123 protein-coding genes, 1 pseudogene and 4 riboswitches (2 of these 128 running past the window's edge) are annotated in these 115,343 nt (G+C 49.8%); of the genes and pseudogenes, 116 read left to right on the top strand and 8 right to left on the bottom strand.

Annotation, left to right across the window (positions count from 1 at the left end; all coding sequences use genetic code 11):
• From DW739_RS05835 to DW739_RS05855, 5 genes are all read left to right on the top strand, one after another.
• On the top strand, positions 1–1,663 hold the 3' portion of the coding sequence (locus DW739_RS05835) for a hypothetical protein (RefSeq protein WP_118742795.1). It extends 818 nt beyond the left edge of the window; only the last 1,663 of its 2,481 coding nucleotides appear in the window; the start codon falls outside the window, past its left edge; its stop codon occupies positions 1,661–1,663.
• 290 nt (positions 1,664–1,953) lie between these two features.
• Complete coding sequence (locus DW739_RS05840) at positions 1,954–3,246, top strand: UDP-N-acetylglucosamine 1-carboxyvinyltransferase (RefSeq protein WP_022359474.1); 1,293 nt, start codon at positions 1,954–1,956, stop codon at positions 3,244–3,246.
• Positions 3,247–3,342: 96 nt separating this feature from the next.
• A riboswitch (SAM riboswitch) is annotated at positions 3,343–3,486 on the top strand.
• 78 nt (positions 3,487–3,564) lie between these two features.
• On the top strand, positions 3,565–4,752 hold the full coding sequence (metK, locus tag DW739_RS05845) for a methionine adenosyltransferase (RefSeq protein ID WP_022359473.1): 1,188 nt from the start codon (positions 3,565–3,567) through the stop codon (positions 4,750–4,752).
• Between the two features lie 268 nt (positions 4,753–5,020).
• Entirely contained in the window at positions 5,021–6,496 is a 1,476-nt protein-coding gene (locus tag DW739_RS05850; protein ID WP_118492943.1) for a HAMP domain-containing sensor histidine kinase, read from the top strand.
• 49 nt (positions 6,497–6,545) lie between these two features.
• On the top strand, positions 6,546–7,235 hold the full coding sequence (locus DW739_RS05855) for a response regulator transcription factor (protein WP_022359471.1): 690 nt from the start codon (positions 6,546–6,548) through the stop codon (positions 7,233–7,235).
• 336 nt (positions 7,236–7,571) lie between these two features.
• Here DW739_RS05855 and DW739_RS05860 read toward each other — a convergent pair whose 3' ends face one another.
• Positions 7,572–8,384 (bottom strand): radical SAM protein, encoded by an 813-nt coding sequence (locus DW739_RS05860; protein WP_118492941.1) that lies wholly within the window; start codon positions 8,382–8,384, stop codon positions 7,572–7,574.
• 2 nt (positions 8,385–8,386) lie between these two features.
• On the bottom strand, positions 8,387–10,690 hold the full coding sequence (pflB, locus tag DW739_RS05865; protein ID WP_279221034.1) for a formate C-acetyltransferase: 2,304 nt from the start codon (positions 10,688–10,690) through the stop codon (positions 8,387–8,389).
• A gap of 84 nt (positions 10,691–10,774) precedes the next feature.
• Positions 10,775–10,854, bottom strand: a riboswitch (ZMP/ZTP riboswitch).
• 268 nt (positions 10,855–11,122) lie between these two features.
• Between pflB and DW739_RS05870 the strand changes: the two genes are divergently transcribed.
• A complete protein-coding gene (locus DW739_RS05870; RefSeq protein WP_118492939.1) occupies positions 11,123–12,772 on the top strand; it encodes a hypothetical protein in 1,650 nt (549 codons plus the stop codon).
• Positions 12,773–12,868: 96 nt separating this feature from the next.
• Here the strand turns inward: DW739_RS05870 and DW739_RS05875 are convergent, their stop codons facing one another.
• Positions 12,869–13,681 carry an amidohydrolase family protein gene (locus tag DW739_RS05875; RefSeq protein ID WP_022359467.1) on the bottom strand — a complete coding sequence of 271 codons (813 nt, stop codon included), beginning with the start codon at positions 13,679–13,681 and terminating at the stop codon, positions 12,869–12,871.
• Positions 13,682–14,092: 411 nt separating this feature from the next.
• On the opposite strand from DW739_RS05875, the gene DW739_RS05880 reads away from it, so the two are divergent.
• Positions 14,093–15,739: a DEAD/DEAH box helicase gene (locus DW739_RS05880; RefSeq protein ID WP_107000818.1), complete on the top strand. Its 1,647-nt coding sequence runs from the start codon at positions 14,093–14,095 to the stop codon at positions 15,737–15,739.
• 387 nt (positions 15,740–16,126) lie between these two features.
• Here the strand turns inward: DW739_RS05880 and DW739_RS05890 are convergent, their stop codons facing one another.
• Together DW739_RS05890 and lepB are read right to left on the bottom strand one after the other, a co-directional pair.
• Positions 16,127–17,446: an aspartate kinase gene (locus DW739_RS05890; protein ID WP_107000817.1), complete on the bottom strand. Its 1,320-nt coding sequence runs from the start codon at positions 17,444–17,446 to the stop codon at positions 16,127–16,129.
• A 35-nt stretch (positions 17,447–17,481) separates the two neighbouring features.
• On the bottom strand, positions 17,482–17,994 hold the full coding sequence (gene lepB / locus DW739_RS05895; protein ID WP_243023749.1) for a signal peptidase I: 513 nt from the start codon (positions 17,992–17,994) through the stop codon (positions 17,482–17,484).
• A gap of 549 nt (positions 17,995–18,543) precedes the next feature.
• Here lepB and glgB point away from each other — a divergent pair.
• The 13 genes from glgB (at position 18,544) to DW739_RS05960 (ending at position 33,390) form a co-directional block, all read left to right on the top strand.
• Entirely contained in the window at positions 18,544–21,066 is a 2,523-nt protein-coding gene (glgB, locus tag DW739_RS05900; protein WP_243023739.1) for a 1,4-alpha-glucan branching protein GlgB, read from the top strand.
• A 21-nt stretch (positions 21,067–21,087) separates the two neighbouring features.
• The gene (locus DW739_RS05905) at positions 21,088–21,978 is read left to right on the top strand and encodes a mechanosensitive ion channel family protein (RefSeq protein ID WP_107000816.1); all 891 of its coding nucleotides are present in this window, start codon (positions 21,088–21,090) and stop codon (positions 21,976–21,978) included.
• A 43-nt stretch (positions 21,979–22,021) separates the two neighbouring features.
• Positions 22,022–22,585, top strand: a complete 564-nt coding sequence (locus DW739_RS05910) for an HD domain-containing protein (protein ID WP_118696209.1) — start codon at positions 22,022–22,024, stop codon at positions 22,583–22,585.
• Between the two features lie 146 nt (positions 22,586–22,731).
• Positions 22,732–23,412 (top strand): serine O-acetyltransferase, encoded by a 681-nt coding sequence (gene cysE / locus DW739_RS05915; RefSeq protein WP_022359459.1) that lies wholly within the window; start codon positions 22,732–22,734, stop codon positions 23,410–23,412.
• Between the two features lie 82 nt (positions 23,413–23,494).
• A complete protein-coding gene (locus DW739_RS05920; RefSeq protein ID WP_118742796.1) occupies positions 23,495–25,066 on the top strand; it encodes an SPOCS domain-containing protein in 1,572 nt (523 codons plus the stop codon).
• A 467-nt stretch (positions 25,067–25,533) separates the two neighbouring features.
• A complete protein-coding gene (locus DW739_RS05925; protein ID WP_022359457.1) occupies positions 25,534–25,806 on the top strand; it encodes a GIY-YIG nuclease family protein in 273 nt (90 codons plus the stop codon).
• A gap of 292 nt (positions 25,807–26,098) precedes the next feature.
• A complete protein-coding gene (locus DW739_RS05930) occupies positions 26,099–27,553 on the top strand; it encodes a metallophosphoesterase (RefSeq protein WP_118742797.1) in 1,455 nt (484 codons plus the stop codon).
• 24 nt (positions 27,554–27,577) lie between these two features.
• The gene (locus DW739_RS05935; protein WP_107000811.1) at positions 27,578–28,075 is read left to right on the top strand and encodes an 8-oxo-dGTP diphosphatase; all 498 of its coding nucleotides are present in this window, start codon (positions 27,578–27,580) and stop codon (positions 28,073–28,075) included.
• A 378-nt stretch (positions 28,076–28,453) separates the two neighbouring features.
• Entirely contained in the window at positions 28,454–29,470 is a 1,017-nt protein-coding gene (locus tag DW739_RS05940; RefSeq protein ID WP_022359453.1) for a LysR family transcriptional regulator, read from the top strand.
• On the top strand, positions 29,470–29,967 hold the full coding sequence (locus DW739_RS05945) for a pyridoxamine 5'-phosphate oxidase family protein (protein ID WP_118742798.1): 498 nt from the start codon (positions 29,470–29,472) through the stop codon (positions 29,965–29,967). The genes DW739_RS05940 and DW739_RS05945 overlap by 1 nt, the downstream gene beginning before the upstream one ends.
• Complete coding sequence (locus DW739_RS05950; RefSeq protein ID WP_118742799.1) at positions 29,964–31,685, top strand: metallophosphoesterase; 1,722 nt, start codon at positions 29,964–29,966, stop codon at positions 31,683–31,685. The genes DW739_RS05945 and DW739_RS05950 overlap by 4 nt, the downstream gene beginning before the upstream one ends.
• The gene (locus tag DW739_RS05955; protein ID WP_118742800.1) at positions 31,648–32,526 is read left to right on the top strand and encodes a radical SAM protein; all 879 of its coding nucleotides are present in this window, start codon (positions 31,648–31,650) and stop codon (positions 32,524–32,526) included. The genes DW739_RS05950 and DW739_RS05955 overlap by 38 nt, the downstream gene beginning before the upstream one ends.
• Positions 32,527–32,532: 6 nt before the next feature.
• Positions 32,533–33,390, top strand: a complete 858-nt coding sequence (locus DW739_RS05960) for an EamA family transporter (protein WP_022359449.1) — start codon at positions 32,533–32,535, stop codon at positions 33,388–33,390.
• Here the strand turns inward: DW739_RS05960 and DW739_RS05965 are convergent.
• Positions 33,387–34,334, bottom strand: a complete 948-nt coding sequence (locus DW739_RS05965) for a DNA glycosylase (protein ID WP_118672520.1) — start codon at positions 34,332–34,334, stop codon at positions 33,387–33,389. The genes DW739_RS05960 and DW739_RS05965 overlap by 4 nt on opposite strands.
• A gap of 463 nt (positions 34,335–34,797) precedes the next feature.
• On the opposite strand from DW739_RS05965, the gene DW739_RS05970 reads away from it, so the two are divergent.
• The 7 genes from DW739_RS05970 to DW739_RS06000 all read left to right on the top strand — a co-directional run bounded on the left by DW739_RS05970 (position 34,798) and on the right by DW739_RS06000 (position 41,729).
• A complete protein-coding gene (locus DW739_RS05970) occupies positions 34,798–35,196 on the top strand; it encodes a zinc ribbon domain-containing protein (protein WP_022360594.1) in 399 nt (132 codons plus the stop codon).
• 120 nt (positions 35,197–35,316) lie between these two features.
• Positions 35,317–35,706 carry a thioesterase family protein gene (locus tag DW739_RS05975; protein ID WP_022360593.1) on the top strand — a complete coding sequence of 130 codons (390 nt, stop codon included), beginning with the start codon at positions 35,317–35,319 and terminating at the stop codon, positions 35,704–35,706.
• 238 nt (positions 35,707–35,944) lie between these two features.
• On the top strand, positions 35,945–36,661 hold the full coding sequence (locus tag DW739_RS05980; RefSeq protein ID WP_118522228.1) for an MBL fold metallo-hydrolase: 717 nt from the start codon (positions 35,945–35,947) through the stop codon (positions 36,659–36,661).
• Positions 36,658–37,035 carry a VOC family protein gene (locus tag DW739_RS05985; RefSeq protein WP_022360591.1) on the top strand — a complete coding sequence of 126 codons (378 nt, stop codon included), beginning with the start codon at positions 36,658–36,660 and terminating at the stop codon, positions 37,033–37,035. The genes DW739_RS05980 and DW739_RS05985 overlap by 4 nt, the downstream gene beginning before the upstream one ends.
• Positions 37,036–37,124: 89 nt before the next feature.
• Complete coding sequence (locus DW739_RS05990) at positions 37,125–38,435, top strand: dihydroorotase (RefSeq protein ID WP_118742801.1); 1,311 nt, start codon at positions 37,125–37,127, stop codon at positions 38,433–38,435.
• 14 nt (positions 38,436–38,449) lie between these two features.
• Entirely contained in the window at positions 38,450–39,949 is a 1,500-nt protein-coding gene (malQ, locus tag DW739_RS05995) for a 4-alpha-glucanotransferase (RefSeq protein WP_118742802.1), read from the top strand.
• A gap of 142 nt (positions 39,950–40,091) precedes the next feature.
• Positions 40,092–41,729 carry an ATP-binding cassette domain-containing protein gene (locus DW739_RS06000; protein ID WP_022360588.1) on the top strand — a complete coding sequence of 546 codons (1,638 nt, stop codon included), beginning with the start codon at positions 40,092–40,094 and terminating at the stop codon, positions 41,727–41,729.
• Between the two features lie 126 nt (positions 41,730–41,855).
• On the opposite strand, the gene DW739_RS06005 is transcribed toward DW739_RS06000, so the two are convergent.
• The gene (locus DW739_RS06005) at positions 41,856–42,218 is read right to left on the bottom strand and encodes a helix-turn-helix transcriptional regulator (protein WP_022360587.1); all 363 of its coding nucleotides are present in this window, start codon (positions 42,216–42,218) and stop codon (positions 41,856–41,858) included.
• A gap of 288 nt (positions 42,219–42,506) precedes the next feature.
• Here DW739_RS06005 and DW739_RS06010 point away from each other — a divergent pair, with 288 nt between their 5' ends.
• The 8 genes from DW739_RS06010 (at position 42,507) to DW739_RS06045 (ending at position 52,870) form a co-directional block, all read left to right on the top strand.
• A complete protein-coding gene (locus DW739_RS06010) occupies positions 42,507–43,433 on the top strand; it encodes a sugar phosphate nucleotidyltransferase (protein WP_107001017.1) in 927 nt (308 codons plus the stop codon).
• Between the two features lie 36 nt (positions 43,434–43,469).
• The gene (locus tag DW739_RS06015; protein WP_117796583.1) at positions 43,470–44,660 is read left to right on the top strand and encodes a dicarboxylate/amino acid:cation symporter; all 1,191 of its coding nucleotides are present in this window, start codon (positions 43,470–43,472) and stop codon (positions 44,658–44,660) included.
• A gap of 275 nt (positions 44,661–44,935) precedes the next feature.
• Positions 44,936–45,706: an exodeoxyribonuclease III gene (locus DW739_RS06020; RefSeq protein WP_107000799.1), complete on the top strand. Its 771-nt coding sequence runs from the start codon at positions 44,936–44,938 to the stop codon at positions 45,704–45,706.
• Positions 45,703–47,571 carry an ABC-F family ATP-binding cassette domain-containing protein gene (locus DW739_RS06025; RefSeq protein WP_118742803.1) on the top strand — a complete coding sequence of 623 codons (1,869 nt, stop codon included), beginning with the start codon at positions 45,703–45,705 and terminating at the stop codon, positions 47,569–47,571. The genes DW739_RS06020 and DW739_RS06025 overlap by 4 nt, the downstream gene beginning before the upstream one ends.
• Positions 47,572–47,619: 48 nt before the next feature.
• Complete coding sequence (locus tag DW739_RS06030) at positions 47,620–49,641, top strand: alpha amylase C-terminal domain-containing protein (protein ID WP_243023740.1); 2,022 nt, start codon at positions 47,620–47,622, stop codon at positions 49,639–49,641.
• A 28-nt stretch (positions 49,642–49,669) separates the two neighbouring features.
• Positions 49,670–50,851 (top strand): S8 family peptidase, encoded by a 1,182-nt coding sequence (locus DW739_RS06035; protein ID WP_243023741.1) that lies wholly within the window; start codon positions 49,670–49,672, stop codon positions 50,849–50,851.
• Between the two features lie 130 nt (positions 50,852–50,981).
• A riboswitch (FMN riboswitch) is annotated at positions 50,982–51,099 on the top strand.
• Between the two features lie 181 nt (positions 51,100–51,280).
• Positions 51,281–51,892, top strand: coding sequence for an ECF transporter S component (locus tag DW739_RS06040; RefSeq protein ID WP_022360580.1), 612 nt, complete (start codon positions 51,281–51,283; stop codon positions 51,890–51,892).
• 183 nt (positions 51,893–52,075) lie between these two features.
• Positions 52,076–52,870, top strand: coding sequence for a creatininase family protein (locus DW739_RS06045; RefSeq protein WP_107000797.1), 795 nt, complete (start codon positions 52,076–52,078; stop codon positions 52,868–52,870).
• Positions 52,871–52,916: 46 nt separating this feature from the next.
• Here DW739_RS06045 and DW739_RS06050 read toward each other — a convergent pair whose 3' ends face one another.
• On the bottom strand, positions 52,917–53,783 hold the full coding sequence (locus DW739_RS06050; protein WP_117796499.1) for a class I SAM-dependent methyltransferase: 867 nt from the start codon (positions 53,781–53,783) through the stop codon (positions 52,917–52,919).
• A 556-nt stretch (positions 53,784–54,339) separates the two neighbouring features.
• Between DW739_RS06050 and DW739_RS06055 the strand changes: the two genes are divergently transcribed.
• The 81 genes and pseudogenes from DW739_RS06055 to DW739_RS06445 all read left to right on the top strand — a co-directional run.
• Positions 54,340–55,728, top strand: a complete 1,389-nt coding sequence (locus DW739_RS06055) for a cell wall-binding protein (RefSeq protein WP_118742804.1) — start codon at positions 54,340–54,342, stop codon at positions 55,726–55,728.
• 423 nt (positions 55,729–56,151) lie between these two features.
• Complete coding sequence (rpsJ, locus tag DW739_RS06060) at positions 56,152–56,469, top strand: 30S ribosomal protein S10 (RefSeq protein WP_022360576.1); 318 nt, start codon at positions 56,152–56,154, stop codon at positions 56,467–56,469.
• Positions 56,470–56,574: 105 nt separating this feature from the next.
• Positions 56,575–57,210: a 50S ribosomal protein L3 gene (rplC, locus tag DW739_RS06065; RefSeq protein ID WP_022360575.1), complete on the top strand. Its 636-nt coding sequence runs from the start codon at positions 56,575–56,577 to the stop codon at positions 57,208–57,210.
• 29 nt (positions 57,211–57,239) lie between these two features.
• Positions 57,240–57,860 (top strand): 50S ribosomal protein L4, encoded by a 621-nt coding sequence (gene rplD / locus DW739_RS06070; protein WP_022360574.1) that lies wholly within the window; start codon positions 57,240–57,242, stop codon positions 57,858–57,860.
• The gene (gene rplW / locus DW739_RS06075) at positions 57,860–58,159 is read left to right on the top strand and encodes a 50S ribosomal protein L23 (protein ID WP_022360573.1); all 300 of its coding nucleotides are present in this window, start codon (positions 57,860–57,862) and stop codon (positions 58,157–58,159) included. Before rplD ends, rplW begins: the two co-directional genes overlap by 1 nt.
• Positions 58,160–58,250: 91 nt before the next feature.
• On the top strand, positions 58,251–59,090 hold the full coding sequence (rplB, locus tag DW739_RS06080; protein WP_022360572.1) for a 50S ribosomal protein L2: 840 nt from the start codon (positions 58,251–58,253) through the stop codon (positions 59,088–59,090).
• A gap of 14 nt (positions 59,091–59,104) precedes the next feature.
• Positions 59,105–59,386, top strand: a complete 282-nt coding sequence (rpsS, locus tag DW739_RS06085; protein ID WP_022360571.1) for a 30S ribosomal protein S19 — start codon at positions 59,105–59,107, stop codon at positions 59,384–59,386.
• A 26-nt stretch (positions 59,387–59,412) separates the two neighbouring features.
• Positions 59,413–59,799, top strand: coding sequence for a 50S ribosomal protein L22 (gene rplV, locus DW739_RS06090; protein ID WP_022360570.1), 387 nt, complete (start codon positions 59,413–59,415; stop codon positions 59,797–59,799).
• 12 nt (positions 59,800–59,811) lie between these two features.
• Complete coding sequence (rpsC, locus tag DW739_RS06095; RefSeq protein WP_022360569.1) at positions 59,812–60,468, top strand: 30S ribosomal protein S3; 657 nt, start codon at positions 59,812–59,814, stop codon at positions 60,466–60,468.
• Entirely contained in the window at positions 60,468–60,905 is a 438-nt protein-coding gene (gene rplP, locus DW739_RS06100; protein ID WP_022360568.1) for a 50S ribosomal protein L16, read from the top strand. The genes rpsC and rplP overlap by 1 nt, the downstream gene beginning before the upstream one ends.
• Positions 60,895–61,095 (top strand): 50S ribosomal protein L29, encoded by a 201-nt coding sequence (rpmC, locus tag DW739_RS06105; protein ID WP_022360567.1) that lies wholly within the window; start codon positions 60,895–60,897, stop codon positions 61,093–61,095. The genes rplP and rpmC overlap by 11 nt, the downstream gene beginning before the upstream one ends.
• A 39-nt stretch (positions 61,096–61,134) precedes the next feature.
• Complete coding sequence (gene rpsQ / locus DW739_RS06110; protein WP_107000794.1) at positions 61,135–61,389, top strand: 30S ribosomal protein S17; 255 nt, start codon at positions 61,135–61,137, stop codon at positions 61,387–61,389.
• Positions 61,390–61,416: 27 nt separating this feature from the next.
• Complete coding sequence (gene rplN / locus DW739_RS06115) at positions 61,417–61,785, top strand: 50S ribosomal protein L14 (RefSeq protein WP_022360565.1); 369 nt, start codon at positions 61,417–61,419, stop codon at positions 61,783–61,785.
• Positions 61,786–61,797: 12 nt separating this feature from the next.
• Positions 61,798–62,103, top strand: a complete 306-nt coding sequence (gene rplX, locus DW739_RS06120) for a 50S ribosomal protein L24 (protein ID WP_022360564.1) — start codon at positions 61,798–61,800, stop codon at positions 62,101–62,103.
• A 23-nt stretch (positions 62,104–62,126) separates the two neighbouring features.
• The gene (gene rplE, locus DW739_RS06125) at positions 62,127–62,666 is read left to right on the top strand and encodes a 50S ribosomal protein L5 (protein ID WP_022360563.1); all 540 of its coding nucleotides are present in this window, start codon (positions 62,127–62,129) and stop codon (positions 62,664–62,666) included.
• A gap of 14 nt (positions 62,667–62,680) precedes the next feature.
• Positions 62,681–62,866, top strand: a complete 186-nt coding sequence (locus tag DW739_RS06130; RefSeq protein WP_022345134.1) for a type Z 30S ribosomal protein S14 — start codon at positions 62,681–62,683, stop codon at positions 62,864–62,866.
• Between the two features lie 93 nt (positions 62,867–62,959).
• Positions 62,960–63,361, top strand: a complete 402-nt coding sequence (gene rpsH, locus DW739_RS06135) for a 30S ribosomal protein S8 (protein WP_022360562.1) — start codon at positions 62,960–62,962, stop codon at positions 63,359–63,361.
• Between the two features lie 99 nt (positions 63,362–63,460).
• Positions 63,461–64,003, top strand: a complete 543-nt coding sequence (rplF, locus tag DW739_RS06140) for a 50S ribosomal protein L6 (RefSeq protein ID WP_022360561.1) — start codon at positions 63,461–63,463, stop codon at positions 64,001–64,003.
• A 17-nt stretch (positions 64,004–64,020) separates the two neighbouring features.
• Entirely contained in the window at positions 64,021–64,389 is a 369-nt protein-coding gene (gene rplR / locus DW739_RS06145; RefSeq protein ID WP_022360560.1) for a 50S ribosomal protein L18, read from the top strand.
• A 19-nt stretch (positions 64,390–64,408) separates the two neighbouring features.
• Positions 64,409–64,918 carry a 30S ribosomal protein S5 gene (rpsE, locus tag DW739_RS06150; protein WP_022360559.1) on the top strand — a complete coding sequence of 170 codons (510 nt, stop codon included), beginning with the start codon at positions 64,409–64,411 and terminating at the stop codon, positions 64,916–64,918.
• A gap of 15 nt (positions 64,919–64,933) precedes the next feature.
• Positions 64,934–65,116: a 50S ribosomal protein L30 gene (gene rpmD / locus DW739_RS06155; protein ID WP_022360558.1), complete on the top strand. Its 183-nt coding sequence runs from the start codon at positions 64,934–64,936 to the stop codon at positions 65,114–65,116.
• A 23-nt stretch (positions 65,117–65,139) separates the two neighbouring features.
• A complete protein-coding gene (gene rplO / locus DW739_RS06160; protein WP_022360557.1) occupies positions 65,140–65,580 on the top strand; it encodes a 50S ribosomal protein L15 in 441 nt (146 codons plus the stop codon).
• A 1-nt stretch (position 65,581) separates the two neighbouring features.
• Positions 65,582–66,898 carry a preprotein translocase subunit SecY gene (gene secY / locus DW739_RS06165; RefSeq protein WP_107000793.1) on the top strand — a complete coding sequence of 439 codons (1,317 nt, stop codon included), beginning with the start codon at positions 65,582–65,584 and terminating at the stop codon, positions 66,896–66,898.
• Positions 66,899–67,006: 108 nt separating this feature from the next.
• On the top strand, positions 67,007–67,651 hold the full coding sequence (locus tag DW739_RS06170) for an adenylate kinase (protein WP_022360555.1): 645 nt from the start codon (positions 67,007–67,009) through the stop codon (positions 67,649–67,651).
• 3 nt (positions 67,652–67,654) lie between these two features.
• A complete protein-coding gene (gene map, locus DW739_RS06175) occupies positions 67,655–68,404 on the top strand; it encodes a type I methionyl aminopeptidase (protein WP_117796496.1) in 750 nt (249 codons plus the stop codon).
• 253 nt (positions 68,405–68,657) lie between these two features.
• Entirely contained in the window at positions 68,658–68,930 is a 273-nt protein-coding gene (locus DW739_RS06180) for a hypothetical protein (protein ID WP_117796495.1), read from the top strand.
• A 1-nt stretch (position 68,931) separates the two neighbouring features.
• Positions 68,932–69,150, top strand: coding sequence for a translation initiation factor IF-1 (gene infA / locus DW739_RS06185; protein WP_022360552.1), 219 nt, complete (start codon positions 68,932–68,934; stop codon positions 69,148–69,150).
• A 249-nt stretch (positions 69,151–69,399) separates the two neighbouring features.
• Positions 69,400–69,513: a 50S ribosomal protein L36 gene (gene rpmJ / locus DW739_RS06190; RefSeq protein ID WP_003497809.1), complete on the top strand. Its 114-nt coding sequence runs from the start codon at positions 69,400–69,402 to the stop codon at positions 69,511–69,513.
• 131 nt (positions 69,514–69,644) lie between these two features.
• On the top strand, positions 69,645–70,013 hold the full coding sequence (rpsM, locus tag DW739_RS06195; protein ID WP_022360551.1) for a 30S ribosomal protein S13: 369 nt from the start codon (positions 69,645–69,647) through the stop codon (positions 70,011–70,013).
• 75 nt (positions 70,014–70,088) lie between these two features.
• Entirely contained in the window at positions 70,089–70,490 is a 402-nt protein-coding gene (rpsK, locus tag DW739_RS06200) for a 30S ribosomal protein S11 (RefSeq protein ID WP_022360550.1), read from the top strand.
• A gap of 18 nt (positions 70,491–70,508) precedes the next feature.
• On the top strand, positions 70,509–71,102 hold the full coding sequence (gene rpsD / locus DW739_RS06205; protein WP_107000789.1) for a 30S ribosomal protein S4: 594 nt from the start codon (positions 70,509–70,511) through the stop codon (positions 71,100–71,102).
• A 126-nt stretch (positions 71,103–71,228) separates the two neighbouring features.
• Positions 71,229–72,191, top strand: coding sequence for a DNA-directed RNA polymerase subunit alpha (locus tag DW739_RS06210; protein ID WP_107000788.1), 963 nt, complete (start codon positions 71,229–71,231; stop codon positions 72,189–72,191).
• 178 nt (positions 72,192–72,369) lie between these two features.
• Complete coding sequence (locus DW739_RS06215; RefSeq protein ID WP_022360547.1) at positions 72,370–72,906, top strand: L17 family ribosomal protein; 537 nt, start codon at positions 72,370–72,372, stop codon at positions 72,904–72,906.
• A 390-nt stretch (positions 72,907–73,296) separates the two neighbouring features.
• A complete protein-coding gene (gene spoIVB / locus DW739_RS06220; RefSeq protein ID WP_347560984.1) occupies positions 73,297–74,604 on the top strand; it encodes a SpoIVB peptidase in 1,308 nt (435 codons plus the stop codon).
• 214 nt (positions 74,605–74,818) lie between these two features.
• Positions 74,819–74,894: riboswitch (cyclic di-GMP riboswitch) on the top strand.
• 428 nt (positions 74,895–75,322) lie between these two features.
• Positions 75,323–76,129, top strand: coding sequence for a sporulation transcription factor Spo0A (gene spo0A, locus DW739_RS06230; RefSeq protein ID WP_107000786.1), 807 nt, complete (start codon positions 75,323–75,325; stop codon positions 76,127–76,129).
• A gap of 207 nt (positions 76,130–76,336) precedes the next feature.
• Positions 76,337–77,005 (top strand): hydrolase, encoded by a 669-nt coding sequence (locus DW739_RS06235; protein WP_117796493.1) that lies wholly within the window; start codon positions 76,337–76,339, stop codon positions 77,003–77,005.
• Positions 77,006–77,392: 387 nt separating this feature from the next.
• Complete coding sequence (glgA, locus tag DW739_RS06240; protein WP_022358456.1) at positions 77,393–78,838, top strand: glycogen synthase GlgA; 1,446 nt, start codon at positions 77,393–77,395, stop codon at positions 78,836–78,838.
• 77 nt (positions 78,839–78,915) lie between these two features.
• Complete coding sequence (locus tag DW739_RS06245) at positions 78,916–79,377, top strand: divergent PAP2 family protein (RefSeq protein ID WP_117796491.1); 462 nt, start codon at positions 78,916–78,918, stop codon at positions 79,375–79,377.
• A gap of 99 nt (positions 79,378–79,476) precedes the next feature.
• The gene (locus tag DW739_RS06250; RefSeq protein WP_118481857.1) at positions 79,477–80,133 is read left to right on the top strand and encodes a Maf family protein; all 657 of its coding nucleotides are present in this window, start codon (positions 79,477–79,479) and stop codon (positions 80,131–80,133) included.
• Between the two features lie 393 nt (positions 80,134–80,526).
• On the top strand, positions 80,527–81,522 hold the full coding sequence (locus DW739_RS06255) for a peptidylprolyl isomerase (RefSeq protein WP_118481856.1): 996 nt from the start codon (positions 80,527–80,529) through the stop codon (positions 81,520–81,522).
• A 149-nt stretch (positions 81,523–81,671) separates the two neighbouring features.
• The gene (locus DW739_RS06260) at positions 81,672–82,532 is read left to right on the top strand and encodes an energy-coupling factor transporter ATPase (protein WP_022359383.1); all 861 of its coding nucleotides are present in this window, start codon (positions 81,672–81,674) and stop codon (positions 82,530–82,532) included.
• Positions 82,533–82,534: 2 nt separating this feature from the next.
• The gene (locus tag DW739_RS06265; RefSeq protein ID WP_118481855.1) at positions 82,535–83,398 is read left to right on the top strand and encodes an energy-coupling factor transporter ATPase; all 864 of its coding nucleotides are present in this window, start codon (positions 82,535–82,537) and stop codon (positions 83,396–83,398) included.
• Entirely contained in the window at positions 83,395–84,195 is an 801-nt protein-coding gene (locus tag DW739_RS06270; protein ID WP_118481854.1) for an energy-coupling factor transporter transmembrane component T, read from the top strand. Before DW739_RS06265 ends, DW739_RS06270 begins: the two co-directional genes overlap by 4 nt.
• 150 nt (positions 84,196–84,345) lie before the next feature.
• On the top strand, positions 84,346–85,248 hold the full coding sequence (locus tag DW739_RS06275) for a LysR family transcriptional regulator (protein WP_107000780.1): 903 nt from the start codon (positions 84,346–84,348) through the stop codon (positions 85,246–85,248).
• A 170-nt stretch (positions 85,249–85,418) separates the two neighbouring features.
• Positions 85,419–87,044: a nickel ABC transporter substrate-binding protein gene (gene nikA, locus DW739_RS06280; RefSeq protein ID WP_118481853.1), complete on the top strand. Its 1,626-nt coding sequence runs from the start codon at positions 85,419–85,421 to the stop codon at positions 87,042–87,044.
• 11 nt (positions 87,045–87,055) lie between these two features.
• Positions 87,056–87,997, top strand: coding sequence for a nickel/cobalt ABC transporter permease (opp1B, locus tag DW739_RS06285; RefSeq protein WP_117796486.1), 942 nt, complete (start codon positions 87,056–87,058; stop codon positions 87,995–87,997).
• Complete coding sequence (opp1C, locus tag DW739_RS06290; RefSeq protein ID WP_107000778.1) at positions 87,997–88,821, top strand: nickel/cobalt ABC transporter permease; 825 nt, start codon at positions 87,997–87,999, stop codon at positions 88,819–88,821. Before opp1B ends, opp1C begins: the two co-directional genes overlap by 1 nt.
• On the top strand, positions 88,818–89,672 hold the full coding sequence (locus DW739_RS06295) for an ABC transporter ATP-binding protein (RefSeq protein ID WP_107000777.1): 855 nt from the start codon (positions 88,818–88,820) through the stop codon (positions 89,670–89,672). The genes opp1C and DW739_RS06295 overlap by 4 nt, the downstream gene beginning before the upstream one ends.
• A complete protein-coding gene (locus DW739_RS06300; protein WP_117796485.1) occupies positions 89,660–90,442 on the top strand; it encodes a dipeptide/oligopeptide/nickel ABC transporter ATP-binding protein in 783 nt (260 codons plus the stop codon). The genes DW739_RS06295 and DW739_RS06300 overlap by 13 nt, the downstream gene beginning before the upstream one ends.
• A gap of 50 nt (positions 90,443–90,492) precedes the next feature.
• Positions 90,493–91,494, top strand: coding sequence for a succinylglutamate desuccinylase/aspartoacylase family protein (locus tag DW739_RS06305; protein WP_118481850.1), 1,002 nt, complete (start codon positions 90,493–90,495; stop codon positions 91,492–91,494).
• A 156-nt stretch (positions 91,495–91,650) separates the two neighbouring features.
• On the top strand, positions 91,651–92,682 hold the full coding sequence (gene truA, locus DW739_RS06310; RefSeq protein WP_118742806.1) for a tRNA pseudouridine(38-40) synthase TruA: 1,032 nt from the start codon (positions 91,651–91,653) through the stop codon (positions 92,680–92,682).
• Between the two features lie 2 nt (positions 92,683–92,684).
• Positions 92,685–94,112, top strand: a complete 1,428-nt coding sequence (locus DW739_RS06315; RefSeq protein ID WP_118293461.1) for a sodium:solute symporter family protein — start codon at positions 92,685–92,687, stop codon at positions 94,110–94,112.
• Between the two features lie 61 nt (positions 94,113–94,173).
• Positions 94,174–95,490, top strand: a complete 1,317-nt coding sequence (locus DW739_RS06320) for a HAMP domain-containing sensor histidine kinase (protein ID WP_117796482.1) — start codon at positions 94,174–94,176, stop codon at positions 95,488–95,490.
• A 75-nt stretch (positions 95,491–95,565) separates the two neighbouring features.
• Complete coding sequence (locus DW739_RS06325) at positions 95,566–96,930, top strand: sigma-54 dependent transcriptional regulator (RefSeq protein ID WP_107000771.1); 1,365 nt, start codon at positions 95,566–95,568, stop codon at positions 96,928–96,930.
• A gap of 353 nt (positions 96,931–97,283) precedes the next feature.
• Entirely contained in the window at positions 97,284–98,045 is a 762-nt protein-coding gene (locus tag DW739_RS06330) for a 5-oxoprolinase subunit PxpA (RefSeq protein ID WP_022358636.1), read from the top strand.
• A 24-nt stretch (positions 98,046–98,069) separates the two neighbouring features.
• Entirely contained in the window at positions 98,070–99,293 is a 1,224-nt protein-coding gene (locus tag DW739_RS06335) for an NRAMP family divalent metal transporter (protein WP_118469093.1), read from the top strand.
• A gap of 223 nt (positions 99,294–99,516) precedes the next feature.
• Positions 99,517–100,245, top strand: a complete 729-nt coding sequence (pxpB, locus tag DW739_RS06340) for a 5-oxoprolinase subunit PxpB (protein WP_022358506.1) — start codon at positions 99,517–99,519, stop codon at positions 100,243–100,245.
• A gap of 2 nt (positions 100,246–100,247) precedes the next feature.
• Positions 100,248–101,345 (top strand): biotin-dependent carboxyltransferase family protein, encoded by a 1,098-nt coding sequence (locus DW739_RS06345; RefSeq protein WP_118742807.1) that lies wholly within the window; start codon positions 100,248–100,250, stop codon positions 101,343–101,345.
• A gap of 36 nt (positions 101,346–101,381) precedes the next feature.
• Positions 101,382–102,191: a putative hydro-lyase gene (locus tag DW739_RS06350; RefSeq protein ID WP_022358508.1), complete on the top strand. Its 810-nt coding sequence runs from the start codon at positions 101,382–101,384 to the stop codon at positions 102,189–102,191.
• A 403-nt stretch (positions 102,192–102,594) separates the two neighbouring features.
• On the top strand, positions 102,595–103,029 hold the full coding sequence (rplM, locus tag DW739_RS06355; protein WP_107000767.1) for a 50S ribosomal protein L13: 435 nt from the start codon (positions 102,595–102,597) through the stop codon (positions 103,027–103,029).
• Between the two features lie 28 nt (positions 103,030–103,057).
• Entirely contained in the window at positions 103,058–103,447 is a 390-nt protein-coding gene (gene rpsI, locus DW739_RS06360; protein WP_022358510.1) for a 30S ribosomal protein S9, read from the top strand.
• A 432-nt stretch (positions 103,448–103,879) separates the two neighbouring features.
• Positions 103,880–104,377: a BRO family protein gene (locus tag DW739_RS15075; RefSeq protein WP_243017746.1), complete on the top strand. Its 498-nt coding sequence runs from the start codon at positions 103,880–103,882 to the stop codon at positions 104,375–104,377.
• Positions 104,355–104,708, top strand: coding sequence for a phage antirepressor KilAC domain-containing protein (locus DW739_RS15080; RefSeq protein WP_243017745.1), 354 nt, complete (start codon positions 104,355–104,357; stop codon positions 104,706–104,708). The genes DW739_RS15075 and DW739_RS15080 overlap by 23 nt, the downstream gene beginning before the upstream one ends.
• Positions 104,705–104,872, top strand: coding sequence for a hypothetical protein (locus DW739_RS14870; RefSeq protein WP_002576412.1), 168 nt, complete (start codon positions 104,705–104,707; stop codon positions 104,870–104,872). The genes DW739_RS15080 and DW739_RS14870 overlap by 4 nt, the downstream gene beginning before the upstream one ends.
• Positions 104,853–105,086 carry a helix-turn-helix domain-containing protein gene (locus DW739_RS15085; RefSeq protein ID WP_243017744.1) on the top strand — a complete coding sequence of 78 codons (234 nt, stop codon included), beginning with the start codon at positions 104,853–104,855 and terminating at the stop codon, positions 105,084–105,086. Before DW739_RS14870 ends, DW739_RS15085 begins: the two co-directional genes overlap by 20 nt.
• A gap of 21 nt (positions 105,087–105,107) precedes the next feature.
• Positions 105,108–105,401 carry a hypothetical protein gene (locus tag DW739_RS15090; protein WP_243017764.1) on the top strand — a complete coding sequence of 98 codons (294 nt, stop codon included), beginning with the start codon at positions 105,108–105,110 and terminating at the stop codon, positions 105,399–105,401.
• Positions 105,388–106,698: pseudogene (locus tag DW739_RS06375) on the top strand (DUF87 domain-containing protein); the annotation flags it as partial. The gene DW739_RS15090 and the pseudogene DW739_RS06375, both read left to right, overlap by 14 nt.
• Before the next feature lie 187 nt (positions 106,699–106,885).
• Positions 106,886–107,665, top strand: a complete 780-nt coding sequence (locus DW739_RS06380) for a DUF134 domain-containing protein (RefSeq protein WP_118742808.1) — start codon at positions 106,886–106,888, stop codon at positions 107,663–107,665.
• Position 107,666: 1 nt separating this feature from the next.
• Positions 107,667–108,323: a Crp/Fnr family transcriptional regulator gene (locus DW739_RS06385; RefSeq protein WP_107000764.1), complete on the top strand. Its 657-nt coding sequence runs from the start codon at positions 107,667–107,669 to the stop codon at positions 108,321–108,323.
• A gap of 79 nt (positions 108,324–108,402) precedes the next feature.
• Positions 108,403–108,945, top strand: coding sequence for a rubrerythrin (gene rbr, locus DW739_RS06390; protein WP_107000763.1), 543 nt, complete (start codon positions 108,403–108,405; stop codon positions 108,943–108,945).
• 20 nt (positions 108,946–108,965) lie between these two features.
• On the top strand, positions 108,966–109,340 hold the full coding sequence (locus DW739_RS06395; RefSeq protein ID WP_033120174.1) for a desulfoferrodoxin family protein: 375 nt from the start codon (positions 108,966–108,968) through the stop codon (positions 109,338–109,340).
• A gap of 76 nt (positions 109,341–109,416) precedes the next feature.
• A complete protein-coding gene (locus DW739_RS06400; protein ID WP_107000761.1) occupies positions 109,417–109,629 on the top strand; it encodes a DUF6219 family protein in 213 nt (70 codons plus the stop codon).
• An 89-nt stretch (positions 109,630–109,718) separates the two neighbouring features.
• Positions 109,719–109,877, top strand: coding sequence for a rubredoxin (locus DW739_RS06405; RefSeq protein ID WP_107000760.1), 159 nt, complete (start codon positions 109,719–109,721; stop codon positions 109,875–109,877).
• A gap of 132 nt (positions 109,878–110,009) precedes the next feature.
• Positions 110,010–110,255 (top strand): ferredoxin-thioredoxin reductase catalytic domain-containing protein, encoded by a 246-nt coding sequence (locus DW739_RS06410; RefSeq protein WP_107001011.1) that lies wholly within the window; start codon positions 110,010–110,012, stop codon positions 110,253–110,255.
• A 12-nt stretch (positions 110,256–110,267) separates the two neighbouring features.
• Complete coding sequence (locus tag DW739_RS06415; protein ID WP_107000759.1) at positions 110,268–110,471, top strand: 4Fe-4S binding protein; 204 nt, start codon at positions 110,268–110,270, stop codon at positions 110,469–110,471.
• Entirely contained in the window at positions 110,468–111,043 is a 576-nt protein-coding gene (locus DW739_RS06420) for a 4Fe-4S binding protein (RefSeq protein WP_117796821.1), read from the top strand. Before DW739_RS06415 ends, DW739_RS06420 begins: the two co-directional genes overlap by 4 nt.
• A 28-nt stretch (positions 111,044–111,071) precedes the next feature.
• Positions 111,072–111,392, top strand: coding sequence for a thioredoxin (trxA, locus tag DW739_RS06425; RefSeq protein WP_107000757.1), 321 nt, complete (start codon positions 111,072–111,074; stop codon positions 111,390–111,392).
• On the top strand, positions 111,389–113,083 hold the full coding sequence (locus DW739_RS06430; protein ID WP_107000756.1) for an FAD-dependent oxidoreductase: 1,695 nt from the start codon (positions 111,389–111,391) through the stop codon (positions 113,081–113,083). Before trxA ends, DW739_RS06430 begins: the two co-directional genes overlap by 4 nt.
• Entirely contained in the window at positions 113,080–113,751 is a 672-nt protein-coding gene (locus DW739_RS06435; protein WP_107000755.1) for a GTP pyrophosphokinase family protein, read from the top strand. Before DW739_RS06430 ends, DW739_RS06435 begins: the two co-directional genes overlap by 4 nt.
• A 343-nt stretch (positions 113,752–114,094) precedes the next feature.
• A complete protein-coding gene (locus tag DW739_RS06440) occupies positions 114,095–114,526 on the top strand; it encodes an Rrf2 family transcriptional regulator (protein ID WP_015553424.1) in 432 nt (143 codons plus the stop codon).
• Between the two features lie 22 nt (positions 114,527–114,548).
• Positions 114,549–115,343, top strand: the 5' portion of a protein-coding gene (locus tag DW739_RS06445; RefSeq protein WP_107000754.1) for an acyl-CoA dehydrogenase family protein. Its footprint extends 1,119 nt past the window's final position; 795 of the gene's 1,914 nt are visible here — the first part of the coding sequence; its start codon is at positions 114,549–114,551; its stop codon lies off the right edge, out of view.

The following is a 115,343-nucleotide window of genomic DNA, read 5'->3' on the forward strand; positions in this document are numbered from 1 at the left end:
GATGAAGCTGGGCGCACAGCGCATCTACATGATGAATTATGACCGCCGCGCGGACCAGATTTTTACGGGGGAGAGCAGCGCCTATTCTGGTGACCGGATTCAGCTGGGGGTTTCGGATGCGGAGGATCTGCAGTCGATGCAGGATGAAGCGGGGAAATACCGTGCCTTTGTGGCAAACCGGGCGCTCTGGATTTATGATACAGGAAAAAAAGAGAGCACAAAGGTATTTGCGTTCCGCAAGAGCGAGAATGATACGAGGGTCAATTATGATACCTACGGAATCAAGATTCTGGATGTGAGCGAGGCAGGCCAGATTGATTTTGCCGTGTACGGCTATATGAGCCGCGGTAACCACGAGGGAACGACGGGAATCGCGCTATACCGCTATGAGACTGCGGGAAATGCCCTGACAGAGCGGCTGTATCTGCCGGCATCGACCGATTACGGCAACCTGCGCCAGGATATCAACCAGCTGTGCTACTTAAGCGGCGGGCAGACGCTGTATGTGCTGATGAACCATGCGGTTTACAGTGTCGATCTGACGGGAAAAGAGTACATGGTGGTGGCAGATGGCCTGACGGAGGAAAATTTTGCAGTCAGCACGGATGCCTCCCGGATTGCGTGGCAGGATGGGGCGGATATTTACCGTTCGACCAAGCTGCATGTCATGAATCTGGAGACAGGCAAGAAGGATGAGATTTCCTTCCCGGATCAGACCGTGATCCGGCTGATCGGATTTGTCGGAACCGACTTAGTCTACGGGCTTGCTCATCCGAACGAGCAGCTTACGATGGATGGACGCGTGACGGGGCTTCCGCTGTATGCGGTCGAGATCGTCGGCAGCAATATGGAGATGGAGACCCGCTATGAGAAGCCGGGTGTCAGCCTGGTGGATGTGCGGATTCAGGACAGCCGGGTTCATCTGTCACGGATGCGCCAGATAGGAAGCGGCTATCAGCCGATGGACGAGGACACGCTGGTCTGTAATGAGGAAGTGTCGAAAGATCCACTGGATGGAATCGCTACGTTAAATGACAGCGCAAAGGGGCGTCTCTACTGCGTCAAGCTGGATGCAGGCAAGACGGCACGGAGCACGAAGGTGCATGTTCCGAAGCAGGTGGCAGCAGAAGAAAATGATGTGATTGTGCTTCAGAACAATGGCGCGGCTGCACAGCGGATTTACAGTGCCTACAGCGAGGGACGCCTGAAAGGCTCGTATGCGGAATTTTCCAGCGCGGTGCAGGCAGCTTACGATGGCATGGGACTTGTAACGGATGAAAATGACCGGGTTGTCTGGGTGAGAGCAAACCGGAGCGACGCGAAGACGATCCGCGACGTCCAGAATATGGCGGGAACCGTCAGCCGCTATCTGTCGGATATGGCGGACGGAAAGACGACCTCCTCGGATGGCACAGAGTTAATCGACGCACGCGGGCTGACGCTGAACCAGATTCTCTACTTTGTCTACGCGGGCATGCCGGTGGTGGCATATCTGGGAGACGGAAGCTATGGTCTGATCTGTGGATACGACGCGTACAACATCTCTTGTCTCTGGTATCCGGGCACGGAATTTGCCTACACGGATAAGATGGGACTCAACGATGCAGCGGCATTTTTCGAGGGAAACGGAGGCAATGATTTCATTTGTTTCCTTGCCAATTAAGGGAAAAACGGAAATTACTGTTCACGGGTAGGCACTTTTGGAACCGAAAGTGCCGTAAGAAAACGTGGTGGCAGCAGGAATTTGCCGTATTAAAATGCGAAGCCACGGCAAATTCCATTACTGGGCACATATGCGTGAACAGTAATAAACGGAAAGCCAGTGCTTTACAAATTGAGATGTTATGATATAATCATGTAGATAACATGATATAAATTTAAGAAAATATTAAAGATTTGAGGCGCCGTCTGGCGCGTGTAAGTATCGTAAGATAATAGATTTTGAGGTGCAGAATGGAACAATTTATTATGAAGGGCGGAAATCCGCTGGTAGGCGAAGTGACTATCAGCGGAGCGAAGAATGCGGCGCTGGGAATCTTGGCGGCATCGATTCTGACGGACGAGGATGTTTTAATAGAAAATCTGCCGGACGTGCGTGATATCAACGTGTTTCTGGAGGCTGTTTCGGAGATTGGCGCGATGGTAGACCGGATTGACCGGCACACTGTCCGCATCAATGCGAAGGGGATTCATGCGATCCATGTGGATGACGAGTACATCCGCCGGATCCGAGCTTCCTACTATTTTATTGGCGCCCTGCTTGGCAAGTATAAAAGCGCACAGGTTCCGCTTCCGGGCGGATGCAACATCGGCAGCCGTCCGATCGACCAGCATTTAAAGGGCTTCCGTGCCCTCGGTGCGAAGGTACAGGTGGAAAATGGCGCGGTGCTCGCACATGCGATTGATTTAGTTGGTACCCATATTTATCTGGATATGGTGTCGGTCGGCGCGACGATCAATATCATGATGGCAGCGACGCTGGCAGAGGGCGAGACGATCATCGAGAATCCGGCGAAAGAACCACATGTCGTCGATGTGGCGAACTTCTTAAACAGCATGGGAGCCAATGTCAAGGGTGCCGGAACCGACGTGATCCGCATCCGCGGCGTCCACAAGCTGCATGGAACCGAATATTCGATCATCCCGGACCAGATCGAGGCAGGTACATTTATGTGTGCGGCAGCGATCACCCGCGGCGACGTGATGGTACAGAATGTCATTCCGAAGCATCTGGAAGCAATTTCTGCGAAGCTTATCGAGATGGGCTGTGAGGTGACGGAGTTTGATGAGGCGGTTCGTGTTGTGGGACGCCCGAGCCATGTGCATACCGATATCAAGACACTTCCGTATCCGGGATTTCCGACTGATATGCAGCCGCAGATCACCGTGACACTGGCACTGGCAGAGGGAACCAGTGTAGTGACCGAGAGTATTTTTGAAAACCGTTTTAAATATGTGGACGAACTTGCCCGCATGGGTGGACGCATCAAGGTTGAGGGCAATACCGCGATCATTACCGGCGTGAAGAAGCTGACTGGAGCACAGGTGGAGGCACCAGATCTGCGCGCAGGCGCTGCCCTGGTCATTGCGGGGCTGGCAGCGGAAGGATATACGACTGTCGATGAGATCGGTTATATCCAGAGAGGCTATGAGCATTTTGAGAAGAAGCTGCAGGGACTTGGCGCGGTGATCGAGAAAGTCGATTCCGAGAAAGAGGCGCAGAAGTTCAGACTCAAAGTGGGCTGATAAAAAAGAATGCGGTGTCACATATTGCTTGACAGACACCGCGGAGTATGTTATCGTACTGTTGAAGCTTTTAACAATTAAAAAGTTCGTATATATCCCTTATTCAGAGTGATGGAGATACAAAGGATCTATGAAGTCACGGCAACCCCGTTACATGGGACTGGAAATTAGTCTCAGCAGGGAACGGAAGGTGCCAGCCTGAGCGAGGAACCGGTAGATCGGTTTATCGAGCAATAAGAGGATTTGATCGAGATAATCAAGTCCGTGTTGCTGCGGACTTTTTTTACGTCTTACGACAAATTTATCAAAGGAGAAAATATGGAGAGATTACTTTTTACATCTGAATCAGTAACCGAAGGACATCCGGATAAAATGTGTGATCAGATTTCCGATGCGATTCTGGACGCGCTCTTAGAGCAGGATCCGATGAGCCGTGTGGCTTGTGAGACGGCGACGACAACCGGTCTGGTTATGGTTATGGGCGAGATCACAACGAAAGGCTATGTGGATATCCAGAAGGTAGTCCGCAATACCGTCCGTGAGATCGGTTATGACCGTGCGAAATACGGTTTTGACTGTGATACCTGCGGCGTGATCGTGGCACTGGACGAGCAGTCCCCGGATATCGCGATGGGAGTTGATAAAGCGCTGGAAGCAAAAGAGAACAAGATGACCGACGAGGAGCTGGAGGCAATCGGTGCCGGCGATCAGGGTATGATGTTTGGTTATGCGACCAACGAAACGGATGAATATATGCCATATCCGATTTATCTGGCACACAAACTGGCACGCCAGCTGACCAAGGTCCGCAAAGACGGAACCCTGCGCTACCTGCGCCCGGACGGCAAGACACAGGTAACCGTAGAGTACGATGAGAACGGCAAACCATCCCGTCTGGATGCAGTGGTTCTTTCCACCCAGCATGACGAGGAAGTAACCCAGGAGCAGATCCATAAGGATATTAAAAAATATGTATTTGACGAGATTCTGCCGGCAGAGATGGTTGATGAGAATACAAAATTCTTTATCAATCCGACCGGACGTTTCGTTATCGGCGGTCCGCATGGAGACAGCGGTCTGACCGGACGTAAGATCATTGTGGACACCTACGGCGGCATGGCGCGTCACGGCGGCGGCGCATTCTCCGGAAAAGACTGCACAAAAGTGGATCGTTCTGCTGCATACGCAGCCCGCTATGTTGCGAAAAACATCGTAGCAGCTGGACTGGCAGACAGATGTGAGATTCAGCTTTCCTATGCGATCGGTGTTGCACAGCCGACCTCCATCATGGTAGATACATTCGGAACCAGCAAGTTGCGTGAGGATCAGCTGGTTGAGATGATCCGCAAGCACTTTGACCTGCGTCCGGCTGGCATCATCAAGATGCTTGACCTGCGCCGCCCGATCTACAAACAGACGGCTGCATACGGACATTTCGGTCGCGACGATCTGGATCTTCCGTGGGAGAAGCTGGATAAGGTGGATGAATTAAAGGCGTATCTGTAAAAGTAGGAAACGCTGCAGGGATATCTGCCCGTAAAAAATCATAAGATCAGAACGAGGGGGCTGCCGCTTTTGCGGCAGTCTCTTTTATTACACAAAAAGGCACATGCTTTTTTATTTATAATACTTTTAGAGACGTAATCTGCAAAATATGATACACTATTTGTGGAAGATATCAGGAGCAAAAGCGCAGAAGTCCGACGCAGTTTTGCGGGAGGATTTTTGTAGGGGCAATCTGGTATCAGACCGGGCAATGACTGGAGGAAATAGGATGAAGATACGCACACGTCTGGCGATTGCTTTTGTGACGATTACGGTCGTTCCGATTGTGCTCATATTTGTGGCGGCGTTCGGACTCGTAAACTATCAGGAGCATCTGTTTCAGAAAACATACGGGCTGTCGGAGCAGATCGATCTGCTCTCCGGCAATCAGACACAGGTGTTTAACCGGCTGACGCAGGGAATCCAGGAGGAGATCCGCGAGGCGGTCGGGGAAAATACAGATTTATTTGAAGAACCGGCTTATTTGAGCAAGGTCAATGAAGAACTGCGCGATAAATATTCGTATCTAGTCATCCGCAAGGGCAAGGACATCACATTCTGCGGAAGCGAGGATGGACGCGAGCTCTGCGAACGGCTGGCGCCGTACGGTGATCAGGGAAGTATGGCAGGCAGTATTTACATGGATGGCGAGGAACAGCATCTGGTCAAACAGATCGATTTCCGGTTTTCAGATGATTCACAGGGCAGTGTGTTCATCGTGACGAACGTCGGGGATTATGTGCCGGAGATCAAGGCGCTGCTCGGAGAGATGCTGCTTCTCGGCGTGCTGATCATCAGTTTTATGGGCGGTCTGCTGATCATGTGGATCTACCGTTCTCTGCTGCGTCCGCTGCACAAGCTGCAGGAGGCGACCAAGCAGATCCGGGATGGAAATCTGGACTTTACGCTCGATGTGGATGATGAAGATGAGATCGGAATGCTCTGCCAGGATTTCGAGGAGATGCGCCTGCGTCTCAAGGAATCGCAGGAAGAAAAACTCCAGTACGACAAGGAGAGCAAAGAGCTGATCAGCAATATTTCCCATGATCTGAAGACTCCGATCACGGCGATCAAGGGGTATGTGGAAGGCATTCAGGATGGCGTGGCTTCTTCACCTGAGAAATTGAATAAATATATTCGGACGATTTATAATAAAGCAAACGATATGGATCGATTGATTGACGAGCTGACGTTCTATTCGAAGATTGATACGAACAAGATTCCGTATAACTTTTCAAAGATCAATGTGGCGGAATATTTTGGTGATTGTGTTGAGGAAGTTGGTCTGGATATGGAGACGCGCGGCATCGAGCTGGGATATTTCAACTATGTGGACGAGGATGTGGTCGTGATCGCGGACGCGGAGCAGATGAAGCGAGTGATCAACAACATTATCGGAAATTCGCTCAAATATCTGGACAAGAAAAAGGGTATTTTAAATATCCGCATCAAGGATGACGGCGATTTTATCCAGGTCATCATCGAGGACAACGGAAAGGGAATCGCGGCGAAAGATCTGCCGTATATTTTCGATCGTTTCTACCGGACGGATTCGTCGAGAAATTCGTCCAAGGGCGGTAGCGGCATCGGGCTTTCGATCGTAAAGAAGATTATCGAAGATCACGGCGGACGCATCTGGGCGACCAGCAAGGAAGGCATCGGAACGGAGATCCATTTCGTTTTGCGCAAGTATGTCGGGGCATAGTGATTTGAAGTTTGGTCGTTTAAATAAAAACAGCAGGAGGAATTCACAGATGAGCAGAATATTAATCGTAGAAGACGAGGAGAGTATTGCAGAGCTGGAAAAAGATTATCTGGAGCTTTCTGGTTTTGAGGTTGAGATAGAAAATAATGGAGAAACGGGACTGAAACGCGGCATGGAGGAAGATTTTGATCTTCTGATTCTTGATCTGATGCTGCCAGGGGTCGATGGCTTCGAGATCTGCAAGAAGATCCGGGAAGTAAAAAACACACCGATCATCATGGTATCTGCGAAAAAGGACGATATTGACAAGATCCGCGGTCTGGGACTGGGCGCGGACGATTATATCACGAAACCATTCAGTCCGAGCGAGATGGTGGCGCGTGTCAAGGCGCATCTGGCGCGTTATGAGCGCCTGATCGGCAGCGGTATGCCGGAAAACGAGATCATCGAGATCCGGGGACTCAAGATTGATAAGACTGCCCGCCGCGTTTACATCAACGGCGAGGAGAAGAACTTCACGACGAAGGAATTTGACCTGCTGACCTTTTTAGCACAGAACCCGAACCATGTATTTACCAAGGAAGAACTCTTCCGCGAGATCTGGGATATGGAGTCATTGGGAGATATCGCGACGGTTACCGTGCATATTAAGAAGATCCGTGAGAAGATCGAGTTCAACACGGCGAAACCGCAGTATATTGAGACGATATGGGGTGTTGGATACCGGTTTAAAGTCTGATGACTGGGTAAGCCACATAAAAACGACCCTTGGGAAACGCAAACAGGAGCGCTTTCCAAGGGCCGTTTTATATTTCATAGGAAATTGCGTCCTATGAAATATAAAAGTTATTGTTCACGGGTAGGCACTTTTGGAACCGAAAGTGCCGTAAGAAAACGTGGTGGCAGCAGGAATTTGCCGTATTTAAATGCGAAGCCACGGCAAATTCCGTTACTGGGCACGTATGCGTGAACAGTAACATATAAAATGCTCCGCGAGGATGCGCACTCGCGCGAAGCAGAAACATGTCGCAAGCGACCGCGTGAGACGCCCGAAGGTGCCAAGGCACATTCTTTTTCATCCCAACAAGATTTGGCTTGCCCGCTTCAGATCGTTCTCGTCCGGGATACGGATGTCGGACAGGGAATAGGGAATGCCGAGCGTTTCCCATTTATAGATGCCGAGCGTGTGGTATGGGAGAATTTCTACCTTTTCCACATTTGAAAGTGTGTCCAGAAATGCACGGATTCCATGCAGGTTGGCCGGATCATCGGTAATGCCGGGGACTAAAACATGCCGGATCCACAGGGGCTTATGAATCTGGTCTAAAAACCGGGCAAAGGAAAGAATGGATTCGTTGGAGTGCCCAGTCAGAAGACGATGTTTTTCCGGATCGATGTGTTTCAGATCCAGAATAACAAGATCGGTGTGCTCTAAAAGCGTGGTCAGGTGGGAAAAGAAAGGTTCGGCGGTGGTAAATGGCTGTCCCGCGGTGTCCAGTGTGGTGTGAATGTGCTGTTCTTTGGCAAGCTGGAAAAGTTCACATAAAAAGTCAGCTTGAAGGAGCGGTTCTCCGCCGCTGACGGTGATGCCGCCGCCCCCGCGCCAGTAACTCCGGTAGCGGAGTGCCTGGCGAAGAAGTGCTTCCGGGGTGATTTCCTGCGAACCGGTGTGTTTAGATGGGCAAGAAACACCTTCGAAAAGAGCGGATGTGCCGGAGGTGTGGGTGGAGACGTCCGGGAGGGAAAGTTCCTTTGGCAGTACCCATGTATCCGGATTGTGGCAGTAGCGGCAGCGCATGAGACAGCCCTGCATGAATACCACGAAGCGGACACCGGGACCGTCTACGGAGCCGAAGGTATCGATGGAATGAATATAACCGGTATGCATCGTTACAGCACCTCGTGGCAGGTACGGGCGATCACGTCGAGCTGCTGTTCTCTGGTCAGATTGATAAATTTAACGGCATATCCGGAAACACGGATGGTGAAGTTGGCATATTCCGGTTTTTCCGGGTGTTCCATCGCGTCCTTCAGTTTTTCGATTCCAAAGACATTTACATTTAAATGATGCGCGCCCTGATCAAAATATCCGTCCAGGACGTGAACCAGGTTATTTTTCCGTTCTGTCTCGGAGTGACCGAGCGCCCCCGGTGCAATCGTTTCTGTGTTGGAGATGCCGTCGAGCGCATATTCATATGGAAGCTTTGCGACCGAGTTTAAAGAAGCGAGCAGACCGTTCTGCTCTGCGCCGTAGGAAGGAGTTGCGCCTGGGGCAAACGGGGTGAATGCCGGCCGTCCGTCCGGAAGTGCGCCGGTTGCCTTGCCATATACAACATTGGAGGTGATCGTGAGGATCGAGGTGGTTGCCTCGGAATTCCGGTAGGTGTGGTATTTTTTTACTTTATGTAAAAAGGTTTTTAACAGCCATACGGCAATCTCGTCGGCGCGGTCGTCATCATTTCCGTAGCGTGGGAAATCGCCCTCTGTCTCAAACTTGCGGGCGATGCCGTATTCATCACGGATGACCTTCACTTTTGCATACCGGATCGCGGAGAGAGAATCGACCACGTGGGAGAAACCGGCAATTCCGGTGGCAAAGGTACGCCGGACATCCGTGTCGATCAACGCCATCTCAGCGGACTCATAGTAATATTTATCGTGCATATAGTGAATCAAATTGAGGATATTCACATAAATGCCCGCCAGCCAGTCCAGCATCTGATCGTATTTATGCATGACTTCCTGATAATCGAGGTATTCGGATGTGATCGGCGCATACGCTGGACCAACCTGCATCGGACGTCCGTCTTTGGCAGTGTATTTCTCGTCTCTGCCTCCGTTGATGGCATAGAGAAGGCATTTGGCAAGATTGGCACGGGCGCCGAACAGCTGCATTTCCTTGCCTGTCTGGGTGGCGGAGACGCAACAGCAGATGCTGTAGTCGTCCCCCCAGATCGGACGCATGACATCGTCGTTTTCATACTGGATCGAGGATGTGTTGATGGAGATTTTGGCAGCATATTTCTTAAATGCCTCTGGCAGGCGGGAAGAGTAAAGGACGGTCAGGTTTGGTTCCGGGGACGGTCCCATATTTTCCAGCGTATGTAAAAAGCGGAAATCGTTTTTCGTTACCATCGGACGCCCGTCTTGTCCCAGACCGGCAACTTCCAGCGTTGCCCAGACCGGATCGCCGGAGAAAAGTTGGTTGTAGGATGGGATCCGGGCAAATTTTACCATGCGGAATTTCATTGTCATATGGTCGATTAATTCCTGCGCCTCGATCTCGGTCAGTGTTTGTTCTGTTAAATCCCGGTTGATGTAGATATCAAGGAAGGTGGAAATGCGTCCGACACTCATGGCGGCACCGTTCTGGGTCTTAACGGCAGCGAGGTAACCGAAGTAGAGCCACTGGACGGCTTCTTTGGCATTGGAAGCCGGACGGGAGATATCAAAACCATAGATGGCAGCCATCTCCTGAATGTCCTTTAGAGCGCGGATCTGCTCGGCGATCTCTTCCCGCTGGCGGATGATGTCATCAAACATGGCGCCATTTCCACAGCGTTCCAGATCCTTTTTCTTTTCCTGAATTAGGAAATCGATTCCGTACAGGGCGATCCGGCGGTAGTCGCCTACGATCCGGCCGCGTCCATAGGTATCCGGAAGTCCGGTGACGATATGGCAGTGGCGGGCGGTTTTCATTTCCGGGGTATATGCATCGAAGACGGCCTGGTTGTGGGTTTTATGGTATTCGGTAAAGATTTTATGAAATTTTGGATTGACATGGTAGCCGTAGGTTTTGGCGGCTTCCTCCGCCATCTTGATTCCGCCGAACGGCATAAAAGCCCGCTTGAGTGGTTTGTCGGTCTGAAGTCCGACGATGCGTTCCAGATCTTTAAGCTCCGGATCGATATATCCCGGACCATAGGCGGTCAGGCTGGATACGATTTCAGTTTCGCATTCGAGCACACCGCCCTTTTCGTGCTCTTTCTTCTGAAGCTTTTGAAGGCGTTCCCAGAGCAGATGAGTGGCACTGGTTGGGGCAGCGAGAAAGCTTTCATCGCCATCATATTGCGTATAGTTGTTCTGGATGAAATCGCGGACGTTCACTTCGTCGGTCCATTTGGAGCCCAGAAAACCTCTCCAGGCTGTTTGAAAGATAGGTGTGTTTTGGAATGTTTGATACATAGCAGACATGTGTTTACCTCCTGGTTGAAAAATTTCGATCCCAGCAGAGACAGTGAGAGTGAAAAAAAGTAAAAAAAATACCCACGGTCTGTGCTGTGACGCCCAGACGGTCGGCAATTTCCAGTCATACTTCATGTGGTTGATCCACTTATCCGTCAGTTGTATGACTGCTATGTTTAAGGTATATCAGAACCGAAGAGGAATGTCAAGCTATATTTGGGGGAAGAGGTAGCAGTGAAGAGGTAACAGTTCAAGTCCGTAGCTGTTCACAGTAACAAAAAGAGTGCCGGAAAGAGTGGACATTTAGCAAATGACTTGATAAAATGAGTGAAGTTTTAGGACAGATGGGAATGAAAAAGGGATAAAAAGTTGCTGGGCACGATGCTTGAACAGTAATGATGAAACCTGAATTTGACAGAAATGACAGAAGAGAGGAAGGAAATGCTGGAAAAATTTTGTGTCGGGTTGGTGCGGATTTTGTTGGGAGGAATTCTTTTTTTCCTGACACTGCTCAGCGCGGTTGTGACCTGCCGGGTCTATGGAGGTTCTGAGATTGTACAGTATGGAAGGGACAGTCTGTTTCTGCACCTGTTTTTTGGTGCGGGTGTGATTGGACTGACGGTGTTTTACAGGCGGAGAAAGGAACGAAAGTGCCGGAAGAACCAGTGGCTTCTTTTATCGGCTGCTGCCTATCTTTTTTGGATTCTCCTTGTCCCGTCCTGGGGCGGTTCTGACTCTCATCAGTGTATGGCGTCCGCGCAGGGACTTCTGCAGGGCGATTTCAGCGCCTGGGAGCCGGTGGCGTATTCGTATGGGACAGCGGAAGGACCGCTTGGGTATGCGTACACTTACCCGTCTCAGAACGGGCTGATTCTCTATATGGCAGTGCTGGTATTTTTCTTTGGGGATGTGGCGTATGCAGTTTTCCAGATTTTAAATATCGGTTTTTTTATTCTGGGAATCGTGAGCCTGCAGCGGATGACGGTACGGGGAAACGAAAGGTGCAGCCTGCTTTTGTGGATGGCGTGCTGTCTGCCATTTTCTTTCTATATCCTCTTCGTGTACGGTACGATGCCAGGATTTGGACTTTCGTGTCTGGCGATGGAACGTCTGGTGCGGTATGTGGAAGAGGGGCGGGGAAGAGACTTCTGGATTGGCGCGGCAGCAGTAGCGGCGGCGGTGATCCTCAAGTCGAATTATGAGATTGTGCTGGTGGCGCTGTTTTTGTATCTGGCATCCTCGGGAGTCTTTCGAAGGAAAGCACGCCTGCTGGTGGCAGCGGTGCTTCTGATTACAGTGTATGTGATTGGAAACCGGGGGATTCAAACAGGAATTTCTTCTGTGACCGGACGCACGGTATCGGACGGTGCGCCGATGATTGCCTGGGTGCAGATGGGACTGGAGGAGAGCAAACGTGGACCGGGCTGGTACAATGGCTATCAGGTAAAACTCTTTCAGAAGGCAGATGGGGATGCGGATCTGGCGGCCGCATGGGCGCAGGCAGATTTGCGGAAAACGATTTCAGATATGGCAGAGGAACCGGCGAAAGCCGCTGATTTCTTTGTTCGGAAGATCGAGTCAATCTGGGCGGAACCGACCTTTCAGAGTCTCTGGATCCAGGAGGTGGGAAATACCTCCTGGGCGGAGGAAAGCCCGCCATGGGAGCTTTTCAAGGAAGAAGGGGGTCTGAACCGGCTCTATGTTTTTGCGGCGAATCTGTTGCAGACGTTTGTGTATGCGATGGCGTGTGTATGGGTGATTGCCGGGATGAGTGCCAAAGGAAGCCGAAGTAAGCATGTCCTGATGAAACGAACATGGGAAAAGAGGATAGAAGCAGAAAAAACTGTGAAGGCTGTGAAAAAACAGGGAATGGAAACGGTCTGGGAGAGGCAGGAACGTGGAGAACCGGACAGATGGGGGATGCTGCTTCCGGGAATCGTGTTTATTGGGGGATTCCTGTTCCATCTGGTCTGGGAGGCGAAGGGGCAGTATTCGGTGGTGTATTTTATGCTGCTGCTGCCGTATGCGTATCTGGGGATGGAAAGAGTGGCGGATGTGTTTTTAGATGTGACAGGTGCCGGGAAAGAATGATGTTTTGAGATAAAAAAGATACTGGGAACAGCCTGAAATAAGCCGTTTTCAATATCTTTTTTATGGTTTAAAAGAGCTATGATTTCTAAAAATCCATTAAAAATTGCAATGATAAATCCGCTCCGCCGCCTGATAGAACACAGTTTCCCAATATTTTTCCGGAATCAGCCGTTTCGTAATTTCGATGTAATCTTCATAGTTGGCGAGCGGCCAGTCGGTGCCGAACATGAGCTTATCATAGTCGCGGATGTAGGCAAGCCAGGTTTTCAGGGTGCTGATATACCCGCTCTGCTCTTCCAGAAACTCCGGAATGTCAAATTTGCCCTCTAAAAGCCCAGAGAGGTCGGCGGCGACATTTTCATTTTTCTCGACAACGGCGGCGGCATCCATCAGCCACGGGTTGCCGAAGTGGCACATGACGAACTGGACATCCGGATGGCGGACGGCGGCTTCATCGAGGGTCAGCGGATGGCTGTATTTGATGAATGCTTTGGAACCGGCGGTCTGTCCGGTGTGGATGGCAACCGGCTTTTTGTACGCCTTGGCGAGGTCGTAGATCGGTTCGAAGCGCTCGTCGGTAACGTAGATGGAATCATATCCCGGGTAGAGTTTGATGCCGACGCAGGTATTCCGTTTTAAGTTTTCTTCGACAAGATCGCATGTCTTTTGAATCTTTTCCGGCGTCAGTTTTCGTGCTTCGACGCCGACGCAATAGCGCAGAAAATCCGGGTATGTGTGATTATCCGGGTGAACGCCGCGGTTTCCCATGACGATGCCGCCGACGATATTATATTTCTGAAAGCATTCCCGCAGATGCTCTTCATTATTGATATGACCGGCTTCGATGGCAATCTCATCGAAATGCGGGTAACCGGGACAAAAGTGCAAATGTGAATCAATGATTTTCATAATGATAACAGGCGCCTGTATCAAAAACCTTTTGGAAAAAGAACGGCGCTGTCCTCCTTTCTGCTGTGATGTATGTCTGGAAGTTTTGAGAAAATCCGGTGCAACAAAACTTCGGGTGTATATAAATAAGAAATGCAGTGACAGTCCGGCAGGTTCATAGAGCATGCAGCAACTGTATGAAATCAACTGTTAGTGTAGTCCCAAATGGGGTGGATGTCAAATTTTTCTCCATCTGTTTGACATCCACACTATGATCTGGTATAGTGATAGCTATGCGTATTGCAAAGGGGCAAACTGCCTCTTTCTTTTTTTGTAAATATTCCGGAAGAATGCAAAAAAGATAACTAATATGATATATGAAATGTATCTCCGGAATGTGCAGACCGTTAATCAGACAATGAAAGGAATAGAATGGAAACAATCAGATTTGAAGATTTAGAGTTAGATGCAAAGATCATGCGTGCGATCACCGATATGGGGTTCGAGGCGGCTTCTCCGATTCAGGGACAGGCGATTCCGCTGGAACTGCAGGGACTGGATATCATCGGACAGGCACAGACTGGTACCGGTAAGACGGCTGCGTTTGGTATTCCGCTGTTACAGAAGATCGATCCGAAGAATAAGAAGCCGCAGGCGATCATTCTCTGCCCGACCCGTGAACTTGCCATCCAGGTATCTGAGGAGATCCGCCGCCTGGCAAAATACATGCACGGTGTCAAGGTTCTGCCGATCTACGGCGGACAGGAGATCGGACGTCAGATCCGTTCCCTCAAGGATGGTGTGCAGGTTATCATCGGTACGCCGGGGCGTGTGATGGATCACATGCGCCGCAAAACCGTCAAGATGGATCAGATCCACACGGTTGTCCTCGACGAGGCGGACGAGATGCTGAACATGGGCTTTTTAGAGGATATGGAAACCATCTTAAGCGCACTGCCGGAGGAGAGACAGACGCTGATGTTCTCAGCGACGATGCCGCAGGCGATTCAGCGGATCGCGACGAACTTCCAGAAAGATCCGCAGATTGTGCGCGTGGTCAAGAAAGAGCTGACCGTTCCGAAGGTAACCCAGTATTATTATGAAGTAAAACCGAAGAATAAGCTGGAGGTTATGTGCCGTCTGCTGGATCTCTATGATCCGAAGCTCTCAGTGGTATTTTGCAACACGAAAAAGCAGGTCGATGAGCTGGTACAGGGCTTACAGGGACGCGGCTATTTTGCAGAAGGGCTTCACGGCGATTTGAAACAGGAGCAGCGTGACCGTGTCATGCGTGCATTCCGTACCGGACGGACGGACATTCTGGTGGCAACGGATGTGGCAGCCCGCGGTATCGACGTCGATGACGTTGAGGCGGTATTCAACTATGATGTACCGCAGGATGACGAGTATTATGTACACCGTATCGGACGTACTGGACGTGCCGGACGCGAGGGCAAGGCGTTTAACCTCGTAGTTGGCAAAGAGGTTTACAAGCTGCGCGAGATCCAGCGCTACTGCAAGACCCGCATCATTCCGCAGGCGATTCCGTCTCTGGACGATGTGACCTCCATCAAGGCAGATAAGATTCTCGACCAGGTGGGCGAGGTGCTGCAGGACAGCGATCTGAGCAAGGTGATCGATATTGTAGAAAAACGTGTGCTGGAAGAGGACTACACGACGCTCGATCTGGCAGCAGCGCTGCTCAAAATGATGATGGGCGAAGAGGGCGAGGAGCTCTTAGAGGAGAACCGCCCGCTGCGTGAGCTGGAGGATCTCGAGGATGAGAGCCGCCGCAGCCGTGGTGGAAGAAACGGCAGAGGAAGCCGTGGCAGAAATGAGGACGTAGCGCGTCTCTTCATCAACATCGGAAAGAACCAGGGCATCCGTCCGGGCGATATCCTCGGTGCGATCGCCGGAGAATCCGGCATGCCGGGACGTATGGTCGGAAGTATCGATATGTTCGATAATTACACATTCGTCGAGGTGCCGAGAGAGCATGCGGACGTTGTACTGCAGGCGATGCGCGGTGCGAAGATCAAGGGCAAGAACGTGCATATGGAGAAGGCGAACCGGAAGTAAAGAGCATATTGAAATTATATTTGGCATATGCTATAATGCCATTAGGCGAAAAGACAAAAGTGTTCAAAGTGGCACAAAAACAAATCCCTCAGGTGCGGGCACACCTGAGGGATTTTATTCCATTTGGGCGAGGTGGCTTAAGCCTCTGGCTGACTACCTAACGATGTCCGTCCAACCACTTGCATATGTAATAGGCGATTACACTTGCCACGACGGACACAAGAAAAGACAGAAATATATTCAAAATGGCACACCCCCTTTCTGCACCTGTCTAGGGGTGGTAGCTGTATTAGTATATCATAAAGATAAAATTATAAAAAGTCATCTTTGAGATGTTTTGTTTGTCTCAAAGATGACTTTTTATCTTAATAACTTTAAAATTTGCTCTTACAGCTCCGCCGTAATAAAAATATCATAAATCGCTTTCACAGCCGCCTCGAAATCTGCGTTCTTCACGCCGATGATGATGTTGAGTTCACTGGAACCCTGGTCGATCATCTTGACGTTGATGCGGGCGTGTGCCAGAGCGGAGAAGATGCGTCCGGCAGTGCCGCGGGTGGACTTCATGCCGCGTCCTACGACGGCGATGAGTGCTAAATCGGACTCAAGCTCGATGGAATCCGGCTGTACCGCGCGGTGGATGTTGGAGATAACGAACTGCTCATGCTGTTCGAATTCGGACTGGTGTACGAAGATGGTCATCGTGTCGATTCCGGACGGCATATGCTCGAAGGAAATGCCGCAGTCCTCGAAGACACCCAGAACTTTTCTCCCAAACCCAATTTCGGAGTTCATCATCGCTTTCTCGATGGTGACAGAGCAGAAACCAGTCTTTCCGGCGATACCGGTGATGGTGTATTTCGGCTTCCGGCAGGTATTCTCGACGATGAGTGTACCCGGATCCTCCGGCTTGTTGGTGTTGCGGATGTTGATCGGGATGCCCTCGCGGCGTACCGGGAAGATGGCATCCTCATGAAGGACGCTGGCACCCATGTAAGCCAGTTCACGCAGTTCTTTGTAGGTGATGGTCTCGATCGGAACCGGATTTTCCACGATGCGCGGGTCGGTTACCAGGAAACCGGATACATCGGTCCAGTTCTCGTAGAGGTCTGCGTGAATCGCGCGGGCTACGATGGAGCCAGTGATATCCGAACCACCGCGGGAGAAGGTGTGGATCGTGCCGTCCGGATTGGACCCGTAGAAGCCTGGGATAACGGCGCGCTCAGTGTGCGCGAGGCGTTCGGACAGCTCTTCATTGGTTTTCTCGGACAGGAATGTACCATTCTCGTCAAAGAAGATTACCTCGGCTGCATCGATGAACTCATAGCCCAGGTAATGGGACATGATGATACCGTTTAAATACTCACCGCGGGAAGCTGCGTAATCGCTGCCTTTTTTTGCGATAAAGTTTTCCTCGATGGTCTTGAACTCATAATCGAGGTTTAAATTCAACTCCAGACCGTCGATGATCTGCTCATAGCGCTCTTTGATGGCGGAGAGAAGCTTGCCGTAGCTTGCGCCGGTGGAAGCTGCCTCGTAGCAGGCATAGAGCATATCGGTTACTTTGGTGTCATTTTTGTTGCGTTTGCCCGGAGCAGACGGTACAACGTAGCGTCTGGATTTATCAGCACGGATAATATCTCCGACTTTTTTGAACTGTTTTGCGCTGGCGAGGGAACTTCCGCCAAACTTTACTACTTTCTTCATGATGTTCTTTGTTCCTTCCTAAAGTAAATATTGGGTTAATTCAGTTTCTGGATCTTCGGAAAATACTGGAACAGTACCTTGGCAACCAGTTTGTCGCGCTTGACGTATTTGTGCGTCCAGCGGCGGGCGTCGTTGGAATAGTTCCGGTTGTCGCCCAGCATGAAATAGCAGCCATCCGGCACTTTGTAGTGCTGCGGTTCCTCCGGTTCCATCGGTTCATGCAGATACGGTTCGTCGAGCGGTGTATCGGAACCATTTAAGTATACCTTGCCGTCTACGATGTCGATCGTGTCGCCCGGCATACCAATGATACGTTTGACATAGTACGTTTTGATGCCTTTCGCTTCATCATCCGGATAAATGAAAATGGCGATGTCACCCCGCTGCGGATCTCCGAATTTGTAGCTTAACCGTGAGCCGATGACGCGGTCGCCAGCCATGATGGTCGTTTCCATCGAGCTGGTCGGGACTTCGCTGTTGGCGATGATGAAATGGTTGACGCAGAATGCGATAATAGCGGCGGCAACCAGGACCTGAATCCAGCTTATGACCTCGTCCTTGAGATTGAAGCCTTCCTTGCGGCTCTTGCCCTTCTTGGATTTTGCGGCATTTCCGGTACCTGAAGCGTTGTTGTTCTCTTCGGGCGTATCTTCCAAATCGTGTTCCGAAGAGTTCTGGCCTGGCTGGTTGATGCCGATTTTTCCGGCGCGGAGTTCATCGAGCATCTCATCCAGTTCCTGATCGGAACGCCCGGAGAAATTGCTTCGGGACGAAATATGGTCTCTATCTTGATCTTCCATATATATCTCCTCTCTCTGCTGTTGCTGTCTGTGTGACGTTATCTTATGGCACTTTCAGTTCCAAAGGTGTCTGCTACGGCAGTAACGTTTGTGCAACGCATGAGCAGTAATGGCTACTGTAATATGGTAACCTTCTGCCATAATAGTGTATATGAGATGCCTTGATTTATCAAGTTTTTTCACGAAATTTCGGGAAAATTCATAAATGTTTTGAAGTGTATGATTGTATTATTGGGCGCGGGATGCTAAAATGAAGCTAAAACCAAAAACCACAAAGGAACGCAAGGGGGCGTATGTATGGATAAAACATTATACGATCTGATGGACTGGGCTGGAATTGAAGAAATTGTCTATTCGGAAGCGGCAAACCCGCACCGGATGCTGGGAGCCCATATGACGCCGGAGGGAATGCTGGTACAGGCGTTTATTCCGACGGCGCGCGATATTACGGTCAAACTTTCGGCAACCGGCAAGCAATACCAGATGGAGATGGCGGACGAGACTGGCTTTTTTGCGGCGCTGATTCCGCGCAAGACTCTGGCGGATTATACCCTCCTTGTGTTTTATGATAATGGTACGTTAAGCGAGATACACGATCCGTATTCCTTTGCACCGCAGTTTACGGAATCGGATTTGAAGAAATTCGAGGCGGGCGTCCACTACAGCATTTATAATAAGATGGGCGCGCATCCGATGACGGTCAAAGGTGTGAGCGGCGTCTATTTTGCAGTCTGGGCGCCGGAAGCGATGCGCGTGAGTGTCGTCGGTGATTTCAACCTGTGGGATGGCAGACGCAGCCAGATGCGGCGGTTGGGAGATTCGGGCGTGTTTGAGATTTTTATCCCGGAGCTAAAAAAGGGCGCTGTTTATAAATATGAAATTAAGTTCAAGAACGGCGACCCGGCGCTGAAGGCGGATCCGTATGCGAACTATGCGGAACTTAGACCGAACACGGCATCCATCGTCTGGGATCTGGACGAATATAAATGGAACGATCAGGACTGGATGAAGAAACGGGCGGCGCTCGACACGAAGACGGCGCCGATGTCGATCTATGAGATGCATCTCGGTTCCTGGATGCGAAAACCGACCGAGGTGGATAAGAGAGGACGCGAGATTGTCGGATCAGAGTTTTACAATTACCGTGAGATCGCGGTCAAGCTGGCGGAATATGTGAAGGAAATGGGGTATACCCATGTGGAACTTCTGCCGGTCATGGAACATCCGCTGGATGCTTCGTGGGGCTATCAGGTGACGGGATATTACGCACCGACCAGCCGCTTCGGCACACCGGATGATTTCATGTATTTTATGGATTACCTGCACGGACAGGGGATTGGCGTTATTCTTGACTGGGTTCCGGCACATTTCCCGCGTGATGCATGGGGCATGGCGCAGTTTGACGGAAGCTGCCTCTATGAGCACAAGGATCCGAGACAGGGGGCGCATCCGCACTGGGGTACGCTGATCTACAACTACGGCAGACCGGGGGTTTCAAACTTCCTGATTGCGAATGCGATGTTCTGGGCGGACCGCTATCACGCGGACGGCATCCGGTTTGATGCGGTGGCGTCGATGCTGTATCTGGATTATGGCAAGAATCCGGGTGAATGGATTGCCAATATGTACGGCGGTCATGAGAATCTGGAGGCGGTCGAGTTCTTAAAGCATCTGAACTCTGTCTTCAGAGGACGCAAGGACGGCGCGATTCTGATTGCCGAGGAATCGACGGCATGGCCGAAGGTTACCGGTGACGTGAAGAACGGCGGTCTTGGCTTTGATTATAAATGGAACATGGGCTGGATGAACGATTTTCTGGGCTATATGGAGCAGGATCCATATTTCCGGTGCCACCACTACAATGAGCTGACCTTCAGCATGATTTACGCCTACAGTGAAAATTTCGTCCTCGTCTTCTCACACGACGAGGTGGTTCACGGAAAAGGTTCCCTGGTCAATAAGATGCCGGGACAGACGTTTGAGGACAAGTTTGCGAACCTGCGGGCGGCATACGGTTTTATGATGGGACATCCGGGCAAGAAACTCCTCTTCATGGGACAGGATTTCGCCCAGATGGATGAGTGGAATGAGAATGCATCGATCGAGTGGGAGCTGCTGCAGTATCCGATCCACAGCCAGATGAAGGAGTATGTGAAGGAGTTAAATCACTTTTATACCAGCCATCCGGCACTCTATCAGAAAGATTATCAGACGGAAGGCTTCGAGTGGATCAACTGCATGGATGCAGCGGACAATATCATTGCATTTCTCCGGCGCGGCGCGGATGAGACACTGCTCTTTGTCTGCAACTTTGCCCCGCAGCTGCATGAGAAGCTGACGGTCGGCGTACCGTTTAAGGGAAAATACAAAGAGATTTTCAACAGCGATGCGGAGAAGTTCGGCGGAAGCGGAAAGGTCAATCCGCGTATGAAGTCCTCGAAGGCAGAGGAATGTGATGGAAAGGAAAATTCCATCACGATCCAGCTGGCGCCGCTTGGCATCAGCGTCTTCAACTGCACGCCGACGGAGCCGGAGAAGAAAGAAAAACCGGCGAAGGCGAAAAAGACGACCCACAGCACTAAGAGTGTAAAAGAAAAGGCTGAAACCGATCTCCAGAGCATGATGACGGATGCAGCGGCGGCATTCAATGGAAAAGCCGGGGGGACAGCTGCTGCGGCAGCAGAACGCCTGGCGGGTATTTCAGATAAGCTGGCAGAGGCGAAGGCGGGGCTTTCCTCCAAGATTATCAGTCTGTCCTCGATTGCGAGACGACAGGCGGGATTGGAAGAAAGTCTGGATAAAAAGGTGGGAAAAGAGTAAGTACAGGAAGGAATGAAATAGATGGCAACAGCGGCAGAGCTGACAGGCGAGGAGATCGCGGCGGTAGCAGAGTCACTATCGGATCCGGCAAATTTGAACGTGGATACGATGGCTGCGATCATGCACCGGATTGGCCCGGGGCTTATGGCATTGGGACAGAAGGTACTGGTGGCGCTCATCATTTTCCTGATTGGACGTAAGGTCATTTCGATGATCGAGAAGATGCTGTCCCGCTCGATGGAGCATGCCGGTATGGATGTGGGTGTGACTCGTTTCCTGCGGGCGCTGACCCAGTTTGTGATGAATGTATTCCTGCTTTTTATGATTGCAGGGCAGCTTGGCATGGACAGCGCCTCGATTGTGGCAGTTCTTGGCGCGGCAGGTCTTGCGCTGAGTTTGGCGCTCCAGCAGAGTCTTGGAAACTTTGCGGGCGGACTCTTGATTTTAATTATGAAACCGTTCCGGGTGGGTGATTATATCATTTCCCCGTCCGGGGAAGGAAGGGTTTCGATGGTCGGGCTGGTTTACACGACTATCCTGACAACCGATAATAAAGCAATTACCATCCCGAATGGCACCCTTTCAAACTCAACCGTGACCAATGTGACGGCGATGGACAAGCGGATGCTGGAGCTCAAGGTCGGTATTGCCTATGAGGCGGATATCCGGACGGCAAAGGCGGTGTTAGAGCGCGTTTACCGGGAACATCCGATGGTGAAGAAGGATGAGGACATCAAGGTATTTGTGGACAGCCTGGGCGACAGCAGCGTGGTGCTTGGCATCCGGGGCTGGGTAGAGACGGCCGATTACTGGCAGACGAGATGGGACATTCTGGAACAGATCAAGCTGTCATTTGACGAGGCGGGCATCGAAATTCCATACAACAAGATGGATATACATTTGAAACAGTAGCAATCGTTTAAACAGTATAAGCAATATAGACAGAGGAACAACCATGATTGACAGAGCGGCAAAATTCGCAGAACAGGCGCATAAGGGCGCACATCGGAAGGGAACCAGAATTCCGTATATCGTTCATCCGCTGGAGACGGCGCTGATTGCGTCGATGCTGACGAACGATGAGGAGATACTGGCAGCGGCACTTCTGCATGATACGATCGAGGACACGGATGTGACCTACGAGGATTTGAAACAGGAGTTTGGCACCCGGGTTGCGGATCTGGTCGCGGCGGAGAGCGAGGATAAGTCCAAAACCTGGATTGAGCGCAAGGGGCACACGCTGGAACATCTGAAAACAGCGAGTCCGGCGGAGAAGATCCTGACGATGGCGGATAAGCTGAGCAATATCCGCAGCATGGCGCGTGACTATCTGTTGGTCGGGGAGGAGCTCTGGCAGCGGTTTAATATGAAGGACAGAGAGAAACAGGCGTGGTATTACACGTCGATGATAGACCTTTTGAAGGATTTGAATGAGACACCGGAATATCAGGAATATGTGCGTCTCTGCGGCAAGGTATTTGGCGGGATCGCAGGGTGTTGTAGTTTACAAAATATATGAACGGCAGCATAAAAACAACATAGGATGACAATGAGAAACTGTAGCAGCCAGTCAGAAAGAATGGCTGTCGGAGAAGAGAAGGATGATAGGTTCTGAGATTTTGCGGAAACGGAAAGGTCATTCAGTTCAGTAAAAGGGGAAGAAACATGATTTTAAAAGATATTTGGATGGATGTAAAAGCGGTTCAGGAGCGAGATCCGGCTGCGAGAAATGCATTGGAGGTACTACTTTTATATCAGGGCGTACATGCACTGATATGGCACCGGGTGGCGCACTGGTTTTATGAGCACCATATGTTTTTCATTGCGCGCCTGATTTCACAGGTGGCACGTTTCTTTACATTGATTGAGATTCATCCGGGTGCACAGCTCGGACACGGTATTCTGATCGACCACGGCTGCGGCGTTGTCATCGGTGAGACGGCGGTGGTCGGCGACAACTGTACGATTTACCAGGGTGTGACGCTGGGCGGTGTCGGAACACAGAAGGGTAAACGTCATCCGACGCTGGGAAATAATGTGACGGTCGGTTCCGGCGCAAAGATTCTCGGTTCTTTCGAGGTCGGTGATAACTGTTCCGTAGCGGCAAATGCGGTTCTGCTCCGCCCGCTCGAGGAAAATACCACGGCTGTCGGCATTCCGGCGCGTCCGGTCAAGAAGGACGGCGTGGCGCTGCCGAAGAAGCAGAAGATGATCATCGGCGAGGACGATCAGCGTATTTTAGAGCAGATCGACGCGCTCCGGAAAGAGCTTCAGGAACTTAGAGAAGAGTCGGCAAACCTGCGGAAGGAACTGGAGGCAGTGCGGGCAGGACAGGAGAAAGCCTGACACAAAATTATTCATAACGCCCCTTTCGGCTGCATAAATTTCTTTGAGAGAAATGCGTGCGGTTTGGAAAGGGGCGTTTTTTATGATAGAGCTGATCAAAAAAGAGATACATATGAATCGGCAGAGGGGGACGGCGGTGTCGCAGCTGACGCTGGATGATGATTTTATTGTGCCGGATGCGCTGGATGATGCGGTGCAGATACTGCTGTCAGACGGGGAGGTTCAGATAGAAAATTCACGGATTCAGGGGGAAAAGGTGCTGATCCGGGGAAAGCTTGTGTTCCGGGTGCTGTACCGCCGGGAGTCGGGCGGGCTGCAGGCGATGGGCGGGGAGATTCCATTTGAGGAAACGGTCAATGTGCCGGAGCTTTCGGAGCGCGACTATACGCAGATCGTATGGAATATCGAAGATTTGAATATTACCATGATTCATTCGCGCAAGCTGAGCGCCAAAGCGGTGCTGACGCTTACGGTGCGGGCGGAAAGCCGCGTCGATGCGCAGGCTGCCGCGGACGTCGAGACGGATGATGTGGGGCTGCAAGTCCTGAAGAGAAGCGTTCCGGCAGCGACGCTTGCAGTGCGGCGCAAAGATATCTACCGGGTCCGGGAGGAAGTAAGCGTATCGGCAAATAAGCCGAATATTGAGACGATTCTCTGGCAGGAGATGCGTCTTCGGGATGTTTCGGTGCGCCCGTTGGATGGAAAACTGCACCTGGACGGTGAATTGTCGGTGTTCCTGATTTACAGCGGCGAGGGCGAGCACACGCCGGTTCAGTGGTTGGAGGAGAGTATTCCGTTTTCCGGTGAGGTGGAACTCTCGGAGGCGGTGGAGGAGATGATCCCGGCGGTCGGGGTCCGGATTCTTCATGCAGAGGCGGGCAAAAAGCCGGACAGCGATGGGGAGATGCGCGAAGTGGAAGTGGAGACGGTGCTGGAGCTGGACATCCGCCTTTATAAAGAAGAATCAGTGGAACTTTTAAGCGATCTCTATTCGACCGGCTGCGAGGTCGTGAGCGAGCAGGGGGAGGTGTGCTTTGACCGGCTTTTGACGCGCAACAGCTGCAAAATGCGGGTGGGGGGAAGCGTTTCTTTTCAGAAACCGGAGCGAATTCTGCAGATTTGCCACAGCAGTGGGATTGTCCGGCTGGATGAGAGCCGCCCGTCAGAAAACGGTCTGGCGATCGAGGGAGTGCTGGAAGTCAGTCTCCTGTATCTGACGGATGATGACGCGGCGCCGGTCGGGGCAATTTCTGAGGTTCTTCCATTTTCCGGCACGGTCGAGGCGGAGGGGATCCGGGAAGACTGCGTCTGGCAGTTGAATCTGGGGCTGGAACAGCTCGGCGCGGTGATGCTGGGCGGCGGTGAGGCGGAGGTCAAGGCGCAGCTCACGGTGGAACTGCTTGTATTCCAGCCGATGCAGGAAGAGGTGGTTACATCCGTGCAGACACAGCCGTTCGATTTAAAGCGCTGGGAGCAGCAGCCAGGGATTGTGGGTTATATTGTGCAGCCGGGGGATTCTCTGTGGAAAATTGCAAAAAAATTCCACACGACGGTGGATCAGGTGCGGGAAATGAATGAAATCGACGGGGAGGAAGCCGGAGCAGGGGCGCGGCTGCTTCTGATCAAAGAGGTAACGGCGGGTAACTGTTCATAGGTAGGAATTTTAGAGAGAAAAAATCGTTTCTGTTCACGGGTGGGCACTTTTGGGACCGAAAGTGCCGTAAGGAAACGTGGTGGCAGCAGGAATTTGCCGTATTGAAATTCGAAGCCACGGCAAATTCTGTTACTGGACACGTATGCGTGTACAGTAACAAAAAATCCAGCCGGAATGGTTGCATTTGGGGGAAAACTTTATATACTATTATTGTAACGGTTCAATATCTTTACAGTTACAAGCAAAAATCCATGCAGATTTGTCTTTGACAAAGGATTTTTGCCTTGTAAGCCAGGAAAACGCATCCGGCCGGTGCTTGATGATAGATCCGGGGAAGGAGTTTCCCGAACCGGGCGGTGCCCGTGCATTGCAAGGCGCGGCGCCGTTTACATAGGGCATCCGGATGCGTTTTCCTGTGTACTGAGAAATTTTTGTCGGGAGTGCGAACCATAAAGGCAGGATGATGCATGAATTATACATATCTTTTGCGCTGCGCGGACGGAACCTTGTACTGCGGGTGGACGAACCATCTGGCAGCGCGAGTGGCGGCACACAATGCCGGGAAAGGTGCAAAATACACGAAAACCCGCCGTCCGGTAGTGCTGGCATACTATGAAGAATATGCGACGCGCAGCGAGGCGATGCGCCGGGAGGCAGCGATCAAGAAACTGACCAAAAAGGAAAAAGAGGCGATGGCAGCGCTGGGACGGACGGAGCTTCCGGTGGATGACGAGACGTAGATATATCGCGCCGGGGCAGATTATGTACGAAGAATTGGTACAAACAATAGCGGTAAAGGCAAGAAACAGCAGTAGAAATTGGTAACTGTTCAGTAGGTCTGCACATTTACTGTGCTGACCGTACGAAAACATGGGCCAGCAGGCAAAAATCCCATTGCCGTAGGCAATTTTTAATGGATTTTTGCGCGTGACTGTGAAGGTGCTGAACAGTTACAGAAATTGAAAGATAGAGAAAAAACAGGAGCGGATAGGTACAGTGAGAAAAAGTAGAAGAAACAAAGGATGTATAGTGATGGCAACAGTCCTTCTGGCAGCGCTGCTTGGCGGCTGTTCGTTTCTATCGAAGGAGGCAGACGCGACGGAGGTTTCCAGCAAGGCGGAAACGGAAAGTCCGGGTGCCACACAGGAGTCGGAGACTGAGACAGCTGAGACAGAGGAGACACAGGAGAGCCATGAGGCTGCCGAAGACGAAGAAAGCGGGGAAGAGGAAACCGAGGACCATTTCGTGGAAAAGAAGATCGTGGTGGCAACGGATATGCACTATTTTGCCGAGAAACTGGCAGGAAACCGCTGTGATTCCTTTGTCGGAATGGCGAGGGGCGGAGACGGGCGCGTGCTGGAGTACGGCTGGGAGGTCATGGACGCCTTTCTCGATGATATGAAGAAGGAAGATCCAGATCTCCTGATTCTGAGCGGAGATCTGACGCTGGACGGAGAGAAAGCGAGCCATGAGGAACTGGCAGAACTTCTGGAAGGACTCAGCGAGGCGGGAATTGAGGTCGCGGTTATACCGGGAAACCACGATATCAATAACCCGGATGCCCGCCGCTATACGGCGGATGGAGCGGAAAAGGTGGAGTCCATCACAGCGGACGAGTTCCGGGATATCTATGCTGATTTTGGCTATGTAGCGGCGGACAGCCGGGATCCGGCATCGCTGAGTTATCTTTATAAGATAGACAGTGCAAACTGGGTGCTGATGCTGGATTCCTGTCAGTATGAACCGAAAAATGAGGTCGGCGGCATGATCCGCCGGGAAACGTATGAGTGGATGGAGCCGATTCTGGAAGAGGCGGAGCGGGAAGGCGCCCGCGTGATATCCGTCAGCCATCATAACCTGCTGGATGAGAGCGGAGTGAGCCGGACCTTTTATGACAACTGTACGATCGAGCACAACGAGGAACTGGTGCGGATGCTGTCGGATCATGGCGTGCGCCTGCACTTGAGCGGACATCTGCATATCCAGCATTATAAGGAAGACGAGGACACGGGCATCTATGAGGTTGTGACGGGTTCCATGGTGATGGCTCCGTGCCATTACGGGATTGTCCGCATCTGGAACGACGGGACCTACCAGTATGATGCGAAACCTGTCGATGTGGACGGCTGGGCGATACGCCACTCGTACCACAACCGAGATCTGGCAGATTTTACGGCTTATTCGGAGTCGATCCTGCGTCGGGCGGCAATCCGCGATGCAATTCGGGATCTGAATCGCCATATCGAGGATCGCCATGCATTTTTTACGGACGAGAAGAAACAGGAAATGGCTTCGTACTACGCGGATCTGTGCGTGAATTATTATGAAGGACGGATGTATCAGATCGAGGAAGCCGCAAAGGAAAATCCAGTGCTGGAAGATTGGAACAAGATCGGCTATGTCAGCGAACTGAGCGATTTTTTGCAGAATATCCTGGAGGACGAGGCGAAGGACTACGGGCATCTGAAGATTCCGAGCGTACATTAAATAAAAATGGAGGTACCAGGAGGCATGGGAGAGACAAAAAAACAGCGTTCGCCGCTGACAACGCTCTGCTACATTGAAAAAGACGATTCATATCTGATGCTGCACCGCATTAAGAAGAAACAGGATGTGAATGAAGGAAAATGGATTGGCGTCGGCGGACATTTTGAGGAGAATGAAAGCCCGGAGAACTGCCTGCTGCGCGAAGTGAAGGAGGAGACAGGGCTGACTCTGACTTCCTGGCGCTTCCGCGGAATCGTGACGTTTATCGCGAAAGGCTGGCCGACGGAATATATGTGCCTGTACACGGCGGATGGATTTGAGGGAACGCTTCGCGAATGTGACGAGGGCGAGCTTGCCTGGGTGGCGAAAAAGGATGTATCGGCTCTGCGGCTCTGGGACGGCGATCGGATCTTTTTGAAGCTTCTGATTGAAAGGGATACGTTTTTTTCATTGAAATTGTCATATGATGGGGACGAGCTGATAGAAACTGAGCTGGACGGGGTAAAAATTACATACAAATAAGCACGCAACTGCGGGTTGGTTGGGGAACGAGGGTTCTGCAGTGCGTGCTCATGAGGAATAATCAATATATGGGAACCGATTTTGGGGAAAATCGGGGTGGTTGGCTATGCCAGAAAGATAAGAAGATGAATTATTTTCTCTTGTTCCTTATCTTTAACTTGATTATATATCATTCATCGTATATAATCAAATATAAATAAGAAGATAATTATTATAAATTTTTTGTTATAGAATCACAAGTGGACAAAAGTGCCGGAAACCCTGTAGATAAAGGGGAAAGAATGGAACAGAATGAGAATGTTCACGGGCGGGAAGTTTCGGGATGAAATATCCCGCAGGATGCAGCGATGAGAAAAAGCAGGGTACATAGGAGGAAACATGTTCGACGGAAAAGAGTATGTATACGCGGTCTACGAGGAAAAGAGTTTTTCGAAGGCGGCGCAGAAACTGTATATTACGCAGCCGGCGTTAAGCACGGCGATCAAGAAGGTGGAGAAAAAGATAGGAACTCCGATTTTTGACCGGAGCACCTCTCCGATCGGACTGACGCCGGGCGGTGAAGTTTATATCGACGCGATCGAAAAGCTGTTTGCGCTGGAACAGAACACGCTCAATCAACTGAATAACTTAAATGGGCTTCTGGCGGGCAAGCTGTCGGTTGGCGGAACGATCTTTTTTACCTCGTTTGTACTTCCGGGCGTGTTGAGCGAGTTTTCCCATCGGTATCCGCAGATCAAGATTGATCTGCAGGAGGGCACGACCACACAGCTGACCGATAAGCTGGTTGCCGAGGAACTGGATCTTCTGATCGATAACTCGGAACTGGATGACAAAAATTATGAAAAGTATTATTATAGCACGGAGAGAATTATTCTGGCTGTTCCGAAGAGTTTTCCGATCAATGAGGAGCTGACCCAGTATCAGCTTACCGCGGAAGATATCCGGGCAGGACGCCACAGTCAGGCGGAGTTCCCGGTACTGCCGCTGCCGCTCTTAAAGAGTACTCCGTTTATCTTCGTCAAAGAGGAAAACAGTATTTACAAGCGTAGCATGAAGATGTGCAGCCGCCAGAATTATTCGCCGAATATTATCATGAAACCGGACCAGGTTGTCTCTGCGTTCAACATGGCAGGACGGGGCGTGGGCGCGACCTTCATCCCGGATGGCCTGATCGTCAATCTTCCATATGAAGTGCCGCTGTGCTTTTACAAGATGAATGAAGAGCTGGCGGTCCGTTACGTTTATTTGTACAAGAAGAGAAATAAATACCTCACGAAGGCGATGGAGGAGTTTATCCGCGTGGCAGTCGGCGACGAGGCGTTCCAGAAGGTACGGGAGCAACGGGAGAAAGAGAATCAGGAGAAGAAAGGTTCGGATAAGAAGGGGGATAAATAATGCGAAGAGGAGAACGTGCGATTGAGTCGAAAGACGGGCAGAAAGCCATTTTGGAACACTGCCGGGTGTGTAGTCTCGCCTTTTCCGGGGATGAATACCCGTATGTGATCCCGTTAAATTATGGTTTTGTGTGGAACGAAGACCAGGAGACGCCGGTGCTGTATTTCCACGGCGCTCCGGTGGGAACGAAGATTGAGCATATGGAGCGCGACAACCGGGTGGCATTCTGTGTGCAGAATGAAAAAGAGATAAAGATTCTGGAACCGGCATGCAGAAGCACGATGATTTATGAGAGTGTCTGCGGGACTGGACGGTTATCCCGTGTGGCTGCTCCTGGGGAGAAAGGAGAGGCACTGACAAGGATCATGCAGCAGTATGACCCGGAGGGCGGACCGTATGAGTTTGCTCCGGAGGTGGCGGCGAGAACCACCGTCCTCTGCCTGCGTGTGGAAACTCTGACAGGTAAGAGCAATGCGCCGAAACCGGAGCAGCCATGAAACAGTTAAGACAGATGTCGATTCTGGTGCGGGGGGCACAGCTTCTGCTGCTGGTCCTCGCACTTTTTCTGGTTGTATGGCTGGTGCCGGATGCAGGGAAAAAGCATGCATCCGGGACGGAAGCTTCGGAAGCTGAGACAGATGGCGGCGATGTGGCGGAGAATGAAAAAAATAGAGCCGCCGGGAATCTGGAGGAGGATGAATCATCCGCCGGGGAAGTGATACAGGATGATGCAGATGAGAACGCTTCGGATGGAGAAACGGCTTTAAAGCGCCGGACTTCCCGGAAACAGCTGTATAAAAGAAAAAAAGAGCCCCAGAAGGCACAGGAAGAGACAGTTTATATGCCGCCGACCATCTGGCTGGCGACGGATCTTCACTATCAGTCCCCGCAGATGACAGATTTCCAGTCGGCGTTTGATACCTATACGATGGGAAATGATGGGACGATCGTGCCGTATCTGGATGAGATTACGGAGGCATTTCTGGAGGAGGTGCGGACGGCGCATCCATCGGCACTGGTTTTGAGCGGAGATCTCTCCCAGAATGGTGAGAAAGCAAACCATGAAGCGCTTGCAGAGAAGCTAGAGCGGGTGCAGGCAGCGGGAATTCCGGTGCTGGTGATTCCGGGCAACCATGATATTAACCACCCGTGGGCGGCAACGTATTTTGATGATCAGGTATCCCCGGCAGAGGGAACAAGTTCGGAAGAGTTTTACCAGATTTACCATAAGTTTGGCTATGATCAGGCGGTGTCCCGGGCTTCGGATTCGCTGAGTTATGTTTACCGCCTGGATGAAAAATATTGGCTGATGATGCTGGACAGCTGCATGTGTGAACCGGTCCATGAGACGGGCGGAAAGCTAAGCGAAGAGACGGTTGCGTGGATGAAAACACAGCTGGAGGAGGCGAAAAAACAGGGTGTGACGGTCATTCCGGTTTCACACCACAATCTGCTGGATGAGAGTACACTCTATCCGGAGGAATGCACGATTGAAAATACGAAAGAAGTGACCGCGCTTCTGGAAGCATATGGAGTTCCGGTGTATTTGAGCGGGCATCTGCATTTGCAGAGAATCAAGAAGCATACGTCAAATCTGAATACACCGGGCGGATATGGAATCCGGGAGATAGTGACTTCTCCGCTTCCGATGGCGCCGTGCCAGTACAGTATCCTAAACTGGCAGACGGATGGCAGTCTGTCCTACCATACAAAAAAGGTAGACATAGCAGGCTGGGCGCAGCGCTACGGGGAAGAAGACGAGAATCTTCTCAATTTTGATGCTTATGCGGATCAGTTTCTGGTAGATGTGATTTCGGAACAGGCGTTTAAGGCGCTGCAGTCGGCATCAAAGGATATCAAAGAAGAGATGGCAAGGCTCTATGCCGATATGAACCGTGATTATTGTTCGGGCACGAAGATTGATGTGGCAAAGATCAGAAAAAGCGAGGCATATCAGTACTGGATCCGTTACAGCGGCAATGATTTCTGGCTGGCAAGGCTGCAGGCGATCCTGCACGATGCCCGGATGGACAACACGGTGCTGGAACTGAAAGCGGGCGTGGATTTCCCGTTGCCGGGGGAGACGATAGAAAACCCGGAGAATGCAGAAAATGAGGAAACTGCCGGAGCAGATGCGGGCAGTCCGGCAGAGGAGATACAGAAAAAGGAGGAACCATATGGACTACGAGGGAATTGTATACAGACCGCCGAGTGAGGCGCGCAGCCTGATCATTCAGGTGACGATCGGATGTGCACACAACACCTGCGGCTTTTGCAATATGTATAAAGAAAAGAAGTTTCGGATCCGGAGCCTGGCGGAGATTCTGGCAGATTTGACGGAGGTTTCGCACAATCCGTATGCGCCGTATATCGAGAAGGTGTTTTTGGCGGACGGCGATGCGCTGGTCATGAAAACAGAGGATCTTCTGGTGATTCTGGATGCGATCCACCGCCTGTATCCGGGCGTGAAGCGGGTGGCTTCCTACGGAACGGCACAGGATATTTTGCGGAAATCGGAAGAAGATCTGATCCGCCTGCGCGAGGCGGGACTCGGAATCGTCTATGTGGGTGCGGAATCCGGCGATAATGAGATTTTAAAATATATCAATAAAGGTGTGACGGCGGAACAGACCATTGAGGTAGGACAAAAACTGAAACGCTGCGGCATCGCGACCTCGGTGACGCTGATTTCGGGGCTTGGCGGACGCAGCAAGGTGGAAGAACACGCCCTATCCTGTGCGAAACTCATCACGGCGATGAACCCGGAGTACGCATCCTTCCTGACGCTGCGCCTGTACGAGGGCACGCCGATGTATGCGGATGTCGTGGAAGGGCGGTTCCAGCGGATAACTCCGGATGAAATTGTGGATGAAATGGAAATTTTCCTGAAAAATGTGGATTCTCCGGGCACTGTATTCCGGACGAACCATGCGTCGAACTACGTGATTCTGGCGGGAACCTTAAACGGGGATATTCCGGCCATGCTTAAAAAACTGGAGGAGGCAAAGAGAACGCATCATTACCGGAAATTCCGGGAGACCGGCGATCTCTTATAAGTAGATATGATTTATCTGATTTTTGCGATTCTTTTCAGCGCGTCCCTGGCGCTGGCGCTGCGGATCAGTGAGACGTTCAGCGATAACCGATATGGGATTTTGGTTGGAAATTATGTGACCTGCCTGGTGGTGGCGTTTGTTCTGCTTCCAGATAAAAATATCTTTGCGGCAGGCAGCCGGACGGCGGTTCTCACGGGAATCGTGAATGGATTTTTGTTTACAGGAAATTTGGTTCTGATGCAGAAATGCATCCGTGAAAATGGGGCGGTTCTGTCGTCGGCATTTGCGAAGCTTGGTATCGTGATTCCGGTCACGGCGAGTATCCTGTTTTTAGGTGAGATCCCAACGCTGTTCCAGCTGGTGGGGATCGTGCTGGTTATTGTGGCGATCTGGGTCATCAACAGCGAGGGGGACCGCGGCTGCGGACGCAGACGGAGGATGGGTTCGGCGGGACTTCTGCTCGTTTTATTTGTCGTCAGCGGTATGGCAGACGGGATGTCCAAGGTAACGGAGAGGATCGGCGAGAGGCGGTTTGATGCGCTGTTTCTGTTCTATACGTTCCTGACCGCACTGGTTCTGACTGTGGTTCTGGCATTTCTCGAGCAGCAGAGAACCCGCCGCAAGATTGGAAAGATGGACTTTTTGAGTGGTGTGGCAGTCGGATTTCCAAACTATTTTTCAACCTCGCTGCTGCTGGCGAGTGTGTCGAGACTGCCGGCGTTTATCGTGTATCCGAGCTTTAGTGTCGGTACGATCCTGGTGGTCAGTTTTGTGAGCGTGCTGGTGCTCGGGGATCCAATCAGCCGGAGACAGATTGGGGGATGCGGGATTATTTTGGTGGCGTTGGCGCTGCTGAATCTTTAGAATTTTCCGTTTCGGATGCTGCGCTCATAATAAAAGATATACTGCTGCATTACCCCTGCGTATCCTTTATAGCTTCCAAAAAAATCCTGGATAATAGTAGTGTACAGGCGGCTTTTTGGAAGGCGGCGGTAGCGGATGGGGTGCTTGGGAAGGTATTCTTTGGTCAGGATCTGTTCGATCCAGGTATCGACGGGGAAGGCGTCGATGTGGTGGAGTCCGAAGAGGCAGACGCAGTTGGCGACCTTGGGACCGATGCCATAGAGGCTGGTAAGTGCGGTCATGGCTTCGTCCGGCGGCAGGGCTGCGAGAGATTCTAAGGATACGGTTCCGGCGAGGACATCCTGGATGAGGCGGTGGATGTATTTGGCGCGGTAGCCGAGTTTTAAGGTTAATAGGTCGTCCAGGCTGGCAGATGCCAGTTCTTCGGGCGAGGGAAAAGAATAGTAGGTGCGGATGGAACCGTCGGACAGGGCGGCGGTTCTCTTCGCACCGTATTTTTTTGCCAGGGCTTCGACGGCTTCGCGGATCTTTGGGATGGTTTTCTGCTGGGAGATCAGGAAGGTGATCATCATTTCCCAGAGATCCTGACGGAGAATCCGGATGCCGGAACCGGCGTCTGCCGCCGCCGCGAGGTAGGCATCGTCTGCGCGGATGGAGGCGATGAAAGAGCCGTAATCGGTGCCGAGATCGAAGTATTGTTTCCAGAAAGGAAGCGCTTCGTCCGGGCAGTCGAAGAAGAAACCGTCCGGCGTCCCGGAAATTTCCAGATAGTGTGTCCCGCTGATGAGTGACCAGATCCCCGGTTTTTCCGGAACCGGAAGCATACGGAAACATTGACCGGAGGCGGCGATCTGGGCGAGGTTCAGGTTCAGGCAGGAGATGATGTGGGAGTTGGGAAAATTGTGCTTTTCGATTGCAGGCAGGTTTGTTGTATGTGTGTTCATGGCAGGGCATCCTCTTTTTTAAAAATATTTTTTGCTTATATCAATGGAATATCAAGTTATAAAACCTTGAATCATAAAGTATCAAATCATGTAATTCTTATGAGACGTATCATAGCATAGAAGACCTTTGACTGCAAACGGTTACCTTTTATCAGAAAGGAATGTTACTGTTCACGCATACGTGCCCAGTAACGGAATTTGCCGTGGCTTCGCATTTAAATACGGCAAATTCCTGCTGCCACCACGTTTTCTTACGGCACTTTCGGTTCCAAAAGTGCCTACCTGTGAACAGTAACAAAGGAATTGCATCAGAGCGTAAAAAAATCTTGCGAAAGACGCGCTACTTAGGTATGATGTATATATGTGCGCACTCGCGCGAAGAGGAATCATGTCGCAAGCGACCGCGCTCGGCGCGAGAATGTGCCAGAGCACATGCTTTGTTCTATGGCAGGAGGGGAGACGGATGTTTTTTATCGGTGGCATCAGTTCCGGCGTGAAGCCGCTGGAGTACCTGAAAACAGTGATCTGCGGGCGCTGCGGCGCTTATGGGCGGTATCAGGTGTACATGACCTATATGTATTTTAGTTTCTTTTTTATCCCGATTTTTAAATGGAACCGGCGCTTTTTCGTAGAAATGTCGTGCTGCGGTGCGGTCTATGAGCTGGATCCGGAGGTGGGAAAGAGGCTGCTTCGGGGCGAGGAGGTCGAGATCACGGAAAGCGATCTGACACTTCGGCAGGATGGAAATGGAAATCCGTGGACGGGAAGTGATGCATCACACCGTCATAAGGTCTGTCCGTCCTGTGGATTTGAGACGGATGAGGATTTTTCGTACTGTCCAAAGTGCGGCAAACCGCTGTAAGGCGGGAAAATACAGACGGATACCGCTAAAAGAGTGATGGCGGCTGTGGAAGCACGGGACGGTTACAAAAATTTGATACAGCGCAGATTTTGGCGCAAAAAAGAAAGAGAGGCAGACAATATGTTAGAAGCTGGTATCAAGGGAAGACAGGAAGTTATGGTTACGGATGAAAATTCCGCAGCAGCAGTGGGAAGCGGTCTGTTACCGGTGTTTGCAACTCCGGCGATGGTTGCACTGATGGAGAAAACCGCGTGGATGAGCGTGGCTCCGTACTTAAACGACGGTGAGGGAACCGTTGGTACAAAGCTGGAAATTGCCCATAATGCAGCGACCCCGGTCGGCATGCAGGTTTGGTGCGAGAGTGAGCTGGTAGAAGTAGACGGCAGACGTCTCGTATTTAAGGTAGAGGCATTTGACGCGAAAGGTTCCATCGGCGGCGGCACACATGAGCGTTTCATCATCAAAAATGAGAAATTCTTAGCAAAAGCACAGAGCAAGAAAGAAAACTAAAGGTTGCGAAGAGAGCACAGCCGGCTGAAAGCGCTGCGAGTATCGTATGCGGGATACTTTTGGCTGGCTGTTGTTTCGTGTAATAGGAAATTCCTTGAAATTTCCTATTACACAAAAAGGCACTAACGTGCCAATGATGCGCACTCGCGCGAAGCAGAAACATGTCGCAAGCGACCGCGCTCGGCGCGAGAATGTGCCAAGGCACATTCTTTTTCATTATAGAAGGGAATTAATTCGTTTGAAAATCACATATATTCATCACAGCTCGTTTTCAGTTGAGCTTGAAAATGCCGTGATTCTGTTTGATTATTTTAAGGGAACTCTCCCGGAGTTCCCGGCAGGGAAGCCCCTCTTTATCTTTGCGAGCCATTTCCATGCCGATCATTATGCTCCGGTAATCTTTCAGCTGGGAGAGAAACGGGAAAATGTTTTTTATATTCTCTCAAAAGAGATTGGGAAAAAGATACCGGAGGAATATCGTAAACGATATAAAGACAGGATACGGCTGGTAAAGGCAGGAGAAAGATTTTGCCTGAATATTTCTGAAGAAAGCCTTATCGTCGAGACGTTCCATTCCACCGACGAGGGCGTCGCCTTCTGGCTCTCCTGCGAAGGAAAGGAGATTTATCACGCCGGTGACTTAAATAACTGGTGGTGGGAAGGCGAAGATATGGCATGGAACCGGAATATGGCGGCTTCTTATAAACAGGAGATGAAAAAGCTTTCCGGGCGCACGGCGGATCTGGCATTTATCCCGGTCGATCCGAGGCAGGAGCAGTGGTTTTATCTGGGCGCTGCCGGTTTTATGGAGCAGGCGGACACAAAATGGATTTTCCCGATGCATTTCTGGGAAGATTATACGATTATACCAAAATTAATCGAACATCCATCCAGTGAAGGCTGGCGGGATCGGATTGTAGAGATTCACAAGGAAGGAGAGGAGTTTATCCGATGAAATTTACATTTGCACACAACAATTTCAATGTCATCGATCTGGACAAGTCACTGAAATTTTATGAGGAAGCACTGGGACTTAAGGAGGTACGCCGCAAGGAGGCGGCAGACGGAAGCTTTATACTCGTTTATCTGGGCGACGCCACGACCGGCTACCAGCTGGAGCTGACCTGGCTGCGCGACTGGGAGAAGGACTCCTACAACCTGGGCGACAATGAGTTCCATCTGGCATTTGAGACGGAAGACATGGAGGCGGCACATGCCAAACATAAGGAAATGGGATGCATCTGTTTTGAAAATCCGGCGATGGGTATTTATTTCATTAACGATCCGGATGGATATTGGCTGGAGATCGTGCCGGCAAAGAGGAGTTAAGGGCTGAGTTTGTCTGAAAAAATGTTTTGACGTGACTGTGAAAGTACTGAACAGTTACGTTTTAACATATGAGTTAAAAAGGGGTTAGAATGGTAAAAATAATTAAAAACGGCAGAGTCATCGATCCGGAGAGCAGATTCGACGGAAGGGCAGATTTGTGGATTGAAAATGGGAAAATCCAGAAAATCGTGAAAAAAGATACAAAAGCAGAATCAGATGGGGCATCTGACGCACCGTCCATCCCGGCAGATGCCGAGGTGCTGGACGCAGAAGGGCTGATCGTCGCGCCGGGACTGGTGGACGTCCACGTGCATTTCCGCGATCCGGGTCTGACCTACAAGGAGGACATCGAGACGGGCGCGGCGGCTGCAAAGGCGGGCGGCTTTACGACGGTGGTCTGTATGGCAAACACGAAACCGGTTGCCGATACGCCGGAGATTGTCCGGTATATTCTGGAAAAGGGCGCGAAAACGGGAATTCATGTGGAAACCTGCGCGGCAGTCTCAAAGGGATTTCAGGGAAAAGAACTGACCGATATGGACGCCCTCAAAGAGGCGGGTGCGATCGGATTTACGGATGACGGAATCCCGCTGATGAGCGAAAAATTGGTCAAAGAGGCGATGGAGACGGCGAAACGCCTCAATGTGCCGCTCAGCTTCCATGAAGAGGATCCGGCATTTATTTTCAACAACGGCATCAACCGCGGTCCGGTGTCCGAGCAGCTGGGAATCGGTGGTTCCCCGGCGCTGGCGGAGGATTCGATGGTGGCGCGCGACTGCATGATCGCGCTTCACACGGGCGCAGATGTGGATATCCAGCACATCAGTTCCCGTAATGCGGTGCAGATGGTCGGTCTGGCGAAAAAGCTGGGCGCGCATGTCTGGGCGGAGGTGACACCGCATCATTTTACACTGGACGAGACGGCGGTTCTGGAGTACGGAACACTGGCGAAAATGAATCCGCCGCTGCGGAGTGCTGCGGATCGCGAGGCGTTGATTGAGGCAATCAAGGACGGCACGATTGATATGATTGCGACGGATCATGCACCGCACAGCGCCGAGGAGAAGGCAAAACCGCTGACCGAGGCACCGAGCGGCATCATCGGGCTGGAAACCTCCCTGCCATTGGCGGTTACCAGGCTGGTAAAAGCTGGTCACATTGATTATCTGACTCTGTTTGAGAAAATGTGCCTGAGTCCGGCGAAGCTGTACCGGATGAAGGAGGCGGGACGCATCCGCGAGGGCGGCGCGGCGGATCTGGTTCTTTTTGACGACCAGACACCATATACCGTAGAAAAATTCCATTCCAAGGCGTCTAACTCCCCGTTTGTGGGAGTGAAGCTCTATGGAAAGGTTCACTATACCATCTGCAGCGGTGAGACAGTATATCGGGCAGAATAGGAGGAAACGAAGCGATGAAGACAATGTTAAAACGCGGCGCAGGCGTACTGATGCCGATTTTCAGCCTGCCGTCGCCGTATGGAATCGGTACGTTCGGACGGGCGGCGTATGAGTTTATTGATCAGTTAAAACGCGGACGCCAGACGTACTGGCAGGTGCTTCCGATGGGACCGACCTGCTACGGGGACAGCCCGTACCAGTCCTACTCTGCATTTGCGGGAAATCCGTATTTTATTGATCTGGATACGCTGAAAGACGAGAAACTTCTGACCCAGGATGAGATAGACGCCTGCTGGTGGTGCGACAAGCAGGATCAGGTCAAATATGACGCGCTGTATTATTACCGTTTTCCGCTTCTGCGCAAGGCGTATGAGCGGAGCAGCCATAAGGAAAGTGAGGAATATCAGGCATTTCTGGAAGAAAATGAAGAATGGCTGGACGACTATGCGCTCTATATGGCAGTCAAGGGTAAATATGAAGGAAAAGGCTGGATGGACTGGGACGAGGACATCCGGTTCCGCCGTCCGGAGGCGCTTTCGGCATGCCGCGAAGAGCTGGCAGAAGAAATAAATTACTGGAAGTTCTTACAGTTTAAGTTTTTTGAACAGTGGAAAAAATTAAAACAGTATGCAAAAGAAAAAGAACTTCAGATCGTCGGTGATATTCCGATTTACGTGGCGCTCGACAGCGCGGATGTCTGGAGCCACCCGGAGCTGTTCCAGCTCGACGAGGAAAATCTGACGCCGCTCAAGGTATCGGGTGTGCCGCCGGATGCATTTTCAGAGGATGGACAGCTCTGGGGCAACCCGCTTTACGACTGGGAGAAAATGAAACAAACCGATTTCGCCTGGTGGCGAAGCCGGATGAAAGCGTCCGCGAAGCTCTACGATGCGGTGCGGATCGACCATTTCATCGGCGTGGTGCAGTATTATGCAATCCCGTATGGCGCTGTGACTGCGAAAGACGGCGAGTGGGAGAAAGGTCCGGGCAAAAAGCTGACCGACGCACTTGACGAGGCGGCAGGCGAGACGAAGATCATCGCGGAGGATCTTGGTGTCTTCTGTCAGGAGGTCAAGGATCTGCTGGCAGAGACGGGCTATCCGGGCATGAAGATCATTGAGTTTGCGTTCAGTGGCGACCGTTTCAACGAGCATCTGCCGCACTGCTATGACCCGAACTCCGTAGTCTACGGTGGAACGCACGACAATGAGACGCTGGCGGGGTATTTCAAACCGGAAAAACGTCAGTGGTGGGAGCTTCAGTACATTGCCGATTACCTCGGTGCAGCACACCAGAGTGAGGTGGTAGACCGCGTGTTCCGCGCGGCATACGGTTCAGTCGCGAGCGTTGCCATTTTCCAGATGCAGGATGTGTTGAAGCTCGATAACTGGGCGCGCATGAATACGCCGGGAACTCTCGGGGAAAACTGGCGCTGGCGTCTGCTTCCGGGGCAGTTTACGGATGAGCGGGCAGATTATTTGTCCTGGCTGGTGGATACGTTCGGAAGATTTTAGTTTTTGGCGGATGGGAATAAAAACCCGTAAAATGCTTGCAAATTCGGGAAAAACCTGTAAAATATACATGGATTGCACCCGCCCGGGGCAAAGATGCACCTGGGGAGTATGAACGATTTGAACAGTATGAAAGGAAATTGCCATGATTAGTACAAGCAATGTAACACTGCGAGTAGGAAAGAAGGCGTTATTTGAGGACGTAAGCATTAAATTTATTGAGGGAAACTGCTACGGACTCATCGGTGCCAACGGTGCCGGAAAGTCTACCTTTTTACGAATCCTGTCCGGACAGCTGGAACCGACCAATGGTGAGGTTATCATCACACCGGGACAGAGACTTTCATTCTTACAGCAGGATCACTTTAAATATGACGCATATCCGGTACTTGATACCGTTATTATGGGAAATGCGAGACTCTACGAGATCATGAAAGAGAAGGAAGCTATCTACATGAAGGAAGACTTCTCCGAGGAGGACGGCGTCAAGGCTGCCGAGCTGGAGGGCGAGTTCGCCACGATGAACGGCTGGGAGGCAGAGTCCGACGCGGCGAACCTTTTAAATGGTCTGGGAATCGAGACGGATCTCCACTACAAACAGATGGCAGATCTGACCGGTGCCCAGAAGGTCAAAGTTCTTCTGGCACAGGCACTGTTCGGAAACCCGGACATCCTGCTTCTCGACGAGCCGACAAACCACTTGGATCTCGATGCGATCGCATGGCTCGAGGAGTTCTTGATCAACTTTGAGAATACGGTTATCGTGGTATCCCATGACCGTTACTTCTTAAATAAAGTCTGCACCCAGATCGCAGATATCGACTATGGCAAGATTCAGCTCTATGCCGGAAACTACGATTTCTGGTACGAGTCCAGCCAGCTGATGATCAAGCAGATGAAGGAAGCCAACAAGAAGAAGGAAGAGAAGATCAAGGAGCTGCAGGAGTTCATCCAGCGATTTTCTGCCAATGCTTCCAAGTCTAAGCAGGCAACCTCCAGAAAACGTGCTCTGGAGAAGATTGAGTTAGATGAGATCAAACCGTCCAGCCGTAAGTACCCGTATATCGACTTCCGTCCGGAACGTGAGATCGGTAATGAGGTATTAAGCGTAGAGAACCTGTCTAAGACTATCGATGGTGTGAAGGTTCTTGATAATATTTCCTTCATTCTCGGACGCGAGGACAAGGTAGCATTTGTAGGACCGAACGAGCAGGCAAAGACCGTTCTCTTCAAGATTCTTTCCGGCGAGATGGAGCCGGATGAGGGATCCTATAAATGGGGTCTGACCACCAGTCAGGCATATTTCCCGAAGGACAATTCGAAAGAGTTCGATAACGACGACACGATCGTAGACTGGCTGACCCAGTACTCTCCGGTTAAGGATGTGACCTATGTCCGCGGATTCTTAGGACGTATGCTGTTTGCCGGTGAGGACGGCGTGAAGAAGGTCCGCGTTCTTTCTGGTGGTGAGAAGGTGCGCTGCATGCTTTCTAAGATGATGATCTCCGGTTCCAATGTCCTGATTCTGGACGAGCCGACCGACCATCTGGATATGGAGTCCATTACCGCTCTGAACAACGGTATGATCAAGTTCCCGGGCGTGCTGTTATTCTCCTCCCGTGACCACCAGATCGTTGAGACGACCGCAAACCGTATCATGGAAATCGTAAACGGCAAGCTGATCGATAAGATTACTACTTACGATGAGTATCTGGCAAACGATGAGATGGCGAGAAAACGTCAGGTATTTACTGTTACGGATAGTGAGGAAGAGGACGACTAAGAGCTGGAATCAAAGTGATTTAGACAAAAGTCGAAAGATAAAAGACAGCCCCAGACGCTGCATGTGAGCGATGCCTGGAGCTGTCTTTTGCACATCTATGGTGTCAATGTCCCGTTTTTAGCGCGATCAATCCTTCTTATGGCGTGATTCCAGATAAACCAGGTAATTGATGTATTCGATCAACTGCTTTTTCGTGGAAGTCTGGAATGATGAGATACGCCCATTGACCTCTCCATAGGTGACATTTTTAAGAAATGGTTTCGCCATTTCGGGCGGATTCTTCGGGTAGGAGGTTCGACCGAGAATATAATCGGCGCTGACTTGGTAATAATCCGCCAGTTTTATCAGATGCCGAAGAGGCAGATCCGTCCGGTTTGTTTCATAGCGGGAATAGATTTGCTGAGTTGTACCCAGCAGACTGGAAATTTCCGCCTGCGTTTTTCCTTTGTCCTCCCGTAAATCACGGAGCCGGTCACCAGCAGCAATCATTTAAAGCACCTCCCGCATACATCAAATATTTGTGAAAACAATCTATCATACAAGTATGCGCAGAACTAAAAGATACAATTAACTGGTGTAGAAACAGTAAAAAATACATTTATAAAAATGTAAACAAAAAAAGAATATCCGCTCTATAGAATAAAACGGCAGCCGGGTTTTTGTTTTACTGTTTACAGTCTGCCCGAATTAGTTTAAAATAAAAGGAAATAGGCAATTCTGCTTTGAATGAAAACGGGCAGGATTGCGGATAAGAAACAGAAAGCGAGGACAATTTTCATGAGTCAGAAGCCAGTTCTGGTGATCATGGCGGCTGGTATGGGCAGCCGGTACGGCGGCTTGAAGCAGATTGATCCGGTCGATCGGGAAGGAGATCTGATCATCGATTTTTCGATCTTCGACGCAGTCGAGGCTGGATTCGAAAAGGTCGTATTTATTATCAAGAAATCGATTGAGAAAGAGTTTAAGGAACATATCGGAAACCGCATGGAAAAGCACGTGCAGGTGGAGTATGTGTATCAGGAAAATGACCGTCTTCCGGATGGGTTTGAGGTTCCGGAGGGACGCGTCAAACCGTGGGGAACCGGTCATGCGATTCTCTGCTGCAGCGAGGTGATCGACGGACCGTTTGCGGTGATCAACGCGGATGATTACTATGGAAAATCGGCATTCAAGGCGATCTATGATCGTCTGGCATCCTGCGGTGATGATGACAAATATCAGTATGCGATGGTTGCCTATCATCTCTACAACACATTGACGGAAAATGGGCATGTGGCGCGCGGCGTCTGTACGGTGGATGCGGATGGACATCTGGCAGATATCCACGAGAGAACGCGCATCGAGAAGCACGGCGATCAGGCGGAATATACCGAGGATGACGGCGCAACCTGGGAGCAGCTGGGGGAGGATACGCTTGTATCGATGAACCTCTGGGGCTTTACTTCCAGCATCTTAAAGGAGTTAAAGGCGCGTTTTGTTCCATTTTTGGAGAAAAATCTGTCGGTAAATCCACTCAAATGTGAGTATTTCCTCCCGTTTGTGGTGGATGAACTTCTGAAAGAGGGGAAAGCCGAGGTGACCGTGTTAAAGAGCGTGGACCGCTGGTACGGCGTGACCTACAAGGAAGATAAGAAGATGGTGACAGACGCGATCCAGGGGATGAAGGACGGCGGTCTGTATCCGAAAAAACTTTGGGAAGAGTAAGAATGAAGAGATAGGTATTAGGAAGGAAAAATGGGTATGAGCAAGTTGATGAAAAGCCTGCCGTTTCGGCTGGTGCTGGGTGTAGCGATCGGTATTATTGCCGGTCTTATAGCAAATGAAAGTTTTATGAATCTCGTTGTGACGTTGAATTATATTTTTGGGCAGATTATTTCGTTCTGTGTACCGCTGATCGTCATCGGCTTTATTGCCCCGTCGATCACGAAGCTTGGAAAGAATGCCTCCAGATTGCTTGGAGTAGCGCTGATTCTGGCGTATACATCGTCTCTTGGCGCGGCGCTGTTTTCGATGGCAGCCGGATATACGTTGATTCCGCATATGTCGATTCAGTCGGCAGTCGATGGACTGCGCAGCCTGCCGGAGGTTGTCTTTAAACTGGACATTCCGCCGATCATGGGCGTCATGAGTGCGCTGGTATTTTCCGTTATGATTGGTCTGGCAGCGACCTGGACCAAGGCGGTGACGGTAACGAAACTCTTAGACGAGTTCCAGAAGATCGTTCTGGAGATTGTACAGAAGATTGTCATTCCGATTCTTCCGGTTTACATCGCATTTACGTTCTGTTCCCTGGCATATGAGGGAACCATCACAAAACAGGCTCCGATCTTCATTTCGGTTATCCTGATTGTTATGGCAGGCCACTATATCTGGATGGCGCTGCTGTATACACTGGCTGGTATTTACTCTGGCCGTGACCCGAGAGGCGTTATCAAGCATTATGGTCCGGCATATCTGACGGCAGTCGGTACGATGTCTTCTGCGGCGACCCTGGCAGTGGCGCTCAGCTGTGCCAAAAAGGCAGAGCCGCTTCGTGACGATATGGTTGATTTCGGTATTCCGCTGTTTGCGAATATCCATCTGTGCGGTTCGGTTCTGACCGAGGTATTCTTTGTCATGACGGTATCCAAGATTTTGTACGGCGCCCTCCCGGATATGATGACGATGGTTCTGTTCTGTGTTCTTTTAGGTGTATTTGCCGTAGGTGCACCGGGTGTTCCGGGCGGTACGGTTATGGCATCCCTGGGACTGATCACCGGTGTCCTCGGTTTCGATGCGACCGGAACGGCGCTGATGCTGACGATCTTTGCGCTTCAGGACAGTTTTGGTACTGCCTGCAACGTAACGGGCGATGGCGCGCTGACCCTGATGCTGACGGGATATGTGGAGAAACATGGGATTAAACATCAGGATTTACACGTAGATTTATAAAAATGAGAGAGGTGGGGCAGGCAGCAGCCGCCCCGAAACAGGTCTGTGAATGCGCCGCTGGCTCTTCGCACTATCGTTGTTCGCTTGCTTTCACTACACTTGTTCGTCTGTGTCGGACTTGCGTCCGCCCCATTCGGACAAGCGTGTTCAAGATGCGTACAACTGATAGGCGAAAGCCTGCTCTGCATCCACAGACCAGTTTCGGAGCGTCTGCCACCTGCCTGCTGTCTTTTTATGTATCGGAAAAACCTTATTTGATAAAAAGGAGAGATAGAATGAAAAAAATGATTTCCTGGAACGTAAACGGCTTGCGGGCGTGTGTGGGAAAGGGATTTCTGGATGTATTCCATGAGCTGGATGCGGATATTTTCTGTATTCAGGAGAGTAAGCTGCAGGAAGGGCAGATTGATCTGGAGCTTCCGGGGTATTATCAGTATTGGAGCTATGCGGAGAAGAAGGGATATTCAGGAACGGCGTTATTTTCGAAGGAGGAGCCGATTAGCGTGAGCTACGGTCTTGGCATTGAGAAGCACGATCATGAAGGGCGCGTCATTACGGCGGAGTACCCGGATTATTATGTGGTGACCTGCTATACGCCGAACTCCCAGAATGAGTTGGCGAGACTTCCGTACCGGATGCAGTGGGAGGATGATTTCCGCCAGTTTTTGAAGAAGCTGGAGGAGAAAAAGCCGGTTATTTTCTGTGGGGATCTGAATGTGGCACACACGGAGATTGACCTGAAAAATCCAAAGACGAACCGGAAAAATGCCGGATTTACGGATGAGGAGAGAAGCAAGTTTACGGAGCTTCTGGACTCTGGATATATCGACACGTACCGCTATTTTTACCCGGATAAAGAGGGCGTTTATTCCTGGTGGTCGTACCGGTTTAAGGCGCGCGAGAAGAATGCTGGGTGGCGGATTGATTATTTCTGTGTTTCCAAGAGCCTGAAGGACCGGCTGGCGGGCACACAGATTCATACGGAGATACTGGGTTCGGATCACTGCCCGGTAGAATTACAGATAAAGGATCGGGATGAGACATGAATTTACTGACAGCAGAACATCTGAAAAAATCATATACGGAACGGCTGCTTTTTGATGACGTGGCATTTTCCATCGGTGAAGGTGATAAGATTGGTCTCATCGGCATCAACGGAACCGGAAAATCTACTCTTCTAAAGATTGTAGCCGGTCTGGAAGAGCCGGATGAGGGTACGGTGGTAAAGGGACGAAATCTCTATATCCGTTATCTGCCTCAGAATCCGGAGTTTGAAGCGGGACGGACCGTCTTAGACTGCGTGATCCGGGAAAATATGGCGCATGAGCACGCCTGGGATCTCGAGGGCGATGCGAAATCCATGCTGAATAAGCTTGGAATCACCGATTATAGTGCCAAGGTGGAGACACTTTCGGGCGGACAGAGAAAGCGCGTTGCCCTCGCAGCGGTGCTGTTATCGACGGCGGATCTGTTGATTTTAGACGAGCCGACGAACCATCTGGACAGTGCGATGGCGGACTGGCTGGAAGAGTACCTGAAAAAATTCCGCGGCGCGCTTCTGATGATCACGCACGACCGGTATTTCCTTGATAACGTGACGAACCGCATCGTCGAACTGGACAAGGGAAAGCTGTACAGTTATCAGTCCGGCTATGAGGGCTATCTGGAATTAAAGGCAGAGCGCGAGGCGATGGCGGTGAGCTCGGAGCAGAAACGCCAGAATATCCTGCGGACGGAGCTGGCGTGGATCCGGCGCGGCGCACAGGCACGCAGCACGAAGCAGAAAGGGCGTATTCAGCGCTTCGAGGCGTTGAGTGCGGTGGAAGCGCCGAAAGTAGATGGAAATGTGGAGATGAGCTCGATTTTCAGCCGTCTCGGACGGACCACGGTCGAGGCACACCATCTTCATAAGGCGTATGGTGACCGCCTCCTGATCGATGATTTTTCCTATATCTTCTTGAAGGATGACCGCATCGGCATCATCGGACCGAACGGCAGCGGCAAATCGACGCTGATGAAGATGATTACCGGCTGGGTGAAACCGGATTCGGGCGAGACGATCATCGGCCAGACCGTAAAAATGGGTTATTTTTCACAGGAAAACGAAGATATGGATCAGTCGATGCGCGTGATCGACTACATTAAAAATGTGGCAGAGTACGTGCGGACGGCGGACGGGCTGGTATCGGCATCCCAGATGTTGGAACGGTTCCTGTTCCCGTCCCATATGCAGTACACGCTGATTGGCAAGCTATCGGGCGGCGAGCGGCGCAGACTCTATCTGCTCCATATCCTGATGGGCGCGCCAAACGTCCTTCTGCTCGACGAGCCGACCAACGACCTGGATATCGGCACGCTGACGATTCTGGAGGATTATCTTGATCATTTCCAGGGGATCGTGATTACGGTATCGCATGACCGGTATTTCCTTGACCGCGTAGTGCGCCGGATCTTCGCCTTTGAGGGCGGCGGCGCGATCCGTCAGTATGAGGGCGGCTATACCGACTATCAGGCAGCCTGTGGGGAACGCATAGCGGCAGAGATGGAGGAATCCGGTCAGGAACACGGCAGAGGCCAGAAGACCGGAGGCGCTTCTGGTGCGGGAACGTCAGATGCAGCGGAGACGGCAAAGGATAAAAACCGCGGTCGCCAGCGCGAGAAAAAGCTCAAATTCAGCTATATGGAGCAGAAAGAGTGGGAGACGATCGAGGATGATATCGCGGCGCTGGAAGAGGCAATCGCGGATCTGGAGCAGCAGATGCAGGACTCTGCCCGCGATTATACGGCTCTGAACGGCATCATAAAGGAAAAAGAGGAAAAAGAAGCTCTTTTGGAAGAAAAGATGGACCGCTGGATGTATCTGAACGATCTGGCGGAAAAAATAGAAGTGCAGGCGGCTGCTCACAAATAGGCACTTTTGGAACCGAAAGTGCCGTATGAAAACGTGGAGGGGATACAGGTGAAAGCAGAAAAAATCGTGAGACAGAAGATAAGAACCCCTGATTTTACACCGGGAATCAAGCGGACAGAGACGGGAATGCACTTGTGCGTCGAGGCACCGGGGACATTTTGCCGTCTGGCAATTTATGAGACAGGTAAAAAACAGGGTGTCCGGATCCCATTTTCCCCGGAAGAACGGGTGGGGGATCTCTGGATGATGGAGCTTGCGGGTGATGATTTTTCGGGACTGGAATACACGATCGAGACCGAGCAGGGGGAGCTGCCGGATCCGTGCGGGCGCATCTATACAGGACATGAGCGCTGGGGCGATTTAAAAGCGGCGCTCCGTCCGGTGCGTTGCCGTTTCCCTGAAGAAACGTATGACTGGGAAATGGATCAGCCGCTGAAACATCCGTATGATGAGACGATCCTGTACCGGCTGCATGTGCGTGGATTTACCCGTCATACTTCTTCCGGCACCGGGGAGCGGGGAACGTTCCGTGCGCTGACGGAGAAAATTCCCTATTTAAAGGAATTGGGTATCACAGCAGTTGAATTAATGATGCCGAATGAATTTCAGGAAGTGATGATGGAGGATGGGGCAGACGGGAATCCGTATGCGACCGGGACACCGACCGGACGGCTCAATTACTGGGGCTATGGGGCGGGATATCTGTTTGCGCCGAAAGCTTCGTACACATCTGGGAAAGAGAAAGAACCAGAGCGGGAATTTAAGGATCTGGTGAAAGAATTTCATAAAAATGATATTGAAGTGCTGGTTGAGCTTTATTTTACCGGCGAGGAGAGCGCGGCACTGGCGCAGGAGGCGGTTCGTTTCTGGGTTTACGAGTATCATGTGGATGGCGTGCACCTGTCCGGGTTTGCGCCGGCCGAACTGCTGGCGTCGGATCCGCTGTTAGCTGATACGAAGCTATTAGCTGGTTCCTGGGATGGCGTGCGTGTGCCAAAAACGGCAGCGGCATCGAAGCTGCGGGAGCGCCGCTGGCATCTGGGCGAGTACAATGAAGGATTTTTGATCGATATGCGCCGGGTATTAAAGGGCGATGAGGATCAGGTCGGCCGTCTCATTTACCAGACACGCCGGAATCCGGACTCGTATGGCGTGATCAACTATATGGCGGCGACAAATGGCTTTACGATGATGGATATGGTTTCCTGTGAGCAGAAGCACAACGAAGCGAACGGGGAGAATAACCGGGACGGAAGCGATTATAATTATACGTGGAACTGCGGCGTCGAGGGCACGACGCGGAAAAAGAAGATTGTGCAGATGCGGAAAAAACAGCTCCGCAACGCATTTTTGCTGCTCTTTCTGAGCCAGGGAACGCCGATGTTTTTAGCGGGCGATGAGTTCGGCAATTCCCAGAACGGCAACAATAATGCTTACTGTCAGGACAATGGGATTTCCTGGCTCAACTGGCATCAGCTGGAGACAAACCGGGATATTTACGAATTTGTAAAATATATGATAGCGTTCCGCAAAGCGCATCCAGTGTTCCACCTGCCGGTGGAGCCGAAAAATATTGATTACCTCGTCTGCGGACACCCGGATGTTTCCTACCACGGCGTCAAAACATGGTGCCCGGAGTTTGAAAATTTCCGCCGCCAGCTCGGCATTCTCTACTGCGGCGAGTACGGGCGAAGAGCGGACGGCACCAGCGATGACTATTTCTTTGTCGCCTACAATATGCACTGGGAGCCGCATGAATTTGATCTTCCGAAACTTCCGAAGGGAATGCAGTGGACTCTGTGCATCAACACAGACGACGCAGACAATAACGGAATCTGTCCGCCGGAAAGCCTGGAGGCAGGGCAGGAGCCGCAGGAAGAGCTTCGCCAGTATATGGTTCCGCCGCGGAGTATTCTGGTATTTCGCGGCTTTAAGCCAATTTCCGGTCCGGCATCCGAAAAGGATGGCAAAAAAGCCGGGAAAGTGGTAAAATCGGTAAAACGGCAGAATGTCAAAAAAGAACCGGAAAAGGAAGCGGAGACTGTGGTTGCGGCAGCGCGCGAACTGTAAGAACGGAATTGAAAGAGGATAAAGCAAGTTGAAAAAGAAACTTTTTAGAGGGCTGGCAGCCGCCCTGTGTGCTGCCATGATGGCAGGGAGCGCGGCGCTTCCGGCATATGCGGCGGGTCCGTCACGGGAGTCGGTTCCCTATGCGGATTCCTATGCCTCCTATCAGTGGGCTTTTTTAAATACAGGTGAACTGCGTCTGGTGCCGAGCCATACGGCGGCGGTGGATGCAGCGATTGGGGCGATTACCGGCAGCCCGGCGCTCTCAGCAGATGGAACGGTTCGTTCTCTGGAAGGGATTGATATGAATATTGTCCCGGCATGGAAGAAATATGACGCGAAAAGTGGAAAATGTCAGGTGATTGTGGCGCTGATTGATACAGGGGTTGACATAACTCACCCGGAGCTTAGTGGTTCGATCTGGACGAATACGGGGGAAATTCCGGGCGATGGCATTGACAATGACGGAAATGGTTATATCGATGACGTTTACGGCTGGAATTTCTATGATAATAATGCCCAGGTATTTACCGGGGCGGATGACAATCATGGTACCCACTCGGCGGGCACGATCGCGGCGGCGAGAAATGGAGTCGGAACGGTTGGAATCTGCGATCCGGCGTATGTGAAGATCATGGTGATCAAGACGCTTGGAACATCGTCCGGTGTCGGAACCGTCAGCAACGTGGTTAAGGCGATCCGGTATGCGCAGGCGAACGGCGCGTCGATCTGCAATCTGAGCTTTGGCACGATGAAATATAGCGAGGAGCTGTATCAGGCGATCAAGGATTCGGGGATGCTGTTTATTGTGGCGGCTGGAAACGGCGACGCCTCCGGCAATGGCTACAGCATCGATGAGCAGCCGATGTACCCGGCAAGCTTTGAACTGGACAATATCATTTCCGTGGCAAACCTGCGCTTTGACGGTCAGCTCGACCGTGCGTCCAATTACGGGGTGAGAAGCGTGGATCTGGCAGCGCCGGGCAATTATATCCTGAGCACGATCACGGGCAATGACTATGCCTACATGAGCGGCACGTCGATGGCGGCGCCGATGGTGACCGGAACGGCGGCAATGCTGTACTCCTGCGATGCGTCCCTGTCGCTTATGGATGTGAGAAACCGTATTCTGCAGTCGGCGCGGCCGCTTGAGAGTCTGTCCGGCAAGGTGGCAACCGGAGGTATGCTGGATGCCGGGGCGGCGATGCCGTAGATGGGAAAAACGAAAAGAAAGATTGTTAAAAAAATATTGAAATTCTTGTTTGTATATGATACCATGAACGGGTGAGATAATTGCCCCGCAGATTCATATGTTTATATGTATGAAGACGGAGTAATTACCATGATTTCTTCGGGGCAGGGCGAAATTCCCTACCGGCGGTATAGTCCGCGAACCGCGATGGCGGCCGATTCGGTGAGATTCCGAAACCGACAGTATAGTCTGGATGAGAGAAGAGGCAGGAGTCAGAGAGTGTACCGCTTGAGCGTAAGCAGGCTGGTGTACATCGGCTAAGTTGCGATTTATTATCCCAGGTCCCGAACAACCTGGGATTTTTTTAGTTTTACAAATGCAGTTAGTCCGGCACTTGATTCATACTCCTCCTTCGGAGAAATGAGTTTTAAAACCGAAAGGAGATTTAAGATGAAGACAGGAAAATGGAGTATTCAAAAATTGATTTATACGGCGATGCTGGCAGCGGTTGCTGGCGTGCTGATGTCATTGGAATTTTCGGTTCCGATGATGCCGCCGTTTTATAAGGTGGATTTCAGTGATGTACCGTCTGTGATTGCCGTGTTTCTGATGGGACCGGTATCCGGTATCTGTGTAGAAGTCATCAAGCTGTTAATCAAGCTGATTACTGTCGGAACTAACACGATGTACGTCGGTGAGCTGGCAAACCTGATTGCGGCGTTCCTGTTCGTATGGCCGCTGTGGTTCCTCTATCAGAAGCTGGGCGCTAACCGTAAGGCAGCTGTAGAAGCACTTCTGCTCAGTATCGTGATCCGCACCGCGTGTGCATGCTTTATCAATGCGAACATTACGCTTCCGTTATATGCGAAAGCGATGAGCCTGCCGCTGGATGAAGTGATCCGCATGGTAGCGTCGGTCAACCCGGCGATCAAAGACCTGAATGGATTTATCATTCTGGCGACGATCCCATTCAACGTATTGAAAGTGGGACTCAACTATATCGTTGGACAGCTTTTGTTTGTACGCCTGCGTGCGGCGAAGATTGTGCCGAAAGCAGTATAAAATGAAATAAGAGGAATGGTTTGACGGATTTGGCTGTTTGCTGTGAAACGGCAGAACCATTTCATAGAAAGGATTGTCGGGAAACCGCTGGGAAAGCTGCCTGGGGGAAGAATCCCGGACAATCCTTTTTTGTTTGATGGAACGTGCAAAGCCATATCTGTTTTTATAAGAGGAGGAGATACTATGATACGTAACTATAGAGATTTGACAAGATGGGAAATGGAGCAGGTGGACCGTGAGAACACGATTGTCCTGATTCCGCTCGGGGCTCTGGAACAGCACGGCAATCAGGCACCACTGGGAACGGATGATATTATCGCGGAGGCGATGAGTCAGGAGATCAAAAAGGCACTGGAGGCAGAGGGGGAAGAAGACTTCCCGATGCTGCTGTTTCCGGTGATTCCGGTGGGCTTAAGTACAGAGCATAAGAATTTCTGCGGTTCGGTCACAGTCCGGCCGGACACTTACTATCATCTCTTATATGATATATGCGTCAGCCTGGCGCATCACGGTTTTAAGAAGCTGGCTTTTTTGGTATGCCATGGTGGGAATGCGCCGATTGCGCAGGTTTTAAGCCGGGAACTTCGGAGTGAGCTGGGGATTGCACCGTTTATCCTTTCATCGGGGGCATTTGGTCATCCGGATGTAAAAGCAACGATTTCAAAGGGGAATATCTGGGATTTCCACGGTGGAGAGATGGAGACATCGATGGTAATGGCGGTCGATGAGAGTCTTGTGAAGCTGGAACTTTCGGAAGCGGGAGAGCCGACGGCGTTTGAGAAGACCCGCGCCCTGAAGCCATACGGTCCGGTTTCGATCGGCTGGGTGTCGGAGGACTGGAAAACAAAAGACGGATCGCCGATTGGAATTGGAGGAGATCCGTCTGGTGCAAGCGCCGAGAAGGGGCGAATTATATTAGAGACGAGTGCACGGGAACTGGTCCCGGGGCTGTTAGATATCCGGGATTGGAATGAATAGGAATCAAACTTAAAAATGGGGTGTCTATGTCATCCGAATACCAGTGTTATTTACCAGATTCCCAGCGTCCGGATGCACCGCATGGTAATACCAGTCCGGTGCGGGTAACCGGAAGTCCCAGCTCGTCCGATTTCACTGTGCCGCCGTGGGTGGAGGCAACTTCGGTTGAGAGCATATAGGTCAGGACGGACGGCGCCAGCCCGGTGGTGTAGGAGTTGATGAGGAAGAAGAGCGGGTTGTCCGATAACAGTTTCGTACAGAGCTGCACGAACGGGTAAATCGAAGTTTCGATCTTCCAGATCTCGCCTTTCGGTCCGCGACCGTAGGACGGCGGGTCCATGATGATTCCGTCGTAATGGTTGCCGCGGCGGATCTCACGCTCAACAAATTTCACACAGTCATCGACGATCCAGCGGATGGGTGCATTTTCCAGCCCGGAGGAACGGGAGTTTTCCTTCGCCCAGGCTACCATGCCCTTGGAGGCGTCCACATGGGTCACGCTGGCGCCGGCTGCGGCTGCCGCCAGGGTAGCGCCGCCTGTGTAGGCAAAGAGGTTTAAAACCTTGATTGGGCGTCCGGCATTGCGGATGCGGTCACCGAACCAGTCCCAGTTTGCCGCCTGCTCCGGGAAGAGACCTGTGTGCTTGAAGCTGAACGGTTTTAAGTTAAAGGTCAGTTCTTTGTAATGGATCGACCACTGCTCCGGCAGGTCGAAAAATTCCCATTCGCCGCCGCCCTTGGAGCTTCTGTGGTAGTGTCCGTTCATCTTTTTCCAGCCGCGGTGTGTCTTGGGGGTGTTCCAGATAACCTGCGGGTCCGGGCGAACCAGAAGATAGTCGCCCCACCGCTCCAGTTTCTCTCCTTCGGAGCAGTCAATCACTTCATAATCGTTCCATCCATCTGCAATCCACATAAAATTTTATCCTTTCAAAAAAATGAGGCGCAAACCCCGGAAAAGGGTATCTGCCGCCTTTATAATCGGTGTTATCCATAAGCCATTTCCATCCAAATGGCATAAATGGTTACTGTTCCCGGGTAGGCACTTTTGGAACCGAAAGTGCCGTAAGAAAACGTGGTGACAGCAGGAATTTGCCGTATTTAAATGCGAAGCCACGGCAAATTCCGTTACTGGGCACGATGCGTGCACAGTAACCATAAACGCAGTCTGTCTGACCGGAAAAACGGTTCAGTTGAAATGCATACCTAATTATATCGGTCATTGATTGGCGTGTCAAACCTTTTGAACGGCTTCCTGCCAAAAAAAAGTAAATAAATTGAAAGATAAATCTCCTTGAAGATTCCTACATCTCCTGTTAAAATGTATATTAGGTAAAAGATAGATTGCACGTATCTGGAACAAAACAAGGCGTTATAAGCATCTGATGCAGTCTCCACACGACGGGAAGTGTGCGAATGCGCAGCAGGTGGGAGAATAGACGTTATCAATCGTGAACTGGGAGGGCTTGTATATGAAGAAACAGAAACTGGCAGTCTGCGTCCTTTCCGCAGCGCTGATGATAGGGGCGGCGACCCTGACATCTTACGCGGCAGAAGGCTGGCAGCAGTCTGGAAACAGCTGGATATATGTGGACAACAATGGCAACAAGGTGACGAATACCTGGAAGAAGGGAGCAGACAATCTCTGGCGCTATCTCGATTCCCAGGGCAACATCGCGTCGAACTGCTGGGTGGACGACGAATACTTTGTCGAGAGTACCGGCATCATGGCGACTGACAAGTGGCTGAAACTGCCGAAGCGCAATCCGGCATGGAACGAGACTTCCGCTACGACGGTCTGGTACTATTTCTCCACCAGCGGAAAGATGGTATCCGACGGCTGGTCCAAGATCGGAGGCAAGTACTATTACTTCGACGGTGATGGAGCGATGCAGACGGGCTGGGTGGATGATGACACCTACTACACGAATGCAGATGGTGTCATGCAGATCGGCTGGGCATATCTGGAAGATCCGGATGATACCAAAAAGGACGATGATGAAGTGAAACCCGGCGACGACGATGAGGATCATCATTGGTACTACTTTCAGAGTTCGGGAAAGAAATATGTGCCTTCTTTAGGCAGTGCCAAATATAAACAATATAAGATTGACGGAACCTACTACTGCTTCGACGAAAACGGAGCGATGCAGACCGGCTGGGTCGATATGGGAAATTCCTCTGGATTTGAAAATTACCGTTATTATCAGAGCAACGGTCAGGTACAGACTGGCTGGCTCTCCACGACTCCGCCGGAGGAGGATGATTACAATCTGGATCTCGGCAGCGATGTACAGTGGTATTATTTTTCAAGCAACGGCGAGCCGAAGGTGGGTCCGAAGATTTCTGACGCTTCGACGAGCAACCTGGTCCGCATCAACAATATTACCTACTTATTTAATGAGAAGGGCAACCCGGTCTATGGTCTGAGACGTCTGGAGGTAGGAACGAGCGGTCAGTATGCCTGCTATTTCTTCGGCGCGGACAAGGCGACCAGCTCAGTCGTAAAAGGCAAGGGAAATGTAGTAGAGGGCGACGGAACGACCGGGCAGTTCTATTTCACTGACAGCGGCAACAAGGCTGGACGCGGCTACTCAGGTGTGGAGGATGGATTCCTGTACTACATGGGTAAGCTTCAGAAGGCAGACAGCGGTACCAAGTATGAAGTCATTGAAGTCAATGACAAAAACTATCTGGTAACGACGAGCGGCAAGGTAGTGAAATCCAGCACCGTGAAGGATGCGAACGGCACAAAGTTTAAGACAAGCTCTGCGGGTGTTGTCACAGAGGTGGACGGCACAAGCGACGATGGCAGCGACGAGGCTAGAACCCCGGTGGAACCGACGTATTGGGAGGATTAATTAAAAAAGCTGGGAGTCTTCTCGACTGAGATAAAATTTCTGCATGGAAATATATTCTTGTGGATAAACAGGAGTTTCTTCTATATAAAAGGTGTAATTACCCACCGGAAGAAGAAACTCCTGTTTTTTCTTGAAAAATATAGATTTTTTCTTAAAAAAACACTTGCATTTCCCAGAAAGCTGTGTTATTATAACGAAGCTGTGGCATGATAGCGATGAAACGAGAGGTTGCTGCTTATGATAAGCAGGTTATTCCGCGGAGCGAATGTCAAGTTAGGAAACTGGCGACAAGTCACTGTACAAGAATAGAGTATCCTGAAGACAAATGACGGATTTGGTGTGTGGACTGCGAGGACACACACGGGTATGTGTACAGTCACCGCTTGTCGTGCTTAATAGTACGAAAAGGAGGCGACTTTTTTTATGGCAAGTCAAGTAATGAGAATCACACTGAAAGCTTATGATCATCAGCTGGTAGATACATCCGCTGCAAAAATCATTGAGACTGTAAAGAAAAACGGATCAAAGGTGAGTGGACCGGTGCCGCTGCCAACTAAGAAAGAGGTAGTAACCATTCTGCGAGCAGTTCATAAGTACAAAGATTCCAGAGAGCAGTTCGAGCAGAGAACTCATAAGAGACTCATCGATATCATTGCTCCGAGCCAGAAGACAGTTGATGCACTGCAGAGACTGGAAATGCCGGCTGGCGTGTCCATCAACGTAAAGATGAAAAACAAATAATTAAGAATCCTATACTAGTTTAGATAGAGACATCTGGACAGTTCTAGGATGAACGCGGGAGTTTGACGAACGCGTTCCGCTGTAGAAAAACAGGAGGTCAGATTAATGAAGAAAGCGATTTTAGCTACCAAAGTCGGAATGACTCAAATCTTCAACGAAGACGGAGTTTTAACTCCAGTAACCGTTCTTCAGGCTGGACCGTGTGTTGTTACACAGGTTAAGACAGAAGAGAACGATGGCTACAAAGCAGTACAGGTTGGTTTTGTAGACAAGAGAGAAAAACTTGTGACAAAGCCGGTTAAGGGTCATTTTGACAAGGCAGGCGTTGCTTACAAGAGATATGTAAGAGAGTTCCGCTTAGAGAATGCTGAAGAGTATTCTGTAAAAGACGAAATCAAGGCAGACATCTTCGCAGCAGGCGATAAAATTGATGCAACTGCTATTTCCAAAGGTAAAGGTTTCCAGGGTGCCATCAAGAGACACGGCCAGCACAGAGGACCGATGGCTCACGGTTCCAAGTTCCATCGTCATCAGGGTTCCAACGGTTCTGCAACCACACCGGGACGCGTATTTAAGGGCAAAGGAATGCCGGGTCACATGGGCAGCGTAAAAGTAACTGTTCAGAACCTGGAGGTTGTTAAGGTTGATACTGAGAACAACTTACTCCTTGTTAAAGGCTCTGTACCGGGACCGAAGAAATCCTTAGTAACAATCAAAGAGACAGTAAAGGTCGCTAGATAAGGCTTTTACGGGAAAGGAGGAACATACAGATGGCAAACGTATCTGTTTTCAATTTAGAAGGCAACGAAGTTGGCACATTAGAACTGAATGATGCTGTATTCGGTGTAGAAGTAAATGAACATCTGGTTCACATGGCAGTTGTAGCACAGCTTGCTAACAAACGTCAGGGAACTCAGAAAGCAAAAACCCGTTCCGAAGTTTCCGGCGGTGGTAAGAAACCGTGGAGACAGAAAGGTACCGGACATGCAAGACAGGGTTCAACAAGAGCTCCGCAGTGGACGGGCGGCGGCGTAGTATTCGCTCCGACACCACGTGATTATACAATCCGTTTAAATAAGAAAGAGAAGAGAGCTGCGCTTAAATCTGCTCTGACAAGCCGTGTAAACGAGAACAAGTTCATCGTAGTTGAGGCTATGAACTTCGACGAGATCAAGACAAAGAAATTTGTTGAGGTTATGAACAACCTGAAAGTAAACAAAGCTTTAGTTGTTCTGGATGAGGCTTGTGACAAGGCTGTATTATCCGCTAGAAACGTGGCAGACGTTAAGACTGCTTCCGTAAGCACCATCAACGTTTACGATATCCTGAAATACAACACAGTAGTAGCAACCAAGGCTGCTGTAGCTTCTATCGAGGAGGTATATGCATAATGGCAAACGTACAGTACTATGACGTAATCCTCAAACCGGTTGTAACTGAGAAGAGTATGAATGCTATGACAGACAAGAAATACACCTTCCTGGTACACACCGAGGCAAACAAAACTATGATCAAAGAAGCCGTTGAGAAGATGTTCCCGGGCACCAAAGTTAAGAGTGTCAACACCATGAACATGGACGGCAAGACAAAGAGAAGAGGCATGACCTTCGGTAAGACAGCTGCAACAAAGAAAGCTATCGTTCAGCTGACCGAGGACAGCAAAGAGATCGAGATCTTCGCTGGTTTATAATTCATCCTCAATAGACAATTATACGACGAACACTATGTCGTGAAAAACATGAAGAAACGCCAGGAGGCGTTGAACGAAAGGAGTCAAAGTCATGGGAATTAAATCTTACAGCCCATATACACCTTCCAGAAGACATATGACCGGCTCTGATTTCTCTGAGATTACAAAATCCACACCGGAGAAATCCTTAGTAGTTTCTTTAAAGAAGAACGCAGGTCGTAACAACCAGGGTAAAATCACCGTTCGTCACAGAGGCGGCGGTTCCAGAAGAAAATATAGAATCATCGACTTCAAGAGAAATGCAAAAGACGGTATCGCAGCAACCGTACTTGGTATCGAGTACGATCCGAACCGTACAGCAAACATCGCTCTGATCTGCTACGCAGACGGCGAGAAAGCTTATATCCTTGCTCCGGCTGGTTTACAGGTTGGACAGAAGGTTATGAGCGGTGCAGAGGCTGAGGCAAAAGTTGGTAACTGCTTACCGCTTTCTGAAATCCCGGTTGGTGCACAGATTCACAACATCGAGCTTCTTCCGGGCAAGGGTGGTCAGCTGGTTCGTTCCGCTGGTAACTCTGCTCAGTTAATGGCTAAAGAAGGCAAATATGCAACCCTTAGATTACCGTCCGGAGAGATGAGAATGGTTCCGATCAGCTGCCGCGCTACTATCGGTGTAGTTGGCAACGGCGACCACAACCTGATCAATATCGGTAAGGCTGGTAGAAAACGTCACATGGGTATTCGTCCGACTGTCCGCGGTTCTGTTATGAACCCGAATGACCATCCGCATGGTGGTGGTGAGGGCAAGACCAGTATCGGTCGTCCAGGTCCTTGCACACCTTGGGGCAAACCGGCACTCGGCCTGAAGACCAGAAAGAAAAACAAACAGTCTAATAAGTTAATCGTAAGAAGAAGAAACGGTAAACAGTAATAGGAGGTATACTAATGGGTCGTTCATTAAAAAAAGGACCATTTGCAGATGCTCATCTTTTAAAGAAAGTAGATGAGATGAACGCAGCAGGACAGAAACAGGTTATCAAAACCTGGTCCCGCCGTTCCACAATCTTCCCGCAGATGGTTGGACATACAATCGCAGTTCACGATGGTAGAAAACATGTTCCGGTATACGTGACAGAGGACATGGTTGGACATAAACTCGGTGAGTTCGTAGCCACTAGAACTTACAGAGGCCACGGAAAAGACGAGAAGAAAGCAGGACGTAAGTAAGTTACGCTTGAAAGGAGGTTTCACCAATGGCTAAAGGACATAGATCCCAGATTAAAAGAGAAAGAAATGCTAATAAGGATACGAGACCGTCGGCTAAGCTGTCTTACGCCAGAGTATCCGTTCAGAAAGCATGCTTCGTATTAGATGCCATCAGAGGCAAAGATGTGAAGACAGCGCTTGGTATTGTAACATACAATCCTAGATATGCTTCTACTTTAATTAAAAAATTACTCGAGTCTGCTGTTGCTAACGCAGAGAACAACAACCAGATGAATCCGGAGAACCTGTACGTTGCAGAATGCTTCGCTAACAAGGGACCGACAATGAAGAGAGTAAAACCGAGAGCACAGGGCCGCGCTTACAGAATCGAAAAGAGAATGAGCCACATCACAATCGTGCTTGATGAGAAATAAGAGGAGGCAATTATGGGACAGAAAGTTAATCCGCACGGCTTAAGAGTCGGTGTTATTAAAGACTGGGATTCCAGATGGTATGCGGAAGCTGATTTTGCAGATAACCTGGTAGAGGATCACAAAATCAGAACCTTCCTTAAGAAGAAATTATACAGCGCCGGTGTTTCCAAAATCGAAATCGAGCGCGCTTCTGATAAAGTAAAAATCATTCTTTACACTGCTAAACCGGGCGTTGTTATCGGTAAGGGCGGCGCAGAGATCGAGAAGACAAAAGCTCAGGTTCAGAAATTAACTGACAAGAAAGTTTTTGTAGACATCAAAGAAGTTAAGAGACCAGACAGAGACGCTCAGCTCGTTGCAGAGAACATCGCTCAGCAGCTTGAGAACCGTATTTCCTTCCGTCGTGCGATGAAGTCCGCTATGGGCAGAACCATGAAGGCTGGAGCTAAGGGTATCAAGGCTTCCGTATCCGGACGTCTTGGCGGTGCTGATATGGCTCGTACAGAGTTCTACAGCGAGGGCACTATCCCGCTTCAGACATTAAGAGCAGATATTGACTACGGTTTCGCTGAGGCAAACACAACATACGGCAAGACCGGTGTTAAGGTTTGGATCTACAAAGGCGAGGTACTTCCTGCGAAAGGAAATAAGGAAGGGAGCGATAAATAATGTTAATGCCGAAAAGAGTAAAGCGTCGTAAACAGTTCCGTGGTACCATGGCCGGCAAGGCGCTTAGAGGAAATGTAATCAACTACGGTGAGTACGGTTTAGTCGCTACAGAACCGTGCTGGATCAAATCCAACCAGATCGAGGCAGCCCGTGTTGCCATGACCCGTTACATCAAACGTGGTGGTAAAGTTTGGATTAAGATTTTCCCGGATAAACCAGTAACTGCTAAACCGGCTGAGACTCGTATGGGTTCCGGTAAAGGCGCACTTGAGTACTGGGTAGCAGTAGTAAAACCAGGCCGCGTAATGTTCGAGATCGCGGGTGTACCAGAGGAGACAGCGAGAGAAGCGCTTCGTCTTGCTATGCACAAACTTCCGTGCAAGTGCAAGATTGCTTCTAAAGCAGATTTAGAAGGCGGTGATAACAGTGAAAATTAATAAGTATGTAGAAGATTTAAAAGCTAAGACATCTGCAGAATTAAACGAAGAATTAGTAGCTGCTAAGAAGGAACTCTTCAACTTAAGATTCCAGAACGCTACCAACCAGCTGGATAATACAAGCAGAATTAAAGAAGTTCGCAGAAACATCGCTCGTATTCAGACTGTTATTACAGAGAAAGCGAACTAATTATCATAGATTCCTAAAATAGGAAAGGAGATATCTACCGTGGAAAGAAATCTTAGAAAAACACGTACCGGTAAGGTAGTAAGCAACAAGATGGACAAAACAATCGTAGTTGCTATCGAAAACCACGTAAAACATCCTTTAATCGGTAAGATTGTTAAGAGAACTTATAAATTAAAAGCACACGACGAGAACAACGAGTGCGGTATCGGTGATACTGTAAAGGTAATGGAAACAAGACCGTTATCCAAGGATAAGAGATGGAGACTCGTCGAAATTATCGAGAAAGCGAGATAATTTCTAAATCAGAAAGGAGTATTGGGCATGATTCAGCAGGAGACCAGATTAAAGGTTGCCGACAATACCGGTGCGAAAGAATTACTCTGTATCCGCGTTATGGGCGGCTCTACTAGAAGATATGCAAATATTGGCGATGTAATCGTTGCCAGCGTTAAAGATGCAACACCAGGCGGTGTTGTAAAGAAAGGCGATGTAGTGAAGGCCGTTGTTGTACGTACCGTTAAGGGCGCACGCCGTAAAGATGGTTCCTACATCAAATTTGATGAGAACGCAGCCGTTATCATCAAAGACGACAAGAACCCGAGAGGAACCCGTATTTTTGGGCCGGTTGCCAGAGAGCTTCGTGAGAAACAGTTTATGAAGATTGTTTCCCTGGCTCCGGAAGTACTGTAGGAGGTGTCAGCTGTGCATAAAATTAAAAAAGGCGACCTGGTAAAGGTTATCACAGGTAAAGACAAAGACAAAACCGGAAAAGTTCTTTCCGTTAATGTAAAGAAGAATACAGTCCTGGTTGAGGGATGCAACATGGTAACAAAGCATACCAAACCGTCTGCAGCTAATCAGCAGGGCGGCATCATCCATCAGGAAGGCGCGCTTGACATTTCCAACGTTATGCTGGTAGTGGATGGCAAGGCTACGAGAGTTGGCTTCAAAGTAGAAGACGGCAAGAAAGTCCGTGTTGCTAAGGCAACCGGTAAAGTAATTGACTAATACAGAGAGGAGGAACGTTAAAATTGGCTAGATTAAAAGAAATGTATCAGAGCGAAATCGTAGACGCTATGATCAAAAAATTCGGATATAAAAATATCATGGAAGTGCCGAAGCTGGACAAGATTGTTATCAACATGGGCGTTGGCGAGGCAAAAGAAAATGCTAAAGTTCTGGACTCTGCTGTAAGAGATATGGAAATCATCACTGGCCAGAAGGCAGTTCTTACAAAAGCGAAAAAATCGGTCGCTAACTTCAAACTTAGAGAGGGTATGGCTATCGGCTGTAAAGTTACCCTGCGTGGCGAGAAGATGTATGAGTTCGCTGATCGTCTGATCAACCTGGCTCTTCCGCGAGTAAGAGACTTCCGCGGTGTAAATCCGAACGCATTTGACGGCAGAGGCAACTATGCTCTGGGTATCAAAGAGCAGCTTATCTTCCCGGAGATCGAGTACGATAAAGTAGATAAGGTAAGAGGTATGGATATCATCTTCGTTACCACTGCTAAGACCGACGAAGAAGCACGTGAGCTGTTAACTCAGTTCAACATGCCATTTGCTAAATAATAGGAGGATTTATCATGGCTAAAACTTCAATGAAGATTAAACAGCAGCGTCCGGCAAAATTCTCCACCAGAGAATATAACCGCTGCAGAATCTGCGGTCGTCCGCATGCATATTTAAGAAAATACGGCATCTGCAGAGTTTGCTTCCGTGAATTAGCTTACAAGGGCGAAATTCCGGGCGTAAAGAAAGCAAGCTGGTAAGCCGAAAGCAACTTAGTGCGGGGCGTTCCCGCACAACCCACCGAAACCCACTTACAGTAAGTGGTAGTCAAATTATAAGGAGGCACACTCAAAATGACAATGAGCGATCCGATTGCAGATATGCTTACAAGAATCCGTAATGCTAACACTGCAAAACATGATACAGTAGATGTTCCGTCTTCCAAGATGAAATTAGCAATCGCTGACATCCTGGTAAAGGAAGGTTTCATCAAGAAATATGACGTTGTTGAGGACGGCAATTTCAAGACTATCCGTATTACCTTAAAGTACGGTAAAGACAAAAACGAGAAAATCATCTCCGGCATCAAGAGAATTTCCAAACCGGGTCTGCGTATCTACGCAAACAAGGAAGATATGCCGAAGGTACTGGGCGGTTTAGGTGTAGCTATCATCTCCACCAACCAGGGCGTTATCACTGACAAGCAGGCAAGAGAACTCGGCGTAGGCGGAGAAGTTCTTGCATTTGTTTGGTAAGCCGAAAGATTCATCTTCGGTTTAGACAAGGTATAGATACAACTGAAAACAGAGAAGCCGCTCAGGCTTCTCCGAAAATCTAAGTAGGAGGTAAAAGGCATGTCACGTATCGGAAGAATGCCAGTTGCGATTCCGGCGGGCGTAACCGTAACAATCGCAGAGAACAATTTAGTGACTGTAAAAGGTCCGAAGGGAACTCTTGAGAGAGAACTCCCGGTTGAGATGAACATCAAAGAAGAGGATGGTCATATCGTAGTTACCAGACCGAACGACTTAAAGAAAATGAAATCTTTACACGGTCTGACAAGAACCTTAATTAACAACATGATTCATGGTGTAACAGAAGGCTATGAGAAAGTCCTGGAAGTTAACGGTGTTGGTTACAGAGCAGCGAAGCAGGGCAAGAAACTGGTTCTCAGCCTTGGTTACTCCCATCCGGTAGAGATGGAAGATCCGGAAGGCATTGAGACTGTTCTGGAAGGACAGAACAAGATCACTGTTAAAGGTATCAGCAAAGAAAAAGTTGGCCAGTATGCAGCTGAGATTCGGGATAAGAGAAGACCTGAGCCGTACAAGGGCAAAGGTATTAAGTATGCCGATGAGGTTATCAGACGTAAAGTTGGTAAGACTGGTAAGAAATAATTAAGGAGAGTGTGAAGATGGTTAGCAAACAGTCAAGAAGCGAAATTCGCGTTAAAAAACACGTTAGATTACGCAACCGTTTTTCTGGCACAGCCGAGAGACCGCGTTTAGCAGTGTTTAGAAGTAATAATCATATGTATGCTCAGATCATTGATGATACAGTTGGAAAAACTTTAGTAGCAGCTTCCACTGCCGAGAAGGAAGTTAAAGCTGAACTGGAGAAGACGAACGATGTTGCAGCAGCAGCTCACGTTGGAACTGTAATCGCTAAGAGAGCGCTTGAAAAAGGTATTAAAGAAGTTGTCTTCGATAGAGGCGGATTTATTTACCACGGAAAAGTTCAGGCATTAGCAGATGCAGCCCGCGAGGCTGGTCTGGAATTCTAGTAGGAAGGAGAACATACACATGAAACGTACAAAAATTGATGCCAACCAGTTCGAGTTAGAGGATACTGTAGTGGCAATCAAACGTGTATCCAAGACCGTTAAGGGCGGACGTACAATGCGTTTTTCCGCTTTAGTAGTAGTTGGAGATAAAAACGGCCACGTTGGTGCTGGTATGGGAAAAGCTGCTGAGGTTCCGGAAGCAATCCGCAAGGGCAAAGAGGCAGCTGCCAGAAACCTGATGGAGGTTCCGTTCGATGAGAACAATAGCATCCCGCACGATTTCCTCGGCAAATTCGGAAGCGCTAACGTACTTCTGAAGAAGGCTCCGGAAGGTACCGGTATTATCGCTGGTGGTCCGGCTCGTGCCGTACTGGATCTGGCTGGTTACAAGAACATCCGTACAAAATCCCTTGGTTCTAATAACAAGGCAAACGTAGTTCTTGCTACCCTGGCAGGCTTAGGTTCTTTAAAGACTCCGGAAGAGGTTGCAAAACTTCGCGGTAAGTCTGTAGAAGAAATTCTGAACTAATAGGAGGAGATAAAAATGGCAGAGAAATTAAAAATCACATTGGTTAAGTCTCCTATTGGCGCTATCCCGAAGCAGAAAGCAACGGTTGCAGCTCTTGGTTTAAACAAGACTGGCAAGACAGTTGAGCAGCCGGACAACGCCGCTATCAGAGGCATGATCCAGAATGTTAGACATTTAGTTAAAGTAGAGGAAATCTAAGATATTTGCAAGGAGGTGCAGTCATGGATTTATCCAATTTAAAGCCGGCGGTAGGCTCTAAGCACAGCGACAGCTTCAGAAGAGGTCGTGGTCACGCATCAGGCAACGGTAAGACTGCTGGTAAGGGACATAAGGGACAGAAAGCTCGTTCCGGCGCTCCGAGACCAGGATTTGAAGGCGGTCAGATGCCGTTATATAGACGTCTCCCGAAGAGAGGCTTCACAAACAGAAATTCTAAGACCATCGTTGGTATCAACGTAAGCGCTCTTGAGAGATTCGAGAACGACACAGTTGTTACGGTTGAAACATTAATCGAAGCAGGCATCGTAAAGAACCCGCGTGACGGCGTTAAGATCCTCGGCAATGGCGAGCTGACCAAAAAGCTGAACGTAAAGGTTGATGCGGTAAGTGAAGGCGCGAAAGCTAAGATCGAGGCCGTTGGCGGAACCTGCGAGGTGATCTAATATGTTAAAAACGCTCCAGAATGCATTTAAGATAAAAGAGGTCAGAGAAAAACTCCTCTATACGTTCTTTATGCTGGTTGTGACCCGTATCGGATCGCAGCTGCCGATTCCCGGAGTTAATACAACATTTTTCCAGGAACTGTTTACAAGACAGTCCAATGATGCGTTTGGTTTCTTTAATACGATTACCGGCGGTTCGTTCACGAACATGTCGGTATTCGCATTGAGTATTACCCCGTACATCACTTCTTCCATTATCATGCAGCTTCTGACAATTGCAATTCCGAAATTAGAGGAAATGCAGCAGGAGGGCGAGGACGGAAGAAAGAAGATTGCGGAATATACGCGTTACCTTACGGTTGCACTGGCGCTGATGCAGTCCGTCGCTATGGCGATCGGTTTCGGCGGCAAGGGACTTTTAGTTGAGTTTACTGCCCTGAATGTGATTGTCGCTATTGTGACAATGACAGCCGGAAGTGCCATGCTGATGTGGATCGGTGAGCGAATCACCGAGAACGGCGTCGGAAACGGTATTTCTATCGTGCTTCTGTTCAATATCATTTCAACCATGCCAAGCGATATGATTACGCTCTATGAGCGTTTCCTGCAGGGCAAGATCGTGGCGGTTGCAGTTGTAACAGCCGTGATTATCGTAGCGGTTATCGTAGCGATGGTTGTATTTGTTATCATTTTACAGGATGCAGAGCGGAGAATTCCGGTTCAGTATTCTAAAAAGATGCAGGGACGTAAGATGGTTGGCGGTCAGTCCACAAGCATCCCGTTAAAAGTAAATACAGCAGGTGTTATTCCTGTTATCTTTGCTTCATCCCTGATGTCTTTCCCGGTGGTAATTGCTGGATTTTTCCAGGTTAATTATGACACCATCGGAGGAAAGATTCTTCTGGCTCTGAATTCCAGCTCCTGGTTTAATCCGGAGCGTCCGGCTTATTCAGTTGGCTTAATTGTCTACATCGCGTTGATTATTGTGTTTGCGTATTTCTACACATCCATAACATTCAACCCGCTTGAGGTGGCAAACAACATGAAGAAATCCGGCGGCTTCATCCCGGGCATTCGTCCAGGAAAGCCAACATCCGATTACCTGGATGGAATTCTGGAGTATATTATACTGATTGGTGCCTGCGGACTGATCATTGTCTGCCTGGTTCCGATTATTGTCTCTGGACTGTTCTCAGTGAGCCGTCTCTCCTTCGGAGGTACTTCTCTTATCATTATCGTAGGTGTAGTACTTGAGACAATCAAAGCAGTCGAATCACAGATGCTGGTTCGCAACTATAAAGGATTCTTAAACGACTAAGACAACTCGCTTTCTGGGCGGGAGCTTGCTTACTTTACGGCTGGAGGTGGCCGGAGACAGCTCCTGCCTGGAGGCGATTCTGTTGTATATAGGGAGATTGTAACCATTATGAAGATTGTTATGTTAGGAGCACCGGGAGCCGGAAAAGGAACACAGGCTCAGAGAATTGCAGAAAAATACGGCATTCCGCACATTTCTACCGGAGATATTTTCCGTTCCAATATCAAGGCAGGCACAGAGCTTGGTAAAAAAGCAAAATCGTTCATCGATCAGGGCCTTTTAGTACCGGACGAGGTAACGATCGGCATGCTTCTTGACCGGATCCATGAGGCTGACTGCAAGAACGGCTATATTCTGGATGGATTCCCAAGAACGATCCCGCAGGCTGAGAGTCTGACAGAGGCGCTGGCAGCAAACGGCGAGGCGATTGATTTCGCGCTCAACGTAGATGTGCCGGATGCAAACATCGTAAACCGCATGGCAGGACGCCGTGCGTGCTTAAAGTGCGGCGCTACCTACCACATCCAGTTCGCAGCACCGAAAAAAGAAGGAATCTGCGACAAGTGCGGTTCTGAGCTGGTGCTTCGTGATGATGACAAGCCGGAGACTGTACAGAAACGTCTGGAAATATACCATGACCAGACACACCCGCTGATCGAGTACTATGAGAAGAAGGGCGTTCTTCATACGGTAGACGGTACACAGACCATGGAAGACGTATTCAAGAACATTACGGATATTTTGGGAGCTTAAAACATGGCAGTGACGATAAAATCTCCCAGGGAGATTGAACTGATGCGTGAGGCGGGAAGAATTCTCGCCAAAACGCATGAGGAACTGGCGAAGAATCTTCGGCCGGGTATGTCCACCTGGGATATTGATCATATGGGAGAGGAAATCATCCGGAGTTACGGCTGCATTCCCTCGTTCAAAAATTACAACGGCTATCCCGCATCGATCTGTGTCTCTGTCAATGATGAGGTTGTACATGGAATCCCGCACAAGGAACATTTTCTCGATGAGGGAGACATCGTCAGTCTGGATGCAGGAGTGATCTACAAGGGATACCACTCAGATGCAGCCCGGACTTACGGCATCGGAGAGATCGACGATGATGCCAAAAAACTGATTGAAGTTACCAGACAGAGCTTCTTTGAGGGAATTAAATTTGCCAAAGCTGGCAATCATCTCAATGACATCTCTGCAGCGATCCAGAAATATGCCGAAAGTTTCGGTTTTGGTGTTGTCAGGGATCTGGTTGGTCATGGAATCGGTTCCCATCTGCATGAGGATCCAGAGATTCCGAATTTTGCAAGAAAAAGAAAAGGAATTCTCTTACAGCCCGGCATGACGCTCGCGATCGAGCCGATGATTACCGAGGGCAGCTACGAAGTAGTCTGGCTCGATGATGACTGGACCGTCATGACGGAAGATGGCGGCTGGGCTGCTCATTATGAAAATACGATTCTTATTACAGAGGGCGAACCTGAGATCCTTTCCTTATAAAGAAGAAGTAAGCTGGGGAAGTTTTTACGAAGACCTAAGCAGGCTTTCCGATTACAGTATGTACGCATCTTGAGGCAGATGTCCGAGCCGATCAATAAGGCGGGCAATGGCAAAAATTCTTTGTCGAAGACAAATCTGCATGAATTTTTGCCCTGTTTGCGAGCTAAGTGAGCAAATAGGCAAGCGAACAAACTGTAATCTGAGAAGCCTGCGGCGGGAGCGGAAACACCTGTCTACAGAAACGGAGATCAGAATGACGGAATATGGAACTGGCTGTCTGGTCCGCTCACTTGCGGGCCACGACAAAGGCACTTATTATATTATAGTCAGAGAAGATGCACGCTACGTGTATCTGGCAGACGGACGCACTAAAACCGCCGCCAAGCCGAAACGCAAGAAGAGAAAGCACGTGCAGTTCTCCCACAAATGGGATGAGGCGCTGGCAGCCCAGTTTGCGGACGGCGCGGCAGTCCAGGATGAAGCGATCCGCTATTTCATTCAGAAATCATTGCAGGGAGGTATATAGAATGTCGAAAGCAGATGTAATTGAGATTGAGGGCGTAGTAGCAGAGAAGCTGCCGAACGCTATGTTTAAGGTAGAACTGGAAAACGGACACATCGTACTTGCTACGATCAGCGGAAAACTCCGTATGAACTACATCCGTATTCTGCCGGGCGATAAGGTTACAATGGAAATGTCGCCATACGATCTCTCTAAGGGAAGAATCATTTGGAGAGATAAATAAAGACCAATCCATTTTTCTCAATAAAAATATTGAGAGAAGTGTAAATTTCGCTTGCATTATAGGATTTTAAATGTTATAATGCTTTAGCGAACTTTGTTGAAGCATCAGGTAAGATCCGCCCTTTTGTCCTCTCACGGCAGGGGGATGGAACGAGTCTGTTGTACCTGTAAGTCCGACACAGGACTACAATAGGTTATAAAAAATTGTATGTCCGAGATTGGACGGACTATTACGGAAAGGAGAATTGCTGTGAAGGTTAGATCATCGGTTAAACCAATTTGCGAAAAGTGCAAGATCATCAAGAGAAAAGGCAGTATCAGAGTAATCTGTGAGAATCCGAAGCACAAACAAAGACAGGGCTAATTTGATTTAGCACCTATTTTTTCGCGCGGCTTTCTATTATGAACCACTCGGATGAGTTGTTCAGTAGTTTAAGCAAATTTATACATTATCAACGAAGAAGTAAGAAAAACTAATGGAGGTGTACTACACACATGGCTCGTATTTCAGGTGTCGATTTACCAAGAGAGAAACGCGTAGAGATCGGCTTGACTTACATCTACGGTATCGGTAGAGCAAGTGCAGCCCGTATCCTGGCCGAAGCTGAAGTTAATCCTGACACTCGTGTTAAGGACTTAACTGACGACGAAGTTAAGAAGCTTGCGGCAATCATCGCTGACAGTCAGGTGGTTGAGGGTGATCTGAGAAGAGAGATCGCTATGAACATCAAGAGACTGCAGGAGATTGGATGCTACAGAGGCATCCGTCATAGAAAGAGCCTTCCGGTTCGTGGTCAGAAGACAAAGACCAACGCTAGAACTCGTAAGGGTCCGAGAAAGACAGTAGCAAACAAGAAGAAATAATTAAGTAACAAGGAAACTGAATCAGGTTAGGTTTAGCAACAGGATTCAATATTTGAGAAAGTAGGTTAGTTTAAAATGGCTAAAAAAGTGTCCACTGGCAAGAAAGTGACAAAAAAGCGTGTAAAGAAAAACGTTGAACGCGGACAGGCGCACATCCAGTCATCTTTTAATAACACAATCGTTACTTTAACAGATGCACAGGGTAATGCCTTATCATGGGCAAGTGCAGGCGGTCTGGGATTTAGAGGTTCAAGGAAATCTACTCCATATGCAGCTCAGATGGCTGCAGAAACTGCAACGAAGGCAGCTCTTATCCATGGCTTAAAGTCTGTAGACGTTATGGTAAAAGGTCCGGGATCAGGTCGTGAAGCAGCAATCCGTGCTCTTCAGGCATGTGGTCTGGAAGTAACAAGCATTAAGGACGTAACTCCGGTTCCGCATAACGGATGCCGTCCGCCGAAACGTAGAAGAGTCTAATTAGGAGGTGCAAGTAAAGTGGCAGTAGATAGAGTTCCTGTACTTAAAAGATGTAGATCTCTTGACCTTGATCCGGTTTATTTAGGAATCGACAAGAAATCAACGAGAAAATTAACGAGAGCCAACAGAAAGATGAGCGAGTATGCACTCCAGCTGAGAGAAAAGCAGAAAGCAAAATTCATCTACGGTGTGTTAGAGAAACCGTTTAGAAATTACTATGCAAAAGCATCCAGAATGAATGGTCAGGTCGGTGCTAACCTGATGATCCTTCTGGAGTGCAGACTGGATAATGTATTATTCAGAATGGGCTTTGGCCGTACAAGAAAAGAGACACGTCAGATCGTAGATCACAAGCACGTTCTCGTAAACGGCAAGAGCGTAAACATCCCGTCCTACTTAGTTAAGGCTGGCGATGTAATCGAGATCAAAGAGAAGTACAAATCTTCACAGAGATATAAAGATATCGCTGAGGTAACCGGCGGAAGAATGGTACCGGCATGGCTGGAAGTTGACGCTGAGAACCTGAAAGGTACTGTTAAAGAGTTACCGAGCAGAGACGAAATTGACGTTCCTGTAAACGAAGTGCTTATCGTCGAGCTGTACTCCAAATAATAAGAAGTATTACTATTATGTTAGTCCAGAATCTCCCATGTATCTGCTTTGGCAGCTGCTTGGGAGATTCCGAGACTACAAGAGTATGGCAGACCCTCAAAAATGTTCCCAAAAGGAGGGGCTATCGTGTTCGATTTTGAAAAACCAAAAATTGAAATTGCTGAGATTTCCGAAGACAAAAGATATGGCAAATTTGTGGTTGAACCGCTGGAAAGAGGCTATGGTACCACATTAGGCAATTCTTTAAGAAGAATTATGCTTTCCTCTTTGCCTGGTGCAGCAGTAAGTCAAGTGAAAATCGACGGCGTTTTGCATGAGTTCAGTTCTATCCCTGGTGTAAAAGAGGATGTAACTGAAATTATCATGAACATCAAGAGTCTGGCGATCAAAAACAGCAGCGAGACGAATGAGCCGAAGACGGCTTATATCGAGTTCGAGGGCGAAGGCGTCATCACAGCAGCTGACATTCACGCTGATTCTGACATTGAGATTTTGAATCCGGACCAGGTCATCGCTACATTAAGCGGCGGCGCGGACAGCAAATTCTACATGGAGCTGACGATCACGAAGGGCCGCGGCTACATCAGCGCAGATAAGAACAAGAGTGAAGATCTTCCGATCGGAGTTCTGGCTGTTGATTCTATCTACACACCGGTGGAGCGTGTCAATATGACCGTTGAGAACACCCGTGTGGGTCAGGTGACAGATTATGATAAGCTGACATTAGATGTATACACAAATGGAACGCTGGCACCAGACGAAGCTGTCAGCCTGGCAGCAAAGGTTCTGAGCGAGCATCTGAACCTCTTTATTGACCTTTCCGAGAATGCCAAGACCGCAGAGGTTATGGTAGAGAAGGAAGACAACGAGAAAGAGAAAGTGCTTGAGATGAACATCGACGAGCTGGAGTTATCCGTTCGTTCTTACAACTGTTTAAAGAGAGCCGGAATCAATACAGTGGAGGAGCTGTGCAACCGCACACCGGAAGATATGATGAAAGTCAGAAATCTGGGCCGCAAATCCCTGGAAGAGGTTCTTGCAAAACTGAAAGAATTAGGCCTGCAGCTCAACCCGAGCGAAGAGGCTTAAGATACCGCGTGGGTGGACGTGCTTTGCAGTGCGTCCCTTTCATGCAGATACGGGGACGGGTAAGTCCGAATGGCACAGGTCCCTGCATAACCATCAAACAATTATATTTTATATAGCAGACATTCAGTAAGTCCAAAGGGCATGAGTGTCGGCTTCCGCAAATGGAGGAGAAAGAATCATGGCAGGATATAGAAAACTTGGAAGAACTTCCAGTCAGAGAAAAGCAATGCTGCGCAGCCTGGTAACCGCACTGTTATTCAACGGCAAGATCGTTACCACTGAGGCAAGAGCAAAAGAAGTGAAGAAGATCGCTGAGGGTCTGATCGCTCTGGCAGTAAAAGAGAAAGATAACTTCGAGACCGTTAAAGTTACCGCTAAGGTAGCTCGCAAAGACGAGAACGGCAAGAGAGTAAAAGAAGTTGTTGACGGCAAGAAAGTTACCGTTTACGACGAAGTAGAGAAAGAGATCAAGAAAGATAAAGCTTCCAGACTTCACGCTAGAAGACAGATGCTGAAGGTTCTCTACGATGTAACAGACGTTCCGACTGCAAGAGCAGGCAAGAAGAAAAACACTAAGAAGGTAGATATGCCGGCTAAGCTGTTTGATGAGCTTGCACCGAAGTACGCTAACCGCAATGGTGGTTACAGCCGTATCGTTAAGATCGGTCAGCGTAAGGGCGACGGCGCTATGGAAGTTCTGTTAGAGCTGGTATAATTTAGATAGATTCGTTTGTTTAAGTTGTATCAAATCTTCGTTCTTTTACGCAAGTTTTGAATCGTAAGATGATTTTATATCCCCGGTTTGGGAGACAGAGAAATCTGTCTTCTGAACCGGGTTTTTTGACGTTAGAATGGAATTTTTCAGGTTTTCCATTTACCTTGAGAAAAAGTCAGGGTTTTAATAACACTTGAATGAAAAAAATAGAAAGAATGGCGCAAAAATAGCAGACTGAATTTTATGGTTTTCCGCATACTAGGATTAAACGATTTTATGGAACAATTTCTTGGATTCAAACAGAGTGTACATCTGCATTTCGTTGAAATTCGCCGCAGGGTGGAATCTACGGAACGGGGGAAGTACATAGGAGTAGAAGGAGGAAAAAACGTGCGAAAAAACCCTAGTATGTGGAAAACAACAAGTCGGAAGGAAAAACTTCGCCGTGTTCTGATAGTGATCTTTGGTGCGGGGGTCATTGCGCTTGCCGGCGTGTCTTATCAATATGTGAAGAACGCGGTTCCCGACCGCATCAATGTGGTGGTGGACCGGCAGGAGCAAGTTCGCTTTGGGCTGCCGTTTCGGGCATTGCTGGAAAGTGAGAGCGAGGAGGTGCTTCTAAACGGCAGCTCTAAAATTCCGTCCGACCAGATCCATCTGCAGCTCAACCAGCCCTTTTCCATCTATTCTGAACAGGAGGGAACGTACCGTTTAAGTCTCAAACTCTTTGGAATATGGAAATTAAAGGATATCGAGGTAGATGTGTCGGACGTCCAGTATGCGGTTCCCTGTGGGCTGCCGGTGGGTATTTACATGAAATCCGATGGACTGATGGTGATCGGAACCGGAAGGGTAACGGCACAGACGGGGGAAGTGATGGATCCGGCGGACGGAATCCTGCGTTCTGGAGACTATATCGAGGCAATCAACGGGACGCCGGCGACGGACAAGAAAGATATGATACGGGCAGTCAAGGAAGCGGGAAATATGGCTCTGACACTTTCAGTGCGCCGCGAGGGAGAGACGATGGATGTACAGATGACGCCGGTACAGACGCAGGAGGGAGACTATAAGCTGGGGCTGTGGATCCGCGACGATACGCAGGGCATCGGTACGATGACCTATGTATGTGCTAACGGCGCGTTTGGAGCGCTGGGACACGGTATCAGCGACGGCGACACGGGACTTCTGGTGCAGACCTCCGGCGGCGAACTATACGATACGGAGATTCTGGGCGTGGAGAAGGGAAGTTTCGGAAAGCCGGGCGTGATATCGGGTGTTATTTACTATGGAAATCAGTCGCGGCTGGGAAGTGTGGAGGCCAATACGGATCAGGGCATTTTCGGGACGGCAAATCCGCGCTTTTTAAGCCGGGTAAAGAACCCTGCAATTCCGATCGGTTACCGTCAGGACGTCAAAAAAGGCCGTGCCTGCATCCGCAGCAGCGTGTCCGGGGAATTGAAAGACTACGAGATTGAGATTCAGAAAATAGACCACTCTTCCAACCGCCACAATAAGGACATGGTCATCCGCGTAACCGATCCGGAACTTCTGTCCCTGACCGGCGGGATCGTCCAGGGCATGAGCGGCAGCCCCATCATCCAGAACGGAAAACTCATCGGAGCAGTCACGCACGTTTTTATTCAGGATTCGACGCGAGGGTATGGGATTCTGGTGGAGAATATGCTGGGACATTGAATCTGGATGCAAAGTAACTGTTTACAAGTGGGAATTTTCTGGACTGAAAATTCCATATGATACAGTTCTGGCAGCAGATTTTGCCGATTTTGAATACGCAGCATCGGCAAAATCCTGTTGCTGGGCACACGTGTGTGAACAGTAACATGCAAAGTACAAAGTTTTTGCTCTCTTTATTGACAGGATATAAAAAAAGCGTATATAATAGAGCAAATTACATATTTGGCAAAACAGTTGAAAAGCTGCGACGCAAAGCTATAGGGCCTGTAAAATGGCAGCCAGTTGCATTAACACGATAACAGAGTATGTTATAGTTGTATGGCTATGGCGTAACTCTGTTTTTTTATAGGAATTTATCGAAACTTGATCTGCAAAGATGGAATTTTCATGTTCAGAAACCGGTCGTGGAGGCTTTTTAATTGCGTGTATTTTGTGTGTCTTTCGACCGGAATCGGTAAAACGTGGTGATAAGGGATCGTTAGATAGGCGTATGGCGGCTGGGCGGTAGAAGGTTTATAGCGGAATCTTAACAGATACGGTTAGCTACAATACATGCTTATATATAGTTTGCATCTTGTGTAATTTATTTTGCATCAAAAGAATTGATAGACAAAATGAGCGTTGAGTGTCGAACTGCGCGATCAAAACGAGTTGAAACTTGTTAAAAAAAGAATTTATAATTATTTTAATCATCACAGGTGCCGAGGAGGAGAATATTATGGCAGAAATGAAGATTGCGATCGCAGAGGATAATCGTCAGGCATTGGATATGCTTGGAAATATACTGGAAAGTGATAAGGAGATTCAGGTGGTCGGAAAAGCGGAAAACGGAACCGATGCCTATAATATGATCGTAAAGACAAAGCCGGATATTGTATTTCTGGACGTAGTGATGCCGGGAATGGATGGAATTTCGGTTATGGAGCGCATCAAGACAAATCAAGACTGTTCAGCTGACACTTCCTTTGTTATGATTACAGCTGCGAGCAGCGAGAATCTGACAGCGGATGCTTTTCGGATGGGCGCCTGTTATTACATAGTAAAGCCATTTTCGAAGGAGGCGGTTTTAGACAAGGTACATCGCCTGAAGAATTACAGGAACCGCGCTTCGACCCTGGCGGGCAGCCGGAAGGTGGAGCCGTATATGGTGTCGGCGGAATATGAAAGACAGAATCTGGAGAGCGATGTGACGCAGATTCTGCATGAGATTGGGATTCCGGCTCATATTAAGGGATATCAGTACCTGCGGGATGCGATTATTTTGTCAGTCAGTGATAAAGAAATGCTCGGTTCTGTGACGAAAATCCTGTACCCGACCATCGCCAAGAAGCGCCAGACCACTTCAAGCCGTGTCGAGCGGGCAATCCGCCACGCGATTGAGGTCGCATGGAGCCGCGGCAAGATGGACACGATCAACGATCTATTTGGATATACCGTCAGCACAGGGAAAGGAAAGCCGACCAATTCGGAATTTATCGCATTGATTGTTGATAAGATTTGCCTGGATTATAAGCGGGATGTATAAAATCGTGCGGTGCTTTTTGGAGCCGAAAGTGCTGTAAGCCTTTTTAACACTATTGTAACACATTTATGAAAGTGACTGATTGCATGGGTAAATGTGTGTATGATAAGATAAAGGGGAAATAAAAGATGCAGGACTGAAAAACTGCCCCTGTATAAAACAGCTGGACAGAGAGGTCAGGAAAGCAGCTAAAAGAACGGAGAATTGCCTATGAAAAAAAAAGTACCGGCGTACAATGGAACCCTGCGGGATCACACGATTATGTGTCCGTATTGTATCAGTGAATGTTCAGGAATCCGCATCTTTGGAAAGCGTATCAAATCGATCGCCTTCTCAACGGATGTGGCAATCATCAAAAATATCAACGCGGATGCGATCATCGCAGTTTATCCGTTTACTCCGCAGGCAGCTATCTCACAGTCGATCATCAGCATCTCGGATGTGCCGGTGTTTGTCGGGGTCGGCGGCGGTCTGACCGGAGGAAAGCGTTCCGTCCGTCTGGCGCTTCAGGCAGAACATCAGGGAGCCTACGGTGTAGTGGTCAATGCGCCGATCGCGGATGAGGTCATCACGGAGATCAAGCGGGTGGTTGACATTCCGGTCATTGCGACGATTGCTTCGGTTCACACGGATGTCCGCCGCAAACTGGAGGCGGGAGCCGATATTTTAAATGTATCAGGCGCTGCCGCCACCGCATCGATGGTAGCCGAGATCCGGAAGGAGTATCCGGACGTTGCCATTATCGCGACCGGAGGACCGACTAATGAATCGATTTTGGAGACGATCGAGGCAGGAGCCAATGCGATCACGTACACGCCGCCGTCCAACGGCGAGCTGTTTGCGCGGACGATGAAGAAATACAGGGAGATCAATCCCTGATTATACAAAAGCCGGGGCCGAAGAGAAAACATAATTTTCTTTTCGGCTCCGTCTTTTATTTTTGTTTCATAGGAAATTGCGTCCTATGAAACAAAAAAACGCTCCGCGAGGATGCGCACTCGCGCGAAGCAGAAACATGTCGCAAGCGACCGCGCTCGGCGCGAGAATGTGCCAAGGCACATTCTTTTTCATGCGGTAAAATTTATAATTCATCCGGTACTATGCAAAACATCCAATTCAGAAAATACAGTCTGCAAATCGGAACTATTTGTCATATATTTCCCGATTTTTTTCTCTGTCGCCTACTTTCTAATTCCCTGATTCTATTGTATAATAATTTTAATAGGGTGCCAGATCGCGAGCGGGCACGGTTGGGAGGTAGTAGCTATGAAGAATATTCTGTTTATTGCATCGGAGGCGGTTCCATTTATCAAAACAGGAGGTCTGGCAGACGTTGTCGGATCCCTTCCAAAATGTTTTGATAAGCAGTATTTTGATGTGCGTGTCATGATCCCGAAGTATCTGTGTATCAAAGAGTCATTCCGCAATGAAATGAAGTATGTGAACCATTTTTATATGGATTATCTGGGACAGAACCGGTATGTGGGCATCCTGGAATATGAATATGAGGGCGTGACCTTCTATTTTATTGATAATGAGAGTTATTTCTGGGGTGACCGCCCGTATGGGGACTGGTATTACGATCTGGAGAAGTTTTCCTTCTTCTGCAAGGCGGCTCTCTCATCCCTGCCGGTGATCGGCTTCAAGCCGGATGTCATCCACTGCCACGACTGGCAGACGGGACTTATCCCGGTGCATCTCAAGGACAAATTCCACGGCGGCGAGTTCTTCCGGGATATCAAGTCCGTCATGACGATCCACAACCTGAAATTCCAGGGGGTGTGGGATGTGAAGACAATCCAGCATTTCTCTGAGCTGCCGGACTACTATTTTACACCGGATAAGCTGGAAGCTTACAAAGACGGCAATATGTTAAAAGGCGGCATCGTATACGCGGATGCGATCACGACGGTCAGCAACACCTACGCGGAGGAGATTAAGACTCCGTTCTACGGCGAGGGACTGGACGGTCTGATGCGTGCGAGAAGCAACAGTCTGCGCGGTATCTTAAATGGTATTGATTACGATGAATTTAATCCGGAGACAGATAAACGGATCGTACAAAATTATAACGCAAAGACATTCCGCAAGGAGAAATCCAAGAATAAAAAGGCGCTGCAGGCGGAGCTGGGACTGGCGCAGGACGAGAAAAAGTTCATGATCGGTATCGTCTCCCGTCTGACCGACCAGAAGGGACTTGACCTGGTACAGTGTGTGATGGATGAGATCTGTACGGAAGATGTACAGCTGGTTGTGCTGGGAACCGGAGATGAACGGTATGAAAATATGTTCCGCCACTATGACTGGAAGTACAATGATCGTGTTTCCGCTAATATTTATTATTCGGAAGATATGTCGCATAAGGTATATGCAGCCTGTGACGCATTCCTGATGCCGTCGCTGTTTGAACCATGTGGGCTGAGCCAGCTCATGGCGCTTCGCTACGGAACCGTGCCGATCGTGCGTGAGACGGGTGGCCTCAAGGATACTGTATGGCCATACAATGAATACGATGGAACCGGAACAGGATTTTCCTTTGCTAACTACAATGCACATGAAATGCTCGACTGCATCCGCTATGCAAAATACATCTATTATAATAAGAAGCGCGAGTGGAACAAGATCGTAGACCGCGGCATGGCGGCTGATTTTTCCTGGCAGACATCGGCTGGAAAATATCAGGAATTGTATGACTGGCTGATAGGATATTAATGACGGACCGAGTGATTTAGGACAGTGGCATATGTGTGGAAGAAAACAGAGGAATTAAGATAGTACAGGAGAGAAACATGACTTTTTTTCAGGAATTGACATCAAACCAGACGCTGATGACCGGCGTGACCGGGTGGGTGGTCGCCCAGGTGCTCAAGACGATTCTGGACATCGGGCTGAACCATTCGTTCAACCCGGAGCGTCTGATTGGCTCCGGCGGTATGCCGAGTTCCCACTCATCCACTGTATGTTCGCTGGCAACGGCGGCGGCGCTGCGGTACGGAGTGGGAAGCTTTGAATTTTCCATCAGCTTTATTCTGGCGATGGTTGTTATGTATGACGCGATCGGTGTCCGGCAGGAGACAGGAAAGCAGGCAAGAGTTCTGAACCGCCTGCTTTTCGATGATTTCCTCAAGCTGGACGGCGTGGTATTACAGGAAAAATTGAAGGAATACGTGGGGCATACGCCGATACAGGTAGCAGCAGGCGCGATTTTAGGCATTTTGATTGCATTTATTCTCGATCCGATGTTCATATAACGAACATCGGATCTTTTCATTTTGGCTGATAGATGGTATAAATATAGGGATAACGTGTATCTAAGCGTTAAATGAAACTGAGGAAATGAGAACAGAACAATGGAACAGAGAAGAGACATAGAAAATATCAAACCAGCCTGCCGGTTAATTCTGGCGAGTGCGTCTCCGCGCCGCAGAGAGCTTTTGGAGCGGATTGGGCTGAAACCGGAGATTCATCCGAGCACTTTGGAGGAAAATCCGCTCTGTACGGAACCGGCGCAGGTTGTGATGGAACTGGCGGGACAGAAGGCGCGCGATGTGATGGCGCAGGTGCGTGAGGAGGCGCGGACGACGGAAATCCCATTTTCCGGGATTATCATTGGTTCCGATACCGTTGTCAGTGTGGATGACGAGATTTTAGGAAAACCGGCGGATCGGGATGAGGCGCTTGAGATGATCGGACGGATCCAGGGGCGCAGCCACCGTGTATACACGGGCGTGGCGATCCTGACTGAGGATCGGGAGAGCTGCTTTGCGGTTGAGACGCGGGTGGATGTATATCCGATGAGCGATGCGGAGATCGAGGCGTATGTAGACTGCGGCGAGTCGATGGACAAGGCGGGCGCATACGGCATTCAGGGAAGCTTTGCCGCGCATATCCGCGGAATCGACGGTTCTTACACGAATGTGATGGGGCTGCCGGTCGGAAGGCTTTATCAGGAATTGAAGCGGATCTGCCCGGAGAAGATAGAAGATCTGCTCAAGCATACGGCCTGAGGTGGATGGCTGATGGAAAGAAAGTTACTGTTCACGGGTAGGTACTTTTGGAACCGAAAGTGCCGTAAGAAAACGTGGTGGCAGACCGTGAACCAGAGTGGAAGGATTGACAGAACGCAGCGCTGCTGGTCATATGTGTGAACAGTATTCAAGTCGAACGTCCGTGAGACTTGGCGCGTGATTCTGGTCAGCGTAAGCTGACATATTCTTTACAGAATCACTGCGCATCCTCGAGGAGCGTTTATCTCAGTCGGAGACCCAACTCCCACTGAGACAAATTTGCTATTACTCACCACCTGAAGAGGTGGGAGTCTTCTCGACTGAGATAAATCAGCCGCTCAGAGAGAATATGTGACAGGAATTGCTAAAATATGCAGGAGAAAGGGAGTATCCATGCAGAAACAGAAAAGGAAGACAAACCATATCCACCGGGCGGCGTGTGCCCTGCTTGCGGGGCTGGCGCTCAGCCTGGGGCTTTTGACTGGATGCGGCTCGGACGGCAGCACGATCGTGGTGGGAAAGAAGAATGAAAAAGGTTATTCCCGCGCGGAAGTGATGGTGATCGCCATGACGGAGAAAAAACGCTATGAGGAGGTCTGTACGGATCAGATCTGGGGCGTTTCAGTTGGAGAAAAGGGCGATGATTTTGAAACGTATCTAAAAAAACAGATCCGTTCGTTTATGGATGAGCTGAAAATCATGAACCTGCTGGCAGCCGACCGGGGGATTTCCCTGACTTCAGAGGAGCGGGCGGCGATGGACCGGGCAGCAGCCGAGTATTTTGGGCGTCTGCCGCAGTCGGCGATTGACTCGATGGGCGTGACAGAGGCGGATGTCCAGCATATCTATGAGGATTATGGTCTGGCGGAGAAGCTGGCGGGACAGCTCACGGACAATGTGGCGCTGGAGGTCAGCGACAGTGAGGCAAAGGTGATCCATGTTAGTCAGATAAAGACATCGGATGAGAGCGAGGCAGACGCCTTCCAGCGGGCGGCATCGCAGGAAGATGCCGATTTCCAGTCCTGTGCCGATGAAGCGGGGCTGACGGTGAGTGACCGGGTGCTGGGGCGCGGCGATGAGTCGGATGCCTATGAGAAAGAGGCATTTTCCCTTGCCGAGGGCACAGTCAGCCAGGTGATCCATGCGGACGACGCGTACTATGTGCTCAAATGTACGGACGATTACGACGAGGACGAGACGGCGGCGCGCAAGGAGCGCATCTACGAGGAGCGGAAAAAACGCGCCTTTCAGGAGATCTACGACCGGTTCAGCAATACGATCTCCGTTTCTTACAGCAGCGGGCTCTGGGACAGTCTGGATCTGACCTCGGAGTTCGAGAAAAATGACGCGGATTTCTTTGAGATTTACGCGGAATATGCGATCAAATAGGTAGTCTGTACCTGGGGCGGGTGGATAAAAAGTAAACTTATTTTTAAAAAAGGATAACAATTCGGAACAACCGCTTGACTACCGGGGAAAATTCTTCTACAATGAACGGTAATGTCCGGTCAGGCGGACATACTGTGGAGGAAAAATACATGAATATCATAAAAGCGGTCAATCTTGTATTTGATTATATAAGACGCGATGAAGAGGGGCAGGTAGAGGAAGTAAAGCGCGCCCTGGATCATGTGAATCTGGAGATTGAGAAAGGCAGCTTTGTGGCAATCCTGGGACACAATGGTTCCGGCAAGTCCACATTTGCCAAGCAGATCAATGGCATTTTGAGCCCGACCGACGGTACGCTTTTTGTATCGGAGATGGATACAAGGGACGAGGCGCATCTGTGGGATATCCGCAAAAATGCGGGCATGGTCTTTCAGAACCCGGATAACCAGATCATAGGAAATATAGTGGAAGAGGACGTCGGATTCGGTCCGGAAAATATCGGAGTTCCGACCGAGGAGATCTGGAAGCGAGTGGATGAGAGCTTAAAGGCAGTCGGGATGACGATGTACCGCAAGCAGTCCCCGAACCATCTGTCCGGCGGACAGAAGCAGCGTGTGGCGATCGCGGGCGTCATGGCGATGAAACCAGAATGTATCGTGCTCGATGAGCCGACGGCGATGCTCGATCCGAACGGACGCAAGGAGGTTATCCGCACCGTCCATGAGTTAAACCGGGCGGAAGGAATCACGATGGTGCTGATCACCCATTATATGGAAGAGGTGGTCGATGCAGACCGCGTGATCGTCATGGATGACGGTCATATCGTGATGGACGGCACGCCGAAGGAGATTTTCTCCCGCGTGGAGGAACTAAAACAATACCGGATGGATGTGCCGCAGGTGACGGAGCTTGCGTGGGAGCTGCAGAAAAAGGGAATTCCGCTTCCAGATGGAATCCTTCGTAAATCGGAGCTTCTGGACGCACTGGTACCGCTTTTGAAAGAGGAATAGAGATGGCAATACAGGTAGAAGATTTGTGCTACACCTACGGCGAGGGCACGGCGTTAGAGCGCCAGGCATTAAAGCACGTAAGTTTTGAAATTCAGGACGGCGAATTTGTCGGTCTGATTGGTCATACCGGATCGGGAAAATCAACCCTGATCCAGCATTTAAACGGTCTGATCAAGCCGACCAGCGGCGACATTAAGTATCAGGGTGTCAGCATTTACAGCCAGGGTTATAAATTAAAGGATCTGCGGAGTAAAGTGGGGCTGGTGTTCCAGTATCCGGAGTACCAGCTCTTTGAGGCAGATATTTTTACGGACGTCTGTTTCGGACCGAAAAATCTGGGACTTCCGCAGGAAGAGGTGGAAAAACGTGCCCGCCATGCCTTAAAGCTGGTCGGCATGGATGAAAAATTTTATAAGCAGTCCCCGTTTGAACTTTCCGGCGGACAGAAACGCCGCGTCGCGATCGCGGGTGTACTGGCGATGCGTCCGGAGATGATGATCCTCGACGAGCCGACGGCGGGACTCGATCCGCAGGGGCGCGATGAGATTTTAGGTCAGATTGAGCGCCTGAACCGGGAGCATGGGCTGACGATTTTGGTGGTTTCCCACAGCATGGAGGACATGGCGCGCTACGTGGACCGCATCATGGTCATGAACGACGGCGTGAAGATGTTTGACGATACGCCGAAGGAGGTATTCCGCCATTACAAGGAGTTAGAGGCGATCGGTCTTGCCGCGCCGCAGATCACTTATGTGGTGCAGGAACTTCGGGAGCGCGGGATTCCGATCGACGACGCGATCACGACGGTAGAAGAGGCGCGGGAGGCGATTCTGGCGCTGTATAACAAGCGGAGGGAGAAACAATGATACGGGATATCACAATCGGACAGTATTATCCGGTCGAATCAGTGGTTCACCGGCTGGATCCGCGTACCAAGCTGTTTGGAACGCTGATCTACATTATTTCATTATTTTTCGCGGATAACCTGCTCTGCTATGCGGCAGCGACCGTATTTCTGGCGATGGCGGTCCGCGCCTCACGCGTACCATTTAAGTTTATCGTGCGGGGACTCAAGGCGATCGTGTTCCTGTTACTTATCAGTATCAGCTTTAACCTGTTTCTGACAAATGGACGGGTGATTTTTCAGATAGGATTCTTAAAAGTGACGCATGAGGGCTTGCGGCTGGCAGTTTTCATGGGTCTGCGCCTGATGTATCTGGTGATTGGTTCCTCTGTCATGACGCTGACGACGACCCCGAACCAGCTCACGGACGGCTTGGAGCGGAGTCTGGGATGCTTGAACCGTCTCCATGTGCCGGTGCATGAGATCTCGATGATGATGTCGATCGCGCTGCGTTTTATCCCGATCCTGATTGAGGAGACGGATAAGATCATGAAGGCACAGATGGCGAGAGGCGCTGATTTTGAATCTGGCAATCTCGTACAGCGGGCAAAGAGCATGATCCCGATTCTGGTGCCACTTTTCGTATCGGCGTTCCGCCGCGCGACGGATCTGGCGATGGCGATGGAGGCGCGCTGCTACCGGGGCGGAAGTGGGCGCACGAAGATGAAGCCGCTGCATTATGAGAGGAGAGACCGGATTACCTACTTGATTCTTCTGGCTTATCTGGGAATTGTGATTGTACTGCGGATCGTTTTTTAGCGAAAAAGGGGTTACTGTCCGCGGGTAGGCACTTTTGGAACCGAAAGAGAGGTGCATAGGCTGTGCAAGCTGTGTGCCTCTTGATTTTTGTATTTTGGTTAGTTACAGCTAACATAAGGTGGAATGGAGAACAACAGAAGGAGGACTTCAATGGAATTAAAACAGCTTGAATATTTTATGGTTGCCTGTGAAAAAGGTAGTTTTAATCAGGCAGCAGAATGCCTATACACATCCCAACCGAATGTCAGCAAGGTGATCGGGATGCTGGAACAGGAGCTGGGGCGTGCGTTATTTGAGCGGACAAGCAGAGGGCTCAGGGTTACCCCATATGGAGAAACGGTCCGGGAGTATGCACACAATATTTTAAATCATGTGAGTCTTATTAACTCGCTGGCAGAAGATACGCAGGAACGGAAATTTACCGTTTCTACCTACCCGAGCAACATGATTGCGAGGCTTCTGACAGATTTTTATAAGAAATATGGCTGCGAGTGCCAGATTTCCCACCGGGAAGGCAGTGTGGAGGAGATTAGTGATCAGGTATCCCAGGGAATTTCGGAGTTGGGGATTGTGTATGTAGCACAGAAACAGGTTCCGGCATTCCGGCATATTTTGTCCCACAAAAAATTGTCTTTTCAGGAACTGGATGTCAAACCTGCCTGTGTTTATGTGGGACCAAATCATCCGCGTTATGAGGATGAGAGTATCGATTTTACCGAGCTTCCGCAGTTAAAATTCGTCAGCGGAATCCGGGATTTTTTCTCAATGGAGCATCATTTAAACCATGTGAGCCTGGGAGCGATCAGTACGGATATGCTGAATACGGTTGTACATACCAATAGCGATCATATGACAATGAATCTCCTGATGCAGAGCGATATCTGCAGCCTGGGAATTGATTTTTTATATGAGGATTATAAACAATATCCAATCCGTAATCTGAAGATCCGGAATAGTGAACCATTTCTGGTAATCGGATATATTTACCAGAATGAAGAAAAGCTGAGTGCGGAGGCAGCGTGGTTTTTAGAACATTTCAAAAAAATGCTTTAATTGTTTAGATATAACAAATCGTTATAGCAATCCCCCTGTAAAACGATAGTGGTTAGTTGTGCGTAACTATGTTATCCTTTTATCTGCCGGTAAAAACGAATTGTTTTAACAAAGTAGATAAAAGAGATGCAGGCTTTCAAACCTGCGTCAGGCATAACAGGAGGACATATATGAAAAAAAGTAAAAGACTCATAGCGGCAGCTGGTGTTCTTTCCGTGGCTGTCTTGGCTGGATGTGGCGGAAACGCTTCAAACAGTACAGAAGGGACAAAATCAGAGCAGAGTGCATCGGCAGAGAGCACGAAGGATGAACTGGTATTTGTTAATTACCGGGATATCCGTGATCTGAATCCACATCTGTATGCAGGTGAAATGTATGCACAGGAAATGCTCTACGAGACCTTAGTCAATATTACAGAAAATGGGTATGAGGGCTGCCTGGCAGAGAGCTGGGATATCAGTGAAGATGGAAAGACCTACACGTTCCACATCCGTGATGGAGTGAAATTTTCGGACGGAGAGGTGTGTGACGCCAACGCGATCAAGGCAAACTTTGATGCAATCATTGAAAACAAAGATCGTCACACCTGGCTGGAAATGATGAATCTTCTGGTTGGGGTTTCGGCTCCGGATGATAAAACCTTTGTGATCGAACTGTCGGAGCCGTACTATCCTCTGCTGACAGAGTTGGGAGTTACCCGTCCGTTTGCAATGATTTCTCCGAAGGCGATGAAGGACGGAAGCACAAAGGATGGCGTAAACGAATACATTGGAACAGGTCCATATGTCCTGACCGATTTTGTGACAGATGAGTATGCAGTATTTGAAGCAAACGAAAACTATTGGGGGGAGCAGCCGTCCATCAAAAAGATTACGGTAAAAGTAATACCGGATAATCAGACGCGTATCATGGCACTGGAAAAAGGGGAAATTGATCTGATTTTCGGTAAAAATATGATTGATGCGGATGCAATTAACCAGTATACGGGAAATGACAATTTTACGGTTGCGTTATCGGATCCGACCTCGACCCGGCAGATTGTACTGAATACAACCCGTGATATTCTGGATGAGAAGGAAGTGCGTAAGGCACTTCAGCATGCGACAAACAAAGCAGCGATTTCAGAAGGTATTTTTTATGGTCTGGAACAGCCGGCGGATACACTGTTTGCATCTACCGTTCCTTACTGCGATATCAATCTGACCCCATATGAGTATGATGTGGAAGAAGCAACGAAGATGCTGGAGGAAGCAGGCTGGACGTTGGCTGGAGACGGCGTACGTGAAAAAGACGGCCAGAAAATGGAACTGGAGCTGCTTTATAACAGCGATAGTGTGACGGAAAAAGCGATTGCGGAGTACCTCCAGAGCGAATACCAGAAGCTGGGTGTCTCCCTGAACATTCATGGAGAGGAAGAACAGTCTTACCGTGATAGTATGAAGGCTGGAAACTTTGACATGGTATTTAATATCTGCTGGGGAACTCCGTATGACCCGCAGTCCTCCCTGGCGGCGATGCGCGCTCCGGTTTATGGAGATTTTGCGGCACAGCAGGGACTGGAAGATAAGGCAGATATCGATGATGCGATTACAGAGATCCTGGTTTCCACGGATGAAGAGCGCCGTCAGGAGCTGTATACATTTGTGCTGACCCGTCTGCATGAGGATGCGGTCTATATTCCGCTTACTTATGAGTGCAATAAGGCAATCTACCGTTCGGATCTGCAGGGCTTCCATTTTACGCAGACTCAGTATGAGGTTCCGTTCGCTGATTTCTATTTTGGAGAGAAGAAATAAAGGAAAAATAAATGAAACAATATATCATAAAACGAATCCTGTCGGCAATTCCGCTTCTTATTATCATTTCGTTTGTGTGTTTTGTGTTTATTAACCTGATACCATCCGATCCGGCGGAGGTGGCACTGCGCATCCGCCAGGTACCGATTATTACAGAAGAAGCGGTGGCACAGGTAAGGGCGGAACTTGGATTGGACAAACCATATCTGATACGATATATTTCCTGGCTGGCTGACTGTCTGAGGGGAGATTTTGGAATCAGTTACGTCAATCCGAGCCGTACAGTTGCGGGCGAACTGATGCGCTGTCTTCCGGCGACTCTGCAGCTTGCGGGTGTATCGTTTGTGATGGTTCTGGTACTGAGCATTCCGATTGGAGTGCTCTGTGCCGTTTATAAGGATGGTGTGTTTGACCGCATCATGCGGGCGATTGTTTTTATGACAACGGCGATGCCTGCATACTGGGTAGGGCTTCTTCTGATCTGGCTGGTTTCGATCAAGCTGGATCTGCTTCCAACGAGCGGAAGCGGGAGCTTTAAACACCTGATTCTGCCATCGTTTACGGTATCATTGAGTTATATATCGACGTATATCCGCCTGATCCGCAATAATATGTTGGAAAACATGAAACAGGATTATGTTCTCTATGCCAATGTGAGAGGCATTCCAAACCGGCAGATTCTTCTTAAACACATTTTGAAAAATTCGATGCATACTTGTATTGTAGCGATCGGAATGAGCATACCGCAGCTGATTTCCGGAACGATCGTCGTTGAGAATGTATTTGCCTGGCCGGGGCTTGGGACACTCTGTATCAGCTCGATTTTTAACCGGGATTATCCGGTGATCCAGACGTATGTGCTATTGATCGGAGTACTATTTGTCGGATTTAATTTATTATTTGATATTCTTCAGACAATTTCAGATCCGCGTCTTAGAAAGGAGAGTCATTGATGGTAGGACGATTGATTCGAAACCGGGCGGCCGTTGGAACGATTGGTCTGGTGCTTATCGTGGCGCTCATAGGGATCTTTGCACCGTTTATCGCACCGAATGATCCGTATGCAACGGATATTTTAAATAAATTTGCCGGATTCAGCCAGCAGTATCCACTTGGTACCGATAATCTGGGACGGTGTATTTTGTCGAGAATGATTTATGGAATCCGTCCGACGCTGGGGCTGGCAGTCCTGACCATGCTTGGAACGATTGGCCTGGGAGCGTTGATGGGACTTTTGGCAGGTTATTTCCGCGGGATCGTGGAAGAGGTGATCATGCGAACCGTCGATGTAATGCTTTCATTTCCGAGCCAGATCATGGTGTTTGCAGTGGTAGCCCTGTTGGGAATCAGCGTGCAGAATGTAATTCTGGCCAATGTGTTTATTAAATGGGCCTGGTATGCGCGGATGATCCGGACAGGTGTTATGCAGTATCGTGACCGGAACTTTGTGCGCTTTTCACGATGTATAGGAACACCAGAATCTTTTATATTATTTCGCCATCTTGTACCGTCAATTGCGGCAGATCTGGCAGTTTTATCCTCTCTGGATGTCGGATGGGCGATTATCAATATTTCAACCCTCTCATTTCTGGGACTGGGTGTACAGGCACCGACACCGGAATGGGGAGCGATGCTGAGCGAGGCGAAGAATGTCCTCACCAGCAATCCGGTACAGATGCTGGTTCCGGGAATTGCGGTGGTAATTCTGGTAGCAGCGTTTAACCTGATGGGAGATGCCCTGCGGGATGTGCTGGATCCGAAGGAGGTGCAGAAATGAGCCTGAATCATGAGCGGGTGCAGCCGATTCTGCGGGTGGATGGACTGAATGTAGAACTGAAAATCAGAAATAAACAGAAAAAATTGGTCGAGAATGTAAGCTTTGAGGTAGAGCCGGGGCAGTGCCTGGGTATTCTGGGAGAATCCGGAAGCGGAAAAAGCATGACGGTAAAAGCAATTCTGGGACTTCTGGACCGCCAGTTCCGGATAGAAGGACAGGCATGGTTTGAGGGAAAGGATCTATGCCGGGCAGGACGGGATGAACTGCGGCGGCTGCGTGGGCAGAAGATAGGCATGGTTCTCCAGAATCCGATGACCTGCTTTGATCCACTTTACCGGATTGGAAGCCAGATGGCCGAGACCTTTGCAGCCCATACAGATTGGGATCGGGCAAAGATCCGGGAGATTTCCCTGGAAGTATTGGAAAAAATGAGAATTCATAATCCGGAGGAAGTGCTGGGGCAGTATCCACACCAGCTTTCCGGAGGAATGCTTCAGAGAATCATGATTGGGCTGGCACTGGCGATGAAGCCGGCACTTCTGGTGGCAGATGAACCGACAACGGCAATCGATGCCATCACCCAGGCTGAAATTTTGAAGGAATTTCAGCGGATCAAGGAAGAAAGTCATACGGCGATGATATTTATCTCCCATGATTTGGGGGCGGTTTCGAAGATTGCGGACGAGATCGTCGTGATGAATGGAGGAAAACTGGTCGAACAGGGCGATTTTGAACATATCTTAAGGCATGCAAAGGATCCGTATACACGGATGCTTGCAGAGACACGGCGCTCGGTCATGGAGCGCTACCGGCTTTGCCTAGATAATCAGGAGGAATTATGCTTGAATTAAAAGATATATGTGTCAGCTTCCGGAGTGAGCGTCAGGATAAATTGTTTGGAACCTCCAGGGACCAGGTGCTGTTTGACGTATCTTTGCAGGTGGAAAAGGGAAGCTGCCTGGGGATCTTAGGAGAAACCGGAAGCGGAAAATCGACGGTTGGACGTGTCCTTTGCGGACTTTTAAAACCGGATTCCGGGCAGGTGCTTCTGGATGGGGAGGAGATTTATCGAAACCGTCAGGGGAGAAAGAATCTGCAGAAGAAAATCAGTATTGTTTTTCAGGATTATACAACCTCGGCGAACCCGCGTTTCCGTATACGGGATATTCTGGCGGAGGGACAGCGGGCAGCAGCACGTAAAAAGGGAATCCGGAAGCTTTCAAGAGAGAAAATAAAAAAAGGTGCCGGAGAGCTGATGGAGATGGTGGGACTAAGTGCAGATTTTCTGGATCGATATCCCCATGAATTGTCCGGCGGTCAGCTCCAGCGAGTCTGCATTGCCCGGGCGGTAGCCTGCGAACCGGAGATAATTCTGTTCGATGAGGCGATTTCATCTTTGGATGCACATACGCAGGTGCAGGTTATGGATCTGCTTATAGATTTAAAGGAGAAACTGAATCTGACGTATGTATTTATTACGCATGATTTGACGTCGGTTACCTATCTGTGCGATGAGGTGCTGTTTTTATACCGCGGACATATCACAGAATGCCGTCCGGTCCGGGAGCTGGGAAAGACAACGGATGAATATGCGCGCAGGCTGCTGCAGGCGATCGTTTAGATGGAATTGAGTAAAAGGAGCAGAAAAGTTCTCAGAACAGGAAATAGAACATGAAAATATATGAAACGAAGGTGGAGGCGGGCACGAAGCAGTGGCTGAAAATTCCGGTGGATGAGGAATGCAGCCTGAAAGCGGCGGCTTTCTGTGGTTCAAGACCGGGAAAACGGTTGATTGTTACAGCGGGGGTACATGGCTGTGAGTACATAGGAATTCTGGCAGTTTCCCGTCTGATTCAGGAACTGGATCCGAGGCAGATGAAGGGAGAGGTTGTATTTCTTCCGATTGCTAATGAAGGTGGATTTTATAAGGAAATCAAGCAGCTGGTACCGGAGGATGGTGTCAATTTAAATCGGGCATTTCCGGGAACGGAAATGGGAAGCCGGTCAGCGAAGATAGCAGCAGCTGTGGAAACGTATCTGTATCCAGATGCGGACTTCCTCGTGGATCTCCATAGTGGAGATATTCACGAGATGGTAGTTCCGTTTGCCTTTTTTCCGGTGGCAGCAGGCGAGACGGTAGAAAAAAAGGCGGCTGCAGCGGCAAGAGCGATGTCTTTGTCGTGGAGAGTGGCATCAACGGCGAAAAATGGTCTGTACAGCTGGGCAGCGCAGAAAGGAATCCCGGCTCTTCTACTAGAACGGGGCGGACTGGGACGTTGGACAGAACGGGAGGTGGATGCATATCGGATAAACCTGTATGAACTGCTGGTTCATCTGGATATTTTGCCAGAAAGTATTCTGGAATCAGTCAAAGGAATGAATTTAAAAGATTCAGAAAGCTCCCCGGAATCAGAGGTACTTCCATCCGGGAAAATAGAGCAAAGGGAGATTCGGATCATGCGCTATCTGGAGGCACCGGGAAATGGATTCTGGTATCCGGCTATCCGGGAAGGAAGCTGCCTGAAAAAAGGAGATTTACTGGGAGAAATCCGGCGGCTTGACGGCAGCCTGATGTATCGTTATGAATCAGAGCTTGACGGCATGGTCTTTTACTATACCTTGTCACTGGGGGTAAGTGAGGGAGAACCGCTGGTAGCATATGGCGAATGCTAAGAAAAAAGCATCTTTGGATGAAAGGATCCAAAGGTGCTTTTTGCATAGGAAAAGACGGTCAATAAAAAAATATCTGTCAAAAAAAGGGGATTATATGGTATGATAAATAGCAGAAAATAGATTTTTGAGGATAAATATAGAAATAGAGGAATATATATGAGACGAATTAAGCTAGTGGTTTCCTATGACGGAACCGCCTACTGCGGGTGGCAGCTTCAACCCAACGGAGTGACCATTGAGGAGGTGCTGAACCAGGCGCTTTCTTCTCTTTTAAAAGAGGATATTCAGGTCATCGGGGCGAGCCGGACGGATTCGGGTGTCCATGCGATGGGAAATGTGGCAGTTTTCGATACCGAGAGCCGGATTCCGGGGGATAAGATCTGCTTTGCACTCAACCAGCGCCTGCAGGACGATGTGCGGATCCAGGCGTCGGAGGAGGTGCCGCTTACCTTCCATCCACGCAAGGCAAACTGCGTGAAAACCTATGAATACAAGATTTTGAACCGCAAGATCGATATGCCGCTGCAGCGCTTATACAGTCATTTCTGCTATTTCAATCTGGATTTAGAGAAAATGCAGAAGGCGGCATCCTATCTCATCGGCGAGCACGATTTCAAGAGTTTCTGTACGGTGCGGACGCAGGCGGAGGAGACGGTGCGGACGATCTACAGCCTGACCGTGACGAAGGCGGACGACCTGATTACGATCCGCATCAGCGGCAGCGGTTTCCTCTACAATATGGTCCGGATCATCGCCGGGACGCTGGTTAAGATCGGCATGGGCGTTTACCCGCCGGAGAAGATGGAGGAGATTCTGGAGGAGAAAAACCGGGCGGCAGCAGGTCCTACGATCCCAGCACGCGGGCTGACGCTCGTAAGCCTGGAGTATGAAAAAGAGCTGGCACCGTACCTGGAGGGCGAAAATAAGCACTGGCACTATGTGCTCGATCAGAGAAATGTCCCGGAGAAAGGGCTTGCATACCTCACGATCGAGCGCTGTGAGCCGGAAGAGCTTGACGGCGTGCTGCGCCGCGTGATCCATCAGGCATACCGAAACGGCGCGAAACGGGTGTTTGTGCGGGATACGTTTGGAGAAGAGGGGAGCATCTGCGGATATTACCGGCTGAGACGGCAGCCGGAGACGGAAGAAGGCTGGCTGGAAGCCGTCTACGAGGGTGAACATCGGTGAGCATGAGTAGAACATTTGATTATCTGGTCTGTTTCAGCGTCTATTCGCTGATTATCCTGATTATAGGAAAATCATCGTTCGGTGAGAGCGATTCGATAGGGAAATTTTTTATCGGAGAACGGAAATGCGGGTTCTGGCGGCTGTTTTCCACCTTCGTCGGGACCTGGGTGTCCGCTGCGACCATTCTGGGATACACGGGCAATGTTTTTGAAAATGGAACCTCCGTGATCGCTGTGACGGTTATCCCGTGGTTCATCGGCGCGGGGCTGCTGTATCTCATCAGCGGTCGTATCTATGACTGCGACATGCTCACGATCCCGCAGTTTATCGGGGAGCGCTACCATTCCCGCTTTCTGCGGACCTGCTGTGCGCTGCTGCTCTCGGGCGGTTACGTTTTTTATCTGGTGATCCAGATAAAGGGATTTGGAATTGCGGCGGCGACGCTTTTAAATATTGATTATAAAGTTGCAATTTTTTTGGTTTATCTGTTTATTCTGTATTCTACCTTTGGAGGATTCAATTCAGTTACCAAGACGGATGGCGGAAACCTTATCATGCTCACGATCAGTATAGTGGTTGTCTATTTTGTCGTGGTCGGAGGAATAGAGGGAAGCGGATTTTTGACAAACGCGGAGGTGTTTAGCCGAAATGCGGCGGGCAGCGGGACGGACAGTTTTGGAAATCTGATGAAAGATTACAGCCTTACCATGTACCTCACGATGTTTTTTGGCTGGGGTATGGGGCTGGCAGCGAACCCACAGTATCTGATCCGGATTGTGGCGGCAAAGAGCCGTGAGACGGCGCGGAAAGTCCTGATCTGTTCGCTGGTGTTCTTGACATTTTTTTATTTCTGCCTGACCCAGATCGGTCTGGGGCTTCGGATCCTGTTTCCTTATCTGTCCTATTACTTCGGATCAGACGATATTTTTGTCTACGCAATTAATTATTTGCTCCGATCGCGGTTCAGCGGATTTTTCTTAATCAGCGTGATCGGCGCGTGCATGTCGACGGCGAACTCGCAGCTGCTTCTGATTGGCTCGATGATGTCCTACGATGTGGCGGCGCAGTATGGAAAATGGAAGAAAACAGAGGACCGTATCCTGGGGCTGACGCAGCTCTTTATCTTTCTCGGCGGAACGCTGGCGCTTCTGCTCTCCTTAAATCCACCGTCCAACAGCCTGTTTTTCGGCGCGGATATCTGGGGATTGTTTTCAGCAATTCTGACGCCACTTCTCTACGGCACGCTTTATTATAAGCGGGCAACGAGGACGGGCGCATGGGCGGCATTTGTGACAGGGGTAACCGGGACGGTGCTGCTTCAGCCACGCGAGCTGCCGGTTTACTGGGGATTTCCGGTGACGCTGTGTTCGACCCTGGTTTTTGTCCTTGCCCCGGTGCTGGAGAGTATATGGAAAAAACGTGCTTGCTAAAGGCGGGCATTTGGAAACATGAAGCTGTCAGACAACAGCGAGAAGGAGGCGAAAACGAGCGATGAATAAATGGCTGAAACGTCTTTCAAATTGGTTTTTCCAGATTGAAAATGAGGTCATGATTCCCTTTGTTCTGGTGGGAATCCTTGTCATCGGAAGTTTCAGCGTGATTTCCTATTATAATGGCTACACGATGCAGAAAAACAGCGAGCTGGAGCTGGCGGATACGCTGTTTGAGGATGTAAACCGCGATCTGCATTTTCTGGAAAAGCGTCTGCCGGAGGAGGAGATCGCGGAAAAATACCGGAATTTTGAGCGCGGGCGGATTCGGATTCTGGATCGTGACGGTGAGGAGATCACGGCTGGAACCCGTTGGGAAAACACATCGGTACTGGCAGTCAGCAAGGGGGACAATCCATTTGGCTGGCGGCTGGAGTACCGGATGGATGAGAGAATATTCGGGGAACGCATCTTAGAGCAGCAGAGCTATTTGGTAGTCGGCGCGATCGCGTCGCTGATTCTCATCTGCCAGGCAAGCATTTTCATTTCCCACAGTATCACGCGCCCCATCCGCCGGATGAGCCATACCTGTAAGGAAATCGAGGAAAACAAGGGCAGTTATCAGAAATACCGTTTTGAGGCGGTCAGCCGCCACGACGAGATCGGACAGCTGGCGGTTACCTTTGAGGGGCTGCTCAAAAACATGGATAATTACACGAAAATGGAATATACCAGCCGGATGGCAGCGACGCTGGCGCATGAGATCAAGAACCCGATCGCGGGCATCCGCTCCGGCATTCAGCTTTTAAAGGGCAGGACGGTCAAGGACGGCGATAAAATGCTCTGTGACAGCATGATCCATGAGATCGACCGTGTCACGGCGCTGATCATGAACCTTCTGACTTTGTCAATCCGGCGTGAATCACCGAAAACGGAGATTTCTGTGACCGGTGTTTTAAAGGAGATCGGAATGATCTATGCGAAAGGACCGGACAGCCGCCGCGCATCGCTTTTTGTGGAGGCAGAAGAGGGACTGAGGGCGTGTCTTAATGAAAATGAGTTTCGCCAGATCATTCACAACCTGATCAGCAACAGCCTGAGGGCGCTGGTACCGGACCGCGAGGGACAGATTAAGCTTATGGCAGCCGCGCAGGAGAAAGAAGTGATTGTGACGGTGCGGGACAACGGAAAAGGCATGACGGAGGAAGAAGTCTCCAAGGCGCTGGAACCATTTTATACAAAGAGCATCAACGGAACCGGGCTTGGGCTCTCAATCGTGAGCCGCCTGGTGGAGTCAAATGGAGGAACGATGGAGATCGTGAGCAAGCCGGGGGTAGGGACAGACGTGGTTTTAAAATTTCCGGGGAAAATGGTATAGTGTGACCATTTAATGAGGTATTTCACGAATTTAGTATTTAGAGTATAATGTTATGAAACAGGGAGGAGGATGCACATGGATCGAATTTTGATTGTGGACGATGAATTTCTGATTCGCTATACACTGGAGGAAGGACTGAAAGACAGGGGATATGACGCCTATTCAGCCGCAACCGTCGAGGAAGGGCTGGAGTTTGTCAGGAAATATCATCCGGGTGTGCTCCTTCTCGACAATCTCCTCGAAAACAGTGTCGGGATGGATGAGATTGTCAATTTCAAAAATGCAGATGAGGAACTGCAGGTCATCATGATGACGGCGTACGGTTCCGTCTCCCAGGCGGTTGAGGCGACGAAGCGCGGTGCATATGATTATATTTTAAAGCCGTTTGATGTGGATGAGATCGATATGCTGATCAAGCGGTGTCTGGAGCAGAAGCGCAACCGGGATTCACTCGTCTTCCTGAAAGGCGATGTGCCGCAGTTTTTAGGTGTCAGTGAGGCAGCTGCCCGGATCCGGCACCTTATTCAGGTGCTTGGGGAAAATTTGTCGGTCAATGTACTCCTGCGCGGGGAGACGGGAACGGGCAAGGAAGTTGTGGCGCGGCAGATTCATGCGAACAGCGCCCGCAAGGATAACCTGATGGTACGCATTAACTGCGGTGCGATTCCGGAAAATCTGATGGAGAGCGAGCTCTTTGGCTACGAGCGCGGCGCGTTTGCGGGGGCGCTCAAGACGAAAAAGGGCTTGATTGAGCTGGCGGACGGCGGTACGGTCTTTTTGGACGAGATCGGCGAATTGCCGATGGCGATGCAGACGAAACTTCTGACCTTCCTGGATGACCGGAAATTTAAGCGGATCGGCGCGCTGGAGGACACGGCGGTTGATGTTCGGATCATTGCGGCGACGAACAGAAATCTCGAGGAGGCGATCAAGGCGGGGCAATTCCGGGAGGATCTGTTCTACCGGCTGAATGTTATGCAGATCGAGATTCCGCCGCTTCGTGACCGGCGCGAGGATATCCCGGTGCTCTGTGACTATTACCTTGACTATTATAATAAAGCCTTTGCCCGCAATATTGAAAAAGTGGATCCGGATTTCATGCGGGAGCTGCTCTTGTATGACTGGAAGGGCAATGTCAGGGAGCTTAAAAATATTTTTGAGCGCTGTTTTCTCTTCAGCCAGGGAAATATCCTGGAAAAACACGTGGAGCTGGCGCCGGTCGAGCGGGAGGCAAGGCCGGAGAGCGGGGACTGCATCTATCTGAAAGATCTGAAAAAAGGACCGATCGACCTCGAGCAGGAGGTCGCGGCGCTGGAGAAACGATATATGTCGGAGGCGTTGAAACTTTCCGGCAATAACCTGACGCGGGCGGCGGCGCTGCTCGGTGTCACCCGGTTCTCAATGAAACGGAAGATGGAGCGGGAAGACGGGGAGAAGTAGAAAAAGCAGAAAAACTGTATCAGGAGGAAGGACGAAAACGGTTGTCTGGTAAACCGGGTGCAGGAATGAATGGTAAAAAGGTGCAAAAAATCACATCGTGCAAAAACGCACGCCTAAAACGTGCGTTTTTGCACGATTTTTGTATATAAATTAAATTATTTTAAAAAATATTAAAATTATGATTGAAAAATACATAAAAGTCAGATAAAATATCATTAGAAGCAAAAAAACAAGGGGAACATACAAAAAACATCTCATCTTAAAAATAGTTTCCGATGGTTGTTGAAAACAGACAGAAGAAACGCTAAGCCGCAAAAATGAGATGTGTGAGCTAAGAAAGGGAGGAATGAACCATGTTTTATGTCGATTTAAACAGTGATTTAGGTGAGAGCTTCGGTAACTATACGATTGGTATGGATGAAGAAATTCTTCAGTACGTGTCTTCCGCCAACGTAGCCTGTGGATGGCATGCAGGTGATCCGATGGTTATGGATAAGACCATCGCACTGGCAAAGAAATACGGAACCGCAGTAGGAGCACATCCGGGATTTCCGGATCTGATGGGCTTCGGTCGAAGAAACATGGTGGTAACTCCGGAAGAAGCGAAAGCATATCTGAAATACCAGCTCGGCGCATTGAGCGCATTTACTAAGAGCCAGGGCGTAAAAATCCAGCACGTAAAACCGCACGGCGCATTCTACAACATGGCAGCTGTTGATGAGAAGCTGGCGAGAGCGATGTGTGAAGCAGTCTATGAAGTAGATAAAGATATCATCTTCATGGGTCTGGCAGGATCCCAGATGATCAAGGCAGCCGAGGAGGTTGGTTTACAGGCAGCGAGCGAGGTGTTCGCAGACCGTGCATACAACGATGACGGAACCCTGGTTTCCAGAAAACTTCCGGGAGCAGTCATCAAAGATAAAGACCTGGCAATCAAACGTGTCGTAAGAATGGTAAAAGAAGGAAAAGTTGAGAGCATCAACGGAAACGACATTTCCATCAAGGCAGATTCCATCTGTGTACACGGAGACAACCCAAAAGCGCTGGAGTTCGTAAAGAACATTCGTGAGACCCTGGTAGCCGAGGGAGTGGAGATTAAAAATCTGTTCCGCTAATACGTATATAAGGAGAAGAAAAATATGGGAGAAAAGAAAAAAAGTAATGCGAACACGACAGCCCTGATTGGCGCCGCGTTCCTGATGGCAACGTCTGCGATCGGACCTGGTTTCCTGACACAGACTGCAACCTTTACCGGTCAGTATGGCTCTATTTTCGCACTGGCAATCATCTGCACCATTCTTCTGGATGTTACAACCCAGTTAAATATCTGGTCCATCATCGGTGTGTCCGGTATGCGTGGACAGGATATCGCAAATAAAGTTGTTCCGGGACTCGGATATTTCATTGCGTTTCTTGTGTCTCTCGGCGGTCTGGTATTCAATATCGGTAACGTCGGCGGCGCCGCAACCGGTTTTAATATCGTATTCGGTTTCCCACTGAAAGTCGGAACCGTTGTAGCCGGTGTCATCGGTATCCTGATCTTCTTATCCAAGGATGCGAAAAACTTCATGGATAAGCTGACCAAATACTTAGGAAGCATCATGATTGTTACCGTACTTTATGTAGCATTCCGTTCCAAACCTCCGGTTGTTGAGGCAATCAGCAGCGTTGGACATCTGAACGAATTCCCGAACCTGGTATTCCCGATTATTACCCTGCTTGGCGGAAGCTGCGGCGGTTACATCACATTCTCCGGTGCCCATCGTCTTCTGGATGCAGGTTTCTCCGGAACCAAGGATCTTCCGCACGTTCGCCGCTCCGTATTAATGGGCGTCAGCGTATCGGGTGTTATGAGAATTTTACTGTTCCTCGCAGTTTTAGGCGTTGTTACAGCAACTCCGGAAGTTGTTGGAAGCGAAGCATGGGTAGCAAGCCCGCCAGCAGCAGCTTTTAAGGCAGGCGCAGGCATCATCGGTTACAAGATCTTCGGTCTGGTTATCCTGTTTGCAGCTATCACCTCCATCATCGGTGCAGCGTATACATCCGTATCCTTCTTAAAGACCCTGCATCCGTTCATCATGGAGAATGAGAAATGGTTCGTTATCGGCTTCATCGCTGTATCGACCGTTATCATGACATTACTTGGACAGCCGGCAACTCTTCTGGTTCTGGCAGGTTCCGTAAACGGACTGATTCTTCCGATTACACTGCTTGTCATTCTTCTGGCAAGCCGCAGGAAAGATATCGTCGGTGAAAATTACAAACATCCGACCGTACTCATCGTACTTGGTGTATGCGTTGTTCTTCTGACCGGTTACTCCGGAATCAAGGCTCTGCCGAAGATTCTTACCATCTTTGGTTAATGAATGAAAAAATGCAAAAAATGTGGTAAAATAATAAAAAACGATTAAACGGACAGGCGCCCGGCGGACTGGCTGGATGAGCACGCAGATGGCTGGCTTATGGCAGCAGGTCTGCCGGGCGTTTCCCTGTAACTGGCTTGTTGGGTCGGAAGCAGTTTTTAGGTTTTTCGAAGAAAAGCAGAACAGGCAGGCGGGGGCTTCGTTTATCTGACAGGAGGTATATATGAGCGAGGTAAGATACCTTGTAGCGGGCGACAGCGCTGTGTGCGTTGAGTTTGGCAATGAAATCAGCCCGGAGATCAACAAGAAAATCCGCGCATTCAAGATTGCGGTTGAAAAAAGCGATATACCGGGAATTGTGGAGACGGTTCCGACATACCGCTCCTTATTAGTACATTATCATCCGGAAGTGATCGGATTCAAGGCACTCACAGAAAAATTTGATAAATTGATGGGTTCCTTATCCAGCATTCCGATCCCGCCGCCAACTGTTATCGAAATTCCGGTTCTCTACGGCGGAGAGATGGGTCCGGATATTGAAAATGTTGCGGAGCACAATCACAAGACCGTGGAAGAGGTCATCAAGATTCATACATCTGAAGAATATCTAATCTACATGATTGGATTCATCGCTGGATTCCCATATCTGGGCGGCATGAGCAAAGAGATCGCAACCCCGCGTCTGAAGAGCCCGAGAGTGAAGATTGAGGGCGGCTCTGTTGGTATTGCCGGTGAGCAGACCGGTATCTACCCGGTAGCATCTCCGGGAGGCTGGCAGTTAATTGGACGGACTCCGTTAAAACTCTATGATGCAGACCGCGAGAAACCAGTGCTTCTGGAAGCGGGACAGTATATCAAGTTTGCTGCAGTAACCGAGGAAGAGTATAAAAAGATCGAAAAAGAAGTCGAAGATGGAACCTACAAATACGTTGTGTACGATAAGGAGGTATAAAGATGGGCATTAAGTTTGCAAGCGGCGGATTCCTCACAACCGTACAGGACATGGGACGCACCGGCTATCAGGAGTCCGGTATGTCTGTATCAGGCGTTATGGATCAGCGTTCCGCAGCGATCGCGAATATTTTAGTGGGAAATGATGAAAACGAGGCGGTTCTGGAAGTAACCCTGATGGGACCGATGATGGAATTTACAGAAGACAATATTATCGCAGTAACCGGCGGCAATCTGGTTCCAAAGGTAAATGGAAAAGATCTTCCGATGTATCAGGCAGTTTTAGTACATAAGGGCGATTCCATGAACTTTGTCGGTATGACAAGTGGAAGCCGCGTGTACATTGCAGTAGCAGGCGGGCTGGATATCCCGGTACAGATGGGCAGCAAATCCACCAACTTAAAGCTGAAAGTAGGCGGTTATCAGGGAAGAAAGATCGGTGGCGGGGACGAGATTGGTTTTGCCGCTCCGAAGACGACCCTTCCAAATATGAGAAAGAGAAAAGTGACGCCGGAGGACTTCTCCCAGACTGAGAAAACCATCCGCGTTGTCATGGGACCGCAGGATGACTGCTTTACCGAGAAAGGTGTAGAGACTTTCTTAAGCAGCACATATGCATTTACGAATGAGTCCGACCGTATGGGCTGCCGTCTCGAGGGCGAGGTCATCGAGCATAAAAATGGCGGCGATATTATCACAGACGGTATCGCCTTTGGTGCGATTCAGGTGCCGTCCCACGGACAACCGATTATCATGATGGCGGATCATCAGACCACCGGCGGTTATACGAAGATTGCTGGCGTTATCTCTGTGGATCTTCCGCTGGTTGCACAGTCCAGACCGGGTTATAAAGTACATTTCCAGAAAGTAACGGTTGAGGAAGCACAGAAGCTCTACATTGAGCAGGTGGAAAAACTCAAGGCACTCAAAGAAGAATTGGCAAAAGTACCGGAACCGTGCGGAGAACTCGATGCGGTGATTCAGGTAGCGGTTGGATGTGAATCGAAGAGATACTGGAATCCGATTGGAACCTACCGGGTTGTGATCGATGGAACTGAATATATGGTTGAATTAGAGGAAGAGACTGAAAGATTCAGATAAACCTCAGATGTATTGAAAGATATGGAGGGAACGTATATGGCAGATTATAGCAAAATGACACCACCGGAAGTATGGAAACTGATTCGGACTGGCGAGATTACCCGCCCGACGGCTGGCATGTGTGCCGGATATGCACAGGCAAATCTGGTTATCCTGCCGAAGAAGTACGCGGATGATTTTAAAGAATTTGCAAGAAAGAACCCGAAACCGTGTCCAATCCTGGAAGTCGTAGAGGGCACACCGGATATCCACGATATGGGCGAGGGCGCGAGCATCGTGACGGACATCCCGAAATATTTCATTTACCGCGACGGTGTGAAAGTCGATGAGGTGACAGATGTTTCTTCTTATTGGAAAGAAGATTCGGTTGCATTCCTGATTGGCTGCAGCTTCTCCTTTGAGGAGGCGCTTATGAAAGCCGGCATTGAAGTGCGCCATATCGCGCAGGGCTGCAATGTTTCCATGTACAAGACTAACATCCAGTGTGAGAGCGCCGGCGTGTTCAAGGGACCGATGGTTGTCAGCATGCGTCCCATGACCCCAGAAAACGCACAGAAAGCCAAAGAGATCACAGACCGTTATCCAAACGTACACGGCGGTCCGGTCCAGATCGGCGATCCGGCAGCGATCGGTATCAAGGATATTTCCAAACCAGACTATGGCGATCCAGTCGAGATCCGCGAGGGTGAGATCCCGGTATTCTGGGCTTGCGGCGTTACCCCTCAGGCAGCGATTGAAAATGCAAAACTTCCGTTAGTCATTACCCACGCACCGGGACATATGTTCATTACCAATGTCCTGAATACGGAGCTGAATGATTATCTGGAGGCGAAGAAGCAGAAATAGGCAGAATCGGTTCTGCCATTGCAGGAACGGTTTTATCGAAAAATAAGGTTTGACGGAGATTTCCCAGTCTCCTTCAAATAAATTCTCTTGAGAAAAGAGAAAAAGTTCATTACCAACCTAAAAAGCGGCGAAAAGGGAAGATGGAATCTGAGAGGAGGAAGTCTTCCTTTTTCATGTGTATCCCATGCGTATATCAGATGCATGGAATGAAACGAACTTATCTTGTAAATCCGGGGAAAAAACCTTGTATTTTCAAGGAAAAACCGCTTGACACGTCCGGAAGCGTGTAATATAATAAGTCAGTATGACATGAGTCAGGAAGATGTCGGCACCAAAGCCCCGGAGCAGGCATTTCATGATATAGTTAATCTCAATTATATGAAGTAAAACAGGAGGTCAACCAATGAAGAGTTTTATGGCTAGTCCAGCAACAATCGAAAGAAAATGGTATGTAGTTGACGCTACAGGATATACATTAGGTCGTCTTGCATCTGAGGTAGCAAAGGTATTAAGAGGCAAGAACAAACCGATCTTCACACCGCACATGGATTGCGGCGATTATGTAATCGTAGTAAACGCAGAGAAGATCAAAGTAACTGGTAAGAAGATGGATCAGAAAATCTACTACAATCACTCTGATTATGTAGGTGGCATGAGAGAGACAACCCTTCGTGAAATGATGGCTAAGAAGCCGGAGAAGGTTATCGAGTTAGCAGTTAAAGGTATGCTTCCAAAGGGACCTTTAGGAAGAAGCATGATTACAAAACTTCATGTATACGCAGGTCCGGAGCACGAGCAGGCAGCTCAGAAGCCGGAAGTTTTAGAAATCAAGTTTTAATTAAAGGCACTGGAAGGAGGAAACTATAATGGCTAACAAATTTTACGGAACAGGCAGAAGAAAAAAATCTATCGCTAGAGTATACCTTGTACCGGGAACCGGCAAGATTACTATCAATAAAAGAGACATCGACGAGTACTTTGGTCTTGAGACCCTGAAAGTGGTTGTTCGTCAGCCGCTCGTAGCAACCGAGACAGTTGATAAGTTCGATGTACTTGTAAATGTACGTGGCGGCGGCTTCACAGGTCAGGCTGGCGCTGTAAGACACGGCATCTCCCGTGCACTTCTTCAGGCAGACGCTGATTACCGTCCGGTGCTGAAGAAAGCAGGCTTCTTAACTCGTGACCCGAGAATGAAAGAGCGTAAGAAATACGGTCTCAAAGCAGCTCGTCGCGCTCCGCAGTTCAGCAAGCGATAATCTACAGCTTAATAATGCTAAAAAAGCCCGGAAATACGCCATTTTCCGGGCTTTTTCTATGCCTGAAATCACCTGATTCCGATGGTGAAATTTGAGGAAATTTGACTTCAAATTAGCCCATTTTGATGGGTTGACCATGGGTTTACGGTCTATTTTTGAGCCTAATGGGTGGGAAAATGGGTTTACAGAAGGCCATTTTGGAGGGGAAATTCGCCCCATATCCTTGACAGATTTTCGGGAAAAATCCGGCTGAAACGGAATGAAAAATGGTGTCGGATTCGTTTGGCGAGTTCTGACGAAATCTGCAAAAAAATGATATCAGGTATCCTGTTACATAGAGCCTTGGCTCATTCTTTGAAAACGAGAATGGGTCGAGGCTTTATTTTTTCGCCCGAAATCCGGCGAGACAAATTTGAGTAGGAGGTAACAGGTATGACGGATTTCAATCAGAAGACCCATGACACCGATGTGGGCAGTCATGGCGGACAGTCGAGGCAGATGATGGAGGTGTTTGAGAACCAGGAGTTTGGTTCGATCCGGTTGTTACAGGAGGCAGGCAAGACCTTCTTCTGTGCAAGCGACGTGGCGAAAGCGTTGGGATATGTGAATCCCTACGCCGCAGTGAAACGCCATTGTAGAGGCCCCCTAACGAAACGCGAGGGGGTCGTTCAGAAGGTGAATCAGTATGGAGATGCTGGAGAGCAGGTCGTTGAAATCTCCTTTATCACGGAAGGTGATGTTTATCGGCTGATCGTTCACAGCAAGCTGCCATCGGCAGAACGGTTTGAACACTGGGTGTTTGATGAAGTTCTCCCGTCCATCCGAAAGCATGGTGTGTATATGAGCGATTCTATTTTGGATCAGGTGATTCAGCATCCGGAGGTCATCTACACCCTGGCGAAGGAGCTTGTGGCCGAGAGAGCAGCTTGAGGGTATCCGCAAACAGCTGGATGCGGCACAGCCCAAGGCAGACTACTTCGACACCTTTGTGAATTCGGAGGATTGTACCTGCATCCGGAATTTCTGTAAGGAAATCGGAATCCCGGAGAAGACGGCAGTAGCTCTCTTACTGGATCATCGCTATCTGTACCGCAGTCCAAGCGGCTGGCTGATGCCTTTTGCAGACAAATCTGCAAGGGGCTATTTTATTGTCCGGGATTGCTACGGCAGAAGCGGAAAACTGGTGCAGCAGACGAGAGTGACCTGCAAGGGAAAGAATCATCTCTTCAAGTTGTTTAAGAAATGGGGTGTGATCGAATGACGCTTTTTACAGAGGGACGCCTTCAGGCGTTTGAACGCATGATGCAGGATACCGGCAAATACCATCGACGGGAGGACAGCGAAGATCGTCCGCGCAAATGTCCGAAGAAAAAAACGGAGCCTGCGAAAAAGGATGGTGAGCACCATGCCGGTATTCAGGGTTGAGAAAAACAGCAATTACACAACGATGTGCAATTACCACCTGCGGGATCAGGGTCTCAGCCTGAAAGGAAAAGGACTTCTCTCTATGCTGCTTAGTTTACCGGACACATGGAACTATTCGGTACGGGGATTATCTTCGATTACACCGGATGGCGTAGATGGGGTGCTTACAGCTCTGAAAGAACTGGAACGTCTTGGATATCTGGAAAGGAACTAGCAGCGTGAGAGTAACGGTCGGATGGGCAGAGCGGAGTATGTGATCTATGAGATGCCAAGGAAAAAGCCGTGTACGGAAAAGCCGTATACGGTAAATCCGGATACGGACACACCGGTTACGGAAAATCCCGCGCAATTAAGTACTAATAGAACAAGTACTGAAACAATCAATAAAAGAGAGAAGAAGGAAATCCAGCACCGGTATGGCTCATACGAAAATGTCCTTCTCTCTGACACGGAATACGGCAAGCTCCGGCAGGAGTTCCCAGGAGATTATCAGATGCGGGTGGAACGGCTCTCTGAGTATCCGCTTTGAGCTTTCTTTTATGAATATGGCTACGGATGCCTCGAATTTTGAGAAGATGGTGCGCATCCCGTACCAGAAGGATCATTTCAATCCGGTGCGCACGGAGTACAGCACCATGCTGCGCCGCCAGCTTGCCCAGGGCAACAACGGCCTGACCAAGACGAAGTACCTGACGTTTGGCATTGAAGCAGAATCCATGAAACAGGCAAAGCCGAGGCTCAATCACATTGAGATCGACCTGATGAACAACTTCAAACGCTTGGGTGTCCGGGCAAAATTGCTGAACGGTAAGGAACGGCTTCATCTGATGCACGATATGTTCCACATGGGTGACCATGACCGATTCAATTTCGATTGGAAGTGGCTGCCGGAGAGCGGGCTGTCGGTAAAGGACTTTATTGCCCCGACCGGGTTTGCCTTTCCGAAGAACCGTGTTTTTCAGATGGGTGGGATGTATGGTTCCATGTCCTATCTCCAGATTACGGCTTCCGACCTGTCGGATCAGCTGCTGAAGGACTTTCTGGATATGGAATCCAGCCAGATTGTGACCATGCACATTCAGTCGGTAGACCAGAACAAAGCAATCAAATCCATCAAGCACACCATTACGGAGCTGGATCGTTCCAAGATTGAGGAACAGAAGAAAGCTGTCCGTTCCGGATACGATATGGACATCATTCCGTCAGATTTGGCAACTTACGGCAGGGACGCAAAGGCACTGCTGAAGGAATTGCAGAGCCAGAATTAGCGTATGTTCCTGCTGACCTTTCTGGTGATGAATACCGGCGAGACGGAGCAGGAGCTGGAAACCAATGTGTTTCAAGCTTCCAGTATCGCGCAGAAGTACAACTGCAACCTGCGCCGTCTGGGCTTTCAGCAGGAGCAGGGGCTGATGAGCTGTCTGCCGCTGGCACAGAACCTGATTGAGATTCAGCGCAGCATGACTACCAGCAGCACGGCAATTTTCGTTCCGTTTACCACCCAGGAACTGTTTCAGACCGGGAAAGAGGCTCTGTACTATGGGCTGAATGCTCTGTCCAACAACCTGATTATGGTTGACCGGAAAAAGCTCAAAAACCCCAACGGGCTGATTCTGGGTACTCCCGGTTCCGGTAAATCCTTCTCTGCCAAGCGAGAAATCGCCAATGCGTTTCTGGTGACGGATGACGATGTAATTGTGTGCGATCCGGAAGCCGAGTACACGGCACTGGTGAAGAAATTTGAGGGGCAGGTCATTAAAATCAGCCCTTCCAGCGCGCAGTATATCAACCCGATGGACATCAATGCGAACTATTCGGAAGAGGATACCCTGCGAAGTTCTGTCAAATGTAGATAATCTGACAATACGAACATGGCTCACACGTAGTCTTCGACACCGAATATCAGCCAGCACACATATGAGGACGGAAAATGTAGCAGCTTTTGAAAAATTGCTTTTTCTGCTCAAAGTGCTATAATCGGAATATACCGAATACAAAGGGAGGAAAGCTCCCATGCCAAGACCGCCACGGTGCCGTCGAATTTGTGGCGTACCACAGGTCGATACATTCTGTCCTAACGGGTGCGAGAATACCGAGCCGATCCTGCTGACGCTGGACGAATACGAGGTCATTCGGCTGGTTGACTTGGAGCAGCAAACCCACGAGCAGTGTGCCGCTCAAATGGAGATTTCCCGCTCTACTGTGCAGGAGATTTACGAAAGCGCACGGAGCAAGATCGTAGCGTGTCTTGTCCACGGGAAACCGCTGCACATCACCGGGGGAAACTACCGCATCTGCGGAGGACAGGAGGCAGCTCACTGCGGCCGTTGCTGCCGGATGCAGAGAGCCAACATGGAAAAATCAGGCAAAACTTGCAAAGGAGATTCCATTATGAAAATTGCAGTTACCTATGACAACGGTCAGATCTTTCAGCATTTCGGTCACACCGAGCAGTTCAAGCTTTATGAATCTGTGAACGGCAAAATCGTCCATGCGGAAGTCGTTGATACCAACGGCAGCGGTCACGGCGCACTGGCAGGATTCCTGATGCAGAACGGCGTGGACACTTTGATTTGCGGAGGCATCGGCGGCGGTGCGCAGGCAGCACTCGCCGAAGCGGGCATCAAGCTCTACGGCGGTGTCAGCGGGGACGCTGACGCGGCGGTGAGCGCATTGCTCAACGGAAGTTTGGGCTACGATCCCAATGTTCACTGTGACCACCATGACCATGAACACGGCGAGGCTGGTCACTCCTGCGGTGACCACGGCTGCGGCAAGCATAGCTGCCATTGATATGGAACGCACACTGACACAACTTCCGTTCTGGTCATCCTTGACCGAACGCGAAATGGACACACTACGCCGAAGTGCCTTTGTCCGTCATTATAAAAAGGGTGCGTTCGTTCACAGCAGCGACAATGAATGTCTCGGAATGCTGTTTATTCTTTCCGGCGAGATCCGCACCTATCTTCTCTCTGATGAGGGGCGGGAGGTAACTCTGTTCCGCCTGTATCCGGGCGAACTATGCGTGCTTTCCGCCTCCTGCGTGATCAGTCAGATCACCTTTGATACGCAAATGACTGCCGGAATGGATACGGACATTCTGATTATCTCTGCAAATGTCATTGCTGCACTCAAGGAGAAAAATCTCCATGTCCGCTGTTTTCTCTATGAACTGGCAACGAAACGGTTTTCTGATGTGATGTGGGCGATGCAGCAGATTATGTTCAAGGGATTGGATCAGCGGCTGGCAGAATTTCTCTTTGCCGAAGCGGAACGTACCGGCTCCGACACGATACGCATGACCCATGAGCAGATCGCCCAGCACATCAGCTCGGCACGGGAGGCAGTGGCACGGATGCTCAAAAGCTTCTCGGAGGACGGGCTGGTGGAGCTGAAGCGTGGTGCAATCACGCTGCGGGATAAGAACAGACTAAATCGTCTAAAATAAAAAGAAATGTGACTTCGTTACAGAAGAAAATCATAGATTTGCTACAATAAAAGCAGAAAAACAGGAAGGAGTATCCACCATGAAAGAAACGAAATACGCAGGAACTCAAACCGAAAAAAACCTGATGGCTGCCTTTGCCGGTGAGTCCGAGGCGCGCAACAAATACACCTATTTTGCATCCAAGGCCAAGAAGGAAGGCTACGAGCAGATCGCGGCGCTGTTCCTCAAAACCGCTGATAATGAGAAGGAACACGCCAAGCTGTGGTTCAAAGAGCTGAACGGCATTGGCGACACCGCCGAAAACCTTCTCTCCGCCGCTGAGGGCGAGAACTACGAGTGGACGGATATGTACGACGGCTTTGCCAAAACCGCCGACGAGGAGGGTTTCCATGAGCTGGCCCAGCGTTTCCGCCTGGTAGCCGCCATTGAAAAGCATCATGAGGAGCGCTACCGTGCCCTGCTGCACAATGTGGAGATGGCGGAGGTCTTCGCCAAGAGTGAGGTCAAGGTATGGGAGTGCCGCAACTGCGGGCATATCGTGATCGGTGAGAAAGCACCGGAGGTCTGCCCGACCTGCAACCATCCCCAGAGCTACTTTGAAATTCACGCAGAAAACTATTAAAGAGAAAAGGAGAACGAATCATGGAGCAGAAGTTTTACATTTGCAAGCATTGCGGCAACATCATTGCCAAGGTCAAGGACACGGGCGTTCCCGTCATCTGTTGCGGTGAGCCGATGAGCGAGATCATCCCCGGTACCACCGACGCCGCCGTGGAGAAGCACGTCCCTGTCTGGACTGTGGAAAACGGCATCGTTCATGTCAAGGTCGGCTCCGTAGAGCATCCCATGCTGCCGGAGCACTACATCGAGTGGGTGTCCCTCCACACCAAGCAGGGCAACCAGCGCAAGGAACTGCACCCGGGCGAGAAGCCGGAGGTCTGCTTTGCGCTCTGCGAGGGCGACGAAGTCGAGGCGGTCTACGCCTACTGCAACCTCCACAGTCTGTGGAAAGCGTGATCGTTCTGCGCATGGTATCTTAGAACCAACATAGAGAACTGAATGTCATGTATTGCAGGCAGGAGGCAAACAAGTCATGAAAGCACATAAATATTGGTCAATCGGAGCGGTAATTACCATGTTTGGAACTTTTTGCACTGGATATAAAGGCTCAAAAACAACGCATAAGTACCTTGCGCTTAGTTCCTTGATCTGCATGGTTATGGCAGTATATACGGGTCATAAAATGATTTCAGGGAATAAGAAAACAAAGAGAGTAAAACAAGCGGAAGCTGTGGATATTCTTTGAGTAAGATAGGAATCGTTATTGTTTCTGATGACGATAAAGTCGGGCTAATGTTGTGTGCGAAATAAAAAACAAGAAAGAAGAATTTCATTATGAAATATGTATGCGATGTGTGTGGTTGGGAATACGACGAAGAAAATGGCTATCCGGAAGGCGGCATTGCACCGGGTACAAAATGGGAAGATATTCCGGATGATTTTGAATGCCCCTTATGTTTTGTTGGCAAAGACCAGTTTTCTGTGGCTGAGTAAGGAAGCACAACAAAACCTATAAACAAAGAGCCGTGAAGCAGTATGTAAGATACCGCTTCACGGCTCTTTCTCACTTATATAAAAATTTGCCGTAACGTAACCTCGTCACAGAAAAATGCTTTGTACTGCGGTATGATAAAGCCACAATCAATCAACAAGAAAGAGGTGGCGAACATGAAAATCAAGCTCAATTCCGATCAGGAGATTGTCAGCACCATCAGAGAAGGACTCAAGCGCACCGGCGGGTACTGCCCCTGCCGCAGGGAGAGCACAGAGGCGACCAAATGTATGTGCCAGGAGTTTAAGGATCAAATTGCAGATCCGGGCTTCGAGGGATTCTGCCACTGTATGCTCTATTACAAATCCTTGCAGGATTAAGGGAGGAACGCTATGCTGTCAAAGAAACTGGCCGCCATAGATAAGACGCGGTGCGTCGCCTGCGGCGTGTGTGAAAATACCTGTCCACTTGGGGCCGTCAAGGTGCGCCGCGGCTGCTACGCCGCTGTGGAGGCGGAACGATGCGTAGGCTGCGGCAAGTGCGCAAAGATCTGTCCCGTCGGCTGCATTGAGGTGAAAGTGAGGGCTGACGCATGAAAGTAAAGCATTGGTACGATTACCTGTGGGTATATGCAATCATCTATTTTGCACTGGGCTTTTTCAATATCCTGTTCGCGTGGCTGGGCATGATCGATTTTCTTCTGCCGCTGTTCTTAGCCATCTTTGGTGGGAACAAATACTTTTGCAACCACCTCTGCGGACGGGGTCAACTGTTCAGCAAGCTGGGGACAGACCTTAAATGCTCCCGCTGCAAGCCCACGCCCCGCTGGATGTCCTCCAAGTGGTTCCGTTATGGCTTTTTGATCTTTTTCCTGACGATGTTCGGCAACATGGTGTTTCAGACATATCTGGTCGCTGCGGGTACTTCGTCCCTGCGGGAGGCCATTAAGCTGTTCTGGACCTTCCGTGTGCCGTGGGGCTGGGCCTACACTGCCGGAACGGTGACAGACTGGGTAGCCCAATTCAGCTTCGGCTTTTACAGCCTCATGCTGACCTCGCTGCTCATCGGCCTCATCGTCATGGTGCTCTACAAGCCCCGTACATGGTGTGCCTTCTGCCCCATGGGAACCATGACGCAGGGGATTTGCAAGCTGAAAAACAAAGAATAAACAAAGATAACAGAAAGGAGCCTTACTCATGGCTGAACTGAAAATTACTGCTGCGAATTTTGAAAATGAGGTACTGCGTTCCGACAAGCCCATTTTGCTGGACTTCTACGCCGACTGGTGCGGACCGTGCAAAATGCTCTCTCCCATACTGCATGAGCTTGCCGAAGAAAAAAGCGGCGCGCTCAAGGTGGGAAAGGTCAATGTGGACGAGCAGATGGAGCTGGCAATGCGTTTTCAGGTGTCCAGTATCCCGATGCTGGTCGTATTCAAGGATGGAAAGGCCGTTGCCAAATCGGTGGGCTATCGGCCTAAGTCGGAGATTGCCGCAATGGTGGAGGGCGCAAGATGAAAGTTGTAATCGTAGGCGGTGTGGCGGGCGGTGCTTCTGCCGCCGCCCGCATCCGCCGTTTGGATGAACACGCGCAGATCATCATGATCGAGCGCAGCGGCTATGTGTCCTATGCCAACTGCGGTCTGCCGTATTATGTGGGCGGTGTGATCAAGGAGCAGGAAGAATTGACGCTGCAAACTCCGGAGAGCTTTTGGGATCGCTTTCGCATTGATGTGCGAGTACGGCAGGAAGTAACTGCGATCAATCCCGCAGAGAAAACCGTCACCGTCCACGCACTGGACAGCGGGAAGGTCTACACGGAAACCTATGACAAACTGCTTCTTGCACCCGGCGCAAAGCCGACGATTCCTGCGCTTTCCGGTGTGGACAGCGAGCGGGTCTTTACCCTGCGCACCGTGGAAGACACCCTCCGCATTCGACGCTTTGTAGAGGATCAGAAGCCGAAAACCGCTGTTTTGGCTGGCGGCGGCTTTATCGGTCTGGAAATGGCGGAAAACCTTGTGGAGATGGGCGTTTCGGTTACCATCGTCCAGCGTCTGAAGCAGCTATTAGCGCCGCTGGATGCGGATATGGCCAGCTTTGTCCATGCGGAAATGCGCAGACACGGTGTGGCTCTGCGGTTGGATGAAACCGTCACCGGATTCCGACAGGACGGAGATTCCGTGCTGACGCTGCTGGAGGAAAGTGAGCCGCTGCGCTCCGACATGGTGCTGCTGGCCATCGGCGTCACGCCGGACACCCATCTGGCAAAAGAGGCCGGACTTGAGCTGGGCATCCGGGGCAGCATCGCTGTCAACGAGCGGATGGAAACCTCCGTGCCGGATATCTACGCTGTGGGCGATGCCGTAGAGGTCACCCATTTCGTGACCGGCCAAAAAGCATTGATCTCGCTGGCGGGGCCTGCCAACAAGCAGGGACGCATTGCCGCTGACAATATCTGCGGCGGAAACAGCCGCTTTCACGGCTCTCAGGGCTCGTCTGTTCTGAAACTGTTTGGCTTGACAGCGGCCTCCACGGGGATCAATGAGAAGGCAGCGCAGGCAGCAGGGATCGCTTACGACAAAGTCGTATTATTCCCGGCATCCCACGCTATCTATTATCCCGGCGCACAGTCTATGGCAATGAAGGTGATGTATGAAAAAGAAAGCCTGCGGCTGCTGGGTGCGCAGATCGTTGGCGGCGAGGGCGTGGACAAGCGCATTGATGTACTGGCAACGGCCATTCGCGCAAAAATGACAGCCTTGGAACTGACGGAGCTTGACCTTTCCTATGCGCCGCCCTATTCCTCTGCCAAAGACCCGGTCAATATGGCCGGTTTTATGATCGAGGATTTGGAGAGCGGGAAGGTACGGCAGTTCCATTGGAATGAGGTTGAGGACTTGCCTTGCGATGGCAATGCGACACTGCTGGATGTCCGTACAGAAGGCGAATATCGGCGTGGGCACTTGAATGGATTCCGCAATATTCCACTGGACGATCTGCGGGAGCATTTGGACGAGTTAGACCGGGGTAAGCCTGTTTATGTGAATTGCCAGACAGGGCTTCGCAGTTATCTGGCCTGCCGACTTTTGACGCAGTACGGTTTCACCTGTTCCCATCTCTCCGGCGGATACAGTTTTTATCAGGTCGTAATACAAGAGCGGCAGACAGCGCGGAGCGCCTATCCCTGCGGAATGGAGAAGCTATGAGTGAGAATTTATTTGGCTTGACGGTTGCGGCAGATAAAGGCTTAGATGATTTGCAGTGCCAGCGCCTTTTAAGCGAAAATCGCAGGTATCAGGAAGTCATGCTGCAATACCGATGTGCGCTGAAAGCACTGGAAAGCAGGTTGGAAATTCTAAACGAAGAGTTTTCATTGCAGCATGATCGCAATCCGATAGAAAGTATAAAAAGCCGCTTGAAGTCGCCGTCCAGCATTATGAATAAGATGCAGAAACGCGGACTTCCTCTGGATTTTCCGACCATGCAGACAAATATCATGGATATTGCCGGTGTGCGGGTGATCTGCTCTTTCGAGGAGGATGTGTTCTTTTTGGCAAAGTGCTTAAAAAAACAGTCTGACATTGAAATCATCACAGAGAAAGATTATATTTCACACCCTAAGCCAAATGGCTATCGCAGTCTGCACCTGACGCTCCGGCTGCCGGTATTCTTTGCGGAAAAAGTGATCCATGTGCCGGTGGAGATACAACTCCGTACAATCGCTATGGACTTCTGGGCAAGCCTTGAGCATACCATCCGCTATAAGAAAAACTTGCCGATAAATGCTGAAGTCGAAACTGAACTGAAAGAGTGCGCCGATTCCAGCAGAGAATGGGACGGTAAGATGGAACATTTACTGCATATCATAACATAATGTGTCGAATATAAAATGAAAAGCACGCACTTTGGTGCTTGCCTTGGACTTGCCAGGGACCGCCTTATCCGCCTTGGGTGGGCGACCCCTGCGACCCCCAACCAATTTCTCCGCTTTCTGGTTTTCAGGCATAGTCTTTTCTGCTTTCGGCGGACTGCCACGGCACAGCTTTTTCGGCTTCTATATTGTAAGGAACATGGCTTTTCGCTGAATGGAAAGCGAAGCTGACCCGGGCTGGAGCGGTCTGTGTTAAAACGATATATTTTTTTGGAAATTATCTTGATAAAATTTATCAAGATTGATATAATGGCATTAACAAGCAAGCGAAAAGAGGATGTGGAGCATGATCATCACCAAAGAGACGGACTACGCACTGCGCATTTTGCGGGTGCTGCTGGACGGGGAGAAGCATTCGGTGGCCGAGATGTCGGAAACGGAATTGATCCCCAATCAGTTTGCCTACCAGATTCTGCGCAAGCTCTCCGCCGGCAATTTGGTGCGGGTGAGCCGCGGCGCCCTCGGCGGCTGCGCGCTGTCCTGCGATCTGGACGCGACCTCCCTCTACGATCTCATGGGGGTCGTGGGGGAGCGGGGCATCCTGTGCGCCTGCATGGAGCCGGGATATGAATGCCGCTGGCAGGACAAGCATGGGCGGTGCGCCATCCACTGTCAGCTGGCGGCCTTGCAGCAAAAGCAGGACGAGGCGTTCCGTGCCGTGAGCCTGCGCAGGCTGCTGACCGGCGGATCCGATCCCCAAGATACAAGCAAGCTGTAAAATTTTAAGAGGAGGTACCCATATGCTGTTTCAAACCACGGCGGCGCACGAAGAGCTGCGCGCGAAGATCCGGAGTTTTGCGGAGGAGGAGATCAAGCCCCTCGCATTTTTAATGGATCAGAACAATGAGTTTCCCGAGGAGGCTGTCAAGAAGCTGGGTAAGCTGGGCTGGATGGGCATTCCCTACCCCAAGGAGTACGGCGGTGCCGGTCTTGATGCCCTGAGCTACGCCATCGCGGTGGAGGAGCTGGCCCGTGTGGACGGCGGCGCGGGCGTAATCCTCTCCGCCCACGTCTCCCTAGGCTCATGGCCCATTTTCGCCTATGGCACCGAGGAGCAGAAGAAGAAATATCTGGTTCCGCTGGCCAAGGGCGAGAAGATCGGCGCCTTCGGCCTCACGGAGTCCAACGCCGGATCCGACGCCGGCGGCACGGAGACCACGGCGCTGGATAAGGGGGACTACTACCTCCTCAACGGCGGCAAGATCTTCATTACCAACGCCCCTAAGGCGGACACCTATGTGGTTTTCGCCGTCACCACGCCGGACATCGGCACCCGGGGCATCTCCGCTTTCATCGTGGAGAAGGGCTGGAAGGGCTTTGAGTTCGGCGACCACTATGACAAGATGGGCATTCGCTCCTCCTCCACGGCGGAGCTGATCTTCAACGACGTGAAGGTTCCCAAGGAAAACCTATTGGGCAAGGAGGGCGAGGGCTTCAAGATTGCCATGTCCACGCTGGACGGCGGACGCATCGGCATCGCCGCGCAGGCGCTGGGCATCGCCCAAGGCGCGTTTGAGCACGCGTTGAGCTATTCC

The organism is Clostridium sp. AM28-20LB (genome assembly GCF_003480665.1).
GTDB classification, from domain to species: domain Bacteria; phylum Bacillota; class Clostridia; order Lachnospirales; family Lachnospiraceae; genus Otoolea; species Otoolea fessa.

Coding starts and splice junctions, on each gene's coding strand:
- DW739_RS05840 (WP_022359474.1), top strand. CDS start 1,954: ATGGAACAATTTATTATGAAGGGCGGAAATCCGCTGGTAGGCGAAGTG.
- metK (WP_022359473.1), top strand. CDS start 3,565: ATGGAGAGATTACTTTTTACATCTGAATCAGTAACCGAAGGACATCCG.
- DW739_RS05850 (WP_118492943.1), top strand. CDS start 5,021: ATGAAGATACGCACACGTCTGGCGATTGCTTTTGTGACGATTACGGTC.
- DW739_RS05855 (WP_022359471.1), top strand. CDS start 6,546: ATGAGCAGAATATTAATCGTAGAAGACGAGGAGAGTATTGCAGAGCTG.
- DW739_RS05860 (WP_118492941.1), bottom strand. CDS start 8,384: ATGCATACCGGTTATATTCATTCCATCGATACCTTCGGCTCCGTAGAC.
- pflB (WP_279221034.1), bottom strand. CDS start 10,690: ATGTCTGCTATGTATCAAACATTCCAAAACACACCTATCTTTCAAACA.
- DW739_RS05870 (WP_118492939.1), top strand. CDS start 11,123: ATGCTGGAAAAATTTTGTGTCGGGTTGGTGCGGATTTTGTTGGGAGGA.
- DW739_RS05875 (WP_022359467.1), bottom strand. CDS start 13,681: ATGAAAATCATTGATTCACATTTGCACTTTTGTCCCGGTTACCCGCAT.
- DW739_RS05880 (WP_107000818.1), top strand. CDS start 14,093: ATGGAAACAATCAGATTTGAAGATTTAGAGTTAGATGCAAAGATCATG.
- DW739_RS05890 (WP_107000817.1), bottom strand. CDS start 17,446: ATGAAGAAAGTAGTAAAGTTTGGCGGAAGTTCCCTCGCCAGCGCAAAA.
- glgB (WP_243023739.1), top strand. CDS start 18,544: ATGGATAAAACATTATACGATCTGATGGACTGGGCTGGAATTGAAGAA.
- DW739_RS05905 (WP_107000816.1), top strand. CDS start 21,088: ATGGCAACAGCGGCAGAGCTGACAGGCGAGGAGATCGCGGCGGTAGCA.
- DW739_RS05910 (WP_118696209.1), top strand. CDS start 22,022: ATGATTGACAGAGCGGCAAAATTCGCAGAACAGGCGCATAAGGGCGCA.
- cysE (WP_022359459.1), top strand. CDS start 22,732: ATGATTTTAAAAGATATTTGGATGGATGTAAAAGCGGTTCAGGAGCGA.
- DW739_RS05920 (WP_118742796.1), top strand. CDS start 23,495: ATGATAGAGCTGATCAAAAAAGAGATACATATGAATCGGCAGAGGGGG.
- DW739_RS05925 (WP_022359457.1), top strand. CDS start 25,534: ATGAATTATACATATCTTTTGCGCTGCGCGGACGGAACCTTGTACTGC.
- DW739_RS05930 (WP_118742797.1), top strand. CDS start 26,099: ATGGCAACAGTCCTTCTGGCAGCGCTGCTTGGCGGCTGTTCGTTTCTA.
- DW739_RS05935 (WP_107000811.1), top strand. CDS start 27,578: ATGGGAGAGACAAAAAAACAGCGTTCGCCGCTGACAACGCTCTGCTAC.
- DW739_RS05940 (WP_022359453.1), top strand. CDS start 28,454: ATGTTCGACGGAAAAGAGTATGTATACGCGGTCTACGAGGAAAAGAGT.
- DW739_RS05945 (WP_118742798.1), top strand. CDS start 29,470: ATGCGAAGAGGAGAACGTGCGATTGAGTCGAAAGACGGGCAGAAAGCC.
- DW739_RS05950 (WP_118742799.1), top strand. CDS start 29,964: ATGAAACAGTTAAGACAGATGTCGATTCTGGTGCGGGGGGCACAGCTT.
- DW739_RS05955 (WP_118742800.1), top strand. CDS start 31,648: ATGGACTACGAGGGAATTGTATACAGACCGCCGAGTGAGGCGCGCAGC.
- DW739_RS05960 (WP_022359449.1), top strand. CDS start 32,533: ATGATTTATCTGATTTTTGCGATTCTTTTCAGCGCGTCCCTGGCGCTG.
- DW739_RS05965 (WP_118672520.1), bottom strand. CDS start 34,334: ATGAACACACATACAACAAACCTGCCTGCAATCGAAAAGCACAATTTT.
- DW739_RS05970 (WP_022360594.1), top strand. CDS start 34,798: ATGTTTTTTATCGGTGGCATCAGTTCCGGCGTGAAGCCGCTGGAGTAC.
- DW739_RS05975 (WP_022360593.1), top strand. CDS start 35,317: ATGTTAGAAGCTGGTATCAAGGGAAGACAGGAAGTTATGGTTACGGAT.
- DW739_RS05985 (WP_022360591.1), top strand. CDS start 36,658: ATGAAATTTACATTTGCACACAACAATTTCAATGTCATCGATCTGGAC.
- DW739_RS05990 (WP_118742801.1), top strand. CDS start 37,125: ATGGTAAAAATAATTAAAAACGGCAGAGTCATCGATCCGGAGAGCAGA.
- malQ (WP_118742802.1), top strand. CDS start 38,450: ATGAAGACAATGTTAAAACGCGGCGCAGGCGTACTGATGCCGATTTTC.
- DW739_RS06000 (WP_022360588.1), top strand. CDS start 40,092: ATGATTAGTACAAGCAATGTAACACTGCGAGTAGGAAAGAAGGCGTTA.
- DW739_RS06005 (WP_022360587.1), bottom strand. CDS start 42,218: ATGATTGCTGCTGGTGACCGGCTCCGTGATTTACGGGAGGACAAAGGA.
- DW739_RS06010 (WP_107001017.1), top strand. CDS start 42,507: ATGAGTCAGAAGCCAGTTCTGGTGATCATGGCGGCTGGTATGGGCAGC.
- DW739_RS06015 (WP_117796583.1), top strand. CDS start 43,470: ATGAGCAAGTTGATGAAAAGCCTGCCGTTTCGGCTGGTGCTGGGTGTA.
- DW739_RS06020 (WP_107000799.1), top strand. CDS start 44,936: ATGAAAAAAATGATTTCCTGGAACGTAAACGGCTTGCGGGCGTGTGTG.
- DW739_RS06025 (WP_118742803.1), top strand. CDS start 45,703: ATGAATTTACTGACAGCAGAACATCTGAAAAAATCATATACGGAACGG.
- DW739_RS06040 (WP_022360580.1), top strand. CDS start 51,281: ATGAAGACAGGAAAATGGAGTATTCAAAAATTGATTTATACGGCGATG.
- DW739_RS06045 (WP_107000797.1), top strand. CDS start 52,076: ATGATACGTAACTATAGAGATTTGACAAGATGGGAAATGGAGCAGGTG.
- DW739_RS06050 (WP_117796499.1), bottom strand. CDS start 53,783: ATGTGGATTGCAGATGGATGGAACGATTATGAAGTGATTGACTGCTCC.
- DW739_RS06055 (WP_118742804.1), top strand. CDS start 54,340: ATGAAGAAACAGAAACTGGCAGTCTGCGTCCTTTCCGCAGCGCTGATG.
- rpsJ (WP_022360576.1), top strand. CDS start 56,152: ATGGCAAGTCAAGTAATGAGAATCACACTGAAAGCTTATGATCATCAG.
- rplC (WP_022360575.1), top strand. CDS start 56,575: ATGAAGAAAGCGATTTTAGCTACCAAAGTCGGAATGACTCAAATCTTC.
- rplD (WP_022360574.1), top strand. CDS start 57,240: ATGGCAAACGTATCTGTTTTCAATTTAGAAGGCAACGAAGTTGGCACA.
- rplW (WP_022360573.1), top strand. CDS start 57,860: ATGGCAAACGTACAGTACTATGACGTAATCCTCAAACCGGTTGTAACT.
- rplB (WP_022360572.1), top strand. CDS start 58,251: ATGGGAATTAAATCTTACAGCCCATATACACCTTCCAGAAGACATATG.
- rpsS (WP_022360571.1), top strand. CDS start 59,105: ATGGGTCGTTCATTAAAAAAAGGACCATTTGCAGATGCTCATCTTTTA.
- rplV (WP_022360570.1), top strand. CDS start 59,413: ATGGCTAAAGGACATAGATCCCAGATTAAAAGAGAAAGAAATGCTAAT.
- rpsC (WP_022360569.1), top strand. CDS start 59,812: ATGGGACAGAAAGTTAATCCGCACGGCTTAAGAGTCGGTGTTATTAAA.
- rplP (WP_022360568.1), top strand. CDS start 60,468: ATGTTAATGCCGAAAAGAGTAAAGCGTCGTAAACAGTTCCGTGGTACC.
- rplN (WP_022360565.1), top strand. CDS start 61,417: ATGATTCAGCAGGAGACCAGATTAAAGGTTGCCGACAATACCGGTGCG.
- DW739_RS06130 (WP_022345134.1), top strand. CDS start 62,681: ATGGCTAAAACTTCAATGAAGATTAAACAGCAGCGTCCGGCAAAATTC.
- rpsH (WP_022360562.1), top strand. CDS start 62,960: ATGACAATGAGCGATCCGATTGCAGATATGCTTACAAGAATCCGTAAT.
- rplF (WP_022360561.1), top strand. CDS start 63,461: ATGTCACGTATCGGAAGAATGCCAGTTGCGATTCCGGCGGGCGTAACC.
- rplR (WP_022360560.1), top strand. CDS start 64,021: ATGGTTAGCAAACAGTCAAGAAGCGAAATTCGCGTTAAAAAACACGTT.
- rpsE (WP_022360559.1), top strand. CDS start 64,409: ATGAAACGTACAAAAATTGATGCCAACCAGTTCGAGTTAGAGGATACT.
- rpmD (WP_022360558.1), top strand. CDS start 64,934: ATGGCAGAGAAATTAAAAATCACATTGGTTAAGTCTCCTATTGGCGCT.
- rplO (WP_022360557.1), top strand. CDS start 65,140: ATGGATTTATCCAATTTAAAGCCGGCGGTAGGCTCTAAGCACAGCGAC.
- secY (WP_107000793.1), top strand. CDS start 65,582: ATGTTAAAAACGCTCCAGAATGCATTTAAGATAAAAGAGGTCAGAGAA.
- DW739_RS06170 (WP_022360555.1), top strand. CDS start 67,007: ATGAAGATTGTTATGTTAGGAGCACCGGGAGCCGGAAAAGGAACACAG.
- map (WP_117796496.1), top strand. CDS start 67,655: ATGGCAGTGACGATAAAATCTCCCAGGGAGATTGAACTGATGCGTGAG.
- DW739_RS06180 (WP_117796495.1), top strand. CDS start 68,658: ATGACGGAATATGGAACTGGCTGTCTGGTCCGCTCACTTGCGGGCCAC.
- infA (WP_022360552.1), top strand. CDS start 68,932: ATGTCGAAAGCAGATGTAATTGAGATTGAGGGCGTAGTAGCAGAGAAG.
- rpsM (WP_022360551.1), top strand. CDS start 69,645: ATGGCTCGTATTTCAGGTGTCGATTTACCAAGAGAGAAACGCGTAGAG.
- rpsK (WP_022360550.1), top strand. CDS start 70,089: ATGGCTAAAAAAGTGTCCACTGGCAAGAAAGTGACAAAAAAGCGTGTA.
- DW739_RS06215 (WP_022360547.1), top strand. CDS start 72,370: ATGGCAGGATATAGAAAACTTGGAAGAACTTCCAGTCAGAGAAAAGCA.
- spo0A (WP_107000786.1), top strand. CDS start 75,323: ATGGCAGAAATGAAGATTGCGATCGCAGAGGATAATCGTCAGGCATTG.
- DW739_RS06235 (WP_117796493.1), top strand. CDS start 76,337: ATGAAAAAAAAAGTACCGGCGTACAATGGAACCCTGCGGGATCACACG.
- glgA (WP_022358456.1), top strand. CDS start 77,393: ATGAAGAATATTCTGTTTATTGCATCGGAGGCGGTTCCATTTATCAAA.
- DW739_RS06245 (WP_117796491.1), top strand. CDS start 78,916: ATGACTTTTTTTCAGGAATTGACATCAAACCAGACGCTGATGACCGGC.
- DW739_RS06250 (WP_118481857.1), top strand. CDS start 79,477: ATGGAACAGAGAAGAGACATAGAAAATATCAAACCAGCCTGCCGGTTA.
- DW739_RS06255 (WP_118481856.1), top strand. CDS start 80,527: ATGCAGAAACAGAAAAGGAAGACAAACCATATCCACCGGGCGGCGTGT.
- DW739_RS06260 (WP_022359383.1), top strand. CDS start 81,672: ATGAATATCATAAAAGCGGTCAATCTTGTATTTGATTATATAAGACGC.
- DW739_RS06265 (WP_118481855.1), top strand. CDS start 82,535: ATGGCAATACAGGTAGAAGATTTGTGCTACACCTACGGCGAGGGCACG.
- DW739_RS06270 (WP_118481854.1), top strand. CDS start 83,395: ATGATACGGGATATCACAATCGGACAGTATTATCCGGTCGAATCAGTG.
- DW739_RS06275 (WP_107000780.1), top strand. CDS start 84,346: ATGGAATTAAAACAGCTTGAATATTTTATGGTTGCCTGTGAAAAAGGT.
- nikA (WP_118481853.1), top strand. CDS start 85,419: ATGAAAAAAAGTAAAAGACTCATAGCGGCAGCTGGTGTTCTTTCCGTG.
- opp1B (WP_117796486.1), top strand. CDS start 87,056: ATGAAACAATATATCATAAAACGAATCCTGTCGGCAATTCCGCTTCTT.
- opp1C (WP_107000778.1), top strand. CDS start 87,997: ATGGTAGGACGATTGATTCGAAACCGGGCGGCCGTTGGAACGATTGGT.
- DW739_RS06295 (WP_107000777.1), top strand. CDS start 88,818: ATGAGCCTGAATCATGAGCGGGTGCAGCCGATTCTGCGGGTGGATGGA.
- DW739_RS06300 (WP_117796485.1), top strand. CDS start 89,660: ATGCTTGAATTAAAAGATATATGTGTCAGCTTCCGGAGTGAGCGTCAG.
- DW739_RS06305 (WP_118481850.1), top strand. CDS start 90,493: ATGAAAATATATGAAACGAAGGTGGAGGCGGGCACGAAGCAGTGGCTG.
- truA (WP_118742806.1), top strand. CDS start 91,651: ATGAGACGAATTAAGCTAGTGGTTTCCTATGACGGAACCGCCTACTGC.
- DW739_RS06315 (WP_118293461.1), top strand. CDS start 92,685: ATGAGTAGAACATTTGATTATCTGGTCTGTTTCAGCGTCTATTCGCTG.
- DW739_RS06320 (WP_117796482.1), top strand. CDS start 94,174: ATGAATAAATGGCTGAAACGTCTTTCAAATTGGTTTTTCCAGATTGAA.
- DW739_RS06325 (WP_107000771.1), top strand. CDS start 95,566: ATGGATCGAATTTTGATTGTGGACGATGAATTTCTGATTCGCTATACA.
- DW739_RS06330 (WP_022358636.1), top strand. CDS start 97,284: ATGTTTTATGTCGATTTAAACAGTGATTTAGGTGAGAGCTTCGGTAAC.
- DW739_RS06335 (WP_118469093.1), top strand. CDS start 98,070: ATGGGAGAAAAGAAAAAAAGTAATGCGAACACGACAGCCCTGATTGGC.
- pxpB (WP_022358506.1), top strand. CDS start 99,517: ATGAGCGAGGTAAGATACCTTGTAGCGGGCGACAGCGCTGTGTGCGTT.
- DW739_RS06345 (WP_118742807.1), top strand. CDS start 100,248: ATGGGCATTAAGTTTGCAAGCGGCGGATTCCTCACAACCGTACAGGAC.
- DW739_RS06350 (WP_022358508.1), top strand. CDS start 101,382: ATGGCAGATTATAGCAAAATGACACCACCGGAAGTATGGAAACTGATT.
- rplM (WP_107000767.1), top strand. CDS start 102,595: ATGAAGAGTTTTATGGCTAGTCCAGCAACAATCGAAAGAAAATGGTAT.
- rpsI (WP_022358510.1), top strand. CDS start 103,058: ATGGCTAACAAATTTTACGGAACAGGCAGAAGAAAAAAATCTATCGCT.
- DW739_RS15075 (WP_243017746.1), top strand. CDS start 103,880: ATGACGGATTTCAATCAGAAGACCCATGACACCGATGTGGGCAGTCAT.
- DW739_RS14870 (WP_002576412.1), top strand. CDS start 104,705: ATGACGCTTTTTACAGAGGGACGCCTTCAGGCGTTTGAACGCATGATG.
- DW739_RS15085 (WP_243017744.1), top strand. CDS start 104,853: ATGCCGGTATTCAGGGTTGAGAAAAACAGCAATTACACAACGATGTGC.
- DW739_RS15090 (WP_243017764.1), top strand. CDS start 105,108: ATGGGCAGAGCGGAGTATGTGATCTATGAGATGCCAAGGAAAAAGCCG.
- DW739_RS06380 (WP_118742808.1), top strand. CDS start 106,886: ATGCCAAGACCGCCACGGTGCCGTCGAATTTGTGGCGTACCACAGGTC.
- DW739_RS06385 (WP_107000764.1), top strand. CDS start 107,667: ATGGAACGCACACTGACACAACTTCCGTTCTGGTCATCCTTGACCGAA.
- rbr (WP_107000763.1), top strand. CDS start 108,403: ATGAAAGAAACGAAATACGCAGGAACTCAAACCGAAAAAAACCTGATG.
- DW739_RS06395 (WP_033120174.1), top strand. CDS start 108,966: ATGGAGCAGAAGTTTTACATTTGCAAGCATTGCGGCAACATCATTGCC.
- DW739_RS06400 (WP_107000761.1), top strand. CDS start 109,417: ATGAAAGCACATAAATATTGGTCAATCGGAGCGGTAATTACCATGTTT.
- DW739_RS06405 (WP_107000760.1), top strand. CDS start 109,719: ATGAAATATGTATGCGATGTGTGTGGTTGGGAATACGACGAAGAAAAT.
- DW739_RS06410 (WP_107001011.1), top strand. CDS start 110,010: ATGATAAAGCCACAATCAATCAACAAGAAAGAGGTGGCGAACATGAAA.
- DW739_RS06415 (WP_107000759.1), top strand. CDS start 110,268: ATGCTGTCAAAGAAACTGGCCGCCATAGATAAGACGCGGTGCGTCGCC.
- DW739_RS06420 (WP_117796821.1), top strand. CDS start 110,468: ATGAAAGTAAAGCATTGGTACGATTACCTGTGGGTATATGCAATCATC.
- trxA (WP_107000757.1), top strand. CDS start 111,072: ATGGCTGAACTGAAAATTACTGCTGCGAATTTTGAAAATGAGGTACTG.
- DW739_RS06430 (WP_107000756.1), top strand. CDS start 111,389: ATGAAAGTTGTAATCGTAGGCGGTGTGGCGGGCGGTGCTTCTGCCGCC.
- DW739_RS06435 (WP_107000755.1), top strand. CDS start 113,080: ATGAGTGAGAATTTATTTGGCTTGACGGTTGCGGCAGATAAAGGCTTA.
- DW739_RS06440 (WP_015553424.1), top strand. CDS start 114,095: ATGATCATCACCAAAGAGACGGACTACGCACTGCGCATTTTGCGGGTG.